The organism is Pseudomonas sp. S44 (assembly GCF_016624805.1).
GTDB classification, from domain to species: domain Bacteria; phylum Pseudomonadota; class Gammaproteobacteria; order Pseudomonadales; family Pseudomonadaceae; genus Aquipseudomonas; species Aquipseudomonas machongensis.
In genome coordinates this window covers 1-96,359 of the sequence record NZ_JACVTY010000023.1, presented here as the reverse complement: position 1 = coordinate 96,359, position 96,359 = coordinate 1, and the positions used below count along the sequence as shown (strand labels likewise).

Annotated in this window: 93 protein-coding genes; 65 read left to right on the top strand and 28 right to left on the bottom strand. The window is 62.8% G+C overall.

From position 1 onward, the window contains the following. Nucleotides 1-71: 71 nt before the first annotated feature. The 3 genes from IAE40_RS17720 to plsB all read right to left on the bottom strand — a co-directional run bounded on the left by IAE40_RS17720 (nucleotide 72) and on the right by plsB (nucleotide 3,871). Entirely contained in the window at nucleotides 72-758 is a 687-nt protein-coding gene (locus IAE40_RS17720) for a DUF4197 domain-containing protein (RefSeq protein ID WP_054894470.1), read from the bottom strand. 33 nt (nucleotides 759-791) lie between these two features. Continuing rightward, nucleotides 792-1,190, bottom strand: a complete 399-nt coding sequence (locus tag IAE40_RS17715; protein WP_054894469.1) for a YbaY family lipoprotein — start codon at nucleotides 1,188-1,190, stop codon at nucleotides 792-794. A 194-nt stretch (nucleotides 1,191-1,384) separates the two neighbouring features. After that, a complete protein-coding gene (gene plsB, locus IAE40_RS17710; protein ID WP_153773135.1) occupies nucleotides 1,385-3,871 on the bottom strand; it encodes a glycerol-3-phosphate 1-O-acyltransferase PlsB in 2,487 nt (828 codons plus the stop codon). Between the two features lie 231 nt (nucleotides 3,872-4,102). Here plsB and IAE40_RS17705 point away from each other — a divergent pair, with 231 nt between their 5' ends. Beyond that, complete coding sequence (locus tag IAE40_RS17705; protein ID WP_065862298.1) at nucleotides 4,103-4,312, top strand: cold-shock protein; 210 nt, start codon at nucleotides 4,103-4,105, stop codon at nucleotides 4,310-4,312. Between the two features lie 64 nt (nucleotides 4,313-4,376). Here the strand turns inward: IAE40_RS17705 and IAE40_RS17700 are convergent, their stop codons facing one another. From IAE40_RS17700 to IAE40_RS17685, 4 genes are all read right to left on the bottom strand, one after another. After that, nucleotides 4,377-4,754: a hypothetical protein gene (locus IAE40_RS17700; RefSeq protein ID WP_054894467.1), complete on the bottom strand. Its 378-nt coding sequence runs from the start codon at nucleotides 4,752-4,754 to the stop codon at nucleotides 4,377-4,379. Between the two features lie 19 nt (nucleotides 4,755-4,773). Then, nucleotides 4,774-5,586, bottom strand: a complete 813-nt coding sequence (locus tag IAE40_RS17695) for a putative RNA methyltransferase (RefSeq protein ID WP_197890550.1) — start codon at nucleotides 5,584-5,586, stop codon at nucleotides 4,774-4,776. Beyond that, the gene (gene dapE / locus IAE40_RS17690) at nucleotides 5,586-6,737 is read right to left on the bottom strand and encodes a succinyl-diaminopimelate desuccinylase (protein WP_063545927.1); all 1,152 of its coding nucleotides are present in this window, start codon (nucleotides 6,735-6,737) and stop codon (nucleotides 5,586-5,588) included. Before dapE ends, IAE40_RS17695 begins: the two co-directional genes overlap by 1 nt. Before the next feature lie 200 nt (nucleotides 6,738-6,937). Beyond that, the gene (locus IAE40_RS17685) at nucleotides 6,938-9,529 is read right to left on the bottom strand and encodes a glycosyltransferase (RefSeq protein ID WP_153773133.1); all 2,592 of its coding nucleotides are present in this window, start codon (nucleotides 9,527-9,529) and stop codon (nucleotides 6,938-6,940) included. 216 nt (nucleotides 9,530-9,745) lie between these two features. Between IAE40_RS17685 and tcdA the strand changes: the two genes are divergently transcribed. Then, complete coding sequence (tcdA, locus tag IAE40_RS17680; protein ID WP_197890556.1) at nucleotides 9,746-10,555, top strand: tRNA cyclic N6-threonylcarbamoyladenosine(37) synthase TcdA; 810 nt, start codon at nucleotides 9,746-9,748, stop codon at nucleotides 10,553-10,555. A gap of 73 nt (nucleotides 10,556-10,628) precedes the next feature. On the opposite strand, the gene IAE40_RS17675 is transcribed toward tcdA, so the two are convergent. The 4 genes from IAE40_RS17675 to IAE40_RS17660 all read right to left on the bottom strand — a co-directional run bounded on the left by IAE40_RS17675 (nucleotide 10,629) and on the right by IAE40_RS17660 (nucleotide 13,781). Then, on the bottom strand, nucleotides 10,629-11,039 hold the full coding sequence (locus IAE40_RS17675; RefSeq protein WP_200603608.1) for a SufE family protein: 411 nt from the start codon (nucleotides 11,037-11,039) through the stop codon (nucleotides 10,629-10,631). Beyond that, the gene (locus tag IAE40_RS17670; RefSeq protein ID WP_200603607.1) at nucleotides 11,036-12,241 is read right to left on the bottom strand and encodes a cysteine desulfurase; all 1,206 of its coding nucleotides are present in this window, start codon (nucleotides 12,239-12,241) and stop codon (nucleotides 11,036-11,038) included. Before IAE40_RS17670 ends, IAE40_RS17675 begins: the two co-directional genes overlap by 4 nt. 121 nt (nucleotides 12,242-12,362) lie before the next feature. After that, nucleotides 12,363-13,397, bottom strand: a complete 1,035-nt coding sequence (dapD, locus tag IAE40_RS17665; protein ID WP_153773130.1) for a 2,3,4,5-tetrahydropyridine-2,6-dicarboxylate N-succinyltransferase — start codon at nucleotides 13,395-13,397, stop codon at nucleotides 12,363-12,365. Between the two features lie 36 nt (nucleotides 13,398-13,433). Then, nucleotides 13,434-13,781, bottom strand: coding sequence for an ArsC family reductase (locus IAE40_RS17660; protein WP_054891086.1), 348 nt, complete (start codon nucleotides 13,779-13,781; stop codon nucleotides 13,434-13,436). Between the two features lie 282 nt (nucleotides 13,782-14,063). Between IAE40_RS17660 and IAE40_RS17655 the strand changes: the two genes are divergently transcribed. Beyond that, complete coding sequence (locus tag IAE40_RS17655) at nucleotides 14,064-15,710, top strand: Na+/H+ antiporter (RefSeq protein ID WP_054891085.1); 1,647 nt, start codon at nucleotides 14,064-14,066, stop codon at nucleotides 15,708-15,710. Between the two features lie 2 nt (nucleotides 15,711-15,712). Here the strand turns inward: IAE40_RS17655 and IAE40_RS17650 are convergent, their stop codons facing one another. The 4 genes from IAE40_RS17650 to map all read right to left on the bottom strand — a co-directional run bounded on the left by IAE40_RS17650 (nucleotide 15,713) and on the right by map (nucleotide 21,476). Then, the gene (locus tag IAE40_RS17650) at nucleotides 15,713-16,450 is read right to left on the bottom strand and encodes a M12 family metallopeptidase (protein WP_200603606.1); all 738 of its coding nucleotides are present in this window, start codon (nucleotides 16,448-16,450) and stop codon (nucleotides 15,713-15,715) included. A 303-nt stretch (nucleotides 16,451-16,753) separates the two neighbouring features. Further along, nucleotides 16,754-17,950 (bottom strand): succinyldiaminopimelate transaminase, encoded by a 1,197-nt coding sequence (gene dapC / locus IAE40_RS17645; RefSeq protein WP_197890562.1) that lies wholly within the window; start codon nucleotides 17,948-17,950, stop codon nucleotides 16,754-16,756. A gap of 21 nt (nucleotides 17,951-17,971) precedes the next feature. After that, entirely contained in the window at nucleotides 17,972-20,671 is a 2,700-nt protein-coding gene (locus IAE40_RS17640) for a [protein-PII] uridylyltransferase (protein WP_197890564.1), read from the bottom strand. Nucleotides 20,672-20,693: 22 nt separating this feature from the next. Further along, entirely contained in the window at nucleotides 20,694-21,476 is a 783-nt protein-coding gene (map, locus tag IAE40_RS17635) for a type I methionyl aminopeptidase (protein WP_054891082.1), read from the bottom strand. A gap of 344 nt (nucleotides 21,477-21,820) precedes the next feature. On the opposite strand from map, the gene rpsB reads away from it, so the two are divergent. From rpsB to ispD, 23 genes are all read left to right on the top strand, one after another. Beyond that, complete coding sequence (gene rpsB, locus IAE40_RS17630; RefSeq protein WP_054891081.1) at nucleotides 21,821-22,558, top strand: 30S ribosomal protein S2; 738 nt, start codon at nucleotides 21,821-21,823, stop codon at nucleotides 22,556-22,558. 186 nt (nucleotides 22,559-22,744) lie between these two features. Next, on the top strand, nucleotides 22,745-23,608 hold the full coding sequence (gene tsf / locus IAE40_RS17625; RefSeq protein WP_063545921.1) for a translation elongation factor Ts: 864 nt from the start codon (nucleotides 22,745-22,747) through the stop codon (nucleotides 23,606-23,608). A 180-nt stretch (nucleotides 23,609-23,788) separates the two neighbouring features. Next, a complete protein-coding gene (gene pyrH, locus IAE40_RS17620; protein WP_023381972.1) occupies nucleotides 23,789-24,532 on the top strand; it encodes a UMP kinase in 744 nt (247 codons plus the stop codon). Beyond that, on the top strand, nucleotides 24,529-25,086 hold the full coding sequence (gene frr / locus IAE40_RS17615; RefSeq protein ID WP_054891079.1) for a ribosome recycling factor: 558 nt from the start codon (nucleotides 24,529-24,531) through the stop codon (nucleotides 25,084-25,086). Before pyrH ends, frr begins: the two co-directional genes overlap by 4 nt. Nucleotides 25,087-25,101: 15 nt before the next feature. After that, nucleotides 25,102-25,857 carry a polyprenyl diphosphate synthase gene (uppS, locus tag IAE40_RS17610; protein WP_054891078.1) on the top strand — a complete coding sequence of 252 codons (756 nt, stop codon included), beginning with the start codon at nucleotides 25,102-25,104 and terminating at the stop codon, nucleotides 25,855-25,857. Beyond that, nucleotides 25,857-26,672: a phosphatidate cytidylyltransferase gene (locus IAE40_RS17605; RefSeq protein ID WP_054891077.1), complete on the top strand. Its 816-nt coding sequence runs from the start codon at nucleotides 25,857-25,859 to the stop codon at nucleotides 26,670-26,672. Before uppS ends, IAE40_RS17605 begins: the two co-directional genes overlap by 1 nt. Beyond that, entirely contained in the window at nucleotides 26,669-27,859 is a 1,191-nt protein-coding gene (gene ispC / locus IAE40_RS17600; protein WP_054891076.1) for a 1-deoxy-D-xylulose-5-phosphate reductoisomerase, read from the top strand. Before IAE40_RS17605 ends, ispC begins: the two co-directional genes overlap by 4 nt. Nucleotides 27,860-27,905: 46 nt before the next feature. Continuing rightward, nucleotides 27,906-29,258: an RIP metalloprotease RseP gene (gene rseP, locus IAE40_RS17595; protein WP_197890566.1), complete on the top strand. Its 1,353-nt coding sequence runs from the start codon at nucleotides 27,906-27,908 to the stop codon at nucleotides 29,256-29,258. 76 nt (nucleotides 29,259-29,334) lie between these two features. Then, a complete protein-coding gene (gene bamA, locus IAE40_RS17590; protein WP_200603605.1) occupies nucleotides 29,335-31,683 on the top strand; it encodes an outer membrane protein assembly factor BamA in 2,349 nt (782 codons plus the stop codon). A 44-nt stretch (nucleotides 31,684-31,727) separates the two neighbouring features. Beyond that, entirely contained in the window at nucleotides 31,728-32,231 is a 504-nt protein-coding gene (locus tag IAE40_RS17585; RefSeq protein WP_054891073.1) for an OmpH family outer membrane protein, read from the top strand. 1 nt (nucleotide 32,232) lies between these two features. Then, nucleotides 32,233-33,288: a UDP-3-O-(3-hydroxymyristoyl)glucosamine N-acyltransferase gene (lpxD, locus tag IAE40_RS17580; protein WP_200603604.1), complete on the top strand. Its 1,056-nt coding sequence runs from the start codon at nucleotides 32,233-32,235 to the stop codon at nucleotides 33,286-33,288. 113 nt (nucleotides 33,289-33,401) lie between these two features. Continuing rightward, a complete protein-coding gene (fabZ, locus tag IAE40_RS17575) occupies nucleotides 33,402-33,842 on the top strand; it encodes a 3-hydroxyacyl-ACP dehydratase FabZ (protein ID WP_054891071.1) in 441 nt (146 codons plus the stop codon). Beyond that, nucleotides 33,839-34,615 carry an acyl-ACP--UDP-N-acetylglucosamine O-acyltransferase gene (lpxA, locus tag IAE40_RS17570; RefSeq protein WP_054891070.1) on the top strand — a complete coding sequence of 259 codons (777 nt, stop codon included), beginning with the start codon at nucleotides 33,839-33,841 and terminating at the stop codon, nucleotides 34,613-34,615. Before fabZ ends, lpxA begins: the two co-directional genes overlap by 4 nt. Nucleotide 34,616: 1 nt before the next feature. Beyond that, nucleotides 34,617-35,744, top strand: a complete 1,128-nt coding sequence (lpxB, locus tag IAE40_RS17565) for a lipid-A-disaccharide synthase (RefSeq protein ID WP_200603610.1) — start codon at nucleotides 34,617-34,619, stop codon at nucleotides 35,742-35,744. A 1-nt stretch (nucleotide 35,745) separates the two neighbouring features. Continuing rightward, nucleotides 35,746-36,369 carry a ribonuclease HII gene (rnhB, locus tag IAE40_RS17560; protein ID WP_054891068.1) on the top strand — a complete coding sequence of 208 codons (624 nt, stop codon included), beginning with the start codon at nucleotides 35,746-35,748 and terminating at the stop codon, nucleotides 36,367-36,369. Nucleotides 36,370-36,459: 90 nt separating this feature from the next. Beyond that, the gene (gene dnaE, locus IAE40_RS17555) at nucleotides 36,460-39,984 is read left to right on the top strand and encodes a DNA polymerase III subunit alpha (RefSeq protein ID WP_153773124.1); all 3,525 of its coding nucleotides are present in this window, start codon (nucleotides 36,460-36,462) and stop codon (nucleotides 39,982-39,984) included. Between the two features lie 105 nt (nucleotides 39,985-40,089). Next, entirely contained in the window at nucleotides 40,090-41,037 is a 948-nt protein-coding gene (gene accA / locus IAE40_RS17550; protein WP_054891066.1) for an acetyl-CoA carboxylase carboxyl transferase subunit alpha, read from the top strand. A 105-nt stretch (nucleotides 41,038-41,142) separates the two neighbouring features. Next, nucleotides 41,143-42,438, top strand: coding sequence for a tRNA lysidine(34) synthetase TilS (gene tilS, locus IAE40_RS17545; RefSeq protein WP_200603603.1), 1,296 nt, complete (start codon nucleotides 41,143-41,145; stop codon nucleotides 42,436-42,438). A 269-nt stretch (nucleotides 42,439-42,707) separates the two neighbouring features. Next, nucleotides 42,708-44,336: a CTP synthase gene (locus IAE40_RS17540; protein ID WP_054891064.1), complete on the top strand. Its 1,629-nt coding sequence runs from the start codon at nucleotides 42,708-42,710 to the stop codon at nucleotides 44,334-44,336. A gap of 3 nt (nucleotides 44,337-44,339) precedes the next feature. Continuing rightward, complete coding sequence (gene kdsA / locus IAE40_RS17535) at nucleotides 44,340-45,185, top strand: 3-deoxy-8-phosphooctulonate synthase (RefSeq protein WP_054891063.1); 846 nt, start codon at nucleotides 44,340-44,342, stop codon at nucleotides 45,183-45,185. A gap of 153 nt (nucleotides 45,186-45,338) precedes the next feature. Further along, a complete protein-coding gene (gene eno / locus IAE40_RS17530) occupies nucleotides 45,339-46,628 on the top strand; it encodes a phosphopyruvate hydratase (protein WP_054891062.1) in 1,290 nt (429 codons plus the stop codon). A 156-nt stretch (nucleotides 46,629-46,784) separates the two neighbouring features. Then, nucleotides 46,785-47,066, top strand: coding sequence for a cell division protein FtsB (ftsB, locus tag IAE40_RS17525; RefSeq protein WP_054891061.1), 282 nt, complete (start codon nucleotides 46,785-46,787; stop codon nucleotides 47,064-47,066). Then, on the top strand, nucleotides 47,063-47,770 hold the full coding sequence (ispD, locus tag IAE40_RS17520) for a 2-C-methyl-D-erythritol 4-phosphate cytidylyltransferase (RefSeq protein WP_153773122.1): 708 nt from the start codon (nucleotides 47,063-47,065) through the stop codon (nucleotides 47,768-47,770). Before ftsB ends, ispD begins: the two co-directional genes overlap by 4 nt. A 31-nt stretch (nucleotides 47,771-47,801) precedes the next feature. Here the strand turns inward: ispD and IAE40_RS17515 are convergent, their stop codons facing one another. Further along, a complete protein-coding gene (locus IAE40_RS17515) occupies nucleotides 47,802-48,698 on the bottom strand; it encodes a LysR substrate-binding domain-containing protein (protein WP_054891059.1) in 897 nt (298 codons plus the stop codon). A 106-nt stretch (nucleotides 48,699-48,804) separates the two neighbouring features. Here IAE40_RS17515 and IAE40_RS17510 point away from each other — a divergent pair, with 106 nt between their 5' ends. The 8 genes from IAE40_RS17510 to rpoS all read left to right on the top strand — a co-directional run bounded on the left by IAE40_RS17510 (nucleotide 48,805) and on the right by rpoS (nucleotide 55,964). Beyond that, nucleotides 48,805-49,917 (top strand): S-(hydroxymethyl)glutathione dehydrogenase/class III alcohol dehydrogenase, encoded by a 1,113-nt coding sequence (locus IAE40_RS17510; RefSeq protein ID WP_153773121.1) that lies wholly within the window; start codon nucleotides 48,805-48,807, stop codon nucleotides 49,915-49,917. Nucleotides 49,918-49,925: 8 nt separating this feature from the next. Further along, nucleotides 49,926-50,780, top strand: a complete 855-nt coding sequence (fghA, locus tag IAE40_RS17505; RefSeq protein ID WP_153773120.1) for an S-formylglutathione hydrolase — start codon at nucleotides 49,926-49,928, stop codon at nucleotides 50,778-50,780. A 72-nt stretch (nucleotides 50,781-50,852) separates the two neighbouring features. Beyond that, on the top strand, nucleotides 50,853-51,326 hold the full coding sequence (gene ispF, locus IAE40_RS17500) for a 2-C-methyl-D-erythritol 2,4-cyclodiphosphate synthase (RefSeq protein ID WP_200603602.1): 474 nt from the start codon (nucleotides 50,853-50,855) through the stop codon (nucleotides 51,324-51,326). Beyond that, the gene (gene truD / locus IAE40_RS17495; RefSeq protein ID WP_063545912.1) at nucleotides 51,323-52,381 is read left to right on the top strand and encodes a tRNA pseudouridine(13) synthase TruD; all 1,059 of its coding nucleotides are present in this window, start codon (nucleotides 51,323-51,325) and stop codon (nucleotides 52,379-52,381) included. The genes ispF and truD overlap by 4 nt, the downstream gene beginning before the upstream one ends. Further along, the gene (surE, locus tag IAE40_RS17490; protein WP_054891055.1) at nucleotides 52,369-53,118 is read left to right on the top strand and encodes a 5'/3'-nucleotidase SurE; all 750 of its coding nucleotides are present in this window, start codon (nucleotides 52,369-52,371) and stop codon (nucleotides 53,116-53,118) included. Before truD ends, surE begins: the two co-directional genes overlap by 13 nt. A gap of 41 nt (nucleotides 53,119-53,159) precedes the next feature. After that, complete coding sequence (locus IAE40_RS17485; RefSeq protein WP_162714454.1) at nucleotides 53,160-53,798, top strand: protein-L-isoaspartate(D-aspartate) O-methyltransferase; 639 nt, start codon at nucleotides 53,160-53,162, stop codon at nucleotides 53,796-53,798. A gap of 188 nt (nucleotides 53,799-53,986) precedes the next feature. After that, nucleotides 53,987-54,847, top strand: coding sequence for a peptidoglycan DD-metalloendopeptidase family protein (locus IAE40_RS17480; RefSeq protein WP_054891053.1), 861 nt, complete (start codon nucleotides 53,987-53,989; stop codon nucleotides 54,845-54,847). Between the two features lie 109 nt (nucleotides 54,848-54,956). Further along, nucleotides 54,957-55,964, top strand: coding sequence for an RNA polymerase sigma factor RpoS (gene rpoS, locus IAE40_RS17475; RefSeq protein ID WP_054891052.1), 1,008 nt, complete (start codon nucleotides 54,957-54,959; stop codon nucleotides 55,962-55,964). A 503-nt stretch (nucleotides 55,965-56,467) separates the two neighbouring features. On the opposite strand, the gene fdxA is transcribed toward rpoS, so the two are convergent. Both fdxA and mutS read right to left on the bottom strand, forming a co-directional pair. Continuing rightward, a complete protein-coding gene (fdxA, locus tag IAE40_RS17470; RefSeq protein ID WP_054891051.1) occupies nucleotides 56,468-56,791 on the bottom strand; it encodes a ferredoxin FdxA in 324 nt (107 codons plus the stop codon). Between the two features lie 136 nt (nucleotides 56,792-56,927). Beyond that, nucleotides 56,928-59,498 carry a DNA mismatch repair protein MutS gene (mutS, locus tag IAE40_RS17465; protein ID WP_200603601.1) on the bottom strand — a complete coding sequence of 857 codons (2,571 nt, stop codon included), beginning with the start codon at nucleotides 59,496-59,498 and terminating at the stop codon, nucleotides 56,928-56,930. A 147-nt stretch (nucleotides 59,499-59,645) separates the two neighbouring features. On the opposite strand from mutS, the gene IAE40_RS17460 reads away from it, so the two are divergent. The 25 genes from IAE40_RS17460 (at nucleotide 59,646) to recX (ending at nucleotide 79,656) form a co-directional block, all read left to right on the top strand. Continuing rightward, a complete protein-coding gene (locus IAE40_RS17460; RefSeq protein WP_153773116.1) occupies nucleotides 59,646-60,086 on the top strand; it encodes a hypothetical protein in 441 nt (146 codons plus the stop codon). Between the two features lie 64 nt (nucleotides 60,087-60,150). Beyond that, complete coding sequence (locus tag IAE40_RS17455) at nucleotides 60,151-60,885, top strand: LexA family transcriptional regulator (protein ID WP_054891094.1); 735 nt, start codon at nucleotides 60,151-60,153, stop codon at nucleotides 60,883-60,885. A 541-nt stretch (nucleotides 60,886-61,426) separates the two neighbouring features. After that, a complete protein-coding gene (locus IAE40_RS17450) occupies nucleotides 61,427-61,750 on the top strand; it encodes a phage holin family protein (RefSeq protein WP_054891048.1) in 324 nt (107 codons plus the stop codon). A gap of 11 nt (nucleotides 61,751-61,761) precedes the next feature. After that, on the top strand, nucleotides 61,762-62,259 hold the full coding sequence (locus tag IAE40_RS17445; RefSeq protein WP_200603600.1) for a hypothetical protein: 498 nt from the start codon (nucleotides 61,762-61,764) through the stop codon (nucleotides 62,257-62,259). Further along, nucleotides 62,256-62,816 (top strand): phage baseplate assembly protein V, encoded by a 561-nt coding sequence (locus IAE40_RS17440; protein WP_200603599.1) that lies wholly within the window; start codon nucleotides 62,256-62,258, stop codon nucleotides 62,814-62,816. Before IAE40_RS17445 ends, IAE40_RS17440 begins: the two co-directional genes overlap by 4 nt. Before the next feature lie 87 nt (nucleotides 62,817-62,903). Next, complete coding sequence (locus tag IAE40_RS17435; protein WP_054891045.1) at nucleotides 62,904-63,230, top strand: GPW/gp25 family protein; 327 nt, start codon at nucleotides 62,904-62,906, stop codon at nucleotides 63,228-63,230. Continuing rightward, nucleotides 63,227-64,108 carry a baseplate assembly protein gene (locus tag IAE40_RS17430; RefSeq protein ID WP_065862268.1) on the top strand — a complete coding sequence of 294 codons (882 nt, stop codon included), beginning with the start codon at nucleotides 63,227-63,229 and terminating at the stop codon, nucleotides 64,106-64,108. Before IAE40_RS17435 ends, IAE40_RS17430 begins: the two co-directional genes overlap by 4 nt. 1 nt (nucleotide 64,109) lies before the next feature. Continuing rightward, nucleotides 64,110-64,721: a phage tail protein I gene (locus tag IAE40_RS17425; RefSeq protein ID WP_065862267.1), complete on the top strand. Its 612-nt coding sequence runs from the start codon at nucleotides 64,110-64,112 to the stop codon at nucleotides 64,719-64,721. Then, a complete protein-coding gene (locus tag IAE40_RS25760; protein ID WP_234465177.1) occupies nucleotides 64,714-67,434 on the top strand; it encodes a phage tail protein in 2,721 nt (906 codons plus the stop codon). Before IAE40_RS17425 ends, IAE40_RS25760 begins: the two co-directional genes overlap by 8 nt. 11 nt (nucleotides 67,435-67,445) lie before the next feature. After that, nucleotides 67,446-67,883, top strand: a complete 438-nt coding sequence (locus tag IAE40_RS17410; RefSeq protein WP_065862265.1) for a phage tail assembly chaperone — start codon at nucleotides 67,446-67,448, stop codon at nucleotides 67,881-67,883. Nucleotides 67,884-68,009: 126 nt separating this feature from the next. Further along, on the top strand, nucleotides 68,010-69,176 hold the full coding sequence (locus IAE40_RS17405; RefSeq protein ID WP_197890586.1) for a phage tail sheath subtilisin-like domain-containing protein: 1,167 nt from the start codon (nucleotides 68,010-68,012) through the stop codon (nucleotides 69,174-69,176). Nucleotides 69,177-69,189: 13 nt separating this feature from the next. Then, complete coding sequence (locus tag IAE40_RS17400) at nucleotides 69,190-69,699, top strand: phage major tail tube protein (protein WP_065862264.1); 510 nt, start codon at nucleotides 69,190-69,192, stop codon at nucleotides 69,697-69,699. Between the two features lie 11 nt (nucleotides 69,700-69,710). Beyond that, nucleotides 69,711-70,013, top strand: a complete 303-nt coding sequence (locus IAE40_RS17395; RefSeq protein WP_200603598.1) for a phage tail assembly protein — start codon at nucleotides 69,711-69,713, stop codon at nucleotides 70,011-70,013. Between the two features lie 124 nt (nucleotides 70,014-70,137). Further along, the gene (locus IAE40_RS17390) at nucleotides 70,138-72,168 is read left to right on the top strand and encodes a hypothetical protein (RefSeq protein WP_200603597.1); all 2,031 of its coding nucleotides are present in this window, start codon (nucleotides 70,138-70,140) and stop codon (nucleotides 72,166-72,168) included. A gap of 15 nt (nucleotides 72,169-72,183) precedes the next feature. Continuing rightward, nucleotides 72,184-73,029: a phage tail protein gene (locus IAE40_RS17385; protein WP_200603596.1), complete on the top strand. Its 846-nt coding sequence runs from the start codon at nucleotides 72,184-72,186 to the stop codon at nucleotides 73,027-73,029. Next, entirely contained in the window at nucleotides 73,004-73,210 is a 207-nt protein-coding gene (locus tag IAE40_RS17380; RefSeq protein ID WP_063545897.1) for a tail protein X, read from the top strand. The genes IAE40_RS17385 and IAE40_RS17380 overlap by 26 nt, the downstream gene beginning before the upstream one ends. 40 nt (nucleotides 73,211-73,250) lie before the next feature. Then, nucleotides 73,251-74,285: a phage late control D family protein gene (locus tag IAE40_RS17375; protein ID WP_200603595.1), complete on the top strand. Its 1,035-nt coding sequence runs from the start codon at nucleotides 73,251-73,253 to the stop codon at nucleotides 74,283-74,285. A 25-nt stretch (nucleotides 74,286-74,310) separates the two neighbouring features. Beyond that, the gene (locus IAE40_RS17370) at nucleotides 74,311-74,895 is read left to right on the top strand and encodes a 2OG-Fe(II) oxygenase (RefSeq protein WP_197890593.1); all 585 of its coding nucleotides are present in this window, start codon (nucleotides 74,311-74,313) and stop codon (nucleotides 74,893-74,895) included. Between the two features lie 6 nt (nucleotides 74,896-74,901). Further along, the gene (locus tag IAE40_RS17365; protein ID WP_197890595.1) at nucleotides 74,902-75,711 is read left to right on the top strand and encodes a hypothetical protein; all 810 of its coding nucleotides are present in this window, start codon (nucleotides 74,902-74,904) and stop codon (nucleotides 75,709-75,711) included. 50 nt (nucleotides 75,712-75,761) lie between these two features. Continuing rightward, on the top strand, nucleotides 75,762-76,307 hold the full coding sequence (locus IAE40_RS17360; protein ID WP_197890597.1) for a hypothetical protein: 546 nt from the start codon (nucleotides 75,762-75,764) through the stop codon (nucleotides 76,305-76,307). A gap of 102 nt (nucleotides 76,308-76,409) precedes the next feature. Further along, nucleotides 76,410-76,958, top strand: a complete 549-nt coding sequence (locus IAE40_RS17355) for a glycoside hydrolase family 19 protein (RefSeq protein ID WP_153773106.1) — start codon at nucleotides 76,410-76,412, stop codon at nucleotides 76,956-76,958. Further along, entirely contained in the window at nucleotides 76,952-77,452 is a 501-nt protein-coding gene (locus IAE40_RS17350) for a lysis system i-spanin subunit Rz (protein WP_420029855.1), read from the top strand. The genes IAE40_RS17355 and IAE40_RS17350 overlap by 7 nt, the downstream gene beginning before the upstream one ends. A gap of 59 nt (nucleotides 77,453-77,511) precedes the next feature. Next, nucleotides 77,512-77,994, top strand: coding sequence for a CinA family protein (locus IAE40_RS17345; RefSeq protein ID WP_153773105.1), 483 nt, complete (start codon nucleotides 77,512-77,514; stop codon nucleotides 77,992-77,994). Nucleotides 77,995-78,098: 104 nt separating this feature from the next. Next, nucleotides 78,099-79,166: a recombinase RecA gene (gene recA / locus IAE40_RS17340; RefSeq protein ID WP_054891029.1), complete on the top strand. Its 1,068-nt coding sequence runs from the start codon at nucleotides 78,099-78,101 to the stop codon at nucleotides 79,164-79,166. A gap of 19 nt (nucleotides 79,167-79,185) precedes the next feature. Continuing rightward, nucleotides 79,186-79,656 (top strand): recombination regulator RecX, encoded by a 471-nt coding sequence (gene recX, locus IAE40_RS17335; protein WP_200603594.1) that lies wholly within the window; start codon nucleotides 79,186-79,188, stop codon nucleotides 79,654-79,656. 60 nt (nucleotides 79,657-79,716) lie between these two features. Here recX and IAE40_RS17330 read toward each other — a convergent pair whose 3' ends face one another. Next, nucleotides 79,717-80,835: an LOG family protein gene (locus IAE40_RS17330; protein WP_200603593.1), complete on the bottom strand. Its 1,119-nt coding sequence runs from the start codon at nucleotides 80,833-80,835 to the stop codon at nucleotides 79,717-79,719. Nucleotides 80,836-81,192: 357 nt separating this feature from the next. On the opposite strand from IAE40_RS17330, the gene IAE40_RS17325 reads away from it, so the two are divergent. Continuing rightward, complete coding sequence (locus IAE40_RS17325) at nucleotides 81,193-81,396, top strand: hypothetical protein (RefSeq protein WP_112899004.1); 204 nt, start codon at nucleotides 81,193-81,195, stop codon at nucleotides 81,394-81,396. A 1-nt stretch (nucleotide 81,397) separates the two neighbouring features. Here IAE40_RS17325 and IAE40_RS17320 read toward each other — a convergent pair whose 3' ends face one another. Further along, nucleotides 81,398-81,820 carry a quorum-sensing-regulated virulence factor family protein gene (locus IAE40_RS17320; RefSeq protein ID WP_054891025.1) on the bottom strand — a complete coding sequence of 141 codons (423 nt, stop codon included), beginning with the start codon at nucleotides 81,818-81,820 and terminating at the stop codon, nucleotides 81,398-81,400. Between the two features lie 222 nt (nucleotides 81,821-82,042). Here IAE40_RS17320 and IAE40_RS17315 point away from each other — a divergent pair, with 222 nt between their 5' ends. The 3 genes from IAE40_RS17315 (at nucleotide 82,043) to IAE40_RS17305 (ending at nucleotide 84,098) form a co-directional block, all read left to right on the top strand. Continuing rightward, on the top strand, nucleotides 82,043-82,753 hold the full coding sequence (locus IAE40_RS17315) for a tRNA-uridine aminocarboxypropyltransferase (RefSeq protein WP_065862255.1): 711 nt from the start codon (nucleotides 82,043-82,045) through the stop codon (nucleotides 82,751-82,753). 256 nt (nucleotides 82,754-83,009) lie between these two features. Next, nucleotides 83,010-83,660: a response regulator transcription factor ErdR gene (erdR, locus tag IAE40_RS17310; protein ID WP_200603592.1), complete on the top strand. Its 651-nt coding sequence runs from the start codon at nucleotides 83,010-83,012 to the stop codon at nucleotides 83,658-83,660. A 72-nt stretch (nucleotides 83,661-83,732) separates the two neighbouring features. Continuing rightward, nucleotides 83,733-84,098, top strand: coding sequence for a diacylglycerol kinase (locus tag IAE40_RS17305; RefSeq protein ID WP_054891022.1), 366 nt, complete (start codon nucleotides 83,733-83,735; stop codon nucleotides 84,096-84,098). Between the two features lie 3 nt (nucleotides 84,099-84,101). Here IAE40_RS17305 and finR read toward each other — a convergent pair whose 3' ends face one another. Then, entirely contained in the window at nucleotides 84,102-85,028 is a 927-nt protein-coding gene (gene finR / locus IAE40_RS17300) for a LysR family transcriptional regulator FinR (RefSeq protein ID WP_054891021.1), read from the bottom strand. Between the two features lie 121 nt (nucleotides 85,029-85,149). Here finR and fpr point away from each other — a divergent pair, with 121 nt between their 5' ends. Then, nucleotides 85,150-85,929 (top strand): ferredoxin-NADP reductase, encoded by a 780-nt coding sequence (gene fpr / locus IAE40_RS17295; protein ID WP_054891020.1) that lies wholly within the window; start codon nucleotides 85,150-85,152, stop codon nucleotides 85,927-85,929. A gap of 66 nt (nucleotides 85,930-85,995) precedes the next feature. Here fpr and tsaA read toward each other — a convergent pair whose 3' ends face one another. The 5 genes from tsaA to rimO form a co-directional block, all read right to left on the bottom strand. Then, nucleotides 85,996-86,691: a tRNA (N6-threonylcarbamoyladenosine(37)-N6)-methyltransferase TrmO gene (tsaA, locus tag IAE40_RS17290; protein ID WP_200603591.1), complete on the bottom strand. Its 696-nt coding sequence runs from the start codon at nucleotides 86,689-86,691 to the stop codon at nucleotides 85,996-85,998. Between the two features lie 7 nt (nucleotides 86,692-86,698). Further along, nucleotides 86,699-87,160 (bottom strand): DUF1456 family protein, encoded by a 462-nt coding sequence (locus IAE40_RS17285; protein ID WP_054891018.1) that lies wholly within the window; start codon nucleotides 87,158-87,160, stop codon nucleotides 86,699-86,701. A gap of 49 nt (nucleotides 87,161-87,209) precedes the next feature. Next, complete coding sequence (locus IAE40_RS17280) at nucleotides 87,210-87,920, bottom strand: rRNA pseudouridine synthase (RefSeq protein WP_112899002.1); 711 nt, start codon at nucleotides 87,918-87,920, stop codon at nucleotides 87,210-87,212. A gap of 111 nt (nucleotides 87,921-88,031) precedes the next feature. Then, on the bottom strand, nucleotides 88,032-88,490 hold the full coding sequence (locus IAE40_RS17275) for a GNAT family N-acetyltransferase (RefSeq protein WP_200603590.1): 459 nt from the start codon (nucleotides 88,488-88,490) through the stop codon (nucleotides 88,032-88,034). A 109-nt stretch (nucleotides 88,491-88,599) separates the two neighbouring features. Then, complete coding sequence (gene rimO / locus IAE40_RS17270; protein ID WP_200603589.1) at nucleotides 88,600-89,931, bottom strand: 30S ribosomal protein S12 methylthiotransferase RimO; 1,332 nt, start codon at nucleotides 89,929-89,931, stop codon at nucleotides 88,600-88,602. Nucleotides 89,932-90,199: 268 nt separating this feature from the next. Here rimO and IAE40_RS17265 point away from each other — a divergent pair, with 268 nt between their 5' ends. Further along, nucleotides 90,200-92,098 (top strand): potassium transporter Kup, encoded by a 1,899-nt coding sequence (locus tag IAE40_RS17265; protein ID WP_054891014.1) that lies wholly within the window; start codon nucleotides 90,200-90,202, stop codon nucleotides 92,096-92,098. A 37-nt stretch (nucleotides 92,099-92,135) separates the two neighbouring features. On the opposite strand, the gene IAE40_RS17260 is transcribed toward IAE40_RS17265, so the two are convergent. Continuing rightward, entirely contained in the window at nucleotides 92,136-93,428 is a 1,293-nt protein-coding gene (locus tag IAE40_RS17260) for a virulence factor family protein (RefSeq protein WP_125931573.1), read from the bottom strand. Next, on the bottom strand, nucleotides 93,428-96,070 hold the full coding sequence (gene mprF / locus IAE40_RS17255) for a bifunctional lysylphosphatidylglycerol flippase/synthetase MprF (protein WP_063545884.1): 2,643 nt from the start codon (nucleotides 96,068-96,070) through the stop codon (nucleotides 93,428-93,430). Before mprF ends, IAE40_RS17260 begins: the two co-directional genes overlap by 1 nt. Nucleotides 96,071-96,359 lie beyond the last annotated feature (289 nt).

Here is a 96,359-nt window from a genome sequence, read left to right as displayed (position 1 = left end):
GGGGGGGGGGGGGGGGGGGCCAGCGGGGGGGTTGCCCCGCTATGCACGTTCAGGCAGTGACGTTGGGCGAATCAGAGTGCGCCGAACACTTTCTTGGCCAGGCTGGTCGCGGCCTGTGCCGGGTTCTGGCGGATGCTCTGTTCTTGCTTGGCAATCATTTCGAACAGCCCATCCAGGGCCTTTTCGGTCACATAGTTCTCGATATTGGCGTCGTCCTTGATCAGGCCCAGCCCCTTGGCCTGGCCGGCGAAGCTGTTGTACTGCTGGGCCAGACCGACCTTGTCGGTAGCCTGCTTGACGATCGGCAGGAACTTGGCGCGAATCTGCTCGCGGCTGCTCTTGTTCAGGTACTGGGTGGCCGAATCCTCACCACCGCTGAGGATGCCCTTGGCATCGGTGACGGTCATCTTTTTCACCGCATCCACGAGAATCGCCTGGGCTTGTGGCACGGCAGCCTCAGCAGCCTTGTTCATGCTGTTTTCCAGGGCATCGACCTGATCGCCCTTGCCAAACATCTTCATCGCTTTGGCGGCCTTGCCCAGGTTGCCGGGCAGTTCGATGCGTACGTCAGGGTTATTGTTGAAGCCCCCTGGGGTGCTCAACTGCTTGACGGCAATCTGCGCGCCCTGAGTCAGGGCGTCCTTGAGGCCGCCGGAGGCGTCGCTCTGGGACAGGTCGCCAAGCGACAGGGCCAGGGCGCTGGCCGACAACAGCAAGCCGGCGCACAGGGTGGTGAAGCGCAAGGAGGAGCGAATCATGGAGACTTCCTTATGGGCAGAAATGAAGCGGGATCAGCGCACCTGATCGACTTTGATCCGCACAGGTTGCGGGTCGCTGCCGTCGAGTCGGACGCCGTGGTGTTCGGTGTTGATGAACAGCAACTTGCCATCGAGCTCGATACGCGCGCTGACGGCGTAGCGATGACCCGGTTGGACCTTGGCCGGGTCGTAGCTGAGCTGGAACGGCAGTGGCACGTTGCCTTTGACCGGACCTGACTGGCTGGCCAGGGTGACGGCCGGGGCGTCCATCAGCGAGACATCCTGCAGGCTCACGCTGAGCGTAGCGGCGGGCGGCAGGGCAATGCGCTGCAGGTAGAAGACTTCGCCTTCCAGGCTGGCCTGGTGGGACGGGGTATGGCTGGAGCAGGCTGTGAGCAGGGTGGCACAGCACAGCGTGAGAAGTTTTTTCATGGAATCTCCGCAGTCCTTGGCGTGGGCTTGTGGCCGACCACTGGGACTTTAGCGCAATGGCGGGTGGGGAAGGAAATCTGTCCGGTGCTCAGCGCCATGCCCGGAACATTTGCCGCGTTGGTCTTTTCGCTGGCAAGCCCGCTCCTACAAAATCTTGCAGGGGTGGGCTTGCCTGCGAAAAGGCCAACCCTGGATCAGGCGATAGCCTGTTCTCCGGTGTCGTCCCTATGCAGCGCCACCTGCCGGATCGACAAGCGCAGCTCCGCCGACAGCACGCGCTTGGCGACGCCTTCGGCCAGCTCGGCGAGTTTGTCGTGGTAGCCGAGCTTGCCATTGCCATCGGGCAGCAGCACGCCTTCACGCACCAGGGTCTGGATGAAGTGGCGGAACAGGGTCTTGTCGAAGAACTCCGGGGCATTGAGCCCATGCAGGATCGACAGGCGCTGGGCCATCATCACGCACAGGTCTTCCAGTTCTTCGGCGTTCAGGCTGTGCTGGCCACTGTTGAGCAGCAGCGAAGTGGCCATGTAGAAACGCTGTAGCGTCTGGGTGATGGCGCGGGCCAACAGGGTGAGCAGCACGAACTGGCGCGAGCTGGGCGCCGGACGCAGGTACACGCCGTTCTCGAAGCGCAGCAGGCCTTGCTCGACCAGTGCGCTCAGCCATTGGTCGATGGCCTCGTCGAGTTGCTCCGGTGTCCAGCGCAGGAACAATTCGGCCTGCAGGTACGGGTAAAGCGCCTGTACATATTGCCCCACCAGTTCGCGACTCATCCGCGAGCTGCTGAGGAAGAAACTGGCGAGCAGCGCCGGCAGGGCGAAGATGTGCAGGACGTTGTTGCGGTAATAGGTCATCAGCACCGCATTGGCTTCGTCCAGGTAGAGGATACGCCCCAGGGCGTCCTTCTGTTCGGCCAGCAACTCCATGCCCCTGACATGTTCGATCAGCGCCTTGCCGTCGCCTTCGGGCAGGGTCACGTGGCTTGAGTAGGGCACCTGGCGCAGCAGGGCCAGGTAGAGGTCGAGCACACGAATCAGGGCGCGCTCGTCGAGCGCCAGGCGGCTGGTCGAGAGCAGCGCGAGGGCTACCAGGTTGACCGGGTTGATGGCTGCCGCACCGTTCAGGTGTTGGGCCACCGTCTGGCCCAGGCGTGTAGTGGTGTCGTTGAGCCAAGCCGGGCGGAACTGCGGGGCAAGGTCTTGCTCGCGCCAGCCAGGTTGCTGCTGGTCCAGGAACGCGCCCAGGCGGATCGGTTCGCCGAAGTTGACATAGACCTGGCCGAAGCGTTGCTTGAGGGCGCCGATGACCTTGAAGATGTCGAAAATCGACTCTTTCTTCTTGCTCGCACCACGCAGCTCTCCCAGGTAGGTGCGGCCTTCGAGTACGCGTTCATAGCCGATATAGACCGGCACGAAGACGATTGGCGTGCGCGAGGAGCGCAGGAAGCTGCGCAGGGTGATCGCCAGCATGCCCGGGCGTGGCTGCAGCATGCGCCCGGTGCGCGAGCGTCCGCCCTCGACGAAGTACTCCACCGGGAAACCCTTGGTGAACAAGGTGTGCAGGTACTCGTTGAACACTGCGGTGTACAACGGGTTACCCTTGAACGTCCGGCGCATGAAGAACGCACCACCGCGGCGCAACAGGCCGCCGATCACCGGCATGTTGAGGTTGATGCCGGCGGCGATGTGCGGCGGCGTCAGGCCATTGCGGAACAACAGGTACGACAGCAGCAGGTAGTCGATGTGGCTGCGATGGCACGGCACGTAGATCACTTCGTGGCCCGGTGCGATGCCTTGCACCTGTTCGATGTGGTTGACCTTGATGCCGTCGTAGATCTTGTTCCAGAACCAGCTCAGCACCACTTCCAGGAAGCGGATCGCGGTGTAGGTGTAGTCCGAGGCGATCTCGTTGCCGTAGTGCAGCGCCTTGGCCTCGGCCTTGGCGTAAGGGATCTTCTCGCGCTCGGCTTCATCGCTGATTGCCTGGCGTACCAGCGGGTCATGGACCAGGCCCTTGACCAGGTTGCGTCGGTGCGAGATGTCCGGCCCGATCACTGCGGTCTTGAGGTTGCGAAAATGCACGCGCAGCAGGCGCTGGGCCATGCGCACGGTACGCTCCTGGCCCTTGTTGTGCTGCACCAGTTCACGCAGGTGGATCGGCGCGGAGAACTGCACGCGGGTCTTGCGGCCGAGGATCAACACACTGAGCAGCCGGCGCAGACGGCCGGTGACTGCCCAGCTGTCGGCGAACAACAGTTTCCACGGGCTGGATTCGCTGGCCGGGGTCTGCCCCCAGAACACGCTGACCGGAATGATTTGCGCATCCTCTTCGGCATGCTCGCCAATGGCCGCGATCAGGCGCTCCAGGGTGGGGGGCGCGCCGCGTTTGTCCTGGCGGCCTAGCCAGTCCGGGTCTGGGGTGAGGTAGAAGAACGCCGCAGGTTCGTGCAGCGGCCCAACGGCAACGGGCAACACGGGGCGTGGCAGCCCCGCTTTGGTGCATTCGCGGTCGACCACCGCCAGGTCAGTGAGCGACGGCGAGGGCAAGGCATAGAACACCGGGCGGCTGCGGTCGAGCTTGAGCGTCAGCGAAGACTGATTGATGGTTTCGGATCGCACCCACAGATAGAGCACGCGACGCAGGGCGCCGAAGATCAGGCGGCGCAGGGGGGAACGGGTCATGGGGTGTCTGCCCTGGAAAATGTATCAGGTGATATACCAGCAAGTTAGGCTGCTGTATCTGCATAAGTTCAGCAAAAATCGGCCATCCACGGGCCAGTCATCAAATTTTTTTGTTGTCTGTCATATACTCGGTCCGCACCTTGCAGGAAATTTCCTCAAGCAGTGTCGGCACAGGGAGGAGACCCTGTGCCTGCAAGGCGATCTTCAAAATAAAAATCCGGAGTGTTTCAGATGTCGTCTCGTGAGACTGGGAATGTGAAGTGGTTCAACGATGCCAAGGGTTTTGGCTTCATTCAGCGCGACGGGGGAGCGGATGTGTTCGTCCACTATCGTGCGATCCGCGGTGAGGGGCATCGTACCCTGGTCGAGGGACAGCAGGTCGAATACTCCCTGGTGCAGGGCCAGAAAGGCCTGCAGGCAGAGGACGTGGTCGGTCTCTGACACGTAGTCGGCACGCTTCAAGCTGCAGGTTGTCCGTGGAACTTGCAGCCTGATGCGAGCTTTTTCAGCTGGTGCGCCAGGTGATTTCCTCTTCACCGTCGGCGCTGATGCGGATCCAGCGATCGGCATCCTCTTCACCATCTTCCTCGACCCAACTGCCCGGCGCGCAGCGCACTTCGACATTGAGCGCAGCGAAGGCGGCGCGGGCGCAAGCGACATCATCGGCCCACGGCGTCTGATCGCTTTCCAGGTACAGGCTGTTCCATTTCCCTACAGCCTTGGGTAACCAGGTGACCGGAATGTTACCGGCTGTGCACTTGAAGGTCTGGCCTTTCTGTTTCCATTCGCTGCATGGGCCCAAGGCCTGGGTCAGCCAGTCGGCGATCTGCTTGTGATCGACGTCGGCGTCCTTGAGGTAGATCTCGATATCGGGTTGGCGCATTTCAGGGCTCCGGGTGTGCTCAGTCTTGGCGCACGAAATAGTCATAACGCATGGAAACCGTGACGTCGAACGGCTCAGGCTGCTCGATCACGCTGGCACGTTTCTCGGCGCTGGCGCGCCAGCCGTGCGGGGTCATCGCCAGCAGGTCCGCGCGGGCCTTGCCTTCGCGCAGTGTCAGGGTGAACTCGAGCACCTCGCCGTGGGCGTGCTGCATGCCGTCCGGGACCAAGGCCAGGTGCTTGTCGTCGGCGTAGGGGCGCACTTCATCGTAGAGCATCTGGCGCAACTCCATCAGGTGGCCGCTGGTCGGTCCGACCCGCATCAGGCCGCCACCTGGGGCGAGCAGGCGCTTGGCTTCGGCCCAGTCCAGCGGGCTGAAGACACTGGCGATGAAGTTGCAACTGGCGTCCGCCATCGGCACTCGAGCCATGCTGGCGACCATCCAGGTCAACTGCGGCGCGCGGCGGCAGGCGCGCTTGACTGCCTCGCGGGAGATGTCCAGGGCATAGCCGTCTGCCGTTGGCAGCGCCTGGGCGATCTGCGCGGTGTAATAGCCCTCGCCGCAGCCAATGTCGAGCCACGTTGCAGGCTGGCGCTCGGCGGCCAGTTGCGCCAGGCGCGCGGCTACCGGAGCGTAGTGACCGGCGTCGAGGAAGTCGCGGCGAGCCTCGACCATCGCTTGATTGTCGCCCGGGTCGCGGCTGTTCTTGTGCTGTACTGGCAGCAGGTTCAGGTAGCCTTGGCGGGCGCGGTCGAAGCGGTGGCCGGCAGGGCAGGCCACGCCGTTGTCGAGCTGCGCCAGGGGCGCCTGGCAGAGGGGGCAGGCAAGCATCAGGCGAGCAACCGCACCAGGGTTTGGTAGTAGATTTCGGTCAGCAGGTCCAGGTCGCTGGCCAGGATGCGCTCGTCCACCTGGTGGATGGTGGCGTTGACCGGACCCAGTTCGACCACCTGGGTGCCCATGGTGGCGATGAAGCGGCCATCGGAGGTGCCGCCGCTGGTGGACGGCTGGGTGTCGCGACCGGTGACGGCCTTGATGCTCGATGACACCGCATCGAGCAGCTCACCCGGTTCGGTGAGGAACGGCAGGCCCGACAGCGCCCAGTCGATCGACCAGTCCAACTGGTGCTTGTCGAGAATCGTCGCGACCCGCTGCTGCAGGCCTTCGACGGTCGACTCGGTGGAGAAACGGAAGTTGAACAGCGCGATCAGGTCGCCCGGGACCACGTTGGTGGCGCCGGTGCCGGAGTTGAGGTTGGAGATCTGGAAGCTGGTCGGCGGGAAGAAGGCATTGCCCTCGTCCCAGTGTTCGGCGGCAAGTTCTGCCAGGGCCGGTGCGGCCAGGTGGATCGGGTTGCGGGCCAGGTGCGGGTAGGCCACGTGACCCTGCTTGCCGCGCACGGTCAGCTTGGCGCCGAGCGAGCCGCGACGGCCGTTCTTGACCACGTCCCCGAGCAGCGTGGTGCTCGACGGCTCGCCGACGATGCACCAGTCCAGGCGCTCGTTGCGGGCCTTGAGCAATTCGACCACCGCTTTGGTGCCGTGATGCGCTGGACCTTCCTCGTCACTGGTGATGAGGAAAGCCACCTTGCCGCGGTGATTGGGGTAATCGTTCACGAAGCGCTCACTGGCGATCACCATCGAGGCCAGGCTGCCTTTCATGTCGGCAGCACCGCGGCCGCAGAGCATGCCGTCGGCGTCGATCAGCGCGTCGAAAGGCTCATGCTGCCATTGCTGCACGGGGCCGGTGGGCACCACGTCGGTGTGACCGGCGAAGCACAGCACCGGGCCGTCCTGGTTGCCATGGGTGGCCCAGAAGTTGTCGACGTCCTCGAAGCGCATCGGCTCGAGCTGGAAGCCGACGGCACCCAGGCGGTTCATCATCTGGGTCTGGCAGTCGGCATCGACCGGCGTCACCGAGGGGCGACGGATCAGGTCGCAGGCCAGTTGAAGGGTGGGCGAGAGCTCGGCTGGGGCCGTCATGGGGGACTCCGGGGCAAGGCAAGGCGGGAAATCTTGGGGGCGTTATCTTATATCAAATGATTTCAGGCTTCACGGCCCATTCGCCAGCAAGTCGCAGCGGTGGTTCGCCCCTGCCAGCCCATGCACGGTCCACAGCACCGGTGCGGTACCTGTAGGAGCGGGCTTGCCCGCGAATGGGCTGCCAAGCAGCCCCCGCTACATCAGGCCTGCTGCGGTTCGGCGGCCTTTTCTCCAGGCTTGGGCAGCGACGACAGCAACGCCATCACCAATGCCGCCAGATATGGCAGCGACTGCACCAGCAGCATCGCTACCCAGAAACGCATGTCGGAACTGGGCAGCCCTTGCACCAGGTAGATCCCAGCCGCTGCGCTCCACAACAGCAACATGATGAACAGTTCTTCGCGTGCCTCGGAGATCGCCACCAGCACGCCATGGCTGTCGGCGTTCTTCGGGGTGCGGAAGAACGGCATGCTGCTGGTGAAGAAGCCGTACAGCACCGCCTTGGCGATAGTGTGCGACAACGCCAGGCCCGCCAGGGCGGCGGCGAAGGCATCCTTCATGTTGACCCCCACCGCACGGCGGTAGAGGAAGACGATCTTGCCGACCTTGAAGAAGAACAGCGCCAGCGGCGGGATGGCAAAGATCATCAGCGGTGGATCGACGCGATGCGGCACGATGATCATTGCCGCCGACCACAACAATGCGCCGACGGTGAAGAAAATGTTCATGCCGTCGGCGATCCATGGCAGCCAGCCGGCCAGGAAATGGTAGCGCTGGCCACGGGTCAGCTCGCTGTTTTTACCGCGCAGAAGAGCGCTGGCGTGGTGCTTGATGATTTGGATCGCACCATAGGCCCAGCGGAAGCGCTGTTTCTTGAAGTCGATGAAGGTGTCGGGCATCAGGCCCTTGCCATAGCTGTTGTGAGCGTAGGCAGCCGACAGCCCCTTCTCGAACACTCGCAGGCCCAGCTCGGCATCCTCGCAAATGCACCATTCGGCCCAGCCCAGCTCTTCGAGCACGCTGCGGCGGGTCATGGTCATGGTGCCATGCTGGATGATCGCGTCACGGTCGTTGCGGGTGACCATGCCGATGTGGAAGAAGCCCTTGTACTCGCTGTAGCAGAGCTTCTTGAAGGCGCTCTCGTGCTGGTCGCGGTAGTCCTGCGGCGACTGCACCACGGCGATCTTCGGGTCGGCGAAGTGCGGCACCATGTGCTTGAGCCAGTTGCGGTCGACGCAGTAGTCCGAGTCGATCACCGCGATCACCTCGGCGTCTTTGGCGGTGTGCGGGATCAGGTAATTCAGTGCGCCGCCCTTGAAGCCCGCCAGCGGGGCCACATGGAAGAACCTGAAGCGCTCGCCGAGTTTCTCGCAGTGGGCCTTGAGCGGCTCCCACACGGCCGGGTCCTTGGTGTTGTTGTCGATCACCAATACTTCGTAGTCTGGATAGTCCAGGGCGGCGAGGGCGTCGAGGGTCTGTTTCACCATCTCCGGTGGCTCGTTGTAGCACGGCACGTGCACCGAGACCTTGGGCCGGTACGCAGCGTCGCCCTGCACCGGCAGGAACTCGCGTCGTCGCTTGTGAATCCATACGGCCTCGGCCAGCTCGTGGGCCTCGGTGAGCAAGACGATGAACACGCCGATGGCGCCGAGGGCCAGAAGCAAGCCTACGGTCAGGCTGAACCAGGTGCTGTACTGCTGGCTGTAGTCGTAGGCGATCCACACCAGCACCGACCCGCAGAGGAAGGTGATGAAGGTCAGGAAGGTGCGTCCGCGTTGGCGCAGGGCCGAGCCGTCGATCAGCAGCACGGTCAGGGCGATCATCGCCAGCACCACCGAAGCCACGGCCAGGGCTCGCCATTGTGGAATGGCAACCACCGGCCCTTCGAAGTTGAATTTCTGCTGGCGTTCGGCGTTGAACACGCCCCAGTAGGCGCCCACCGAGCCTTCGTCGCTGGCTTTCCAGGGTTGGTCGTAGGCTTCGATCACGAAGTAGTTGAAGCCGCGGCGGTTCAAGGTGTTGACCAGGGTGCGCAGGTAGATTGCCTGGTCAGCCTGGGTCGCATCGGCACCGCCGCGCATGCGGCCATTGCTCGGCCAGCCCACTTCCGACAGCAGCAAGGGTTTGCGCGGGAACTGGCGCTTGAGGTCGCGGGCGCGGTCGAGCACGAACTGGATCGAGTCGCCCACCGGCACGAACTCCCAGTAAGGCAGGATGTGCGCGGCGATCAGGTCGACGTGCTTGGCCAGTTCCGGGTGCTCTTTCCAGATGTGCCATTGCTCACTGGTGGTCACCGGCACCTTGACCGCAGCCCGCACACGGTCCAGGTACTTGATCAGCGCCTCTGGAGTGATCTCCTCGCGGAACAGCGCCTCGTTGCCCACCACTACTCGCACCACGCTGCGCGAACTGTTGGCCAGACCGATGGCTTTTTCGATCTCGCGCTCGTTGCGCTCCAGGTCCGTACTGATCCAGATGCCCAGTGTCACACGCAGGCCCAGCTCCTCGGCCAGGTGCGGAATTTCCGCCTGGGTGCCTTCGACGGTATAGATACGGATGCTGTCGGTGAGCTTGCTGAGTTGCTCCAGATCCTGGCGCATCTCGTCTTCGCTGGGGTACTGGCCCTTTTGCGGGCTTTCACCGAGACGGAAGGGCGAGTAGGAAAAGCCGGAGATCTGTTCTGGCCAGGCAGGGGCCGACACCGGGCGGTTGACCAGCGCCCAGAAGCCGGTGAACAGCGCGGCAATGGCCAGCACCACCACCAGGTTGAGACCGAATTTGCGTGATGACATAGGTGATTCAGTTTCCGAGGAAGGGGCGGGAAGCTTGCGCCGTGGGTCCCGCTCTGTTGTCGTCCAGATCTGCTTGTTTGGTAAGACATTAAAGCAGGATTGGTAGGCTGTTTCCTAATGAACGCGCGCTGCGCGAAGAGCCCCCTCGTGTCGACAAAGCCTCACCGGTCTGTCCGCTTGGCATATAATGCGCGCCGGTTTTTTCGGGGTATCAACATGAGCACAGAAGATCCACGCTTTGCCGGTGTCGCCCGGCTGTACGGCGATGACGGCCTGCAACGTCTGCATCAGGCCCACGTGGCGGTTGTTGGCATCGGCGGTGTGGGTTCTTGGGCGGCGGAAGCCCTGGCGCGTAGTGGCGTGGGCGAAATCAGCCTGTTCGATCTGGACGATGTCTGCGTCAGCAACACCAATCGCCAGGCCCATGCACTGGAAGGGCAGGTGGGGCGCTCGAAGGTCGAGGTCATGGCCGAGCGCCTGCGCGCGATCAACCCGGCCTGCACCGTGCATGCGGTGGCTGACTTCGTCACTCGTGACACCATGCTCGAATACATCACCGAGTCGCTGGATTGCGTGATCGACTGCATCGACAGCGTGCAGGCCAAGGCCGCGCTGATCGCCTGGTGCCGCCGACGCAAGATTGCGATTGTCACCACAGGTGGTGCGGGCGGACAGATCGATCCGACCCAGATCCAGATTGGCGACCTCAACAAGACTTTCAATGACCCACTGGCGTCGCGGGTACGTTCCACCTTGCGCCGGGACTACAACTTCTCGCGCAATGTCAGCCGTAATTACGGGGTGCCCTGTGTTTTCTCCAGCGAGCAACTGCGCTACCCCAAGGGCGATGGCAGTGTTTGCCTGCAGAAGAGCTTCGTGGGGGAAGGCGTGCGCCTGGATTGCTCGGGGGGCTTCGGCGCGGTGATGATGGTCACCGCGACCTTCGGCATGGTGGCCGTGAGCAAGGCGGTGGAGAAGCTGGTGGCGGGGGCGCGGCGGCCCTCGGAGCGGGTCAAGGCGCAATAAGCGCGCGGGCTTCTTCGCGGGTAAACCCGCTCCCACAGGGGCTGGATTTATCCGCGAAGCACGTGCTGCCGTCTCAAGGGTTGGTCACCAACTCCGTCATCCGCAACAACACCGCATGCAGCCCATTGCTGCGTGAAGGCGAAAGCTGCCGCTCCAGCCCCAGTTGTGTGAACCACTCACGCAGGTCCAACCCGGCCAACGCTTCGCTGTCCAGCCCCTGTACCCGCACCAGCAGCAGCGCCAGTAGACCGCGCAGCAGCCGGGCATCACTGGTGGCCTTGAAGCGCCACTGTCCGTCGACCTGGCCAGCCACCAACCAGACCAGGCTTTCGCAGCCATGCACGCGGTTGGCGTCGGTCTTGTCAGACTCGTGCAGTGGCTCCAGGCGATCGCCTATCTGCATCAACAGCCGTGCGCGCTGTTCCCAGCCTTTTGCCTGGGTGAAGGTGTCCAGTGCCTGCTGGGCGTCGGCAGGCAGGCTCACCGCAGCAGCTCCAGGCCCTGGTCGAGCGCATCGAAGAAGCGCTGCAGGTCGTCGCTGTCGTTGTACAGCCCCAGCGAAACGCGGATCGCGCCTTCCAGCCCCAGTCCCTTGAGCAATGGCATCGCGCAATGATGGCCGGCGCGCACTGCGATCCCTTGTTCGGTCATTAGGTGGGCGATATCGGCGTTGTGCACGCCGTCGATGACGAAACTGGCCAGTGCGCCCTGTGGGGTGCCGAGCATGCGCACACCTTCGCGGTCGGCCAGGCCGCGCACCAGGTGCTGGTGCAGGCTGGCTTCGTGGGCTGCCACGGCCGCAGGATCGAGGCTGGCAAGGTAATCGAGGGTCGCGCCCAGGCCGATGACACTGGCGATCGGCGGCGTGCCCGCCTCGAAGCCCAGTGGCGCGGGACGAAAGCTTGCCTCATGGTAGTCGGCCAGTTGCACCATCTCGCCGCCGAACTGCCAGTGGCGCAGCCGTGCCAGGGCCTCCGTGCGGCCATAGAGCGCGCCAACCCCATCCGGGCCATATAGCTTGTGGCTGGAAAATACGTAGAAATCGCAGCCCAGTTGCTGCACGTCGTGGCGGCCATGAACCACGCCCTGGGCGCCATCGACCACGCTCAGAGCGCCTTGGGCGCGGGCATGAGCGAGCAGCGCAGGCAATGGCTGCCAGGTGCCGAGCACGTTGGACAGTTGGCTCAGCGCCACCAGGCGTGTGCGCGGCCCGATCAGTTGCAGGGCCTGGTCGAGGTCGATCCGACCATGTTCGTCCAGTGGCAGCACCACCAGGCGCAGATTGCGGCGCCGCGCCAATTGTTGCCAGGGCAGCAGGTTGGCGTGGTGCTCCAGCGCGCTGACGGCGATTTCGTCGCCGGCTTCGAAGCCATGCTCCAGACCGTAGGCCAGCAGGTTGAGCGCCGAGGTGGCGCCGTGGGTAAAGATGACCTGCCGGGAGTCACTGGCGTTGAGCCAGGTGGCAACCTTGTCGCGACTGGTCTCGAATGCCTGGGTCGCCAGCGCGCCAGGCAGGTGCTGGGCGCGATGCACATTGGCTGCACCATGGCTGTAGTAGTGGCTCAGGGCGTCAAGCAAGGCCTGGGGTTTCTGCGTTGTGGCGGCACTGTCCAGGTAGGTCTGGTGCTGCCGTTGCAGGGCGGTGATGGCGGGAAAGTCGGCACGCCAGGGGGAGGGCTGGAACATGATTGCGGGGCCTGGAATGAAAATCGGGTCTGGCGTGGTGCCAGACCCGATCTTAACATCTCAGACGCCGAGAGTCCGCTGATCGCGGGCAAGCCCGCTTCTACAGAGGCCTGCAAGGTTCTCAGTTGTGTGCGTGCAGCGCCTCGTTCAGCTCGATGGCCGACTTGTGGGTCTTGCACTCGACTGCGCCGTTGAGCGAGTTGCGACGGAACAGCAGGTCGGTCTGGCCGGCCAGGTCACGGGCCTTGACCACCTTGACCAGCTCATTGTGCTCGTCGAGCAGGTTCACCTTGGTGCCAGCGGTGATGTAAAGGCCGGCTTCGACAGTGTTGCGGTCGCCCAGCGGGATACCGATACCAGCGTTGGCGCCGATCAGGCAGCCTTCGCCAACCTTGATGACGATGTTGCCGCCACCGGACAGGGTGCCCATGGTCGAGCAACCACCGCCCAGGTCCGAGCCCTTGCCGACGAACACGCCTGCCGAGACACGGCCTTCGATCATGCCCGGGCCTTCGGTGCCAGCGTTAAAGTTGACGAAGCCTTCGTGCATGATGGTGGTGCCTTCGCCGATATAGGCGCCCAGGCGCACGCGGGCGGTGTCGGCGATACGCACGCCGCTCGGGACCACGTAGTCGGTCATCTTCGGGAACTTGTCCACCGAGAACACTTCCAGCAGTTCGCCCTTCAGGCGTGCTTCCAGTTGCTGCTCGGCCAGTTCGGCCAGGTCGATGGCACCCTGGTTGGTCCAGGCCACGTTCGGCAGCAGCGGGAAGATGCCGGCCAGGGAAACGCCGTGCGGCTTGACCAGACGGTGCGACAACAGGTGCAGCTTGAGGTAGGCCTCGGGGGTTGAGGTCAGCGCGCCGTCTTCGGCGAGCAGGGTGGCGACCAGCGGCTTGTGGCTTTCGGCCAGGCGGGTCAGCAATGCGTGCTGGACGGCATCCACGCCCTTGACCGCGTCGGCGAGCTGGGCGGCCTGGGCCGGGCTGAAGGCGATCGCCTGGTTGCCGCCTTCGTAACCGAGGATCGGAGCGACGGCCGCGACCAGCTCGGTGGACGGGTTGAGCAGGGGCTGAGCGTAGAAGACTTCCAGCCAGGTGCCCTGGCGGTTCTGGGTGCCGACACCGAAGGCCAGGCTGAACAGAGTGGTGGACATGCAATTACCTCGTGCGAAATAGGGTGTGGAGCGGAATCAGGCCAGTGCCGCGGCGTACAGGTCGGGCTTGAAGCCCACCAGGGTGCGGTCACCCAGATCGAGCACCGGGCGCTTGATCATCGACGGTTGAGCCAGCATCAGCTCGATGGCCTTTGCCTGGTTCAGGTCAGCCTTGCTGGCCTCGTCGAGCTTGCGGAAGGTGGTGCCGGCGCGGTTCAGCACGACTTCCCAGCCGTGCTCGTCGCACCAGCGCTCGAGGCTGTCACGGTCGATGCCTTGGGTCTTGTAGTCGTGGAACGCGTAACCGATGGCCTGTTCTTCAAGCCAGGTGCGGGCCTTTTTCATGGTGTCGCAGGCTTTGATGCCGTAGAGAGTGTAAGCCATTGAATGCCTGGGGCTGCCGGGCCGGACCTGGCGTCCCCGATACTCCTTGAAGAATGGGTGGGGCGATTATGCGGTATCGATGGGCCTGGCGCCACGGCTTGCTGTCCGGCTAGGCGATCGATCTGTATCACGACCTCTCAGGTAGCATTGTGTTACACATTGCTGGGTAGCGTTCGACCATGGTTCAGCGGTGCATCATCACCGCTCGCCGCTAACATATTGTTTCAAGGGCGAAGTCTGGCCCTTTTTTTCGTGTCTGCTTTCATACAGGAAGTCTTGCCAATGCAGTCAGCCTATACCGTTCTTATCCTGCTGATGCTGGTGAGCCTTTCCAAGCTGGTCGGACGCATGGTGCCGCTGCCCTTGCCGCTGGTGCAGATCGCGGCCGGCGCGCTGCTGGCCTGGCCCACGCTTGGGCTGCATGTGGCCCTCGATCCCGAGCTGTTCCTGTTTCTGTTCCTGCCGCCGCTGCTGTTCGCCGATGGCTGGCGCATCCCCAAGCGTGAGCTCTGGCGCATTCGTGGCCCGGTGGTGGCCTTGGCCGTGGGGTTGGTGCTGTTCACCGTGGTGGGAGCGGGGTACTTCATTCACTGGATCCTGCCAAGCATTCCACTGCCGGTAGCGTTCGCCCTGGCCGCGGTGCTCTCGCCCACTGATGCGGTGGCGGTTTCGGCGATTACCCAGGATCGCCTGCCAACCCCCTTGATGCATATGCTCCAGGGCGAAGCACTGATGAACGATGCTTCGGGCCTGGTGACGTTCAAGTTCGCGTTGGCAGCTGCCATTACCGGGGTATTTTCGTTGACCGATGCCAGCCTGACGTTCGTGCTGGTAGCCATCGGCGGGCTTGCGGTTGGCGTGGGCCTCAGCTGGCTGGTGGGGCGCCTGCGTGCCTGGATGATCGCCCGGGGCTGGGACGATCCGGCGACGCATGTGGTGTTCATGCTGCTGTTGCCGTTTGCCGCCTACGTACTGGCCGAACGACTCGGTGTCTCGGGCATTCTCTCTGCGGTGGCGGCAGGGATGATGCAGAGCTGGCTCGACCTGTTGCCGCGCCAGACCAGCACGCGCCTGCTCAACCGCAGCGTCTGGTCGCTGCTGGAGTTCGCCTTCAATGGTCTGATCTTCCTGCTGCTGGGCTTGCAATTACCCGACATCATCAAGGCAGTTGTCAGCCACGAAACGTCGTTGTGGCCGACCCTGGCCTGGCGTTGCCTCGATGTGGTGGCGATCTTCGTGGCGTTGGTGCTGCTGCGGTTCGTCTGGGTACAGAGCGTGTGGCGCGCTATCGGCGTGGTGCGCCGCTGGCGCGGTAAGTCGGCGTTGGTGCTGATGCCCAGCGCACGTTCGTGCTGGTTGTTGACCCTTGGCGGTGTGCGTGGGGCTGTGACCTTGGCGGGTGTGATGTCGGTGCCCTTGCTGATCGGGGCCGGCCAGGCGTTCCCGGAGCGTGATCTGCTGATCTTCATTGCCGCCGGGGTGATCCTGCTGTCGCTGATCAGTGCCTGCATCGCCCTGCCGATCCTGTTGCGCGGGGTGACCAAGAGCCCGGACGAGCGCCTGCACCAGGAGGTGCAGGAAGCCTGGAGGCGTACTGCAGAAGCGGCCATCCATGCCTTGGAGGCCGAGGAGGTCGTCGATGCCAATGCCCCGCAGGATGCCGCCCAGGCGACGCTGGCGACCGAGCTGAAGGCGCGCCTGATGGCAGAGTACCGGGACGAGCTGGACAGCTACAACGACAGCGCCGAAGCGCGTGCATTGGCCGAGCAGATGGATCTTCTGGAGCGCCGCCTGCGCCTGCGCGCATTGCGTGCGCAGCGGTTGGAGCTCTACAGCCTGCACCGCCAGCACCTGGTGGGGGATGAAGTCGTGCGCCAGGTGCTGGGGGAGTTGGACATGAGCGAGGCGAACCTGGGGCAGGTTCGTTAGCGTCAGTCGTGCGGGTAGGCCAGGCGCATCAGGTCGATGTCTTTCGCACTGAGCTCTGTGTTCTGGCCTATCTCGGAATTATCCAAGGTCATCCAGGCCGCAATCGGGTAATGCATTATGGATAGCGGATCGTACTGGGTTTTGATCAGTCCGCTGTCGGGCCGTTTGTTCAGGTATTGCTCCCTGACGTCTTGCTCTGACCAGCCAGCCGCACGCTTGTGAGCTTCGATTAGCAACGGCTCGTTCCAGGGGATGCTGGCATCGGGGTGCAGATGTTCATGTTCGAACCCCAGCGCATGGCCGAACTCGTGTAACACGGTGGATTCGAATGTTTCATCCCCCGGTATGACATTCAGCGCCATGGTGTCGTCTTCATAAGCCAGTGCATCGGTGCCGATGTCTGATTCGTTGTGCTCTGCATGCTTGCCTGTGAGGATCCTGATCTGGGCATGTTTGTCATCATCCTCTGATAGATCAAGCGTCAGGTTGGCGTCGGAAAGTTCCACCCACTGGCAAGCCAGTTCGAAGACCGACATCTTGAGCTTTCTGTCCGGAGCACCGAGAAACGAGACCCACAAAGTACGACCGGGTGCCCATAGTCGGCCGGTCTGTATCAGTCCGCGCTTTTTTCGACCGCCGTTGCTCTGGCCCCTGTTGTGGGGGTTCTCGGTAACGGCCAGATCATGGGAAAGCTGCTGCTCGGTGCGCTGACGGCAGCGGGGTGGAGAGGGTGTATGCATCGGAGAGTTCCTGGTGTGGTTGGAACTCAGGATGATCTACGACGGATCAAGCTACGTAGCATTACATAAGTCTGTGCGGTGACATGCGTTCAGGCATCCCCACGCCCGGGTGCTCATGCTCATGATCATGCCCGGGGCATGACCGAACTCGAGATTTGCATGCTCCAGCCATTGGCAGGCGACCTTCAGGATATCGCTCAGCTCCTTGGTCGGGAGCGAACAATGTGCCGGTGCAGGGGCGAGGGGCCGGTGGATAGTTGCCTCGGGGCTGACATCGACGCCAGCCCCGAGACGAGGGGCATTTCAGCGCCCTGCGAGGAACCCGCGAATCCTCTCGGCCGCCTCGATGCACTCGGCCAGCGGCGCAACCAGCGCCATGCGCACGCGTCCTGCTCCGGGATTGACGCCATCCACTTCACGCGACAGGTACGAGCCAGGCACCACGGTCACATGCTCGGCCTCGAACAGGTCGCGGGTAAAGTCGGCGTCGCTACCCGGCACCTTGGCCCACAGGTAGAAGCTGCCGTCCGGGCGCTGTACATCCATCACTGGCTGCAGAATCTCGAGCACGGCGTCATATTTGGCGCGGTACTGATCGCGGTTCGCCCGCACATGGGCCTCGTCCTGCCAGGCGGCCACGCTGGCCAGTTGCGTCTGCACCGGCATGGCGCAACCGTGGTAGGTGCGGTACAGCAGGAATGGCTTGATGATCTTGGCGTCGCCCGCGACGAAGCCCGAACGCAGGCCCGGCAGGTTGGAGCGCTTGGACAGGCTGTGGAACACCACGCAGCGCGCAAAATCGCTGCGGCCGAGTTCGGCGCAGGCGCTCAGCAGGCCAGGCGGCGGGGCGTCTTCGTCGAAGTACAGCTCGCTGTAGCACTCGTCGGCGGCGATCACGAAATCGTGCTCGTCGGCCAGGGCGATCAGTTTCTTCAGGGTGTCCATCGGCACCAGCGCGCCAGTGGGGTTGCCTGGGGAGCACAGGAACAGGATCTGGCAACGTTTCCAGATCTCGGCAGGTACCGCGTCGAAGTCCGGATTGAAACCGTTGCTTTCCAGGCATGGCAGGTAGTGCGGGGTAGCGCCGGCCAGCAGCGCCGCGCCCTCGTAGATCTGGTAGAACGGGTTGGGGCTGACGACCAGGCCGTCATCGGCGCGGTTGACCACTGTTTGAGTGAAGGCGAACAGCGCTTCGCGGGTGCCGTTGACCGGCAGGATGTGCTGGTCGGCATCGAGCCAGCAGGCGGGGACGCCGAAGCGGCGCTCGCACCACTGACCGATGGCCTGGCGCAGGGCCGGCAGGCCGAGTGTGCTGGGGTAGACCGCCAATTTGTCGAGGTTGTCGGCCAGGGCCTTGGCGACGAACGCCGGGGATTCGTGCTTCGGCTCACCGATCGACAGGGCAATGGCGCGTTTGTCCGCGGCAGGCTTCACGCTGCCGAGCAGGGCGCGGAGCTTTTCGAAGGGGTAGGGCTGAAGCTGGGTCAAGGCATGGTTCATCGGCGCAAGGTCTCGTAATCGTCAGAAGGTCACGCGGGTGGGGCTGGTATCGCTGGACTGGCCGGCCTGCAACTGTTCGACGATGGCTTCCTGCAGGCGGCTGCACAGTTGCGGGTCGGAGAGCGGCTGGTTGTCGGCATCGGTGATGAAGAACACGTCTTCCACGCGCTCGCCGAGGGTGGCGATCTTGGCGTTCTGCAGCGACAGGTCGAACTCCAGGAAGATCCGTCCCAGGCGCGCCAGCAGGCCGGGCCGGTCGGGGGCCGTGATCTCGAGGATGGTCACCGGGCGCTGGGCGTCGTTGAGGATGGTCACCTGCGGCGCGAAGTTGAAGTGCTTGAGCTGGCGCGGCACGCGTCGCTGGATGATGGTCGGGTAATCCTCGGGATTGCGCAGTGCCTCGGTCAGCCCTTCGCGTATCTGCTTGACCCGCTGCGGGTTGTCGCCGATCGAGCCGCCGTCGTTGTCGAGCACGATGTAGGTGTCGAGGGTGAACTGGCTGCTGGAGGTAATGATGCGGGCGTCATGGATGTTCAGGTTGAGCTGCGACATCGCCGCCACGGTCACGGCGAAGAAATCGTGCTGGTCGGGCGCGTAGATGAAGATCTGCGTGCCGCCTTCGAACTCGCGCTGGGTGGTTTCCTTGATCAGCACCAGCGGACCGCCATCGGCCGGCTGCTGAAGGATTGCATCGCTGTGCCAGGCTACGTCCGCTGCGGTGTGCTTGAGGAAATAGTCGTCGCCCAGCTGCGACCAGAGTTGCTCTACATCGTCCGGGTCGGTGCCTTCGCGCACGAGAATGTCCAGCGCCGCGCTCTGGGTCTGGCGGATCTGTTCTTCACGGTCCAGCGGGTTTTCGAGGCCCCGGCGCAGCGCGCGCTTGGTTTCGGTGTAGAGCTGGCGCAGCAGGCTGGCGCGCCAGGAGTTCCACAGGCTGGGGTTGGTGGCGTTGATGTCGGCCACGGTCAGCACGTAGAGGTAGTCCAGGCGGGTTTCGTCGCCGACGAACAGGGCGAAATCGTTGATCACCTGTGGGTCGGAGAGGTCCTTGCGCTGGGCCGTGGTGGACATCGCCAGGTGGCTCTGCACCAGCCAGGCAATCAGGCGCGAGTCCCAGGCCGGCAACTGGTGGCGCTCGCAGAAGGCTTGCGCGTCCACCGCGCCGAGCTCGGAGTGATCGCCCTGGCGACCCTTGCCGATGTCGTGATAGAGGCCGGCGAGGTAGATCAGCTCAGGCTTGGGCAGGCGTCCCATGAGCTTGCTGGCCAGCGGGAATTTCTCCGACACCGGGGTGTACTGCAATTTGCGCAGGTGCTTGATGAGGTTGAGCGTGTGCGCATCGACCGTATAGATGTGGAACAGGTCGTGTTGCATCTGTCCGACGATCAGACCGAATTCCGGCAGGTAGCGACCGAGGATGCCATAGCGGTTCATGCGCCGCAGGTTGCGGTGGATGCCGATCTCGCACTTGAACAGCTCGATGAACAGACTGGTATTGCGGATATCGTTGCGGAACTTGTCGTCGATCAGGTGCCGATGTTCGCGCAGAAGGCGCACGGTATCGGCGCGTACGCCCTTGATCTCCGGATGCTGGGCCATCAGCACGAAGATCTCCAGCATGGCGAACGGTGTGCGCTTGAAGACGTTCGGATTGACCGCTTCTATATAGCCATCATGCAGGCGAAAGCGCGTGTTCAGCGGTTGGGTGCTGCCGTTGTCGTCAGCGAGGATCACTTCCTCGAAGTGCTGGATGATCAGGTCGCACAACTGGCTGATGCTCATCACCACCCGGTAGTACTGCTGCATGAACTGCTCGATGGCGCGCTTGGGGTTCTCGTCGCTGTAGCCGAGCAGCGCCGCGATGCTGCGCTGGTGATCGAACAGCAGGCGGTCTTCGGCACGTCCGGCAAGCATGTGCAAGGCGTAGCGCACGCGCCAGAGGAAGGCCTGCGAGGAGGCCAGCAGGTCGTTCTCGCTTTCCAGCAGAAAACCTTCGCCCGCCAGCGCGTGCAGGTTGAGGGTGCCGTACTGGCGGCGGGCAACCCAGAGTACGGTCTGGATGTCGCGCAGGCCGCCTGGCGAACCCTTGACGTTGGGCTCCAGGTTGTACTCGGTGTCGTTGTACTTGTGGTGCCGTGCCTTGAGCTCGGCGCGCTTGGCCAGGAAGAACTCCTTGCTCGGCCACATGTGCGCAGTGCTGGTGACTTCCAGCATGCGCTCGCGCAGCGTCTCGGGGCCGGCGACGGTGCGGCTTTCCATCAGGTTGGTGATCACTGTCAGGTCGGCGCGCGCCTGCTCGGCGCATTCCTCGACCGTGCGCACGCTCTGACCGACCTCCAGGCCGATGTCCCACAGCAGTGTCAGGAAGCGCTCGATGGCGTCGCGATACTGCTCGTGTTCCGCCTGGTCGAGCAGGATCAGCAGGTCGATGTCCGACCAGGGGTGCAGCTCGCCGCGGCCATAGCCGCCGACCGCGACCAGGGCAACGCCGTCCGGATTGCCCCAGTCGAACTGGTTCCAGGCCTGCTGCAGGATATTGTCGACGAACCAGGCGCGGTCCTCGATCAGGCTGCGGATCTCGACACCCTCGCGAAAGCGTCTGTCGAAGACGTCTGCTGCCTGGCGCAGAGCCTTCTTGAAGGCGGGGATGGGGCTTGCCTTGAGCGCCAGTTCCGCCTGGAACTGGCCACGGTCGAACAGCTCTGGATCCACCTGGGGCATCGAGTCGCCTTCCTGAGTTGAATTACGCCGAGGTACGGGGAATGGTGTCGTCTTTGCGCAGGGTGAAGATTTCATAACCCGTGGCGGTGACCACCAGCGTATGTTCCCACTGTGCCGAGAGCTTGCGATCCTTGGTGATCGCGGTCCAGCCATCGCCCAACACCTTGGTGTCGGCCTTGCCCTGGTTGATCATGGGCTCGATGGTGAAGGTCATGCCTTCTTTCAGCTCCATGCCGGTGCCGGCCTTGCCGTAGTGCAGGATCTGCGGTTCTTCATGGAAGACCTTGCCGATGCCATGGCCGCAGAACTCGCGAACCACCGAGAAACCGTTCTTTTCAGCGTGTTTCTGGATCACTTCGCCAATGTCGCCCAGGCGGCAGCCAGGCTTGATGAGCTCGATGGCCTTGTACAGGCACTCTTGCGTGACCTTGGACAGGCGCTCGGCCCAGGGCGCGACGGTGCCGACATGGAACATGCGGCTGGTGTCGCCGTGGTAGCCATCCTTGATCACGGTCACGTCGATGTTGATGGTGTCGCCATCCTTGAGCGGCTTCTCGTTGGGAATGCCGTGGCAGACCACATGGTTGATCGAGGTGCAGATCGACTTGGGGAAGCCCTTGTAGTTGAGCGGTGCCGGGATCGCCTGCTGGACGTTGACGATGTAGTCGTGGCACAGGCGGTCGAGTTCCTCGGTGGTCACGCCAGGCTTGACGTGCTCTTCGATCATTTCGAGGACTTCGGCGGCCAGGCGGCCGGCGATGCGCATCTTCTCGATGTCTTCTGCGGTCTTGATGGTGACGGTCATTACAGGCTCTCTACGGCGCCGGGCGGCGCGCAACAAACGGGAAAGGCCGGATTCTAACAGAGCAGGGCGGCGTTCTGTGGGGAGAAAACCGCGGATCCGGTGGTCTATGGAAGGCATTCTGGCGCGATTGTCGAACCGCTGCAAAAGCCGCTGACGGATGAAACACCTTGCGGGTTCCGTTCGTCTTCTGTCTGTGGTATAAAATGCGCCGCTTTCGGGGAGGTCCCCGTCAGCTCAAACCCACACACGTGTCGACACGATGGCCTGGGTGCCCGGGATCTTCGGATCCATGGGTTGGTCATTGGGATACGTGGAGGCCCAACCCGACTTATCAAGGAACTATCATGTCCCAAGTCAACATGCGCGATATGCTGAAGGCCGGTGTGCACTTCGGCCACCAGACCCGTTACTGGAACCCGAAAATGGGCAAGTACATTTTCGGCGCGCGCAACAAGATCCACATCATCAACCTGGAAAAAACCCTGCCGATGTTCAACGACGCTCTGTCGTTCGTAGAGCGCCTGGCCCAGGGCAAGAACAAGATCCTGTTCGTCGGCACCAAGCGTTCCGCTGGCAAACTGGTCGCCGAGCAAGCTGCTCGTTGCGGTTCGCCATACGTTGATCACCGCTGGTTGGGCGGCATGCTGACCAACTACAAGACCATCCGTGCTTCGATCAAGCGTCTGCGCGACCTGGAAACCCAGGCCGAAGATGGCACCTTCGCCAAGCTGACCAAGAAAGAAGCCCTGATGCGCTCGCGCGACCTGGAAAAACTGGATCGCAGCCTGGGTGGTATCAAGGACATGGGCGGTCTGCCTGATGCTCTGTTCGTCATCGACGTTGATCACGAGCGCATTGCAATCACCGAAGCCAACAAGCTGGGCATCCCGGTCATCGGCGTTGTCGATACCAACAGCAGCCCGGAAGGCGTTGATTTCGTGATCCCAGGCAACGACGACGCAATCCGCGCCATCGAGCTGTACATGACTTCGATGGCTGACGCCGTCATCCGCGGTCGCAACAACGTTGCCGGCGGTACCGAAGTCTACGCTGAAGAAGCGGCGGCACCAGCTGCTGAGTAATTGACGCCTGGCGTCTACTTGGCACGCGAAAAGGGGGCTTGGCCCCCTTTTTGCCACCTGAAATCCTCTTGTCAGCAAGCACGCCGCATCATGTGTGACGCTGGTGTGAAGACAGTGGATTTCCAGAATTGAACGCCCGTGATGAACGGGTGGAATGGTTGAAAAACTTTCCAAGAGGATTTTGAAATGGCAGCAATTACTGCAGCGCTGGTCAAAGAACTGCGCGAGCGTACCGGCGAAGGCATGATGGATTGCAAAAAGGCCCTGGAAAAGGCCGGCGGCGACATCGAGAAAGCCATTGACGACATGCGTGCCTCGGGCGCCATCAAGGCCGCCAAGAAGGCTGGCAATGTTGCCGCTGAAGGCGCTATCGCCGTCAAGACCGACGGTAAGGTCGCCGTTCTGCTGGAAGTGAACTCGCAGACCGACTTCCTGGCCCTGCAAGACGACTTCAAGAACTTCGTCGCCGAAAGCCTGGAAGAAGCCTTCGCCCAGAAGCTGACCGACGCAGCTCCGCTGATCGCTTCGCGTGAAGCTGCTCGTGAAGCTCTGGTCGCCAAGTGCGGCGAGAACGTCAACATCCGTCGTCTGGCTCGCGTCGAAGGCGACGTGGTCGGTGCCTACCTGCACGGCAACAAGATCGGCGCTGCCGTCGTTCTGAAAGGCGGTGACGTAGAGCTGGCCAAGAACATCGCCATGCACGTTGCAGCTTCGAACCCTGAGTTCCTGGATTCGTCGGAAATCTCCGCCGAGGCCATCGAGCGCGAGAAGGGTGTCTTCCTGCAGCTGAACGCCGACAAGATCGCCGGCAAGCCGGAAAACATCGTCGAGAACATGATCAACGGCCGTATCACCAAGTTCAAGGCAGAAGCCTCGCTGAAAGAGCAGGCCTTCGTCATGAACCCGGAAGTCAAGGTCGGCGATCTGGCCAAGAAAGCCGGTGCTGAAATCGTCTCCTTCACCTACTTCAAGGTTGGCGAAGGCATCGAGAAACCTGTTGACGACTTCGCTGCCGAAGTTGCCGCCCAGGTCGCTGCCGCCAAGCAGTAAGACGGACTCGTCTGTCGCCCCAAAGAGGCTGCCCGCTCACGCGCGCAGCCTCTTTGTCAAAGCGCGCAAGGGTTTATCTGGCCCTGTGCGCTGGCACTGAAGCAGTGCCACGCTACAGTTAGCAGGCTGCACACAGCCCGCACGGAATTTTCTAAAAGTACGCCGCAGGAGAGACTCGCAATGGCTCAGCAGGTGAGTGGTCGCCAACCTCGCTATAAACGCATTTTGCTCAAACTTAGCGGCGAGGCCCTGATGGGCTCGGAAGACTTCGGGATCGACCCGAAGGTGCTGGACCGCATGGCCCTGGAAGTCGGCCAGCTGGTCGGTATCGGTGTCCAGGTCGGCCTGGTGATCGGTGGTGGTAACCTGTTCCGCGGCGCCGCGCTCAGTGCAGCCGGCATGGACCGCGTCACGGGCGACCATATGGGCATGCTGGCCACCGTGATGAACGCACTGGCCATGCGCGATGCGCTGGAGCGCTCGAACATCCCGGCACTGGTCATGTCCGCCATCTCCATGGTTGGCGTCACCGATCATTACGATCGTCGCAAAGCTATTCGCCACCTCAACTCCGGGGATGTGGTAATTTTCTCCGCCGGTACCGGCAATCCGTTCTTCACCACCGACTCCGCAGCCTGCCTGCGTGCCATCGAAATCGATGCCGACGTGGTGCTGAAGGCGACCAAGGTCGATGGTGTGTACACTGCCGACCCATTCAAGGACCCGCATGCCGAGAAGTTCGACCACCTCACCTACGACGAGGTGCTGGATCGCAAGCTCGGTGTCATGGACCTGACCGCAATCTGCCTGTGCCGCGACCACAAGATGCCATTGCGGGTATTCAACATGAACAAGCCTGGCGCCCTGCTGAACATCGTGGTGGGTGGCGCTGAAGGTACTTTGATCGAGGAAGGCGAAGCATGATCAACGACATCAAGAAAGACGCGCAGGAGCGCATGGGCAAGTCCCTCGAGGCGTTGGCCCGCAACCTGGCAGCGATCCGCACCGGTCGCGCCCACCCAAGCATCCTGGACGGCGTCAAGGTCCCTGCCTGGGGTAGCGAGATGCCGCTGAACCAGGTGGCCGCGATCACCGTCGAGGATGCCCGTACCCTGAAGATCGTCGCCCACGACAAGAACCTCAGCGCCGCGATCGAGAAGGCCATCCTGACCTCCGACCTGGGCCTGAACCCATCGAGCGCCGGTACCACCATTCGCGTGCCGATGCCGGCCCTGACCGAGGAAACCCGCAAGGGCTACACCAAGCAGGCCAGCGGCGTTGCCGAGGACGCCAAGGTTGCCGTGCGCAACGTGCGTCGCGATGCATTGGCTGATCTGAAGAAGCTGACCAAGGACAAGGAAATCAGCGAAGACGAAGAACGTCGTGCAGCTGACGAGATCCAGAAGCTGACCGACAAGTTCGTGGCGGAAGTCGATGCTGCGTTCAAAGCCAAGGAAAAGGACCTGATGGCCGTCTGAGGCCAGGACTTTTTCATGGAAAAGACCAAGCAGGCGGCACCCTCGTCGGTGCCGCGTCACGTCGCTATCATCATGGACGGCAACAACCGCTGGGCGAAAAAGCGCCTGCTGCCTGGCGTTGCCGGGCACAAGGCCGGCGTCGATGCGGTGCGTGCGGTGATCGAGGTCTGCGCCGAGGCCAAGGTCGAAGTGCTCACGCTCTTCGCCTTCTCCAGCGAGAACTGGCAGCGTCCGGCCGATGAGGTGGGTGCGTTGATGGAGCTGTTCTTCTCGGCCTTGCGCCGCGAGGCCAAGCGACTGAACGACAACAACATCTGCCTGCGCATCATCGGTGACCGTTCGCGCTTCCATCCGGAGCTGCAGGCGGCGATGCGAGAGGCCGAGGCGCTGACTGCCGGCAACGATCGCTTCATCCTGCAGATCGCTGCCAATTACGGCGGTCAGTGGGATATCGCCCAGGCCGCCCAGCGCCTGGCGCGCGAAGTCCAGGCCGGCCATCTGCGCCCGGACGACATCACGCCCGGTCTGCTGCAGACCTGCCTTGCCACGGGTGACCTGCCGTTGCCCGACCTGTGCATCCGCACCGGTGGCGAACACCGCATCAGCAACTTCCTGTTGTGGCAGTTGGCCTACGCCGAGTTGTATTTCTCCGACCTGTACTGGCCGGACTTCAAACACGAGGCCATGCGTAGTGCACTGGCCGATTTCGCTTCGCGCCAGCGCCGCTTCGGTAAGACCAGCGAGCAGGTCGAGGCTGGAGCTCGTGCTTAATGCTTAAACAACGCATCATTACTGCGCTGATCCTGTTGCCGATCGCGCTGGGCGGTTTCTTCCTGCTCAACGGAGCGGATTTCGCCCTGTTCATCGGTTTCGTGGTGACCCTTGGTGCCTGGGAGTGGGCGCGTCTGGCCGGGTTGATGGCCCAGCCATTGCGCATCGCCTATGCCGCCGTGGTCGCTGGAGCGCTGATGGTGCTCTACCTCATGCCGGACCTTGCACCTTGGGTGCTGGGGGCGTCGGTGATCTGGTGGGGATTGGCCACCTGGCTGGTGCTCACCTACCCACGCAGCGCTGAGTTGTGGAGCAGTGCCGCTTGCCGTCTGCTGATCGGTCTGCTGGTGTTGTTGCCCGCCTGGCAAGGTTTGTTGCTGCTCAAGCACTGGCCGTTGGGCAATGGCTTGATCCTGGCGGTGATGGTACTGGTCTGGGCTGCCGACATCGGTGCATATTTCTCTGGCCGTGCCTTTGGCAAGCGCAAGCTGGCGCCGCACGTCAGCCCCGGCAAGAGCTGGGAGGGCGTGTATGGCGGCATGGCCGTGAGCCTGTTGATCACCTTGGTGGTCGGGCTCGTGCGCGACTGGGGGCTGGGGCAGTTGCTGCTTGGCCTGGTCGGCGCGGTGATCGTGGTCATGTCCTCGGTGGTTGGCGACCTGACCGAAAGCATGTTCAAGCGTCGTGAAGGCATCAAGGACAGCAGTAACCTGCTGCCCGGCCACGGCGGCGTGCTTGATCGCATCGACAGCCTGACCGCGGCGATCCCGATGTTCGCCGTGCTGCTCTGGGCGGCCGAATGGGGTGTGATGTGAGTCATCCGCAGCGGATTACCGTACTCGGTGCGACCGGGTCGATCGGCCTGAGCACGCTGGATGTGATCGCCCGCCACCCCGAGCGCTACCAGGTGTTTGCCCTGAGCGGCTATTCGCGTCTGGATGAATTGCTGGCCCTGTGCCTGCGTCATCGGCCGGCGTATGCGGTGGTGCCGGACGTCGATTCGGTCGCCCGCCTGCGTGAAGGGCTGGCGGCGGCGGGCAGCACCACCGAGGTGCTGGAAGGCGAAGCAGGGCTTTGCCAGGTTGCGTCTGCCAGCGAAGTGGACACCGTGATGGCTGCCATCGTCGGCGCTGCCGGTCTGCGTCCGACCTTGGCGGCGGTGCAGGCCGGCAAGAAGGTGCTGCTGGCCAACAAGGAGGCGCTGGTGATGTCCGGCGCGCTGTTCATGGAGGCAGTGCGCACCAGTGGTGCAGTGCTGCTGCCGATCGACAGCGAGCACAATGCTATCTTCCAGTGCTTGCCCGGCGACTATGCTCGCGGCCTGGCGCAAGTGGGGGTGCGTCGTATCCTGCTGACGGCGTCTGGCGGGCCCTTCCGTGAAACCTCGGCGAAGGCGTTGATGGATGTCACGCCGGAGCAGGCCTGCGCTCATCCGAACTGGTCGATGGGGCGCAAGATTTCGGTCGACTCGGCAAGCATGATGAACAAAGGGCTCGAGCTGATCGAGGCCTGCTGGCTGTTTGATGCTGCGCCAGCCAAGGTCGAGGTGGTGGTGCATCCGCAAAGCGTGATCCATTCGCTGGTCGACTATGTGGATGGTTCGGTGTTGGCGCAGTTGGGCAACCCGGACATGCGCACGCCGATCGCCAATGCCCTGGCATGGCCTGAGCGGATCGATTCCGGTGTTGCGCCGCTGGACCTGTTCGCGGTCGCCCGTCTGGATTTCCAGGCGCCCGACGAGCAGCGGTTCCCCTGCCTGCGCCTGGCGCGAGAAGCTGCTGAAGCGGGCAATAGCGCGCCGGCGGTGCTCAATGCCGCCAACGAGGTGGCGGTCGAGGCATTTCTCCAGCGGCGTATCCGCTTCCCGGAAATCGCGGGTATGATCGAACAGGTGCTCGAGCAGGAGCCGGTAGTGCCGTTGCCTTCGCTGGATTCGGTGTTCGCCGCCGACCAGCGAGCCCGGGAGCTGTCCCGGGAGTGGTTGAGGCGCCACGGCCGCTGATTTCCCATCGGCCCCAGGCCTGGCTGAACGTCATTCGGAGATGGATATGACTGCGCTCTACATGATTATCGGCACCCTGGTGGCTCTGGGTGTATTGGTCACGTTTCACGAATTCGGCCACTTCTGGGTGGCACGCAAGTGCGGGGTGAAAGTCCTGCGCTTCTCTGTGGGGTTCGGCACGCCGCTGGTGCGCTGGCACGATCGCCATGGCACCGAGTTCGTCGTCGCGGCGATTCCGCTGGGCGGCTACGTCAAGATGCTCGACGAGCGCGAAGGCGAGGTACCGCCGGCGCTTGCCGATCAATCCTTCAATCGCAAATCGGTTGGGCAGCGTATTGCTATCGTTGCCGCAGGCCCCATTGCCAATTTCCTCCTCGCCATCCTGTTCTTCTGGGTGGTCGCCATGCTTGGCAGTCAGCAGGTGCGTCCGGTCATCGGTGCGGTCGAGTCTGGCAGCCTGGCGGCATCTGCGGGCCTTGTGGCAGGCCAGGAAATTGTTTCTATCGATGGCAAGCCGACCAGTGGCTGGTCTGCGGTCAATCTGCAGCTGGTGCGCCGCCTCGGCGAGAGCGGCAGCCTTCGGGTAGGTGTGCGCGATGATGGCGGCACGCTGGAGCGCCAGCATGAGATCCGCCTGAACCAATGGCTCAAGGGCGCCGATGAGCCCGACCCGATCCAGTCCCTGGGGCTGCGTCCCTGGCGGCCGGCGGTGAGCCCGGTGCTCGCCGAAATCGACCCCAAGGGACCGGCCGCTGCAGCCGGGCTGAAGAGCGGCGATAAACTCCTGACGCTCGATGGCGTTGCACTGGGCGACTGGCAGCAGGTGGTAGACGCTGTCAGGGCTCGCCCCGACGCGAAGGTGCAGTTGCGTATCGAGCGTGATGGCGCACAGCTGGAGTTGCCTGTGACGCTGGCCCGCAAAGGGGAAGGGCAGGCCTCCGGAGGCTATCTGGGCGCTGGGGTGAAAGGCGCCGAGTGGCCTGCGAACATGCTCCGAGAGGTCAGCTATGGGCCGCTGGAAGCAGTCGGTGAGGGGCTCTCGCGTACTTGGAACATGAGCGTCCTGACCCTTGAATCGCTGAAGAAAATGCTGTTCGGGGAGCTCTCGGTAAAAAACTTGAGCGGACCGATAACCATTGCTAAAGTGGCGGGCGCTTCAGCCCAGTCGGGCGTTGGGGATTTCCTGAATTTCCTGGCCTACCTGAGCATAAGCCTGGGGGTTCTGAACCTGCTGCCCATCCCGGTACTGGATGGGGGGCATTTGCTGTTCTACCTGATCGAGTGGGCGCGCGGTCGTCCGCTCTCTGATCGGGTGCAAGGTTGGGGGGTCCAGATCGGTATCAGTTTGGTCATTGGGGTGATGTTGCTCGCCCTGATCAACGATCTGGGTCGACTTTAACGCTTCGCTCTATTGCGAACCTGCCGCCGTGCTGCGGTGGCGGGTTGTTTATTGCCAGTTGGAATAAAAGGACTTCATGAAACGTCTGCTGCTAACTGCGGTCCTCTCCGCACTGATGATCGCTGAAGTTCACGCCGAGTCCTTCACCATCTCTGATATTCGTGTCAACGGCCTGCAGCGGGTTTCCGCCGGCAGCGTGTTCGGCGCGTTGCCGTTGAACGTAGGCGACCAGGTCGATGACCGCCGCCTGGTGGAGTCGACTCGCTCGCTGTTCAAGACCGGTTTCTTCCAGGACATCCAGCTGGATCGCGACGGCAATGTCCTGATCATCAACGTGGTCGAGCGCCCATCGGTGTCGAGCATCGAGATCGAGGGCAACAAGGCGATCAGTACCGAAGACCTGATGAAAGGCCTGAAGCAGTCCGGCCTGGCCGAGGGCGAGATCTTCCAGCGTGCCACGCTCGAGGGCGTGCGTAACGAACTGCAGCGCCAGTACGTGGCCCAGGGCCGCTATTCGGCCGAGGTCGATGCCGAGGTCGTGCCGCAGCCACGCAACCGTGTCGGCCTGAAGATCAAGATCAACGAAGGTACCGTCGCGGCGATCCAGCACATCAACGTGGTGGGCAACACCGTGTTCAGCGACGAAGACCTCTCCCAGCTCTTCGAACTGAAAACCACCAACTGGCTGTCGTTCTTCAAGAACGACGACAAGTACGCCCGTGAAAAGCTCTCCGGTGACCTGGAGCGTCTGCGTTCCTACTACCTGGACCGCGGTTACATCAACATGGACATCGCGTCCACCCAGGTATCGATCACCCCGGACAAGAAGCACGTCTACATCACCGTCAACGTCAACGAAGGCGAGAAGTACACCGTCCGTGACGTGAAGCTTTCCGGTGACCTGAAAGTGCCGGAAGACCAGGTCAAGTCGCTGCTGCTGGTACAACCTGGCCAGGTCTTCTCGCGCAAGGTGATGACTACCACCTCCGACCTGATCACCCGTCGACTGGGTAACGAAGGCTACACCTTCGCCAACGTCAACGGCGTGCCGCAACCGAACGACCAGGATCACACCGTCGACATCATGTTCGTCGTCGATCCGGGCAAGCGTGCCTACGTCAACCGCATCAACTATCGCGGCAACACCAAGACCGAAGACGAGGTGCTGCGTCGCGAGATGCGTCAGATGGAAGGTGGGTGGGCATCCACTTATCTCATCGACCAGTCCAAGACCCGCCTCGAGCGCCTGGGCTTTTTCAAGGAAGTCAACGTCGAGACCCCGCCGGTGCCAGGCACCGACGACCAGGTCGACGTCAACTATGCGGTCGAGGAGCAGGCTTCCGGTTCGATCACCGCCAGCGTCGGCTTCGCCCAGAGTGCGGGCCTGATCCTGGGTGGTTCGATCAGCCAGAGCAACTTCCTGGGTACCGGTAACAAGGTGTCCATCGGCCTGACCCGAAGCGAATACCAGACCCGATACAACTTCGGCTTCGTTGACCCCTACTTCACTGCCGACGGCGTGAGCCTGGGCTACAACGCCTTCTACCGCAGCACCAACTACGACGACCTCGACGTCGACGTGGCGAGCTATGCGGTAGACAGCCTCGGTGCCGGCGTCAGCCTGGGCTACCCGATCAGCGAGACCTCGCGCCTGACCTACGGCCTGACCGTCCAGCAGGACAAGATCAAGACCGGTCGCTACACCGTGGACGAGATCTTCGACTTCCTCGACAAGGAAGGCGACAACTTCCTGAACTTCAAGGCGTCGATCGGCTGGTCCGAATCGACCCTGAACAAAGGCGTGCTGGCAACCCGTGGTCACTCGCAAAGCCTGACCCTGGAAACCACCGTACCGGGCAGCGACCTGTCGTTCTACAAGCTCGACTACCGCGGCCAGCTGTTCAAGCCACTGAGCAACGACTACACCCTGCGCCTGCACACTGAGCTGGGCTATGGTGATGGTTTCGGCGGCACCTCGGGCCTGCCGTTCTACGAGAACTATTATGCGGGTGGCTTCAACTCTGTCCGCGGCTTCAAGGACAGCAGCCTCGGCCCACGCAGTACGCCGAGCCAGGGCACCAATCCGGGTACCATTCGTGACCCGGACCAGGACCCGCTGCCGTTCGGTGGTAACGTCCTCGTACAGGGCGGTGTCGAGCTGTTGTTCCCGCTGCCGTTCGTCAAGGACCAGCGTTCGCTGCGTACCTCGGTCTTCTGGGATGTGGGTAACGTGTTCGACACCAACTGCGGCTCCAAGCCTGACTGCGCGAAGGTCGGTTTCTCCGACATGGCCAGCTCCGTCGGCCTGGGCGTGACCTGGATTACCGCGCTGGGCCCGTTGAGCTTCAGCCTGGCGATGCCGATCAAGAAACCGGACGACGCCGACACCCAGGTGTTCCAATTCTCTCTGGGCCAGACTTTCTAAGCTTGGCCCTTGCTTAACGACAACGGTTTATCCAGGAGTGCATCGTGCGTAAGTTGACTCAACTGGCCGTAGTGGCCGCGGCGCTGGTCGCCACCCCGGCTTTCGCCGAAATGAAGATTGCCGTTCTGAACTACCAGATGGCGCTGCTCGAATCCGACGCCGCCAAAAAGTACGCTGTCGATGCCGAGAAGAAGTTCGGTCCTCAACTGAACCAGCTGAAAACTCTCGAAAGCAGCGCCAAGGGCATCCAGGATCGACTGATCAAGGGTGGCGACAAGATGCAGCAGCAGGAGCGTGAGCGCCTGGAGCTCGAGTTCAAGCAAAAAGCCCGTGACTTCCAGTTCCAGTCCAAGGAACTGAACGAAGCCAAGGCCGTTGCTGACCGCGATATGCTCAAGCAGCTCAAGCCCAAGCTCGACGGTGCCGTCGAGGAAGTCATCAAGAAAGGTGGTTTCGACCTGGTGCTCGAGCGTGGTGCGGTAATCGATGTCAAGCCTCAGTATGACATCACCCGCCAGGTCATCGAGCGCATGAACCAAGCGCGTTGATATGACCGTAACCATTACGCTCGGTCAGTTGGCCGAGACCCTCGGGGCCACGCTCAGTGGCCCCGAGTCGCTTGAAATCACCGGACTGGCCACCTTGCAGGAAGCCGGTCCGGGGCAGTTGAGCTTCCTCGCCAATCGTCAGTACCGCAAATTCCTGGATGACAGCCAGGCGGCAGCGGTACTGATCAAGGCCGAGGATGCCGAAGGCTTCACCGGCAATGCGCTGATCGTCCCCGATCCCTACCTGGCCTACGCCCGTATTTCTCACCTGTTCGATCCAAAGCCCAAGGCTGTGGCGGGAGTTCATCCCAGCGCCGTGGTAGCCGACGATGCGCAGGTGGATGCCAGCGCCAGCATCGGGCCGTTCGCGGTCATCGAAAGCGGTGCGCGCATCGGTGCGAACGTGACCGTTGGCGCGCATTGCGTTGTCGGTGCCCGCTGCATCATCGGCGAAGGTGGCTGGCTTGCCCCGCGTGTGACGCTGTACCACGATGTCACGATCGGCAAGCGTGTCGTCATTCAGTCGGGTGCAGTGATCGGTGGTGAAGGCTTCGGTTTCGCCAACGAGAAAGGTGTGTGGCAGAAGATTGCCCAGATCGGCGGCGTGACGCTCGGTGACGATGTGGAAATCGGTGTCAACACGGCTGTGGACCGTGGCGCGCTCTCGGACACGCGAATCGGCAATGGCGTCAAGCTCGACAACCAGATTCAGATCGCCCACAACGTGCAGATCGGCGACCATACCGCGATGGCGGCTTGCGTCGGGATTTCCGGCAGCACGCGCATCGGCAAGCACTGCATGATCGCGGGTGGCGTCGGCATGGTCGGTCATATTGATGTTTGCGACAACGTCTTCGTCTCCGGCATGACCATGGTCACCCGCTCGATCACCGAGCCGGGCGGCTATTCTTCCGGTACTGCCATGCAGCCGTTGGCCGATTGGCGCAAGAGCGCAGCACGTATACGTCAGCTCGACGAGATGTCCAAGCGTCTGCAGCAACTGGAAAAACGCGTCGAGACCGTGACCTCAGGTGGCCAGCCGGCATCAGAAGGCTGATACCATTTCCTGAGCAAGAGTGAACAGTCGCTAGCTGGCTCCTCTTTGGACTGCAAAAGGAGCGTGTGGTCAGCACCTGCGCTCCCTATTCTTATTACAGGCTTCCCCCCGAAATGATGGACATCAACGAGATTCGCGAATACCTGCCTCACCGTTACCCGTTCCTGCTGGTGGACCGGGTCACGGAGCTGGACTTCGAGGCCCAGAGCATTCGTGCCTACAAGAATGTCAGCATCAACGAGCCGTTCTTCAATGGCCATTTCCCGGCGCACCCTATCATGCCGGGCGTGCTGATCATCGAGGCGATGGCCCAGGCGGCCGGGATTCTCGGCTTCAAGATGCTCGATGCGAAGCCTGCCGATGGCACTCTTTACTACTTCGTCGGCTCCGACAAGCTGCGTTTCCGCCAGCCAGTGCTGCCGGGTGACCAGCTCGTGCTGGAGGCCAAGTTCCTCAGCCGCAAGAGCATGATCTGGAAGTTCGAGTGCCGTGCTCTGGTCGACGGCAAGGCCGTCTGCTCGGCCGAGATCACCTGCGCGGAACGCTCCCTATGAGTTCGATTGATCCGCGGGCGATCATCGATCCGTCGGCCAGGCTGGCTGACGGCGTCGAGGTCGGCCCTTGGTCGATCGTAGGCCCCGATGTCGAAATCGGGGAGGGCACCGTCATCGGTCCGCATGTAGTGCTCAAGGGGCCTACCCGGATTGGCAGGCACAACCGCATTTATCAGTTCAGCTCCATCGGCGAAGACACACCTGACCTCAAGTACAAGGGTGAGCCGACGCGTCTGGTGATCGGCGATCACAACGTGATCCGCGAAGGCGTCACCATTCACCGCGGCACTGTGCAGGACCGTTCGGAAACCACGCTTGGCGATCACAACCTGATCATGGCCTATGCCCATATCGGTCATGACAGCGTGATCGGCAACCATTGCATCCTGGTCAACAATACTGCGCTGGCCGGTCATGTGCATGTGGGCGACTGGGCGATCCTGTCCGGCTATACCCTGGTGCACCAGTACTGCCATATCGGCGCTCACGCGTTCTCTGGCATGGGCACGGCGATCGGCAAGGATGTTCCGGCGTTCGTCACGGTGTTCGGCAGTCCGGCCGAGGCGCGCAGCATGAACTTTGAAGGTATGCGCCGTCGCGGTTTCAGCGATGAGGTCATTCATGACTTGCGCCGTGCCTACAAGATCGTCTATCGCCAGGGGTTGACCGTGGAAGAGGCGATCAAGGAACTGGACGAACTGGCCGGGCAGCACCCGGAGGTCGAATTGTTCCGCCAGTCGATCCTCAATTCTGCCCGTGGCATCACCCGCTGACATGGCGTCGCTTTGCGTAGCGCTGGTCGCCGGTGAGGCCAGCGGCGATATCCTCGGTTCCGGCCTGATGCGCGCGCTCAAGGCGCGCCATCCCGATGTTCGCTTCATTGGCGTCGGCGGTCCGTTGATGGAAGCCGAGGGCATGCAGTCGTACTTCCCCATGGAGCGCCTGGCGGTGATGGGGCTGGTCGAGGTGCTAGGGCGCCTGCGTGAGCTGCTCAAGCGGCGCAAGGATCTGATCCAGACACTGATCGCCGAGAAGCCCGACGTGTTCATCGGCATCGACGCCCCGGATTTCACCCTCAACATCGAATTGAAGTTGCGTCAGGCCGGGATCAAGACCGTGCATTACGTCAGCCCGTCGGTCTGGGCCTGGCGGCAGAAGCGGGTGCTGAAGATCCGCGAAGGCTGCGACCTGATGCTGACGCTGTTGCCCTTCGAAGCGAAATTCTACGAAGAGAAGGGTGTACCGGTACGCTTCGTCGGCCACCCGTTGGCTGACACTATCCCGCTGGAGGCCGATCGTGCTGGGGCACGTGCTTCGCTGGGATTGGGCGATGGACCGCTGGTAGCCTTGATGCCGGGCAGTCGCGGCGGCGAAGTGGGGCGCCTTGGCGTGTTGTTCCTCGATACTGCCAAGCGCTTGCAGGCGTTGGTGCCCGGTGTGCGTTTCGTTTCACCCTGTGCCAGTCCGGCGCGTCGTGCGCAGCTCGAGCAGATGCTGCAGGGGCGCGAACTGCCGTTGACCCTGCTCGACGGTCAGTCGCACCAGGCACTGGCCGCCTGCGACGCGGTGCTGATCGCTTCGGGCACCGCAACTCTCGAAGCCTTGTTGTACAAGCGCCCGATGGTTGTCGCCTATCGTCTTGCGCCGCTGACCTTCTGGATTCTCAAGCGCATGGTCAAGAGCCCCTACGTGTCGCTGCCAAACCTGCTGGCCCGGCGTTTGCTGGTCCCCGAGTTGCTGCAGGACGCCGCAACGCCCGAAGCGCTGGCAACCACGCTGGCTCCCTTGGTGGCAGACGGTAGCGAGCAGACCGATAGCTTCGATCAGATTCACCGCACCCTGCGCCGCGACGCCTCGAACCAGGCTGCCGACGCGGTGCTGGCATTGTTGAAGGATCGATGACATGCAGATGGGACTTGATTTCAACCTGGTCGAAGACCTGGTCGCGGGTGTCGACGAAGTCGGGCGTGGCCCACTGTGCGGTGACGTGGTCACTGCAGCGGTGATCCTTGATCCGCAGCGGCCGATCCTGGGTCTGAACGACTCGAAGAAGCTTACCGAGGCGCGTCGCGAGCTGCTGTTCGACGAAATCTGCGAAAAGGCCCTGGCCTTCTGTGTCGCTCGTGCCACGGTCGTCGAGATCGACCAGCTGAATATCCTGCAGGCCACCATGCTGGCCATGCAGCGTGCGGTGGAAGGGTTGAGCGTCACGCCGAAACTGGCGTTGATCGATGGCAACCGCTGCCCGAAACTGTCGGTGCCAGCAGCGCCGGTGGTCAAGGGCGATTCCCAGGTGCCGGCCATCGCTGCCGCTTCGATCCTGGCGAAGGTCACGCGTGACCGCGAGATGAGCGCCTTCGAGCTGATCTATCCGGGCTACGGCATCGGCGGGCACAAGGGCTACCCGACACCGTTGCACCTCGAAGCCCTGGCGCGACTGGGGCCTACGCCCATCCATCGGCGTTCGTTCGCACCGGTGAGGGCTGCGTGGGAGGTTCGTGAAGGGCTTTCCAGCACGCTGATCTGATCTGTCGGGGCCGCTATGCGGCCCCAAAACATTCTGGCTAATTACGCTACAATCCCGCCCTTGTCGTTCAGCATTGCCACAGGATCTTCAATGTCGGTCTCCTTCGTTCACCTCCGCGTGCACTCCGAGTTCTCCCTGGTCGACGGCCTGGTGCGGATCAAGCCGCTGGCCAAGGCTCTGGCTGGAATGAACATGCCGGCGGTGGCGATCACCGACCAGAGCAACATGTGCTCGCTGGTGAAGTTCTACAAGACCGCCATGGGCGCAGGGATCAAACCGATCTGCGGCGCCGACCTGTGGCTGGCCGGTGCCGATCCGGAGGCACCGCTGTCGCGCATCTGCTTCCTGGCGATGAATCCCCAGGGCTATCGCAACCTGACCGAGCTGATCTCCAAGGGCTGGACCGACGGCCAGCGCAACGGCCTGGTGATCATCCAGCGCGAATGGATCGCGCCCGCCAGCGAGGGCTTGATCGGCCTGTCCGCGGCGCGTGAGGGCGATATCGGCATGGCGCTGCTCTCCGGTCGTACCGACGAGGCCGAGGCCCTGTTGCGCGACTGGATGCAGATGCTGCCGGAGCGCTTCTATGTGGAAGTGCAGCGCACCAACCGGGCAGGCGACGAAGAATACCTGCATGCTGCCGTTGCCCTCGCCGACAAGGTCGGCGCGCCGCTGGTGGCGACCAACGATGTGCGCTTCATCAAACAGTCCGACTTCGATGCCCACGAGACCCGCGTCTGCATCGGCGAGGGCTGGACCCTGGACGACCCGCGGCGCCCACGCGCCTACAGCGACCAGCAGTACCTCAAGTCGCCCGAGGAGATGGCCGAGCTGTTCAGCGACCTGCCGGACGCCATCGCCAACACCGTCGAGATCGCCAAGCGCTGCAACATCACGGTGCAGTTGGGCAAGTACTTCCTCCCCGACTTTCCGACGCCCAACGGCATGGGCATCGACGACTACCTGCGCCACGTCTCCTACGAGGGCCTGGAAGAGCGTCTGGCCGTGCTCTGGCCGAAAGAGACCACCCCCAATTACGAAGAGAAGCGCCAGGTCTACCTGGATCGCCTGAAGTTCGAGCTGGATATCATCATCCAGATGGGCTTCCCCGGTTACTTCCTGATCGTTATGGACTTCATCAAGTGGGCCAAGAACAACGACGTGCCGGTGGGCCCTGGGCGGGGTTCGGGTGCTGGCTCGCTGGTGGCTTACGTACTGAAGATCACCGACCTCGACCCGCTGGCTTATGACCTGCTGTTCGAGCGCTTCCTCAACCCTGAACGTATTTCCATGCCCGACTTCGACGTCGACTTCTGCATGGATGGTCGCGACCGGGTGATCGACTACGTGGCCGAGGCCTACGGGCGCAATGCGGTGAGCCAGATCATCACCTTCGGCACCATGGCCGCGAAGGCGGTGGTGCGTGACGTGGCGCGTGTGCAGGGCAAGTCCTACGGCCTGGCCGATCGCCTGTCGAAGATGATCCCGTTCGAAGTGGGCATGACCCTGGAGAAGGCCTACGAGCAGGAAGAGATCCTGCGCGACTTCCTCAAGGGCGACGAAGACGCTCGCGAAATCTGGGACATGGCCCTCAAGCTCGAGGGGGTCACTCGCGGTACCGGCAAGCACGCCGGTGGCGTGGTGATCGCGCCGACCAAACTCACCGATTTCTCGCCGATCGCCTGTGACGAAGAGGGCGGCGGCCTGGTGACCCAGTTCGACAAGGACGACGTCGAGGCTGCCGGCCTGGTGAAGTTCGACTTCCTCGGCCTGCGGACACTGACGATCATCAAGTGGGCGATGGAGATCATCAACCGCGAGCAGAAAAAGAAAAACCTGCCCGACGTCAACATCGACTTCATCCCGCTGGACGACCGCAAGACCTACGAGCTGTTGCAGAAGGCCGAAACCACGGCGGTGTTCCAGCTTGAATCGCGCGGCATGAAAGAGCTGATCAAGAAGCTCAAGCCCGACTGCCTGGAAGACCTCATCGCACTGGTGGCCTTGTTCCGCCCCGGTCCGCTGCAGTCGGGCATGGTGGATGACTTCATCAACCGCAAGCACGGCCGCGCGGAGCTGGCCTACCCGCACTCCGATTACCAGTATGAAGGCCTCAAGCCGGTACTGGCCCCCACCTACGGCATCATCCTGTACCAGGAACAGGTGATGCAGATCGCCCAGGTGATGGCCGGCTACACCCTGGGTGGCGCCGACATGCTCCGCCGGGCGATGGGCAAGAAGAAGCCCGAGGAAATGGCCAAGCAACGCGGCGGTTTCATCGAAGGCTGCGTGGCCAACAACATCGACGCGGACCTGGCCGGTAACATCTTTGATCTGGTAGAGAAATTCGCAGGTTACGGCTTCAACAAGTCTCACTCCGCGGCCTATGGCCTGGTCTCGTACCAGACCGCCTGGCTCAAGACCCACTACCCGGCGCCGTTCATGGCTGCGGTGTTGTCGGCGGATATGCACAACACCGACAAGGTGGTGGTGCTGGTGGAGGAAGTGCGCAGCATGAAGTTGCGCCTCGACGCGCCGGACGTGAACTTCTCCGACTTCAAATTCACCGTCAACAACGACGGTCGTATCGTCTACGGCCTGGGTGCGATCAAGGGTGTGGGTGAAGGCCCGGTGGAGGCGATCGTCGAGGCACGCGCCGAAGGTGGACCGTTCAAGGACCTGTTCGACTTCTGCGAGCGCGTCGACCTCAAGCGTATCAACAAGCGTACCCTCGATGCGCTGATCCGCAGCGGTGCGCTCGATCGCCTGGGCCCGCACTTCCATGACGAGATCAAGGCCTATCAGGCCAACATCGACCGCAACCGCGCGGTGCTGCTGTCGGCGCTCGAGGAGGCCATCAAGTCGGCCGAGCAGACCGCTCGCACCGCTGACAGCGGGCATATCGACCTGTTCGGTGGGCTGTTCGTCGAAGAAGACTCCGATGTCTATGCCAACCACCGCAAGGTCCGCGAACTCACGCTCAAGGAGCGGCTGAAAGGCGAGAAGGATACCCTCGGGTTGTATCTCACCGGCCATCCGATCGATGAGTACGAAACCGAGATCCGCCGTTTCGCTCGTCAGCGCATCGTCGACCTCAAGCCTTCGCGCGAGACCCAGACCATCGCGGGGATGATCATTGCCCTACGGGTGATGAAGAACAAGAAGGGTGACAAGATGGGCTTCGTCACCCTCGACGACCGCTCCGGTCGCATCGAGGCTTCGTTGTTCGCCGATGCGTTCATGGCGGCTCAGGCGCTGCTGCAGACCGACGCCATGGTGGTGGTCGAAGGCGAGGTCAGCAACGACGACTTCTCCGGCGGCCTGCGCCTGCGCGTCAAGCAGGTGATGACCATGGAGGATGCCCGCACCAAACTGGCCGAAAGCCTGCGCCTGAAGATCGCCCACGAAGCGCTCAAGGGCGATCGCCTGGCCTGGCTGGGCGAGCTGATCACCCGTCATCGCGGCGGTTGCCCGATCACGCTCGAGTACACCGGCAGCGATGCCAAGGCCATGCTGCAGTTCGGCGACGAGTGGTCGATCGACCCCGCCGATGGCCTGATTCAGGCGCTGCGTGACCAGTTCGGACGTGAGAACGTCTTCCTGCAATACCGTTGAAACGACGAATTTTAATCTCGACCTGAATGCGCCAGATCCCGTAAGGTATGGCGCCAAACGGATCAACCGGCCGGCCGCCTGGCCGTAGACCCAAGACGGATGCCTATGAACCCGAATTTTCTCGATTTCGAACAGCCGATTGCCGACCTGCAAGCCAAGATCGAAGAGCTGCGCCTGGTCGGTAACGACAACTCGCTGAACATCAGCGATGAAATTGCCCGTCTGCAAGACAAGAGCAGCACCCTGACCGAAAGCATCTTCGGCAACCTGACCAGCTGGCAGATTGCCCGCCTGGCACGCCACCCGCGTCGTCCGTACACCCTGGACTACATCGATCACATCTTCACCGAGTTCGAAGAGCTGCACGGCGACCGTCACTTCTCCGACGACGCCGCGATCGTTGGCGGTACCGCGCGCCTGGACGGCAAGCCGGTGATGGTCATCGGTCACCAGAAGGGCCGCGAAGTGCGTGAGAAGGTCCGCCGTAACTTCGGCATGCCGCGTCCTGAAGGCTACCGCAAGGCCTGCCGCCTGATGGAGATGGCCGAGCGCTTCAAGATGCCGATCCTGACCTTCATCGACACCCCGGGTGCCTATCCGGGTATCGACGCCGAAGAGCGCAACCAGAGCGAGGCCATCGCCTGGAACCTGCGCGTCATGGCGCGCCTGAAAACCCCGATCATCGCCACCGTGATCGGTGAAGGCGGTTCGGGCGGCGCACTGGCTATTGGCGTGTGCGACCAGCTGAACATGCTGCAATACTCCACCTACTCGGTGATCTCGCCGGAAGGTTGCGCCTCGATCCTGTGGAAGACCTCCGACAAGGCGCCGGACGCTGCCGAAGCAATGGGCATCACCGCTGAGCGCTTGAAGAGCCTGAACATCGTCGACAAGGTGATTGGCGAGCCACTGGGCGGCGCTCATCGCGATCCGGCCAAGATGTCGGCCAGCATCCGTGCCGACCTGCTCGAGCAGCTCGACATGCTGGGCAAGCTCGACAACGATACCCTGCTCAAGCGTCGCTACGATCGCCTGATGAGCTACGGTCTCTGATTGGCAGGGGCGCCTGGCGCCCCATTCGCAGGCAAGCCGCCTCCCACTCGTGCGTCTTCTGTGGGAGCGGGCTTGCCCCGCGATGCGGTCCTCAGTGAGGCAACCATGCTCGACCTCACCCAATCCCTCTCCCCCTGGCTCAAAGCCCCCGCCTGGCACGTCGCCTTCTCCGGCGGCCTCGACTCCACCGTCCTGCTAAACCTGCTCTTCGATTACGCTCGCGATCATGAAGCACCGCCATTGCGTGCCGTGCATATTCATCACGGTCTGCAAGCGGCCGCCGACGCTTGGCCTGCACATTGTCAGCAGGTCTGTGATGCGCTGGGTATCGAACTGCGCGTGATCCATGTCCAGGTCGAGCCTGTCGCCAGCCTCGAGCAAGCCGCCCGCACCGCGCGATACGACGCGTTCACAGCGCTTCTGGGCCCCGACGAAGTGCTGTTCACCGGCCAGCACCGCGAAGACCAGGCAGAGACCCTGCTGTTTCGCCTGTTGCGTGGTGCCGGCCTGCGCGGCCTGGCGGCGATGCCTGCTTCCCGTCCGCTGGGACAGGGGCAGTTGGTCAGGCCGTTGCTTGATCTGGCGCGGGGTCAGTTGCAGCGGTATGCCCAGGCATCGGGGCTGAGATGGATCGAAGACCCGTCCAACACCGATACCCGCTTCGCCCGCAATTTCCTGCGCGCCGAAGTGTTCCCGCTGCTACGCCAGCGCTGGCCGCAAGCGAGCCAGAGCCTGGCACGCAGTTCCGCGCACCTGGGCGAGGCCCTGGCGCTACTGGACGAACTCGCCGCCTCCGACATCGCTGCCGCAAGCGCCGGAGCAGTGGCGCCCTGGCAATGCCTGGACTCGTTGGACATGGGAGTGCTGGCGGCGCTCTCGCCGGCGCGCCAGCGTAACGCCTTGCAGTACTGGCTGAGCAGTCGTACACGTCTACCTGATAGCCGCCATTGGGCCGGCTGGGACAACCTGCGTGATGCGGCAGCCGATGCCCAGCCGCTCTGGCGCTTGACCGATGGCGAGCTGCAGCGCAGCCATGGACGGCTGTGGTGGTTGAGCGGCGATTGGCTGCAAGCGCCGCAGGGCGGGGCGCCTTGGCCGGATCCGAGCCAGCCGCTCTCGTTACCTGGCAATGGCAGCTTGCGGCTGGTGGGTGTCATTCCTGGGTCTGGCCTGCATGTCACCTATCGCCAGGGCGGCGAAGTCCTCGATATTCCAGGGCGCGGCCACCGCGACCTGAAGCGCCTGCTCAACGAGCACCGCGTGCCGCACTTCGTGCGTCATCGCCTGCCATTGCTTTGGCAGGGCGAGCGCCTGCTGGCGGTGGCCAACCTGCCGGAGCTGGGGCAGACCGACTGGCAACTGCAGTGGCAGCCGCCGACGAACGTGCAAGGTTTGAGCTGAAGGGTACATTCCGGTAGACTACCCTCCCTTCTTGATACAGCTTCTGTGGGTTCCGCGAAAACACAGGAGTTGCCGATTACCAAGCAGTTTTTTGCTGGGCTGATTCTTAAAATGACGAGCGAGCTCCACACTGGGGATACCCCCGGTCTGTACAGACGCGGCAGTTGTTCGAGATGCACTGTGATTGACGCAGGTGATCGGGGGCTTCGGCCTTCCTTCGCTTTCTCCGGCGGCGCTGGCCGCCTTAACGCAGACTTCTAGGGTTTTTCATGACGCGCTACATATTCGTCACGGGCGGTGTTGTTTCTTCATTGGGGAAAGGCATTGCCTCGGCTTCCCTGGCGGCCATCCTGGAAGCGCGGGGGCTCAAGGTCACCATGCTCAAGCTGGACCCGTACATCAACGTCGATCCGGGCACCATGAGCCCGTTCCAGCACGGTGAAGTGTTCGTCACCCACGACGGTGCCGAGACCGACCTCGACCTGGGCCACTACGAGCGGTTCATCCGCACCACGATGACCCAGAACAACAACTTCACCACCGGCCGCATTTACGAGCACGTGCTGCGCAAGGAACGCCGTGGTGACTACCTGGGCGCGACCATCCAGGTCATCCCGCACATCACCGACGAAATCAAGCGTCGCATCATCAAGGGCGCCGGCGATGCCGACGTGGCCTTGGTCGAGATCGGCGGCACCGTGGGCGACATCGAGTCGCAGCCATTCCTCGAAGCCATCCGTCAGTTGCGTGTCGAAGTGGGCTCCAAGCGCGCCATGCTGATGCACCTGACGCTGGTGCCGTACATCGCCACCGCCGGCGAAACCAAGACCAAGCCTACTCAGCACTCGGTCAAGGAGCTGCGCTCCATCGGCCTGCAGCCTGACGTGCTGATCTGCCGCTCCGACCACCCGGTCGATGCCTCTTCGCGCCGCAAGATCGCCCTGTTCACCAACGTCGAAGAGCGTGCGGTGATTTCGCTGGAAGACGTCGACACCATCTACAAGATCCCGGGCGTGCTGCACGCACAGGGCCTGGACGACTTCGTCGTCGAGCGCTTCGGCCTGCAGTGCAATGGCGCCGACCTGTCCGAGTGGGACAAGGTCGTCGACGCCAAGCTCAATCCCGAGCATGAAGTCACCATCGCCATGGTCGGCAAGTACATGGAGTTGCTGGACGCGTACAAGTCGCTGATCGAAGCGATGAGCCACGCCGGCATCACCAACCGCACCAAGGTCAACCTGCGCTACATCGATTCCGAAGACATCGAGAACCAGGGCACCGGCCTGCTCGAAGGCGCCGACGCCATCCTGGTGCCGGGCGGCTTCGGTCTGCGTGGCGTGGAAGGCAAGATCAAGGCCGTGCAGTTCGCCCGTGAGAACAAGGTTCCGTACCTGGGCATCTGCCTGGGCATGCAGGTCGCGGTCATCGAGTTCGCCCGTAACGTGGTGGGCTGGAAAGACGCCAACTCCACCGAGTTCGATCGCAACGGCGCGCACCCGGTCGTCGGCCTGATCACCGAGTGGGCCGATGCCACCGGCGCCGTCGAAACCCGTACCGAAGCCTCTGACCTGGGTGGCACCATGCGCCTGGGCGCGCAGGATTGCCAGCTGATCGCCGGTTCCAAGGTCCACGACTGCTACGGCAGCGACGTGATCACCGAGCGTCACCGTCACCGCTACGAAGTGAACAACAACCTGCTGCCGCAACTGATCGACGCCGGCCTGGTGGTTTCCGGTCGTTCCGAAGATGGCGCGCTGGTCGAAGTGGTCGAGTCGAAGGATCACCCATGGTTCGTCGCCTGCCAGTTCCACCCGGAGTTCACCTCCACGCCTCGTGACGGTCACCCGCTGTTCAGCGGTTTCGTCAAGGCAGCCCTGGCACAGAAGAACAAGGCCTGATCCATGACCCAGAAGATCATTCGCGTCGGCAACATCGAGATCGCCAACGACAAGCCGTTCGTCCTGTTCGGCGGCATGAACGTCCTGGAGTCCCGTGACCTGGCCCTGAAGGTCTGCGAGGAGTACGTGCGGGTGACCGAGAAGCTCGGCATCCCGTACGTGTTCAAGGCCAGCTTCGACAAGGCCAACCGTTCGTCGGTGGCCTCGTACCGTGGTCCGGGCATGGAAGAGGGGCTGAAGATCTTCGAGGAGATCAAACGCACCTTCAACGTGCCGGTGATCACCGATGTGCACGAACCCTACCAGTGTGAACCGGTGGCCAAGGTCTGCGATATCATCCAGCTGCCGGCGTTTCTCTCGCGCCAGACCGACCTGGTAGTGGCCATGGCCAAGACCGGCGCGGTGATCAACATCAAGAAGGCCCAGTTCCTCGCACCGCACGAGATGAAGCACATCCTCGCCAAGTGCGTCGAGGCCGGTAACGACCAGCTCATCCTCTGCGAGCGCGGTTCGAGCTTCGGCTACAACAACCTGGTGGTCGACATGCTTGGCTTCGGCATCATGAAGCAGTTCGAGTACCCGGTGTTCTTCGATGTCACCCACTCGCTGCAGACGCCGGGTGGTCGTGCCGACTCCGCCGGCGGTCGCCGTGCCCAGGTCACCGACCTGGCCAAGGCGGGCATGAGCCAGGGCCTGGCCGGCCTGTTCCTCGAGGCTCACCCGGACCCGGACAACGCCAAGTGCGATGGCCCATGCGCCCTGCGCCTGGACAAGCTGGAGCCATTCCTGGCGCAGCTCAAGCAACTGGACGACCTGGTGAAAAGTTTTCCGACGGTAGAGACCGCGTAAAGCTCGTTTCTCGGGTAAAGTACCGCCCGTTCCACCCCCTGGCCTGCCGGTCAGGGGCTCCCTTCGCCAGGCCTGCCCGTGCCATGTCGCCTGGTGAACGGCAAGAATTCCCAAAGCTGCGTTGTTTTCGTCAATTCTGGAGTGCTTACAACAATGGCAAAGATCGTCGACATCAAAGGTCGTGAAGTTCTCGATTCGCGTGGCAACCCCACCGTGGAAGCCGATGTGCTGCTCGACAACGGCATCATCGGCAGCGCTTGCGCGCCGTCTGGTGCTTCCACTGGCTCGCGCGAAGCGCTGGAGCTGCGTGATGGCGACAAGAGCCGTTACCTGGGCAAGGGCGTGCTGAAGGCTGTCGGCAACATCAATGGTCCGATCCGTGACCTGCTGCTGGGCAAGGATCCTTCCGACCAGAAAGCACTCGACCGCGCCATGATCGAACTGGACGGTACCGAGAACAAGGCCAAGCTGGGCGCCAACGCCATCCTCGCCGTGTCCCTGGCCGCTGCCAAGGCTGCTGCACAGGACCAGGACCTGCCGCTGTACGCACACATCGCCAACCTCAACGGTACCCCTGGCCAGTACTCGATGCCGGTGCCGATGATGAACATCATCAACGGCGGCGAGCACGCCGACAACAACGTCGACATCCAGGAGTTCATGGTTCAGCCGGTCGGCGCCAAGACCTTCTCCGACGGCCTGCGCATGGGCACCGAGATCTTCCACCACCTCAAGGCTGTCCTCAAGGCCCGTGGCCTGAACACTGCCGTGGGTGACGAAGGCGGCTTCGCCCCGAACCTGGCCTCCAACGAAGACGCCCTGGCGGCCATCGCCGAAGCAGTCGAGAAGGCCGGCTACAAGCTGGGCACCGACGTCACCCTGGCCCTGGACTGCGCCGCTTCGGAGTTCTACGAAGACGGCAAGTACAACCTGTCTGGTGAAGGCAAGTCGTTCGACGCCGAAGGTTTCGCCGACTACCTGAAAGGCCTGACCGAGCGCTTCCCGATCATCTCGATCGAAGACGGCCTGGACGAGTCCGACTGGGCTGGCTGGAAGATCCTGACCGACAAGATCGGTGCCAAGGTGCAACTGGTCGGCGATGACCTGTTCGTGACCAACACCAAGATCCTGAAAGAAGGCATCGAGAAGGGCATCGGTAACTCGATCCTGATCAAGTTCAACCAGATCGGCTCGCTGACCGAAACCCTGGAAGCCATCCAGATGGCCAAGGCCGCTGGCTACACCGCGGTGATCTCGCACCGTTCCGGTGAAACCGAAGACTCGACCATCGCCGACCTGGCTGTCGGTACTGCTGCAGGCCAGATCAAGACCGGTTCGCTGTGCCGCTCCGACCGCGTCTCGAAGTACAACCAATTGCTGCGTATCGAAGAGCAACTGGGCGCCAAGGCCGTCTACCGTGGCCGTGCCGAGTTTCGCGGCTGAGCAAGAGATGGTAAAAAGGCAGCAGCCGGGGCTGTCTGAGCGTTCTCACTGAGCGTTCAGCGCCTTCAAACGGGTTTCTGTCGACGAAGCCTGGCCTCGGCCAGGCTTCGTGCTATCGGAAGCTCGCTGCGGCGGCCTTTTACCCTGGATATCTTCATGCGCAGTCCCTATTGGTTGTTCCTCGTCCTGCTGTTGTTGCTCGGAGGCCTGCAATATCGCCTCTGGGTCGGTAATGGCAGCCTGGCGCAAGTGGCCGAGCTGCAACAGCAGATCGCCGACCAGCATGCCGAAAACGAACGGCTGCTGGAACGCAATCGCGTGCTCGACGCTGAAGTGCTGGAGTTGAAGAAAGGTATGGAGACCGTGGAAGAACGGGCTCGTCATGAACTGGGGATGGTCAAGGAGGGCGAAACCCTCTACCAGTTGCCACAGAAATGATCCATGAACTGCCGGCCTTCTGGGCCGTGATTCCTGCCGCGGGCATTGGTGCCCGCATGGCTGCCGACCGCCCCAAGCAGTATCTGCAACTGGGCCGGCAGACCATCCTCGAGCATAGCCTCGACTGTTTTCTCGACCATCCCACGCTCAAGGGGGTGGTGGTCAGCGTTGCCGAAGAAGATCCCTACTGGCCTGGCTTGCGCTGTGCGAATGATCCGCGCATCCAGCGCGCAGCGGGCGGGCGCGAGCGTGCCGATTCGGTATTGAATGCCTTGCTGCTGCTGCATGCCCACGGGGCGGCCGACGATGACTGGGTGCTGGTGCACGATGCTGCGCGGCCGAACCTGGCGCGCAGCGATCTGGACAAGCTGCTGTCGGAGCTGGGCGACGATCCGGTGGGCGGGCTGCTGGCGGTGCCTGCGCGCGATACTCTCAAGCGTGCCGACGCGACTGGCCGGGTCAGCGCCACGGTGGACCGCACCACCGTATGGCAGGCCTACACGCCGCAGATGTTCCGGCTTGGCATGCTGCACCGGGCACTGGCCGAGTGCCTGGTGGCGGATGTGGCAGTGACCGATGAATCCTCCGCCATTGAGTGGGCCGGGCATGCGCCGCGATTGATCGAAGGGCGTAGTGACAACATCAAGGTGACCCGGCCCGAAGATTTGGAGTGGTTGCGTCAGCGCTGGGCTGGGCGGCGCTGAGGCTTTAGCCTGTGCCCGCTTCTTTGCGGGCTCAGCCTGGCTGATACTCCGGCAATCCTGCCAACCCGTCCTTCAGATAGTCGACCAACCGCCGTACCTTGGGTGACAGGTGCCGCTGTTGCGGATACAGCGCCCACACCGCGGTGTTCGGCGGCTGGTGCGCCTCCAGCAGTGACACCAGTGCCCCGGCATGCAGATGCTCGAGCACGTAGTAATCCGGTAACTGACACAACCCCATTCCCTGCAGCGCCGCGTCGAGTACCGCCTGGCCGCTGTTGCAGCGCCAGTTGCCTTGAACCCGTTGGCTGATTTCACGGCCATCCTGCTGCAGCACCCACAGATCCGAACTGCCCACCAAGCAATTGTGCCGCGCCAGTTCCGACAGGCTGTGCGGTCGGCCGTAACGCTCCAGATACGCTGGCGATGCACACAGGTACATGCGCCGCGGTGCGAGGCGCGTGGCCACCAGGCGTGAATCCTGTAGGCGTCCCAGGCGAATAGCCAGGTCCATGCCCTCGTGCAGCAGGTCCAGGGTGCGGTTGCTCAGCTCCACCTCGACGCGCAACTGGGGATACAGCGCCATGAAACGAGTCACCAGTGGCACGATGAAACGCTCGCCGTAGGCCACCGCGCAGGTCATGCGCAGCAGACCTTTGGGTTCGCTGGCCAGGTCCCCCATCGCGCGCAGCGCTTCTTCGCGGCCATCCTGCAAACGCTGGCAGTGTTGCAGGAAGGTCTGCCCGGCCTCACTCAGGGTCACGCGCCGGGTGCTGCGGTACAGCAGCCGAGTTTGCAGGCGTTCCTCCAAGCGAGCGATCTGTCGGCTGATATGCGATGAGGAAACCCCCAGTCGTTCGGCGGCCGCGGTGAACTGGCCCGACTCGGCGACCGCGACGAACTCGTCGATTCCTTCCCAGCGACTGCTCATTGATTATCCCTGTGTGGCAATAATGTTTTGCATTTGCCCGGATTATTCATCAAAAAAGCATGAATTACACTGATGACCTGAACCGATACCTAGCTTGGAGCCCTTCATGATCAAGTCCCGCGCCGCTGTTGCCTTCGAGGCCAAGAAACCCCTGGAAATCGTCGAAGTGGACGTGGCCATGCCCAAGGCGGGCGAGGTGCTGCTGCGCGTGGTCGCCAGCGGTGTCTGCCATACCGATGCCTACACACTCTCCGGCGCGGACCCGGAAGGTATCTTCCCGTCGATCCTCGGTCACGAGGGCGGCGCGATCGTCGAAGCGGTGGGTGAGGGCGTCACTTCGCTGGCTGTTGGTGACCACGTGATCCCGCTGTACACCCCGGAATGCGGCAAGTGCAAATTCTGCCTGTCGGGCAAGACCAACCTGTGCCAGGCCATCCGCGCCACCCAGGGCAAGGGCCTGATGCCTGATGGCACCACACGCTTCAGCTACAAAGGGCAGCAGTTGTTCCACTACATGGGCACCTCGACCTTCTCCGAGTACACCGTTCTGCCGGAGATCTCCGTGGCCAAGATCCAGAAGGAAGCGCCGCTGGAGAAGGTCTGCCTGCTCGGTTGCGGCGTGACCACCGGTATCGGTGCGGTACTCAACACCGCCAAGGTCAAGCCGGGTGACACCGTGGCCATTTTCGGCCTGGGCGGCATTGGTCTGTCGGCGGTGATCGGTGCGGTGAAGGCCAAGGCCTCGCGCATCATCGCCATCGACATCAATCCGGCCAAGTTCGAGATCGCCCGCCAGCTGGGCGCCACCGACTGCATCAATCCGAAGGAGTACGATCGTCCGATCCAGGAAGTGATCGTAGACCTCACCGATGGCGGCGTGGACTTCTCCTTCGAATGCATCGGCAATGTCCAACTGATGCGTGCGGCGCTTGAGTGCTGCCACAAGGGCTGGGGCGAGTCGGTGATCATCGGTGTGGCCGGCGCCGGCCAGGAAATCGCCACCCGTCCATTCCAGTTGGTTACCGGCCGGGTCTGGCGTGGTTCGGCATTCGGCGGCGTGCGTGGCCGCAGCGAGCTGCCAAGCTACGTGGAAATGTCCGAGAAGGGCGAGATTCCGCTGGACACCTTCATCACCCACACCATGGGGCTGGAGGACATCAACAAGGCCTTCGACCTGATGCATGAAGGCAAAAGCATCCGTAGCGTGATCCACTTCTGAGGTCAGCCATGAGCCTGGACAACATCTCCTGCCAGAAGAGCTTCGGCGGCTGGCACAAGCGCTACAAGCATCACTCCAAGGTGCTGGGCTGCGACATGGTGTTCGCCGTCTACCTGCCACCGCAGGCCGAGCAGGGCGAGAAACTGCCGGTGCTGTACTGGCTCAGTGGCCTTACCTGCACCGACGAGAATTTCATGCAGAAGGCCGGCGCCCAGCGCCTAGCTGCCGAGCTAGGCCTGATCATCGTTGCGCCCGACACCAGCCCGCGTGGCGAGCAGGTGCCCGGCGATCCGGAGGGGGCCTGGGATTTCGGGCTCGGCGCCGGCTTCTACCTCAATGCCACCCAGCAGCCCTGGGCCCAGCATTACCGCATGCACGATTACGTGGTCCAGGAGCTGCCGGCGTTGATCGAGGCGCATTTCCCTGCGTCCGATCAGCGCAGTATCAGTGGTCATTCGATGGGCGGGCATGGGGCGCTGGTCTGTGCCCTGCGCAACCCGGGGCGCTACCGATCGGTGTCGGCGTTCTCGCCGATCAGCAACCCGATGGATTGCCCGTGGGGCGAGAAAGCCTTTTCCCGCTACCTGGGTGATGACCGCGCGCGCTGGCGTGAATGGGATGCCAGCGTGCTGCTGGCCGACACCCCGGCTGGCCAGTGCCCACCGCTGTTGGTCGACCAGGGCGATCGCGATGACTTCCTCGACAAGCAGCTCAAGCCAGCAGCGTTGGAGCAGGCGGCGCGCAAAGGAGGGCATGAACTGACCCTTAGGCTGCAGCCGGGGTATGACCATAGCTACTACTTCATCGCCAGCTTCATTGATGAGCACCTGCGTCATCACGCCGTCGCACTTGGGCGGGTGTAGTGATGCAGCAGCGGCCCCAATAGCGGCCAAAGCAGGTAGAATCACGCCCTGACTCAATCAGGGCGTTTTTCTATGCGTATTGGCCACGGCTACGATGTGCACCGTTTTGCTGACGGTGATTTCATTACCTTGGGCGGGGTGCGTATTCCCCACAAATACGGCCTGCTGGCCCATTCCGATGGTGATGTGCTGCTGCACGCCCTGAGCGATGCCTTGCTTGGCGCTGCTGCGCTGGGTGACATCGGCAAGCATTTTCCCGACACCGACCCGCTGTTCAAGGGCGCTGACAGCCGCGTGCTGCTGCGTCATGTGGTGGCCGTCGTGCAGGCCAAGGGCTGGAAGGTGGGCAACGTCGACGCCACCATCGTCGCCCAGGCGCCGAAGATGGCGCCGCACATCGACACCATGCGCCGCTTCATCGCCGAGGACCTGCAGGTCGAGCTCGACCAGGTCAACGTCAAGGCGACCACCGAGGAAAAGCTCGGCTTTACTGGCCGTGAGGAGGGCATCGCCGTGCATGCGGTCGCCCTGTTGCTGCCAGCATGACCGAACTGGAACTGCTGGGCCCGCGCGCCAGCGGCGAGGCCCTTGGCCGCGCCGTGCTCAAGGCGGTCGCCGATGATTTTCAGGTCGATGAAGTGCTCGACATCCCACTGTCTGGTCAAGGCGAGCACCTGTGGCTGTGGGTCGAGAAGCGCGACCTGAACACCGAGGAAGCGGCCCGACGCCTGGCGCGCGCGGCCGGTGTGCCGGTTCGTGCCATCAGTTATGCCGGCCTGAAGGACCGTCAGGCGTTGACCCGGCAGTGGTTCAGTCTGCATCTGCCGGGCAAGGCCGATCCTGACCTGTCCCGTGCCGAAGACGACAGCCTGCGCGTGCTCAAACAGGTGCGTCACCAGCGCAAACTGCAGCGCGGCGCGCACTCGGCCAATGGTTTCACTCTGCGACTGACAGCACTGAGCGCCGATCACCAGGCGCTGGATGCACGTCTGGAACAGCTCAAGGTGCAAGGCGTACCGAACTATTTCGGTACCCAGCGCTTCGGTCATGCCGGCGGAAACGTCCACGATGCACTCGACTGGGCGTCTCGAGAGGCGCTGCCGGAGCAGCGCAATGTGCGTTCGCGGCTGCTGTCTGCGGGACGCAGCTACCTGTTCAATCAGGTTCTGGCGGCGCGAGTGGCGGACGGAAGCTGGAACCAGGCGCAGGTTGGCGATCTTCTGGCCTTCACGGATAGCCGTAGCTTTTTTCCGGCTGGCGAGCAGGAATGCTCCGATCCTCGGCTGGCAATTCTCGACCTTCATCCCACCGGACCCCTGTGGGGCGCGGGTCTTCCGTCAAGCGCGGGCGGGACCGCGGCGCTGGAAACGGCGGTCGGTGAGCGCCATCCGGCACTCTGCAAATGGCTGGGCAGGGCAGGACTGGATCACGAACGGCGCATCCTGCGGCTCCCTATTGGGCGGCTGACGTGGCATTATCCCGAGCCTGATATCCTGCAACTGGAATTCGTCCTTCCGGCCGGATGCTTCGCCACCGTGGTGGTGCGCGAACTTGTGGATCTGGTGCCGGCAGGGCAGACGGAAAGCCCATGCGTATTCTGATTTCCAACGACGACGGTGTTACCGCCCCCGGCCTCGCTGCGCTTCACGGTGCGCTGCAGGACTACGCCGAGTGCGTGGTGATCGCCCCGGATCAAGACAAAAGCGGCGCCAGCAGTTCGCTGACGCTCGACCGGCCACTGCACCCACAGGTGTTGGCCAACGGTTTCATCAGCCTCAACGGCACGCCCACCGATTGCGTGCACCTGGGGCTCAACGGCCTGTTGCCGGAAACGCCCGACATGGTCGTCTCCGGAATCAACCTGGGCGCCAACCTGGGCGACGACGTGCTGTACTCCGGCACGGTTGCCGCTGCATTGGAGGGCCGCTTTCTCGGCGGCACTTCGCTGGCGTTCTCGCTGCTGTCGCGCCTGCCGGACAACCTGCCGACCGCCGCCCATATCGCCCGGCGCCTTGTCGAGGCGCAGTCGCGTCTGGAACTGCCGGCGCGCACCGTGCTCAACGTCAACATCCCCAACCTCCCGCTGGAGCATATCCGCGGTATACGCCTCACCCGTCTGGGGCACAGGGCACGTGCGGCCGCACCGACCAAGGTCGTCAATCCGCGTGGCAAGGAAGGGTACTGGATCGCCGTGGCCGGTGATGCCGAGGACGGCGGCCCGGGCACTGACTTCCATGCAGTGATGCAAGGCTATGTATCGATCACGCCGCTGCAACTGGATCGCACCTTCAACGATGCCTTCGAGCGCCTCGATGGCTGGCTGGAGGGGCTGCTTTGATGCGCGAACAGGATGATCTGCAGCGCCGTGGCGGCATTGGCATGACCTCCCAGCGTACCCGGGAGCGCCTGATCCAACGCTTGTATGAAGAGGGCGTGTCGAACACCAAGGTGCTCGAGACCATTCGCCGCACCCCTCGCCACCTGTTCGTCGATGAAGCCTTGGCCCATCGGGCATATGAAGATACTGCGCTGCCGATCGGCCATAACCAGACGATTTCCCAGCCATTCATGGTTGCGCACATGAGCGAACTGCTGCTGGAGGCCGGCCCGCTGGACAAGGTGCTGGAGATCGGCACCGGTTCTGGTTACCAGACGGCCATCCTGGCGCAGCTGGTCGAGCGTGTGTTTTCGGTCGAGCGGATCAAGGTGCTGCAGGATCGTGCCAAGGAGCGTCTGGTCGAGCTCAACCTGCGTAACGTGGTGTTTCGTTGGGGCGACGGTTGCGAAGGCTGGCCGGCGCTGGCGCCTTACAACGCCATCATCGTCACCGCGGTGGCGCCGGAAGTCCCCCAGGCCTTGCTCGATCAGTTGGCACCCGGCGGACGCATGGTGATTCCGGTAGGGGCGGCGGGCGAAGCACAGCAACTGTTGCTGATCGTTCGTGAGGAGCAGGGCTTCTCGCGCCGGGTGCTGGGCGCCGTACGCTTCGTGCCGCTTCTCAACGGGCCACTGGCCTGACGGCCGACGGAATATGTGCGGTTGTAACGAATTCTTGCGCCGCGGGCTTGTCTATCTGGCGGGGTGAGGCAAACCCCGCCAGAATGACAGCGCCCGTACGGGCCACCCAAGCGGGTCGGGCTCGGTTATAATTGAAACAATATTGCATATCGTCATATCCAGTTTTCGGCACCATGAGGGGAGCGCGGGTGGGTCACACAATCATTCGGCAGCGCAAGGATCGGTCGGTTTTCAAGCTTCTGGTGATTGCGCTGGCCATGGGAACCTTGCTGGCGGGATGCTCCAGCACCGGCTCCAGTGGCGCTCGGGTGGTCGATCGCAACAACGCGGCACCCAAGCGTCCGACCGTGACCTCGGGGCAGTATGTGGTCAAACCTGGCGATACCCTGTTCTCCATCGCCTTCCGCTACGGCTGGGACTACAAGGAGCTGGCCGCGCGCAATGGCATCTCGGCGCCCTACACCATCCGTCCTGGCCAGCCGATTCGTTTCAGCAGCGGCGCTGTAGGCTCCACCACCGTCGTATCTTCCGGTCCCTCGTCGTCGAGCAGGACCACGGTCATTCGCCGTCCGGTTGGTACGCAGACCCCGCCAGTAACAAATAGCGACAAGCCGGCAACAGCTTCCCCTGCCACGACCGCTCCGACCGTCACCCAGGTGCCGGCCGCAGAGCGTGCGGTGGGGGGCTGGACTTGGCCGGCGAACGGCGTGCTGATTGGAAAATTCGCTTCAAACGGTAGTTTGAATAAAGGCATTGATATCGCCGGAGATTTGGGACAGCCTGTTTTTGCTGCATCTGATGGTGCGGTGGTTTACGCCGGGAGTGGCTTGCGGGGCTACGGCGAACTCATCATCATCAAGCACAATGATACCTACGTCAGTGCCTACGGCCACAACCGCAGGCTCATGGTTCGGGAGGGGCAGCAGGTCAAGGCAGGGCAGACGATCGCAGAAATGGGGTCTACGGGCACTGATCGGGTGAAGCTGCATTTCGAGATTCGCCGCCAGGGCAAACCCGTCGATCCACTCCAGTTCCTGCCACGCCGTTGATTGTTGCACCAGCCTGTTCCTGAAGACGTAAAGGGGACAGGCTTTAGCGCTGCCAGGGAATCAGGCGACGCTAGAGTCTGAGGTTCGAACTCAGCAAAGGACTATAACAATGGCTCTCAGCAAAGAAGTGCCGGAGTTTGACATCGACGATGACCTCCTCCTGATGGAGACAGGTATCGTTTTGGAAACGGATGTGGTGTCAGACGAACCTGCTGTACCTTCGGTTCGGACCAGGGCCAAAACGGGCTCATCGCTCAAGCAGCACAAGTACATCGATTACAGCCGTGCGCTCGACGCCACGCAGCTGTACCTCAACGAAATCGGTTTCTCGCCATTGCTCTCCCCGGAAGAGGAAGTGCACTTCGCGCGCCTGTCGCAGAAGGGCGACCCGGCCGGCCGCAAACGCATGATCGAAAGCAACCTGCGTTTGGTCGTGAAGATTGCCCGCCGCTACGTCAATCGTGGCCTGTCGCTGCTCGACTTGATCGAGGAGGGCAACCTGGGGCTGATCCGCGCCGTGGAGAAGTTCGATCCGGAGCGCGGCTTCCGTTTCTCGACCTACGCGACCTGGTGGATCCGCCAGACCATCGAACGGGCGATCATGAACCAGACCCGCACCATTCGCCTGCCGATCCACGTGGTCAAGGAGCTCAACGTCTACCTGCGCGCTGCGCGCGAGCTCACCCAGAAGCTCGACCATGAGCCGTCCCCCGAAGAAATTGCCGGGCTGCTGGAGAAACCAGTGGCTGAGGTCAAGCGCATGCTTGGGCTCAACGAGCGTGTCTCCTCGGTCGACGTGTCCTTGGGCCCGGATTCGGACAAGACGCTACTCGACACCCTTACCGATGACCGCCCCACCGATCCGTGTGAATTGCTGCAGGACGACGACCTGTCGCAGAGCATCGACCAGTGGCTGGGTGAGCTGACCGACAAGCAGCGGGAGGTGGTGATTCGCCGCTTCGGCCTGCGTGGCCATGAAAGCAGTACGCTCGAAGATGTTGGCCTGGAGATTGGCCTCACCCGTGAGCGTGTACGGCAGATCCAGGTGGAGGGGCTCAAGCGTCTGCGTGAGATCCTGGAAAAGAACGGCCTGTCCAGCGAGTCGCTGTTCCAATAAGCTGCTGCGCGCAAACAGAATGCCCCGATGACCTCGGGGCATTTTTTTGTCTGGGAAATTGTTCAACCTACTAGCGCTGTTGCTTGGTGTGTAAGAGATCGCTTACTCGTGGTGTAAGCCTTCGCTACCAACAAGAGTAAACAATTGCCTTTTTCAGCAACGATATTTTCTTAACTATCTGAAAATAATGAATTTTTTCGATGTTTGAAAATGTGTCAGCTGTAGCATCTTGTTAGGTGCGCGGGTTGCTCGCGCTGGGGAAATCGCTAGTATCTGAAGTGTGCCGACGGACTGGCACAGGCTTTCAAGGATGATTGCCAAGGACATCGCAGGATGCGATTCATCAGGATGATGAATGGGACAAGCAGGGACTACGGAAAAAATGTGGGCGGGTCAAACCGCCCCTTTTTTTTGCCTGCGATTTCTCCTCGCTCGGGCTTGCATGAGCTCGAATGCCAGGCACAAAAAAGGCCCTTGCGGGCCTTTTTTTGTCACTGCAGCGATCAGCGCTCCAGATCAGCGATCTTGCCTGGCTTGCCATCCCATTCTTCAGCGTCCGGCAGGGGATCCTTACGCTCGGTGATGTTCGGCCATATCTCAGCCAGCTCGGCGTTGAGCTCGAGGAAGTTCTCCATCCCGGCAGGCACTTCGTCCTCCGAGAAAATGGCCTGTGCCGGGCACTCAGGCTCGCACAGCGCACAGTCGATGCACTCGTCCGGGTGAATGACCAGGAAATTCGGGCCTTCGTAGAAGCAGTCCACCGGACAGACTTCCACGCAGTCGGTGTACTTGCATTTGATGCAGTTGTCGGTGACGACGAAGGTCATTTCTAATTTTCTCCTCAGGCGACGGCAGCGTGCCCTTCCTTCCAGGGCAGCGCGGTTCACGTTGGCTGCAGGCCAGGCTAATAGCCTGCAGCTCCGGCAAACCGCGGCGGATTCTACCAGCTTGCGCGGCTGGCCGTTATAACAGGTTTTTCAGTTGATATAGCATTTCGATAGCTTGGCGAGGCGTCATGTCGTCCAGTGCCAGCTTGCCCAGCTTCTCGATGGCCGGGTGTGGCAGGCTGGCGAACAGGTCGCTCTGGTGTGGCACGTGCGGTTCGCCCTTGGCCTTGGTCACCGGCGCCTCGTGGGGCAGGCTGGCGGTTTCCAGACGGCGAAGGTGTTCACGGGCGCGCAGGATGACTTGCGAAGGCACGCCCGCCAGTTGCGCCACTGCCAGGCCATAGCTCTGGCTGGCGGGGCCTGGCAGCACATGGTGCAGGAACACGATACGCTCGTTGTGCTCGGTGGCGTTCAGGTGCACGTTGGCCACCAGCGGCTCGCTGTCCGGCAGTACGGTCAGCTCGAAGTAGTGGGTGGCGAACAGGGTGTAGGCGCGCAACTGCGCCAGACGTTCGGCAGCGGCCCAGGCCAGCGACAGGCCGTCGAAGGTACTGGTTCCGCGGCCGACCTCGTCCATCAGTACCAGGCTGCGGTCGGTGGCATTGTGCAGGATGTTGGCGGTCTCGCTCATCTCTACCATGAAGGTCGAGCGGCCGCCGGCCAGGTCGTCGCTGGAACCGATGCGGGTGAAGATGCGGTCCACCAGCGACAGCTCGCAGCGCGCTGCCGGCACGAAGCTGCCGATATGCGCCATCAGCACGATCAATGCGGTCTGGCGCATGTAGGTGGATTTACCGCCCATGTTCGGGCCGGTGATGATCAGCATGCGGGTGTTGTTGTCCAGGCCCAGGTCGTTGGCCACGAACGGCGTGGTCAGTACCTGCTCGACCACTGGATGACGCCCCTGCTCGATGCGCAGGCACGGCTCGTCGACGAAGCTCGGGCAGTTCAGGTCCAGGGTCAGTGCGCGCTCGGCGAGGTTGCTCAGCACGTCCAGCTCGGCCAGCGCCGCAGCGCTGTCCTGCAACGGTGCGAGGTGGCTGATCAAGGTCTCGAGCAGTGCATCGTAGAGCATCTTCTCGCGGGCCAGGGCGCGGCTCTTGGCCGACAACGCCTTGTCTTCGAACGCCTTGAGCTCAGGTGTGATGAAGCGCTCGGCGCCCTTGAGCGTCTGGCGGCGGATGTAGTCGCCCGGCGCTTGTTCGGCTTGTTTGGTGGGCAGCTCGATGAAATAGCCATGCACACGGTTGTAGCCGACCTTGAGATTGGCAAGCCCGGTGCGGGCTTTCTCTCGGGCTTCGAGGTCGATCAGGAACTGACCGGCGTTCTCGCTCATGGCCAGCAGTTCGTCGAGTTCGCTGTCGTAGCCGGTCTTGAGCACGCCGCCGTCGCGGATCACCGCAGGCGGGTTGTCGATGATTGCCCGCTCCAGCAGGCTGGCCAGCTCCGGGTAGGTGCCGGTGATCGCCGCCAGGCGGGCCAGGTGGGGGGCTTCGAGCTCGGCCATGGCGTTCTGCAGTTCGGGCAGGGCGCCAAGCGCATCGCGCAGGCGTGCCAGATCACGTGGGCGGGCGTTGCGCAGGCCGATACGGGCGAGAATCCGCTCGATATCACCGATTTCCTTGAGTTGCGGCTGCAGCTTCTCGAAGCGGTAGCCGTCGAGGAAGCAGCGAATCGAATCCTGGCGTGCCTGCAGGACTTTCAGGTCGCGCAGCGGGCGGTTCAGCCAGCGGCTCAGCAGGCGGCTGGCCATGGCCGTCTGGCAGCGGTCGATGACCGACTGCAGCGTGTTGTCGCGGCCACCTGCCAGGTTGATGTCCAGCTCGAGGTTGCGGCGGCTGGCGCCGTCGAGAATCACCGTGTCATCCATGCGCTCATGGCGCAGGCTGCGCAGGTGCGGCAGGCTGGTGCGCTGGGTTTCCTTGGCGTAGGTCAGCAGGCAGCCGGCGGCGCCGATGGCCAGAGTCAGCTTGTCGCAGCCGAAGCCCTTGAGGTCCTGGGTTGCGAACTGCTGGCACAGACTCTTGCGCGCCGAGTCACGATCGAAGTCCCACGGAGCCCGACGCCGCGCTCCCGGGCGCTTCTCAGCAGGCAGGCCTTGGGGCCAGTCGTCGGGAATCAGCAGCTCCACCGGGTTGATACGCTCGAGTTCGGCGAGCAGGTTTTCCCAGCCCTTGATCTCCTGCACGGTGAAGCTGCCGCTGGTGATGTCCAGTACTGCGAGGCCAAACAGGCGTTCGTCACCCAGCAGGGCGGCGATCAGGTTGTCGCGACGCTCGTCGAGCAGCGCCTCGTCGCTGACCGTACCCGGCGTGATGATACGCACCACCTGGCGCTCAACCGGGCCCTTGCTGGTGGCCGGGTCGCCGATCTGCTCGCAGATCACCACCGATTCGCCGAGCTTGACCAGTTTGGCCAGGTAGCCTTCCAGCGAGTGGAACGGAATCCCGCACATGGGGATCGACTGGCCCGCCGACTGACCGCGTGCGGTCAGGGTGATGTCCAGCAGTTTCGCGGCTTTCTTCGCATCTTCGTAGAAGATTTCGTAGAAGTCGCCCATGCGGTAGAACATCAGCTGGTCTGGATGCTGGTTCTTCAGCTTCCAGTACTGTTGCATCATCGGGGTGTGTGCGGAGAGATCAGACATTCAGGGCCTTGAAACAGGTGGTCTGGTGGCAATTTCGAAACCCGCAATGGTACAGGCTTTTTTCGCCTGCTGCAGGACACAAAGGGCAGGGCACCGCTATGATTTGTCGATTCTCCGGACAGGCCCGAATACAGCGCGAGGAATTCCATGCCAAGGGTGGCGTTTTATCTGATGGTCGCAGGCTTGAGCCTGCCGTTACCGGTCATGGCGGCTGCACAGTGCCCTTTCCCGCAGGGTATGCAGGCGTCGATAGAGGCTTCGCGGCATGTCGTCCAGGCACGGGCTGACGGGACACCGCGGGAGCAGTTGCTGCAGGGGATACCGGCCAAGCTGGACGAGCCGACCCGCCAGTTGCTGCGGGAGATCGTGAGTGAAGTCTATGACAATGAGCCGGTGCAGGCCGATGTGTATGCGGCCTATCGCTTCGAGCACTGTTTCCTGTCCCAGCAGCATGCCGAGACTGTCGCTGCGATCAAGTTCAGCGACGCATTGCCGTTGCTGCGCAAGTGCGAGCAGATCGAACCCCAGGGCGCGCGTCCGCCTTGCGCGATGCGGGCGGTGCACGCGGTGACGGGTATCCCTGAATGATCGCGTGTTCAGGGCGCGCTGTATGCATTTGCATTTCCCATCGATCTGCAGCAATATGCATTTTATGCAAAAGCGCAACGTAGCCACTGTACTCAGAGAACTGCTCGATCGCCACGGCCTGTCCCCGACGGAGCTGCACCGGCGCACGGGCGTACCGCAATCCACCCTGTCTCGGATCCTCAGCGAGAAAATTGTCGATCCGTCAGACAAGCATGTCTCCAGGATCGCCGATTACTTCGGCGTGAGCACCGATCAGTTGCGTGGCCGCATAGAGCTGGGTGAGTCCCGCGAGGCGCAGCCCATGCATGGTCATGTGGACCTGAGCGACATCAGCCTGTGGGACGATGAAACCCCCGTCGAGGATGACGAGGTGTCCGTTCCATTTCTTCGAGAGGTCGAATTGGCAGCAGGATCAGGAAGATTCGTCATCGAGGAAAGCGAGCGCGCGCGCCTGCGTTTCGGCAAGCGCAGCCTGCGCCACAATGGTGTGCAGTTCGACCAGGCCAAGTGCGTCACGGTGCGCGGCAACAGCATGCTGCCGGTGCTGCGCGATGGTGCGACGGTCGGCGTCAACACCGGCAAATGTGCCATTGGCGACATCATCGATGGCGATCTCTACGCTATCAACCACAATGGCCAGCTGCGGGTGAAGCAGGTCTATCGCCTGCCCACCGGCATACGCCTGCGCAGCTTCAACCGCGATGAACACCCCGACGAAGACTACAGTTTCCAGCAGATGCAGGAAGAGCAGATCAGCCTGCTCGGGCATGTCTTCTGGTGGGGCATGTACGCACGCTGACCCGCAAATCCGCTGTATAAAAACCCGCGTCGGCGGGTTTTTTCATGCATACGAAATATCCCCGCCTCCCGCCTTTCATCCCCCGTCACCACAAACCCTACCCGACCTACAAAATTTTTAGGCTCTCCGAAAAGCCCTACAAGCCATACCCGACAAGGCCTTCATGCATTTAAGCAACTCCTCATGCATAAATATTTTCAAAAATGCATTGACTGCATATGCATCAGTGCATAGCCTGTATCTCAAGCCGGACAGCAACCGGTTGTTACACAGGCAGCGATGAACAGGCCTTGACTGTTCAGAGGGTTGGCAACTGGCCCGGGTGTGCAGCGTAAAGCACCACGATCAGTTATCCGGCGGGCAGGTGGCCGCGGTCGGAGTCACCAATTTGAAGCGGAACCGGTCGGTGTCACCAGATGTGACCGACGGTTCGACAACGCATTACTGAAGGGCCTGCACGGACGGGCCTTTTGGAATGCCGCGTTATACGGCAAGGGATCCACCGGCACTCGCCGGTGGCCATGACACAGGAGACAGGACAGTGACGAACGAGCAACAGGCGTTGCTGGAGATGCCGCTCTGGCTGGTGATCGTCCTGGCATTGCTGGGAGGGCTTTCCGGTGAGATGTGGCGGGCCGACAAGGCCGGTGCCCGAGGCTGGTCGCTGCTGCGGCGGCTGGCGCTGCGCTCGGGGGCTTGCATGGTCTGCGGGGTGTCGACGGTGATGCTGCTGTATGCCAGTGGCATGTCGATCTGGAGCGCCAGCGCCTTCGGGTGCCTGACCGCGATGGCTGGGGCCGATGTGGCCATCGGCCTCTACGAACGCTGGGCAGCCAGGCGCCTTGGTTTGAAGGACGAACGATAGGAGTGCGGCACATGAGCGAACTGGCCACCTTGCATGCGGCCTTGACCGCAACGATTCGAGAGGCGATTCCGGAGCTGGCATCGGTCGATGCCTATACGGAAGTAGGAAATGCCCCGGCATTGCCTGCGTTGCGCCATGGCATCGTGCGCATGACTGCCGATGCTGCGCCCAGGGATGGACGCTCGGTGCTGGTCACCACCTTCGAGGCGGACATCACCCCCGATGCCGCCAACCCCGAGGCACGCCTGCAGGGCAGTGTGCTGGCCGCGCAACTGATGGACCTGTTGCGCCAGCAGCTATGGGGGCTCGACTTCGTCGAGCCGAGCCGCAATGTACGGGCGTTCTTCGCCGGGGCTGGCTGGCGCGTGCGCTGGGATCAGCCGGTGCTGCTGGGCGAACTGCAATGGCACTGGCCCGACCAACCGCCGGGCAGCCTCCGGCTGGGCTTCAGTCCAGACACGGGGCCCGGTAATGAAAGCAGGTACATTGCCCCGGAGGATCTGGCATGAGCTACGTCAGCGCCGCGCATGATCGCATGCTCGCCACCCTGGTGATTCCCTGCCGCGTGGTGGCGGTGGATTTGGCCGCTGCCCGGGTACGGGTGTCCGATGGTGGCGGCTGGACCAGCGCCTGGGTGCGTTGGCATGCCCAGGCGGCGGGCAAGGCTCGGCACTGGCGGGCGCCAAGTCTGGGTGAGCAGGGCGTGTTGCTCAGCCCCAGTGGCGAACCGGCGCAAGGTACTTTTTTTGCCGGGCTGTATGGCAATGCCGGCCTCCCGCCAGACAACCGCGAGCACGCCGAGGTCTGGCGCTTCGATGACGGCGGTTCGCTGACCTACGACTGGCAGGCCCGGCGTTATGACATCGAACTGCCCAGCGGCAACGCACGCATCAAGGTCGGTGCCAGCACTCTGGTGGTCAGTGACGGCGCGATCACCCTCGAGGCCTCGAGCATCACCCTGACCGGCAAGGTCACGGTCAACGGCCCGCTGACTGTCAGCGGCGACATCAACGGCGGCGGGCGGATCATCGATACCGCCGGCAACACGCCCAACCACAAACACTGAACCCAGCCCGCCATCGCGGGCTTTTTCATGCCAGGAGAACGCAATGGATACCCATCAACGCGCCCGGGCTTTTCCGGGAGGCGCGCCATGATCGGCCTGGACCGTCGCACCGGCTTGCCACTGGCCGGGATCGCTCACCTGCGCCAGTCCGTCGAGGACATTCTCACCACCCCTCTGGGCAGTCGCCGAATGCGCCCGGACTACGGCAGCCGGTTGCGCCGCTATGTCGATCTGCCGGTCAACGAAGGCTGGAAGAGCGCAGTTCAGGCCGAGGTCGCCCGCGCCCTTGGGCGCTGGGAGCCGCGCTTGCAACTGGAGCGAGTGAAGGTCGTGGCCGTGCTCGACGGCCAGGTCAGCCTGGCCCTGAGCGGTCGTTACCTGGGCGACGACGCCCTGGTGGAGGTGAGCGTATGAGCCAGGTAGACCTGTCAAAACTGCCCGCCCCGCAACTGCTCGAAGACCTTGATTTCGAGGCGCTGTACGAGGCCGACCTTGAAACCTTTCGTGCACATATGGGCGATGGCTGGACGGCACAGCTGGAAAGCGATCCGGTCACCAAGCTGCTCGAGGTCGGCGCCTACCGAAAACTGCTCAACCGGGCACGCATCAATGATGCTGCGAAGGCTTTGCTGCTCGCCTATGCCCAGGGCCGCGACCTTGACCAACTGGCGGCCAACGTTTCGTTGCAGCGCCTGGTGATCCAGGCCGCCGACCCCACCACCGTTCCGCCCACCGAGGCGATTCTCGAGTCCGACGACGCCCTGCGCGAACGCGTGCAACTGGTCTATGAAGGCCTGACCACCGCCGGCCCGCGCAACAGTTACATCCTCCACGCCCGCAACGCCTCGGGACGGGTCGCCGACGCGACCGCCGAAAGCCCGTCGCCGGCGGTGGTCGATGTCACGGTACTGAGCATCGATGACGACGGTGTCGCGCCCCAGGCGCTGCTCGACGAAGTCAACGCCTACCTCAACGACGAGGACATCCGCCCCGTTGCCGACCGGGTCAACGTGCGCAGCGCCCAGGTGCTGCCATACCGGATCGACGCCGTGCTGCACATGGCCGACAACGGCCCCGAGTACGAGGCCATCCTCAGCGAGTGCCGGCGTCGTCTGCAGGCCTGGATCAACCCGCGGCGCCGCCTGGGTGTCGAGGTCGCCCGCTCTGGCATCGACGCCCAGTTGCACATCGACGGCGTCAGCCGGGTCGAGTTGATCGACTGGACCGACATCCGCCCGAGCAAGGCCCAGGCTGCCTGGTGCACAGGCTTCGACCTCAAGCGCGGAGGCTGACATGCACAGCCTTCTGCCGCTCAACCGCACCCCGCTGGAGCGGGCCATCGAAACGGCTGGCGACGAAGACCTCAAGGTCACCCTGCGTCAGCTCTACAACCCCGACACCTGCCCCGCGCACCTGCTCTACCAGCTGGCCTGGGCCTGGTCGGTGGATCGCTGGGACGACAGCTGGAGCGACACCGTCAAGCGTTCGGTGATTCGCTCGGCATTCTTCGTCCATGCCCACAAGGGCACCCTCGGCGCCCTCAGGCGGGTGGTCGAGCCGTTCGGTTACCTCATCGAGGTGCAGGAGTGGTGGCAGGCCCAGCCTGCCGGGGTGCCGGGGACCTTTGCGCTGAAGGTGGGCGTAGAGGACAGCGGCATCGACGAACAGACCTACCAGGAGCTGACTCGGCTGATCGAGGACGCAAAGCCGATCAGTCGACACCTGATCGGACTGGATATCAGTCTGGAGACCTTCATCCCCGCCTATCAGGCCGTCGCCTTGAACGAGGGCGAACTGCTGGAGGTTTATCCCTGGGAGGCTGCGGATATCGAAGTGCGTCTGGGCGCTTTCAACCTGGTGAACGACCACACCCTGGACTTATTGGACATCTACCTAAATGGCTAACTCGACCACTCAATTCGGTGGGTTCCTGACCAACATCGGTATCGCCCAGCAGGCCAACACGGCTGCGCTGGGTCTGCCCTGGAACATCACCCACATGCTCATCGGCGATGCTGGCGGTGAGCCCTCGCAAACACCCGATCCGACACCCAAGCCGACCCAGACCGCTCTGGTACGCCAAGTCTATCGGGCGCAACTCAATGCGCTCTATCCATCACCTGCCGATCCGGGTGTGCTGGTGGCAGAGCTGGTGTTGCCACCCGAGATTGGCGGCTGGTGGATTCGCGAGCTGGCGCTGGAGGATGCCAACGGCAACCTGATCGCCATCGCCAAACCTGCACCGAGCTACAAGCCCCTGCTGGCGCAGGGGTCGGGGCGAACCCAGACCATTCGCATGCACGTGGTGTTCGGTAACGTCGCCAACGTTAATCTGAAGATTGATCCGAGCATCGTACTGGCCACCCGGGACTATGTGGACAAGGCGCGCGAAGCCGCCGAGCTGTATGCACGCAATCAACTCAAGGCCCATGTGGAAGCCGCTGACCCGCATCCCCAGTACCTGCGTCGGGCCGACGCTGCGAAGGATTCAGGCCCGTTGGCCTGGCTGGGCGACGCCAAGGGCACCGCTGATGCCCTGGTGCTCGAACTGAAGAGCCGCGAGACCGTGCTGACAGCTTATGCCGCAGGTCAGCGCTTCCAGTTCAAGGCCACAGCGACCAACACGGGAGCGGTTACTGTGCGCGTCAACGGACTCGCCGCCGTGCCCGTCAAGAAGGCCGGCACAGGTGGGCTGGTCGACCTGGTAGGGGGCGATATTCGCGCTGGCGCCTTGTACGACCTGAACCATGACGGTACGTACTTCCAGCTCGGCGGTGGCGTCGGCGCGGGCAAGGCGTTCGAGCGATACTCCTTCGAGGCCTCGGTCGGGCAGACGGTATTCGAGGTCGCACACGCCGTTGGAAGTACTATCGTCCTGCGCAACGGACGCGAGGTCACTGATTACTTGTCCGACGGGCAGCGCATCACCTTCATGGCGCCCTGCACGCTCGGGGAGTCGGTGGAAATTCTCGCATTCAGCGCGTTCCAGTCTGCCAACACCTACACCAAGGCCGAGATCCAGGCACTGTTGAAGACAGCTTCGGCATTGCCGGTCGGCACCATGCTGCCATTTCCACGCGGTACGGTGCCTGCAGGCTTCCTCGAAGTCGATGGCAGTACCCAGAGCGCCGCGGTCTATCCGGATCTTGCTGCTTATTTGGGCGGTGCGTTCAACAAAGGGAACGAGCAGAGCGGATTCTTCCGGTTGCCGGATTCTCGGGGTGAGTTCTTGCGGGGTTGGGACCATGGGCGGGGGGTAGATGTCGGGCGTGGCCTTGGCAGCTTCCAGGACGAGTCGTTCAAGTCTCACGAGCACAAAGACGTTGGCTTTATTGATAACGTCGGGGCCGGGTCTGGTGCCAGCGGCGTTTCGGGCGCCACCGGCCCTGTAACCACAATATTCGGCAAAGGGTACGGCAGCAGCGCCTCCTCCACGGCGAAAGCCTACAAGGAAACAACCCCAGGTTCGCTGAATGGATCGATTGCCGGTTTGATTTCTGGCAGCACTGGCGGAGCTGAAACACGACCTCGAAATCTGGCTGTCATTTGGTGCATCAAGGCCTGGAATGCGCCGGTCAACCAAGGGCAGATTGACGTAGCGGCGCTTGTTGAAGAGTTGGCCAAGTTGCGATCCGCGATGCCGGTCGGTGCCATCGTGCCATTCCCGATAGCCACGCCACCTGCGGGGTATCTGGAGCTGGACGGAAGTTTACAAAGCAGCGCTGGCTATCCGGACCTTGCCGCCTATCTGGGCGCAGCCTACAACAAGGTTGGTGATCCGGCCGGTTACTTCCGCCTTCCGGACTACCGCGGTGAGTTTCTGCGTGGCTGGGACCATGGCCGTGGTGTGGATGCTGGCAGGGGAATGGGTTCCTATCAGGACGATGCCTTGCAGAACCTTGTTGGATCGCTTGGCCTGCGTGGTGGTACAGGCACCGGGCTTGGCGTGCTGGGAGGTACCTCAGGCGTATTTACCGGCTCCTACGCCGAGTCGTCGCCAGCAAATACCATCACCCGTGATCCAAACTCTGCCGCTGCCAGTGATGTGGCTCGCTTCGATGCCTCCAAAGTGGCAAGGACAGCAGCAGAAACCCGTCCTCGTAACTTTGCGGTGATGTGGTGCATCAAGGCATGGAATGCGCCGATCAATCAAGGGCAGATCGACGTCGCCGCGTTGGCTGCGCTAGCGAGAGAAGGAAGTGAAACCACCTCCGGCACCTTGCGTGTCGCATCGCAGGCCGAGGTCAATGCTGGCGTTGTAGACAACGCCGCAGTGTCCCCCCGGAAAATGCGCTGGGGCTTTTCCATGCAGTTCGGCGCCAACGGCTACTTGATGCTGCCCACATGGCTCGGAGGTTTGATCCTCCAGTACGGTTCAAGCGTTAACACCACCGAAAACGCGGATGTCAGCTTTCCGTTGGCTTTTCCAAATCGCTGTTTTTGGGTAGGCGCCTATGACAATACCCAGCCTGGTGGTAGCACGCGTACCTTCTGGCAGTTCCGAGGGCTCAGTAACACGGGAATGAACGTGCTGAACATTGGCTCCTACACCAAGGGTTCGGTGGGCTGGGGCAACCCCACACTTTCCGCCTGCCCCTATTTTGCTATTGGTTACTGAGGCAATACTGCATGAAGCGCTATTACAGCAAAACCACAGGCACTACCTATTTGGAAGGTATCCACGCTGACATCCCAATGGATGCCGTAACGATTTCTGAAGACTTGTTTCGGGCGATAATTTGCAATCCTCCGCCAGACAAGCTCCGTGCCCATGACCAGCACGGCCTACCCGTTCTCATCGACCCTCCCGCGCCCACGCTTGAGCAGTCTTCGAATGCCGAGCGTCTATGGCGAAACCTGCAACTGCAAACGAGTCAATGGCTTGTGGCCAGGCATGTCGAGCAGCAGGAGTTGAACCTCGCCCCAACACTGACGCCTTCTCAGTTCGCTGAGCTTCTGCGCTACCGGCAGGCGTTGAGAGAGTGGCCTGAGTCTGAAGGCTTCCCCGATGACTCCCTGCGTCCGCTGACACCTTCGTTCGTCGAGTCCGAATCCGCAGCAAGCTGATTCGCAAAAATCATCGGGATTCGTAGCTTCCCCTTGCACGGGGAATGTCCACCTCGAACCAGATACCCCAAGGCCCCGCACCCGCGGGGCCTTTTCATTTCATCCGCAAACCTGGAGTAACCCTACATGAGTGGATTCTTCCACGGCGTCACCGTAACCAACGTAGACACCGGCGCCCGCAACATCGCACTGCCGTCGTCCTCGATCATCGGCCTGGTCGACACCTTCACCGAAGGTGCCGGTGTCACGGCCAAGGCCAACGACCTGGTCCTCATCACCAGCGAGCGTGAAGCCGTGGCTGCCTTCGGCGCCGATGCGGCGATCACCAAGGCCTGCCGCGCCATCTACAGTCGCGCCAAGGCGGTCATCGTCGCTTGCGGCGTGGCCAAGCTCGAGGAGGCGGCCGAGCAGACCGCAGCGATCATCGGCAACGTGCTCGCCGACGGCAAGCGCACCGGCCTGCAGGCACTGCTCGACGGCAAGAGCCGTTTCAACGCCCAGCCGCGCCTGCTGGTCGCGCCCAAGCACAGCGCCACCCAGGCGGTAGGCACCGCGCTGGTGGCACTGGCCGACAAGCTGCGCGGCATCGCCATCATCGACGGCCCTGGCACCACCGATGAAGCTGCGCTCGCCTACGCCAAGAACTTTGGCGCCAAGCGCGCCTTCCTGGTCGATCCGGGCGTGCGCTACTTCGACATCGTCGCCGAGGCCACCGTCGATGCGCCAGGTTCGGCCTGGGTCGCCGGCCTGTTCGCCTTCACCGACCGCGAGTACGGTTTCTGGGCCTCGCCATCGAACAAGGAGTTCGTCGGCATCACCGGCACCAGCCGCCCGGTGGAGTTCCTCGATGGCGACGACAGCTGCCGCGCCAACCTGCTGAACAACGCCAACATCGCCACCATCATTCGCGATGACGGCTTCCGACTGTGGGGCAACCGCACCCTGTCCAGCGATCCGAAGTGGGCCTTCGTCACCCGCGTGCGGACCATGGACATCGTCATGGACGCGATCCTCTACGGCCACAAGTGGGCCGTCGACCGCTCCATCACCGCCACCTACGTCAAGGACGTCACCGAGGGCTTGCAGGCCTTCATGCGCGACCTGAAGAACCAGGGCGCGATCATCAACTTCGAGGTCTTCGCCGATCCGGAGTTGAACACCGCCAGCCAACTGGAGCAGGGCAAGGTGTACTGGAACATCCGTTTCACCGACGTACCGCCTGCCGAAAACCCCAATTTCCGCGTCGAAGTCACCAACCAGTGGCTGACCGAAGTCCTCGATTCCGCCGCTTAAGGAGCGCATCTACATGGCAATGATTCCCGAAACCCTGGCCAACCTGAACCTGTTCGTCGACGGTGTGAGCTTCCAGGGCGATGTACCCAGCCTGACCCTGCCCAAACTGACCCTGAAAATGGAAGAACACCGTCCCGGTGGCATGGACATGCCCGTCGAGATGGACCTGGGCATGGAGAAGCAGGAAGCGGCCTTCACCACCACCGGCGTGCGCCGCGAGTCGCTGAAGTTCTTCGGCCTGGCCGATGGCACGGCCTTCAACGGCACGTTCCGCGGCGCCTTCAAGGGCCTCAAGGGCCAGATCAATCCGGTCATCGTCACTCTGCGCGGCTCGCTCAAGGAAATCGACATGGGCGACTGGAAATCCGGCGACAAGGCCGAGATCAAGCACAGCGTCGCGCTCAGCTACTACAAGCTGGAGGTTGATGGTCGCCTGGTCTACGAGATCGATGCCCTGGGCATGAAGCGTGTGATCGATGGTGTCGACCAACTGGCGGCGCAGCGTACTGCGCTGGGCCTGTAAGGGAGGTGCTCATGGCTCAGGAAAACCGCCAGCCCCAGTGGCTGAACCTTGCAGCCGACCGCGTCACGGTGCGTTTGTCGCGTCCGAGCGAGGCCAATGGCATTCAGGTCGACAGCCTGACGTTGCGGGCCCCGACGGTGCGTGACATGCGCAACGCCCAGGCCGGCGGCGCCAGCGACGACGAGCAGCGCGAGCTGAACTTGTTCGCCTCGCTGGCCGAAGTTGGCATCAAGGACCTCGAAGGCCTCACCCTGAAAGACTACGGCCGCTTGCAGTCCGGGTATTTTCGCCTGGTGCAGGACGACGAGGTTTGACCCGACCCGGCAGAAGGCCGCCGCAAGGCGGCTGGCCAAGGAGCTGAACTTTTCCGCGAGCGAAATCATGACCATGTCGTTCAGCGACATGGTCTGGTGGCTTTCGGATTGAGAGGATTAACGGATGGCGAACAAATCAGGGATTGCCCTGGGGGAAGCCGTCGCATCTGGCTCGGCTTTCCCTGGCGCGCTCGATGACTATCGCGCCAGGTTTACCGATCATTGGGCGCCTTACGGCAAGGCGCTTCAATCGTTTTCATCACCGCTGGATATCTGGCGACCAGGCCCGTATCCATCGGTCGTGCCACAGCTGTCGAACTGGCAAGGACTCACTCCGGCACTGGAGCACCAGCCGTTACCCTTGGCTGAACAGGGATGGCGCGCATCCAACTCACCCCCGTTCGAGTTGCCCGCTCAGATCGTACATGCGTACCCCCAGCCTCGGCCGCGCGCAGATTCAACTCCCCGGATCAACGCTGATGCACCTGAAGCCCGCCAAGGGGTGGTGTCGGGGGAGGGCGAAGCAGTTTCGTCAGCCTCTGCTGATCCCACGCCGAGCCGAGCCACTGCCCGTACTCGAGCAGGGGCTGCGGCCAAGGAGGCTGCCTCTGCAACCAAGTTGGATTTGGGGTTGAAGCTCTTCCACACCGCTTCCACCGCCACCACGCCGAAGGAGCAGGCAGTGGGCTATCTCAGTGCGGTTGGGTCGGCAGTCGGCACATTAGGCGGCAAGGCCTTGGGAGCGGCGGTGCCGCGCTGGGGCACGATGGTTTCGGAGGTGGGCGGCGTTGCCTTCGGTATGGCTGGCGACAAGCTGGGCGCCTGGGCTGGCGAGCGGGTCACGAACCCTGCATCGGAGACAGCCAAGGACAAACCGCCATCAACGCCGGTATCGACTCAGTCGAAACCTGACGCGGATCCTTATTCGACGCTGTCTGGCTCAGTCAAGGACGCGCTTACGACTGCTGCGGTGGTGGGCGGGGGTTATGCCAGCTGGGAAGTACTCAAGCGGCGTTACACCAACCCAGGTGCTGTTGCTGGGACCGCCAAGGGCGTCGCAGAGAACCTCAAGGCATTGAAAATACCCCTTGCTTCGATGTTCATCGAGGCTGGTGCAAAGGCGGCCTATACCTATGGCACGGCGCAAACCCGTGAAGAAAGGTGGAGCGGTTATGGCGGCGCGGCAGGGGGCCTGATCCTTGGTGGCGCCCTGGGTGCCGCCGGATCGTTGCTGGGTCCGATCGGTACCACGATAGGGATGTCGGTCGGCAACTTTGTGGGCGATCAGGTTGGGTCGGCGGTTGGCAAATATTTGGCCACCCAGTACCCGGAGCCTGCCTCCACAGAGCAGCCGGTACGGCGAGGGCTGCCGGCCAAGGCGAGCGGGACGGCAAAGGAGCAGAGCCCGGAGCGTGCCAGGTCGTCGGGACCGCCGTCTCCTCTTCGGCCGCCGGGACTTATGGCGCAGTTTGCAACTGCCGCAAGCGTTTCATCGCAACGGCGGCCTACGATGTTGACTATGCCGAAGCCGGGTTCGACTGCTGACACTGCCGGCATGGACAAGGCTCTCGTCAGGGATCTGTTGAGGCCTCCTGTGGATGAAGGGAGGGCAGCAAGTGTGGTGGCCAAGCAACGGGTTGCAGGCGCCATCGCTGAGCCTCGTGCATGGCCTCCGGCGATTCCTGGTCTTTCGTTGGTCCCCGGTATCGTGCCTTCTCCCAGATTCGAAAGTCATGGCGCCAGCGTTGCGCCCGCTGCCGTAAAGGTCGAGCTCCCTCGATCGCCTCAGAAGCCGTCAAGGCCGGCTGCTGTACTGGGGTTGCCGAAGGTTGCGGTGCAGGCCTCAGCGTCTGGACGTTCAGCTCTAATGGACAAGCCCGCAGTAGAGGTGCAGGTACCAGCCGCGCAGTTGTCAGTGCCGCCGCAATCCAGCGTCCTGCCAGATGCTCCGCCTCAAGCCCCGGCCCAACCGGTCATTACCAGCGTTGCTGGTCAGCCACTCAGCTTCACCACCAATATCCCCATCACGCTGCAAGGCGCCGCTGTTGCACACGACCAACTCGCCACCGATCTGGAACTGGCTGTGCGCCGGGTACTGGAAGAACGGCAAAGAGCTGATGAAGCGCGTCTGGCAGACCCTCTACGACAATTTTGAACCGGAGGGACATTCATGACCTACCTGGAGCAGTTGCAGGCCGCACTGCATGCACTGGTCAAGGCGGGCGAGGAGGGGCGTCGGCGTGCCGGCGCCATGCTCGACCCGATGAACCAGGCCGTGGACCACGTCAAGGAAGCCGCGGCTGAACTCGAAGCATTGCCTTGGATCGGTCCGGCCATCGGCCAGCGCCTGCAACGTACCCTGCGTGCCATCGACTCGGCACAAGGGCGTGTCAACAAAGTGATTGCCCGCTACGACAAGAGCGTCGACGAGGTGCGCAAGGTGCAGGAGCGTGTCGATGCGTTCTCCGAACACCTGAGCAAGGCTGGCGCGGCGATCCGCAAGGTGGTGGGCGATGCCCGCGCGGTGGCAAGCGGGGTGCTCTTCACCTTCGGCTTCGCACCGCTGACAACGCCGACCGCCGAAGCGATCAAGCCATTCCCGCACCTGCTGGTGCTGCAACCGCTGAAGGCCAATGCCACACCGTACTACTTCAACCTCGATACCGCCGCGTTCGACCAGTTGCGTCGCCAGACCCGCTTTCGCTGGGCCGCCCAGGAACGCCTGAGCCGCGACAGCGCGCAGCAGGCCGTCGGCCAGGGCGAGGAGACGATCAGCATCCGTGGTGCGATCTTTCCCTCCTTCAAGGGCGGTCTGGGCCAACTGCAGACCCTGCGCAGCATCGGTCGCCAGTTGCTGCCCCTGAGCCTGACCACAGGGTACGGCGAGGTGCTCGGCAACTGGTGCCTGACCAGCATCGACGAAGACCAGAGCAACCTGCTGGCCGGGGGCATTCCACGCAAACAGGGTTTTTCACTGGAGTTCACCCGCTATGGCGAAGACCTGCAAAACGTCTGACGGCGACCTGCTCGACACCCTCTGCCAGCACTACTACGGCCACCTCAACCGCACGGTCGAAGCTGTGCTGGAGGCCAATCAGGGGCTGGCCGATGAAGACCAGCCCCTGCGCGCCGGCGTGATGATCCTGCTACCGGACCTGCCCACTGCCACGGTCAGCAGCGTGCAGCTCTGGGACTGAGCGCAGGCCCATATCCACACCGACAACGGAGGCATGAGTCATGCAACCTGTCTTCAGCATCAAGGCCGATGGCAAGGACATCACCGCCCTGATCAACGACCGCTTGTTGCTGCTGCGCACCACCGACAAACCCGGCATGGAGTCGGATACGTTCGAGCTGCGCATCGATGCCCGCGACGGTGCCCTGGCCCTGCCGCCTCGCGGCGCGGTGCTGGAGGTGCACCTGGGCTACGCCGGGCAGCCGCTGACGCTGCTGGGGCGCTTCACCGTCGATGAGGTCGAGCTGTCCGGGCCGCCGGACACCCTGGTGATCCGCGGCAAGGCCAGCGACCTGTGCGGCAGTGGCAGAACCATCCGCAGCGGCAGTTGGGAGAATGTTCCGCTGCAACGCATCATCGCCGAGATCGGTGCGCGCAACGGTTGGCAGGCGATCTGCCCGGTCGCCCTGAACGTGCCGCGTATCGACCAGTACAGCGAGTCGGACTTCAACTTCATCACCCGTCTGGCCCGCCAGTACGACTGCACCGCCAAGCTCGCCAACGGCCAGCTGCTGGTGCTGCCGCGCCAGGGCGGGCAGAGCGCCAGCGGCAAGACGCTGGGGTTGGTAACGCTGCGGCGCAGCGACATCAGCCAGTGGCAATTTCGCCTGGACGACAAGGCCACTCGCAAGGCCGTGCGCACCCGTCACCAGGACAGTGCCAGCGGCGAGCTCAAGGTGGTCGAACTGAGCAACGCCGAAAGCTCGGGCAGCCAGCGTCCTGTTCATACCGACCGCCACCTGTACCCCAATCGCGCCGCCGCCGAACAGGCTGCCCGCGCACGCCTGGCCAGCTTCAATCGCGAGACTGCCAGCGTGCGCCTGGACATGCCTGGTCGCACCGACCTGTTCGTCGAGCGCAGCATAGAGGTCAGTGGTTTTGTCGACGGGCTCGACGGCCAGTACCTGATCGACTCGGTCGAGCAGGTGTTCACCGGCTCTGGCTGGCGCACCACCGTGCAGTGCAACGGTGGCAAGGCGGGCAAGGCCAAGAGTGCCGGGCGTGCAGCGGGCAGGCCCGCTTCTCTCAAGGCCTAGGCCGTTTTCGACAAGGAGTCTCTTCATGCAATCGAGTTTCAACCCGGATGCGATCCAGGTGCTGGACGACCTGCTCAGCCCCAAGGAGCTGTCCATGCTCGCCCAGCGGCTGGCCGGCCCTGTATGGCGTTTCGGCTGGGCGCAGCACTACGGCGTATTGGACCGACCGTGCTGGCATGCCTTCATTGCCGGCAGCGCACGCGAACAACGACAGGACTGCGAGCAGGAACTGCGTGAGCGCGCAGGCTGGACGTTCCTGGCCGACTGGTGGGCCGGCTTCAAGGACAGCCATCTGCCGCAGGCAACATTGCTTGGGGTCTACGCCAATGGCCAGACCAGCGGCCAGGACGGCCCTATCCACCGCGACAACCGCCCGGATGAGCCGGGCAAGACCCTGGTCATGTTCTGCAACGAACACTGGGCTTCGGCCTGGGGCGGCGAGCTGCTGTTCTTCAACGCCGCCAAGACCGATGTGATCAAGGCCGTCCTGCCCAAGCCCGGGCGAATCGTGCTTTTCGACGGACGCATTCCCCACAGCGCCAGATCGCCCGCCGCAAGCTGCAACCGCTTGCGCGTGAGCCTGGCTTTCAAGACCCTCATCAAGGAGTAGATAACCATGGCTGGAACAGTCGAACTGATCGTCGGTTATGTCGACAAGGCGGCGGGTACCGGTGCAGCCGGCACGTCGCTGATCGATCAGTACAACAGCGACAAGGAGGGCTTCGCCCTGGTCAACCAGAGCACCCAGACGGTTGCGACGGTGGCTGGGGTGACTTCCATGGTCAAGCTCACAGCCGGCTTCACGCCGTTCCTGAGCGTGACCACCAACACGCTGGCCGCGACCACGGTGTTCGTCAAGATCACCGCGGAGTACCGCACCGAGCAGCCGTTCAACACCGGCGATGTCATCAGCCTGGTGGGCAACGTTGCCGGCGTGGTCGGCGGTATTGCCCTGCTGGCCGGGTTCGGCCCTGCAGCGGCCTTGTTCACGGCGGTCGGTATTGGCGCCAACGTCTCGGGCATCATCACCTCCGACGTCAGGAACAACCTCTACCAGTCGCTGGTGAAACCGGTTTGGGAACAGTATTTCAGCGCCAACCCCCAGGCCAGCTATCCTGACTACTGGGTGGCGCCGGACCTGAAACTGGCCACGCTCGCCGAGCTGGGCGCCTACTACGCCGATCGCATCGCCACCAGTCACTGGGATCCGGCAACGGGGGCGGTATCGCTGTCCAGCGACAGCCGGAGCGTCTATGACGAGGGTGCGGCGGCTGGCGGCGGGGGAGGGGGCTATGTCGAAGGAGGCAGCTCCGGTACTGCGCCTGTGGTCTATCCCGATCTGCCGGACGCCTGGATCGATATCGGGCCGATCGAGATCGTGAACCCGGGCGATGTGTACCTGGGCAGCGATCAATACCATCGCTGAGGTTCATGGTAGGGTTGCGCTCCAGCCCAACGGTCATCGATAACGGACATATGGCTTCACTCGCCTCTCAGCTTTCTGCGCTCACGCCCCGCCAGCGTTTCATCGTCCTGCTGCTCCTAGCGATCTGCTTCCTTGCGTTCGCCGCGATCTATGCGCGGGGATATCGCGACGCTCCTGCGTCGGATGACACCCGGCTGGTCACGCTCGACGGTCGACTGACGACCCACCCCCAAGTCTGGAAGCCCCAGCCCGAGTTGGTCAGCTTTGGCGTGGCCTACGACCTGGACGGTCAGCGTCGGCAGCAGGGTTTGTATGCTTATCGCAGTGCGTTCGAGCAGGCGGGAATCGGTATGGGCACCGTGCTCAGGCTGACCGTGGAAGGCTCCGGGCGGGTGCGAGCTCTGGCCAGTGAAGAGGGCCGTATCCTGTTCGATGACCGGCTCAACCAGCAGGTCATCGAGTGGAACAATATTTCGATCCGGCGCGGCGTAATCGTCAGTGGCGTCATGTCGGCTGCAGCGCTGGCCTTCGCGCTGCTGACCGGCTGGCGGCACCGGCGGCGCATTTTTTCCCGAGGCGGTGCTGCCGAAGGCTGACGTCTCGCACCGATCCTCTGCGCCATCGTCCAGGACGCAGTCCACACCCCACTCCCAACCCAGGCTTGCCTGGGTTTTTTTTGCTTGCCAGGGAGGTTCTGCATGCTCACCGAGCGGCAACTCATTCAGATCTATCCACTCGCCGGCCAGCGTGTCGGCACGTTTCTCACACCTCTCAACGAGGCCATGGCCCGTTGGGAAATCGACCATCCCAAGCGCATCGCCGCCTTTCTCGCCCAGGTCGGTCATGAGTCCGACCAGTTACGCTATGTGAAGGAGCTGGGCAGCGATCGCTATCTTTCACGCTATGACACCGGCCCGCTGGCCCTGCGCCTGGGCAACACGCCCGAGGCCGACGGTGATGGCCAGCTGTATTGCGGTCGCGGCCTGATCCAGGTCACCGGGCGCAACAACTACCAGGCTTGCAGCCGTGCGCTGTTTGGTGATGAGCGGTTGCTGGCGCAACCCCAGCTACTCGAGCAGCCACGCTGGGCCTGCGAGTCGGCGGCCTGGTTCTGGCAGTCGCGCGGGCTCAATGCCCTGGCCGATCGTGGTGAGTTCAACCGCATCACCCGACATATCAATGGTGGGCTCAATGGCCTGGATGAGCGCCTCAAGCTCTGGGCCAGGGCTCGGGAGGTATTGTGCTGAGCCGCCTGCAGTTTGCTGCGTACGTTGCCTCGGTACTGTTGCCCGCCGCGTTGGCCTGGCAGGTTCAGGCCTGGCGCTACGAGCGTCTGCTCGCCGAGTCGGACGAGTTGCAGGCGCGCCAGCGGGTGGAGCAGGCCGAGGTGCTCAACGAACAGCTGCGTAGTGAGCGCGAGCAGCGCCAGGCGCTCGAGCGACGGCTGCACGACAGCGAGTCGATTCATTTCCAGGAGCTTACCGATGCGCAACAGAATCAGGCTCGGCTGCGTGATCGCCTTGCTACTGCCGATCTGCGCCTGTCGGTCCTGGTCGAGCGCGACGCCACCTGTTCCACAATGCCTGCCGCCACCGGCGCCAGCGGCGTGGATCATGGCGCCGTACGCGCCCGACTTGACCCGGCGCATGCTCGACGAATTATCGCCATCACCGACGACGGCGACCGGGGGCTGATCGCCCTGCGCGCCTGTCAGGCCTACATCCGCGCGCTGGCGCCGTGAATCCTTGCCTGGGGGGATGAGGGTGGTAGGGTAGTGCGCAGTCACGCAAGGAGCCTGCCATGGACCCGATCACCGTACTTTCTACCCGCCTGGGCGAACACCTGCGCCGCTTCAATGCGCAGGTGAGCACCGCCGAGTCCTGCACTGGTGGTGGCATCGCCGAAGCGATCACCCGTATTCCCGGCAGTTCGGCCTGGTTCGAGGCGGGTTACGTCACCTATTCCAACGCCCAGAAGACCCGCCAGCTTGGCGTCCCCGAGGCACTGTTCACCCAGGTTGGCGCCGTCAGCCAGGAGGTTGTCGAGGCCATGGTCCGTGGTGCCCAGGCCGCCAGCGGCGCGCGGTTTGCCGTAGCGGTCAGCGGTGTCGCCGGGCCGGATGGCGGCTCGCCGGCCAAACCGGTAGGCACCGTGTGGCTGGCGTGGGGCGATGGAGCCGACGTGAGCAGCGAGCGTCGCCACTTCGAGGGCGATCGCGAGGCGGTGCGCCGACAGACGGTGATCGCTGCGTTAGACGGCTTGTTACAGCTTGGTGCCGAGTAAATCGCTCGACGGGGGTTTGCGGAAACGAATCCCTGTGGAATAATACTGGCTACTTATACAGGTATTCCGGCCATCAGGGCCAAGTCGAACACGTGAGGATTTCAATGGACGACAACAAGAAGCGCGCCTTGGCTGCGGCCCTGGGTCAGATCGAACGCCAATTCGGCAAGGGCGCAGTCATGCGCATGGGCGATCACGAACGCCAGGCCATCCCGGCCATCTCCACCGGCTCGCTGGGCCTGGACATCGCCCTCGGCATCGGCGGTCTGCCAAAGGGCCGTATCGTCGAGATCTACGGCCCGGAATCCTCGGGCAAGACCACGCTGACCCTGTCGGTCATCGCCGAGGCCCAGAAGAACGGCGCCACCTGCGCCTTCGTCGACGCCGAGCATGCTCTCGACCCTGAGTACGCTGGCAAGCTCGGCGTCAACGTCGATGACCTGCTGGTCTCGCAGCCAGACACCGGCGAACAGGCCCTGGAAATCACCGATATGCTGGTGCGTTCCAACGCTGTCGACGTGATCATCGTCGACTCCGTGGCGGCCCTGGTACCCAAGGCTGAGATCGAAGGCGAAATGGGTGACATGCACGTCGGCCTGCAGGCCCGCCTGATGTCCCAGGCGCTGCGCAAGATCACCGGTAACATCAAGAACGCCAACTGCCTGGTCATCTTCATCAACCAGATCCGTATGAAGATTGGCGTGATGTTCGGTAGCCCGGAAACCACCACCGGCGGTAACGCCCTGAAGTTCTACGCCTCGGTCCGTTTGGACATCCGTCGTACTGGCGCTGTGAAGGAAGGCGACGAAGTGGTGGGCAGCGAAACCCGCGTCAAGATCGTCAAGAACAAGGTTTCGCCACCTTTCCGTCAGGCCGAGTTCCAGATTCTCTACGGCAAGGGTATCTACCGTAACGGCGAGATCATCGACTTGGGCGTCTCTCAAGGCCTGGTCGAGAAATCCGGCGCCTGGTACAGCTATCAGGGCAACAAGATCGGCCAAGGCAAGGCCAACGCTGCCAAGTACTTGCAAGAGAACCCGGCCATCGGTTCGGAAATCGAGAAGCAGATTCGTGAGAAGCTGCTGACCTCCGGCGCTGTCGCCGCTGCTGGCAAGGCCGCCGCCGCTGAAGCTGATGCCGACGATATGGCTGATGCTGAAGCCGGTTATTGATATCGCTGGTTGATCGCGCATGTCGTCCGTCGTACTCGACACCCCCGTCGCCGTTCGGCGGACAGCCATGGACCTGCTCGCGCGCCGCGAGCACGGTCGTGTCGAGCTGACGCGCAAGTTGCGTCAGCGCGGTGCCACCGATGAGCTGATCGAGCCTGCGCTCGATCGGCTTGCCGAGGAAGGGCTGCTCAGCGAGGCGCGCTACCTGGAAAGCTTCATTTCCTATCGCTCCAACTCCGGCTATGGCCCCGCACGTATTCGTGAGGACCTGAGTCAGCGAGGGCTGAACCGTGGCGATATCGATCAGGCACTGCGCGAGAGCGGTGTGGACTGGTCGGCCCGCCTACGGGACGTCTGGCAGCGCAAGTTCGCCGGGCAACGTCCTCAGGATCCCCGCAGTCGCGCGCAGCAAACGCGCTTTCTCGCCTACCGTGGTTTTTCCATGGACATGATCGGCCGGCTGCTCAGCGGGCGCGACCTCGATGAATGACGGCCAGTACGGCTGACCAGGCAGATATCTGCCAGGTCAGCCGTACTGGCCGTTTTTCGTTCAACTGACTTTCAGCGCTTCTCGCGCATGCTGGGTCGTGTGTATGGGCTGAGGTTTTGCCCAGTTTTCCGGCAGGTTGATGAAGTCCACCAGTTCACGAAGGCGCCCCTGATCACGGCCGTTGAAGGCGAAGGTCAGGCGGGTCAGGTGGTTGAAGTCTCCTACTTCATGTTCTGCACTGCTGTCGGGCTGTTGATGATACTTGCCGCTCAGGCGCAGGTCGGCAAAACCCTCCTGGATGTCGCATAGCGCAGCCTCGCTCAAGGGGTGCAGCATGCGGATCACGAACTGGTTCTTCAGCCACCGGCTCGAGTGGTAGTTACTATAGAACTGTTTGATCTCTTCAACGGCCTCGTCGGCGCTGTGTACCAGGCGTACCAGCTTCAGGTCGCTGGGCAGGATATAGCGGTTCTCTTCCAACTGACGGCTGATGAAGTTCAGGGCATCCTGCCAGAAGCTGCCGCCAGGCGAGTCCAGCAGTACCACCGGCACCAGCGGGCTTTTGCCGGTCTGGATCAGGGTCAGCACTTCCAGCGCTTCGTCGAGCGTGCCGAAGCCACCCGGGCAAAGGACCAGTCCGTCGGCCTCCTTGACGAAGAACAGCTTGCGGATGAAGAAGAAGTGGAAGGGCAGCAGCTTGTCGGTGCCGTCCACCGTGGCATTGGCATGTTGCTCGAAAGGCAGGGTGATATTGAAACCCAGGCTGTTCTCGGCACCGGCGCCTTCGTGGGCAGCGGCCATGATGCCGCCACCGGCACCAGTGATGACCATCAGCTCGGAGCGTGCCAGTGTGGCGCCCAGTTCCCGGGCCAGGGCATACATCGGGTGTTCCTGGGGTGTGCGAGCCGAGCCGAACACCGTGACTTTGCGTCGGCCCTTGTAGCGTTCGAGAGTACGGAAGGCGTGATCCAGTTCGCGCAGGGCCTGCAAGGTGATCTTGGCGTTCCAGCGGTTGGCGTCGTCGCTGGCCATGCGCAGTACGGTCAACATCATGTCGCGGTAGAGGGGCAGGTTGGGGCTGTTCGGTGCCACCAGTTGCAGTTGTTCGTCAATCCTGCCCAGGTCGATTCCCTGGTCGCTGAAGTGCTTGGACAGCAGTTCATTCGGTAGGTAAGGCATTCAACGTCTCCTTCTGCAGCAAAACCTCTGACCGGTCGATGGTGAGTACCGGCCACGACACTGCGTGTGTCGCTGGCTGCTGTGGCTCGAGTGTGCATCCCGAGCATTGCAGTAGGCCTTCAAGGCCGTGATGCAGTGGCTTGTATCCATCTTGTCTGTTTTCGTTGCGGATCCGGCAACGTCGTGGCGTCGGCAATCTCCTGTGCTTGCCGAAAATGCCTGTCGTTTGCTTTCAATCTAGACGCTGGCGCGCGATCGTGCCGGTTCGCTGAAGGTCAACCGTTCGTCTGATCGGATCCAATCCTTGCCGAGCTTTGTTTAACTGAGGGGCAGAGGGCGATGCAGGGAGGAAGAAGCATGCATCGGTTGGTCATCGAGGTGGACCTGCAGTTGTATGAACTGCTCAGGCGTGCGGCCCAGGACCATCACTTGAGCCTGGAGGGCGAGTGCCTGCGCAGGTTGCAAGGCGCCGACAGGCAATCACGTTACCTTCAGGCCCTGCTGGCGGATCTGCGCGCCGATGAGGAGCAGCGGCGCGCCAGCGACGATCAGGTCGCCTGAATCACTTCTTCTTGTTGCCAGCGGTGCAGCTGGCAGCGTCGAACGCCTGGTCCATGACCGGCTGGTTGGTCTTGTAGACGGTGAAGCGGTAGACCATCACCGCGCCCTTGGTCATCAGTTGGCGGTAGCCGGTGTTGCGGCAGACGCTGTCGCCCAGCTGGCTGCGCACCAGCGCCGGGTTTTCCAGCATGCGCTGGGCATGTTCTTCACGCACGCTCAGGTGGTTGACCAACGCCTTGCCCTTCTCGACGGTGTAGCCCTGATCGAGGATGTCTTCGTTGACGGCGCGTGGCGTGCCGACGCTGCTCTCCTTGGCAACCTTCTGCAGCATCTGGTTCAGCTCGTAGTCCTGCTTGGACGCTGCGTTGGCGGCAAGCGGCAGGGCGAGCATCAGGCTCAGGGTCGGGACGATAAGACGCAGCATGAATCTCTCCTGGTTCGGTGACTGGCGCTTTGACCCGCGCCGGCAGGCGGCGTTCCATGAACAGGTCGCGCTCCAGGCGCAGCCGCCGCCAAAGGCTCGATTATAAGGGAGCCTGGCAGTGGCCTGCACGGCAAACCTGCGCCCGCTCTGGTAGACTTGCACCTTTGTTTCCCGCCGAGTTGTCGCAGTGTCCATCCTATTCCCGTCGCCAGGCTTGCAGCCATGAGCCATGCGGTAGCGCGTCTGCGCGCCGAGCGTCTGGCGCGCAGCAATAAACCCTTCGTCGCCCGCGGTTCGCGAGCCGATCGCTGCCCGGACTGCCGGGTTATCGCCAGCCATTGCCTGTGCGCCTGGAAGCCTCGGGTCGACGCCCAGGCCGGCATGTGTCTGGTGATGCACGACACCGAGCCATTGAAGCCGACCAACACCGGCTGGCTGATCGCCGACCTGATCGAAGACACCTGGGCCTTCGGCTGGCAGCGCACGGATGTCGATGCGCGCTTGCTGGCGCTGCTCGAACAACCCCAGTGGCAGCCCTATATCGTCTTCCCTGGTGAGTTCGTCGCACAGGAGCGAGTGGTCAACGAAGTGGTGTGCGAGCCCGGCAAGCGGCCGCTGTTCATCCTGCTCGACGCCACCTGGACCGAAGCGCGCAAGATGTTTCGCAAGAGCCCGTACCTGGATCGCTTCCCGGTGCTGAGCCTGGAGGCCGAGCAGATGTCGCGCTACCGCCTGCGCCGCTCCAAGCGTGACGATCATTTCTGCACCGCGGAAGTGGCGGCCATGTGTCTGGACCTGGCCGGCGACAACCGTGCCTCCCAGGCGCTGGATGCCTACCTTGACGTGTTCAGCCTGCACTACTTGAGCGGCAAGCGACACCTGGCACTGGACGACCAGGATGAGCCGCATCAACGCTTGCATACCTTCCTATAGTCCAAGGGGCAAGCTAGCCGGATTGGTTCATACTGTCGAGCAGGTCGCCAGGGTGGGCGAGGCCGCCGGGCAATTGGCTTGACCACCCGGACGGTGCTCGGCATCCTTGGCGCCGATTCGGCCACGACGCAGCCGCTACCCCTGGTCTGCATCGTGCCCTTGCCGCTGGCGGCGCCGCCGCCCGCGCCTTGAGTTGCCCGCCAGGCACAGGCCCCATACCCAACAGCGCCTGGCACAGAACAGGACCCCTGGATCGATGGCTACATATGAAATCCTGATTGCCGATGACCATCCGCTGTTCCGTAGCGCCTTGCGCCAGGCCATGACCCTCGGCCTTGGGCAGGACGTACGTCTGGTGGAGGTGGCAAGCATCGCCGAACTGGAAACCCGCCTGACCGAGAAATCCGACTGGGACCTGGTCCTGCTCGACTTGAACATGCCAGGTGCCTATGGCTTCTCCGGGCTGGTCCTGCTCCGCGGCCAATACCCGCAGATTCCGGTGGTGATGGTGTCGGCGCAGGAAGAGGCGGCCGTGGTGGTCAAGTCCCGTGAGTTCGGAGCCAGCGGTTTCATTCCGAAGTCCAGCCCGCTGGAAACCATCCAGGACGCCGTGCGCAAGGTGCTCGACGGCGAAGTGTGGTGGCCGCCGCAGGCGTTCGAAAAGGTTGATGTGTCGGCCGAGGCCAAAGCCGCCAGCGAAGGGCTCGCAAGCCTGACGCCGCAGCAGTTCCGGGTGCTGACCATGGTCTGCGAAGGTTTGTTGAACAAGCAGATCGCCTACGAGCTGAGCGTTTCGGAGGCGACCATCAAGGCCCACGTCACCGCGATCTTCCGCAAGCTGGGCGTGCGTACCCGGACCCAGGCCGCCTTGCTGCTGCAACAACTTGAATCGGTTTCAGCCAACTGAGCCTTCCGGCTTCACGCTTTTTTGACCCAGGCTGGACTAGCCTGCAGGTCTTTTTCAGGTGAATTGACTCACATGTCGCCATTCAAGGGCCAGACCGGCCTGAAACGCATCTTCAATGCCGCCGGCTATTCGCTCGACGGCCTGCGCGCCGCCTTCAAGGGCGAGGCTGCCTTCCGCCAACTGGTGCTGCTCAATGTGCTGCTGATCCCGACTGCCTTCTGGTTGCCGGTCAGTCGCGGCGAGCGTGCGATCCTGATCGCGGTGTGTCTGCTGGGGCTGATCGTCGAGCTGCTCAACTCGGCGGTCGAGGCTGCCATCGACCGCATTTCGCTGGACCGTCACCCCTTGTCGAAGAACGCCAAGGACATGGGCAGTGCTGCGCAGTTGGTGGCAATGAGCATGGTGGCGCTGGTCTGGGGCGTAATCCTGCTCGGCTGACGCTCAGGCGATGGTCGGCAGCACGATCTCGTCGCTGCGCTGCACCCCCGCAGTGAAGCTGCGGCACAGCTCGAGAAACTCACGCATGGCTGAGGTCTGGTACTTCTGCTTGTGCCAGATGAAGTAGAACTGGCGCAGCAGATCCAGCTCCGGGGTTTCCACTGCCACCAGGCTGCCGCGCCTGAAAGCGTCGCGCAGCGCGAGACGTGAAATGCAGCCGATCCCCAGACCCGACTCCACGGCGCGCTTGATCGCTTCCGTATGTTCGAGCTCCAGGCGGATGTTCAGGTTGGCGCGGTGGTGGCGCATGGCCTGGTCAAAGGTCAGGCGGGTGCCTGAGCCTTGTTCGCGCAAGATCCACGCCTCCTGGGACAAGGCCTCGATATTGGCGCGGCCGACCTTGGCCAGTGGATGCTGCGGAGCGCAGAACACCACCAGTTCGTCCTCGACCCAGGGTTGCACCTCCAGGTCAGGGTGGTTGCAGTCACCCTCGATAAGACCCAGGTCAATTTCGTAGTGCGCCACCTGTTGCACAATGTGCGCTGTATTCTGCACGTGCAGCTTGACCTGGCTTTCCGGGTGCACCTGCATGAAGCTGCCGATCAGCAGCGTTGCCAGGTAGTTGCCGATGGTCAGGGTGGCGCCGACGGCGAGCGAGCCGAAGCCGGACTTGCCATTGAGCAGGTCTTCGATTTCCTTGGCCTGGTCGAGCAGGGCTACTGCTTGGGGCAGCAACTGATGGCCCAGGGCGTTGAGGCTCAGACGCTTGCCGGCGCGATCGAACAGCTGGCAGCTGGACTGGCGCTCCAGTTCGGTGATGGAAGTACTGGCCGCCGACTGCGAAAGGGCCAGTACATTGGCCGCTCGCGATACGCTTTGATGCTGGGCGACGGCGACGAAGACTTGAAGCTGGCGGAGAGTGAATCGCATATCTATATAACCGATAAGTCATATCTTGATAATTCAGTTAACAGATATTCTCGCTGCCCCTAAACTATCGCGCAACTGCGCGTCTTGCGCGCGCCGCGTTTTTCTTCAGGAGCCCCACTAGATGAGCAACATGAACCACGAACGTGTCCTCAGTGTGCATCACTGGAACGACACCCTGTTCAGCTTCAAGTGCACCCGCGACCCGGGCCTGCGCTTCGAGAACGGTCAGTTCGTGATGATCGGCCTGCAGCAGGAAAGCGGCCGTCCGCTCATGCGTGCCTATTCGATCGCTTCGCCGAACTGGGAAGAGCATCTGGAGTTCTTCAGCATCAAGGTGCCGGACGGTCCGCTGACCTCCCAGCTGCAGCACCTGAAGGAAGGCGACGAGATCATCATCAGCAAGAAACCGACCGGCACCCTGGTGCTGGACGACCTGAACCCGGGCAAGCACCTGTACCTGCTGAGCACCGGCACCGGCCTGGCACCGTTCATGAGCGTGATCCAGGACCCGGAAACCTACGAGCGTTTCGAAAAGGTCATCCTGGTGCATGGCGTGCGCTACGTGAACGAAGTCGCCTACCGCGAGTTCATCACCGAGCACCTGCCACAGAATGAATTCTTCGGTGAAGCGGTGCGTGAGAAGCTGATCTATTACCCGACCGTGACCCGCGAGCCGTTCGAGAATCAGGGCCGTCTGACCGACCTGATGCGCAGCGGCAAGCTGTTCAGCGACATCGGCCTGCCTCCGATCAACCCGCAGGACGACCGTGCGATGATCTGCGGCAGCCCGAGCATGCTCGACGAGACCAGCGAAGTGCTCGACAGCTTTGGCCTGAAGATCTCGGCGCGTATGCGCGAGCCAGGTGATTACCTGATCGAGCGTGCATTCGTCGAGAAGTAAGGCGAATTGCGGCATAAAAAAACGCAGACCAGGGGCTGCGTTTTTTTATGCCTGGAGAATGTGAATTCAGGCTTCGCGTGCGACCTCCAGCACCCGGATCACTTCCGGCTGCGGATAATGCCAGCGCACCTGCACATCCCAGAACTTTACCCCGTAGACGCGTTGCGCAGGCGGCACCTGGTAGGCCGGGCGCGGGTCCTGGGCCAGGCACTGCTCGATGAGCTCCACCAGTGGTTCTGCCAGGCGCAGAGCATGCTCGTGGGCCTGGGGCAGGGCACTATCGCTCCACTGCACGTTGATCGGCAGTGGCGCATCGCTGGCCATCTGGTTGACGGCATTGTCGATGCTGTCGGCGTAGGGCACGTAGGGTTTGATATCCAGCACTGGGGTACCGTCCAGCAGGTCGATGCCGGACAAGAGCAGACGCCCCGGCTCCACGCCCTCGAGGCGCACCACCGACTGGCCAATACCATTGGGGCGATGGGTGGCGCGCGTGGCGAACACGCCCATGCTCTTGTTGCCGCCCAGGCGCGGTGGGCGCACCTTCAGCCGGGGCTTTTCTTCCAGTGCTTGATGGAACAGGAACAGCAGCCACACGTGGCTGACCTGCTCCAGGCCCTGTACCGCGTCACCCTGGTCGAACGGCGGCAGCAGCTCCAGCACGCCACGTGCGGCAGGCGCCAGGCGCGGCTGGCGGGGGATGGCGAACTTCTCCTTGAAGCAGGAACGGACGATGCCCACCGGTGTGACGCTGTGCTGCATGATCGGCTCAGCCACGTACGCGAAGGGTCAGGCCCTTGAGGAAGTTGCGCAGCAACTGGTCCTGGCAGGGCCGGTAGTTGTCATGCCCGACCTTGCGAAACAGCGCGCTGAGTTCGGGCTTGGACACCGCGAAATTGACCGACTTGAGAATCGCGTGCAGGTCATCTTCCTTCAGCTCGAACGCCACCCGCAGTTTCTTAAGCACGGTGTTGTTGGTCACCGGCAGCTCGACGGGCTGGGGCGCACGGCTGTCGTCCTTGCCACGGCGGTGGATCACCAGGCCATCGAGAAAATGGGCCATGACGCGTTCCGGGCAGCGCACGTAGCCGGCTTCGTCTTCCTTCTTGATGTAGCCGGCAAGCACCACCGGGTTCACTTCAAGGCCGGACAGGGCGATGATTTCGGCCATCTTGGCGTCGTTCACCTTGAGCATGTAGCGCAGGCTGCGCAGGACATCGTTGTGGTTCATGTGACTCGAATCCTTTTCAGGGCCGCACCTGGCGGCGCGGCGGTATCGCTTAGAAACGTTCGCTGGCGGCCAGGTAGCGCCACTGACCCAGGGGCAGCTTGCCCATCGACACACCACCCAGGCGAATGCGACGCATACCGAGCATTTCCAGGCGAAGGTAGGCGCACAGTTCGGAAATCTGCCCAGGCTGCGGGTTTTTCAACACCAGGCGCAGGTGGGTTTCGTTCTGCCAGCTGGCCTTGGCCCGCGGCAGTTCCCGGTCATTGCGCGTGGCACCACGGGCCAGGCGCTCGAGCGCCTGCGGTGTGGTTTCACCGCGTACCTCGATGATGTATTCCTGCTCCAGGCGACGCAGGTCGGCGTCGATCTTGCGGGTTACCCGCCAGTCCTGGGTGAATACCTGCAGGCCGCTGGCGCCGCGTTCGAGCGGGGCGAGGCAAGTCAATCTGGCGAAGTGCCCGTGCAGGGGGCGCACGCCTTCGCGGTGGGCTTCGCTGAGGCTTGCCAGGTTCATGCTGGCGCGGGCAGCTTCACTGTCCTGGCCCTTGGGCTGGTTGAGCAGCAGGGTAACCGGCTCCAGTGTTTCGGCACGGGCACCCGGGAGCAGTTCGACACGCTGAGTTTCAACCTTGAACTGCGGTTGCTCGACAACGACTCCATCGACCGTGACCCAGCCGCCCTCGATGTACAGTTCGGCCTCGCGGCGGGAGCAGCCGAGCTGTTCGATGAGGCGTTTGGACAGACGGACGGGTTCGGACATGAGCAGACATTCGCAGGGCAGGGAAAGGCGTCCATTGTACCCGTCCGAGCCGTGCTGCGGCTGGGAATCTGTGCCATTTCGGCCATTTGCACAGCGGTGGCGGCGCAGTTGCTAGCCCTGTGGGCGGATCAGTCGCATATGCAGCAGCGGATACGGCTGACCCAAGCCATCGGTTTCCGAGCGGCCCGCTATCTCGAAGCCCTCATGCAGGTAGAAACCCAGCGCCTGGGGGTTCTGTTCGTTGACGTCCAGGCGATCGGCGTTGAGCTCGGAAATGACGTGATGCAGCAGGCGCTTGCCAACGCCTTGGCCGCGGTGCTCAGGGGCGACGAAGAGCATGTCGACACGGCCGTTGGCGACGCCGGTAAAGCCGAGGATCCTGCGTCGAGTGTCCCGGCAGCAGACCAGCATCACGGCGTCCAGATAGCGGCGCAGTACATGGTCGCGCAGCAGCACGATGTAGGCGTCGGGGAGAAAGTCATGAGTGGCGCGCACCGATGCTTCCCAGATACGGACCAGTTCGGGGTAGTCGCTGTAGTGGGGGGTATGTAGCGTCAGGTGCAAGGACATTCTGTATTCCTCGGGTAGTGAGGAAAACATAGATGCTGCAGCACAGGTGTGCGGATTTTTTCTGTCTGGCAGGCCCTTTCGCGGTGTTACGCGCGAAAGGGCGTGACGATCAGATGGGCTCGGCCCACATGTCGTATTCGTCGGCATCGACAATACGGCAACGGACCTTGTCGCCCGGCTTGAAGCCGTGGTTACCGTCGATGAACACGCTACCGTCGATTTCCGGTGCGTCGAAGAAGCTGCGACCTACCGAGCCCTGTTCCTCGACCTCGTCGATCAGTACCTCGATCTCCTTGCCGATACGCAGTTGCAGGCGTGCAGTGCTGATCGCCTGCTGGTGGGCCATGAAACGGTCCCAGCGATCCTGCTTGATCTCATCCGGGACTTCTTCCAGGCCCAGGTCGTTGGCTGGGGCGCCTTCGACCGGCGAATACTGGAAGCAGCCGACGCGGTCGAGCTGGGCTTCGGTCAGCCAGTCGAGCAGGTACTGGAAGTCCTCTTCGGTTTCGCCGGGGAAGCCGACGATGAAGGTCGAGCGGATCACCAGCTCCGGGCACTGCTCGCGCCAGTTCTTGATGCGCGCCAGGGTACGGTCCTCGAAGGCCGGGCGTTTCATGGCCTTGAGCACCTTGGGGCTGGCGTGCTGGAACGGGATGTCCAGGTACGGCAGGATCTTGCCGGCGGCCATCAGCGGGATCACGTCATCGACGTTGGGGTAGGGGTAGACATAGTGCAGGCGCACCCAGGCGCCCAGGCTGCTCAGCGCTTCGCACAGCTCGAGCATGCGGGTCTTGACCGGGCGACCGTTCCAGAAGTCGGTCTTGTACTTGACGTCGACGCCATAGGCGCTGGTGTCCTGGGAAATCACCAGGATCTCCTTGACGCCAGCCTTCACCAGGCGCTCGGCCTCGCTCAGCACTTCGCCGACCGGGCGGCTGACCAGCTTGCCGCGCATCGACGGGATGATGCAGAAGCTGCAGCTGTGGTTACAGCCTTCGGAAATCTTCAGGTAGGCGTAGTGGCGCGGGGTCAGCTTGACACCCTGCGGCGGCACCAGGTCGATCAGCGGGTTGTGGTCCTGGCGCGGTGGCACCACCTCGTGTACGGCATTGACCACCTGCTCGTATTGCTGTGGGCCGGTGACCGACAGCACGCTGGGGTGCACGTCGCGAATGGTGCCTTCCTCGACACCCATGCAGCCGGTGACGATGACCTTGCCGTTTTCCTTGATCGCTTCGCCGATCACTTCCAGCGACTCGGCCTTGGCGCTGTCGATGAAGCCGCAGGTGTTGACCACCACCACGTCGGCGTCTTCGTAGGTCGGAACGACTTCATAGCCTTCCATGCGCAGTTGGGTGAGGATGCGCTCGGAGTCGACCAGGGCCTTGGGGCAGCCCAGGGAGACAAAGCCGACCTTCGGCGTGGCGGGAGTGGTGGACATGACTAACCTCGGTATTGAAACAGGTCGCGCCTGCCAGTGGCGGCGCGATCCGGGCGGGCGTTTTTGGCGCCTCTGATCAAAAAGTGCGCAATTCTAGCGAGCGCAAGGTCGCTTGACCAGCAGAAAAGCGACGAGCGCTGCGCTATGCTTCGCGCCGTTGTGTCCGGGTAGCAATGATAGCCGGATGACGACAGCGGTCCGGGCGCTGCGAGCATGGCGTCCGGTGCGAATACTACCGGCCCCGAGGGGCCGTCTGCGGGAGTGGTCGATGGTTCAGGCAAGCAGTCACGCCGAGGGTGGGCATGGGGCGGCACGCCCTTTGGGCCTGCTGGTGGCAGCTGTTGGGGTGGTCTATGGCGATATCGGTACCAGCCCGTTGTATACCCTCAAGGAAGTCTTTACCGGCGGTTATGGCGTACAGGTCGACCACGACGGGGTGCTGGGCATCCTGTCGCTGATTCTCTGGTCGCTGCTGTGGGTCGTGTCGTTCAAGTACGTGATGTTCATCCTGCGTGCCGACAACCAGGGCGAGGGCGGCACCATGGCGCTTACCGCACTGGCGCGGCGTGCCACGGCCGCGCATCCGCGGCTGCGCATGCTGATGGTCGGCTGCGGGCTGGTCGGGGCCTCGCTGTTCTATGGCGACAGCATGATCACCCCGGCAGTCTCGGTGTTGTCGGCGGTCGAGGGCATGGGGCTGGCGTTCGACGGCATCGACCACTGGGTGGTGCCGATCTCGCTGGTGGTGCTGGTGGCACTGTTCCTGGTGCAGAAGCATGGTACCGAGAAGATCGGCAAGGCCTTTGGGCCGATCATGGTTGCCTGGTTCCTCGTGCTGGCTGCGCTCGGCGTGCATGGCATCCAGCAAAGCCCGGAAGTGCTCAAGGCGTTCAATCCCGGGTGGGCGTTGAACTTCTTTATCGTCCATCCAGGGATGGGCGTGGCGATTCTCGGTGCGGTGGTGCTCGCGCTGACCGGTGCCGAGGCGCTGTACGCCGACATGGGCCACTTCGGGCGCAAGCCGATCGCCCGTGCCTGGTTTGCCCTGGTGCTGCCAGCGTTGGTGCTCAACTACTTCGGCCAGGGCGCGATGCTGCTGCAAAACCCCGAGGCGGCGCGCAACCCCTTCTACCTGCTGGCGCCAAGCTGGGCGCTGCTGCCGCTGGTCGGGCTGGCGACGATGGCTACGGTGATTGCCTCCCAGGCGGTGATTTCCGGCGCCTTCTCCCTGACCCGCCAGGCCATTCAGCTGGGCTACGTGCCGCGGATGCAGATCCAGCACACCTCCAGTGACGAGCAGGGGCAGATCTACATTGGCGCCGTGAACTGGACCCTGATGGTCGGCGTGGTGCTGCTGGTGATCGGCTTCGAGTCTTCCGGCGCCCTGGCTGCGGCCTACGGGGTCGCGGTGACCGGCACCATGCTCATGACGACTATCCTGGTTTCTGCGGTGATGCTGCTGCTGTGGAAATGGCCACCGGTGCTGGCAGTGCCGCTGCTGGTGGGGTTCCTGTTGGTGGATGGGCTGTTCTTCGCCGCCAACGTGCCGAAGATCGTGCAGGGTGGTGCTTTCCCGGTACTGGCGGGGATCGTGCTGTTCGTGCTGATGAGCACCTGGAAGCGTGGCAAGCAGATTCTCGTCGAGCGTATCGATGAGGGTGGCCTGCCGTTGCCGGTATTCATCAGCAGCATTCGTGTGCAGCCACCGCATCGCGTCGAGGGGACGGCGGTGTTCCTCACGGCGCGTGCCGATGCGGTGCCCCATGCGTTGTTGCACAACATGCTGCACAACCAGGTGCTGCACAGCCAGGTCGTACTGTTGACGGTGGTCAGCGAGGATCGGCCGCGGGTACCGGAGTCTGAGCGCTTCGAGGTCGAGGCCTATGGCGACGGGTTCTTCCGCGTATTGCTGCACTTTGGCTTCATGGATGAACCGGACGTACCGGCGGCACTGCGCCTGTGCCATCTGGAAGAGCTGGATTTCAGCCCCATGCGCACCACCTACTTCCTCAGCCGCGAGACGGTGATCGCCTCGCGCCTGGAAGGCATGTCGCGCTGGCGCGGGAACCTGTTCGCGTTCCTGCTGAAGAATGCCAACGGCAACTTGCGCTTCTTCAACCTGCCGCTGAACCGGGTGATCGAGCTGGGAACCCAGGTCGAGATCTGATTGAAACGACAAGGGCCGCGATGCGGCCCTTGTCGTTTTACTGCTCGGCGACGTTCGACTTGCCCTGGCGGGTCTCGATCTCGCCGATCAGGCGCTTGGCCAGCGCCGGGTAGTTCTCGTCGAAGTGATGACCGCCTGGCAGCTTCATGCGCTCGCCCACGGCCGTCTTGTCGGTGCAGCCGCTCTCGTCGGTTTCTTCCACACCATAGATGCACACCACCTTGGCGGCAGGCAGCTTGGCCATCTCTGGTCCGGTCGGGGCCTCCTGGCCTTCCTTGCCCAGCCAGCCCTCCACTTCGATCTCGAAGCTGCCACTGCGGGCGAAGGCCAGCAGGATCACCGCGTCGATGCGCTTCTGGTCGGCCTCCGGCAGGCGATTGTAGATCGCCGGCAGTACATCGGCACCGAACGAATAGCCGGTCAGCACGAAGCGCTTGGTACCCCATTTCTGCCGATAGTGCTGCATCAGTTCCGACAGATCGGCAGCGCTCTGTTCAGGCGTCTTGTGCTGCCAGTAGTAGCGCAGGGTATCGATGCCGACCACCGGGTAGCCGAGCTTGGCCATCTCGCCCGCCACGTCGCGGTCCAGGTCGCGCCAGCCGCCGTCACCGGAGAGGAACAGGGTGACGGTATCGGTGGTCTGGCCGGCTGGCACTTCCACCACGGGAATGGCCAGGGCGTTGCCATCGCGCCCCACCAGGGCCTGGGTCAGCTGGGCCTTGAGTACCTGCGGCAGGTGAATGTCATAGTCGCTGATGCTGGTTTCGGCGTTGGCCTGGTCGCGCACGAAGGCAGCGCTGGCGTCGTCGGGGTTATCGTTCCAGGCCACGTTCCAGTGACCGTGGGCAGCGGTTTTAGGCAGCTCAAGCTTGCAGTCTGGTTGTTCGAGGTTGAAGTCGACCGAGATGGCTCGGGCCTTGTCGTCGTTCTGCCCGGCCAGCCAGCGCCAGGCCTGCGAGGCGCCTGGCCCGATGCCGGCAACCAGGGTCGGCTTGCCGGAGAGCTTGCCCATGGCCTGGTCCAATGCCACTTGCTGCTTGCTGCAGTCGCCGGTCGGCAGGATCACCTGCACCAGTTGCGCTTCACCGGCCTGGCTGAGATCCAGCAGTTGCTTGTCGGTCAGTGCCTGGTCATGGGGTACGCCAACCGCGACCAGGGTCTTGGCGCGCACGCCGGGCGTGACCCGGGTCAGATTACTGCCATCGTCCAGGGTGAAGTGCTCGATACGGGCTTCGGGGGCAGGGCGGGTCCATAGCCAGAAGGCCCCACCGCCAGCCAGCACGGCGAGCAGCAGGGGGATCAGCAGGTACAACCAGTAACGTCGGGTCATCAGCGTTTCACCAATCCAGTCAGGCCGCCAGCAATCAGGGCGGCGGTATCAGCCAGTGCAACCAGGGGGTCCAGCCCGGCTGGCACAGCCATGTAACGGGGTTCCCAGTCCGGCTGGAACTTGTCCTTGAAGCGCCGCAGGCCCTGGAAGTTGTAGAGCTGCTCGCCGCGCTGGAACACCATCGAACCCAAGCGTTGGGTCAGCGGTGCGCCGCGACGCGGTTGCAGGCCGGAAAGCGGGACCATGCCCAGGCTGAAGCGGGCATAGTCGTGGCTTTTGTAATGCAGGATGAGGCCCAGCATCATGAATTCCATGGTCAGCTTCGGTGCCTCGGGGTGTGCGCGCATGAGGTCCAGGCTGGCCAACTCGTTGCTGTGGGTTTCCAGCAGGTTGGCGAAGGCCACCGGGCGGCCCTGGAAGCGGATCAGTGCAATACGGAAATGTTGCAGGTACTCCGGGCTGAAGCGGCCCAGCGAGAAGCCTTTTTCGCGCACGTTCTTGCCAGCCAGCCAGGCGTCGGAGATTTCCCTGAGCTCCTGCAGGGGCGCATGCCCGGGTTCGTGGACTTCCAGGGTCAGGCCGTCGCGGCCGCCACGGTTCCAGGTGTAGCGCAGGTCCTTCATCTCCTTGCCCTTGGCTTCGAGGTCGAAGCGGCGCAGGTCGACCCGTGCCTCTTCGCCAAGCTTGATCGCGGTCAGGCCGATGTCCATGTAGAACGGCAGGTTTTCCGCGCGCACCTGGTAGAACACCGGGCGGGCGTGGTGCAGGTCGCAGAGGTCGCGGAACTGCCAGATCATCTCGGCACGCTCCTGGGCCGGGCCGATCGGGTCGTACAAGGCGACCAGGCTGCGGCCACGACGGGCATACATGAGGAAGGCGTTGTCGTTGGGGTGGAACAGCAGCGCCTTGTCACCGGTCAGGGCCAGGCCCCCGTCGGGCTGATCGGACGCCAGCAGAATGCGGTTGGCGCGCTGCAGTTCGTCTTCGCTCGGCAGGTGAATCACCGGGCGCGCGGTGCGTAGCAGCCAGGTCAGGGCGACGATCACCAGCAGTACTGCACTGCCCAGTGCAGCGCGCAGGCCGCGCGGAGCATCGGCGTCGAGGGTGAATTGCCACCACAGTTTGTGGCTGTAGGGGACGTCCTGATAGGCGAACAGCAGCAGCCATACCGAGGCACCGACCACGCAAGCGCTGGCTACCAGGTAGATCGGCGAGAACGGCAGCTCCAACAGGCGGCTGGGGCGATAGAACGAGCGCCGGAACAGGGCGAGCAGGGCGGTGGTGAAGATCATCATCGACGCCTCTTCCCAGTCGAAGCCCTTGAGCAGCGACAGCAGTGCGCCGGTCAGCAGCAACACCGTGGTCAACAGCCAGGCCGCTGACAGGCGGCGACGCAGGCCCTGTGCCAGCAACAGGCAGAGGACGCCGATCAGGCTTGCGCCGAAGTGCGAGGCGTCGATCAGTCGATGTGGGATGAGAAAGCCCATGTGCTCCAGGCGGCTATCGATCTCTGGGGTAACGCCGGAGAACAACAGCACCACGCCGGACAGAAACACCAGGATCGCCAACACAGGAGCGGCGAGCCCGGATGCAGCCTTGATCGCCTGTTGGGCGAACAGCAGGCGGCGGGCCTCGTTTACCAGTAGCAGAACGCAGGCCACCAGCAACGGCAGTACCACGTAGATCAGGCGATACAGCAGCAGTGCCGCGGCCAGGGGCGCCGCGCCCAGCTCGTTGGCGAAGGCGGCGAGCAGGATCGCTTCGAACACGCCGACGCCGCCGGGCACGTGGCTGAGTACGCCAGCGGCGAGGGCCAGCAGGTAGACCAGTACGAAAGCGCCGAATGGCGGGGCTTCGGGCAACAGCAGGTAGAGCACCGTGGCGGCGGCTGCGACGTCCAGCGCGGTGATGAGCAGTTGCAGGGCGGTCAGGCGTGCACCGGGCAGGCGCAGGGTGCGACGTCCGACCTGCACCAGCAGATTGTCGGCCAGAGGTTGCTCGGCGGCGCGGCGGCGATAGAGCCCCATGGCCAGGACGGCGCAGGCCAGCAATACCGCAACGGCGATGCTGCCCAGCAGTGTCGGGGACATGCGCAATGCGGTGGAGGCCGCGGTGAGGTCGCTCAAGGTGGCCACTGCTGCCAGCGGAGGCAGTGCGCAGCCCAGCGAGAGGCTGGCGAACACGGTCATCCGCGCGACTTCTGCAGCCCCCAGCCCCTTGCGCGCATAAAGGCGATAGCGCACCGAACCACCGGAAAGCATCGACAGGCCGATGGCATTGCCGATGGCGAACGCACTGAAACCACCCAGCACAAGCGTGCGGGGTGGAAGCTTGACACCTGCATAGCGGGCCGCGGACCACTCGTATCCCAGCAGGGTCACGAAACCTGCCACCGTGGCCAGCAAAGCACCGAGCAGCGCCTGCTTGGGCACGCTGAGCATGGCGTCATGCAAGGCATAGATGTCCAGCTCGCTCAGCAGGTGGCGGCAGGCGATCAGCGCCATGGCGAACAACAGCAGGGTTATCGCCAGTCCGATGGGCTGGCGGTATTTGCTGAGGCGTTCGAGCCACGGCAGACGCTGTGCTGCCGCAGGCAGGGCTGCGGTGATCGGGGCCTGGGAGTCTGGAGAGCGGGAGGTCATGAAATACCTCGTGCGGCGAGCGCGAGGGGGAGGAGACGTGCGGCCAAGTGAAAGTCCCTTTGGAAAACGTGTCCAGATAGTACTCCGGGTGGAGTAGGTTTATCCGTTTCAGGTTAGTTAAAGTTAGTTCATTGAGGTGCCAGACAAAGGGCAAAGCGCGTACGACAGGATGTTTTAAAGGGCAAACGCAACAAGCCCCGCGCTATCCAAGGATAGGCGGGGCCTGTTCTGACGAATATGGTTGCGGGAGCCGGATTTGAACCGACGACCTTCGGGTTATGAGCCCGAC

Excerpts from the sequence above, each read along its gene's own strand:
- ftsB (WP_054891061.1), top strand. The coding sequence starts at position 46,785 with ATGCGCAGTCCCTATTGGTTGTTCCTCGTCCTGCTGTTGTTGCTCGGA.
- ispD (WP_153773122.1), top strand. The coding sequence starts at position 47,063 with ATGATCCATGAACTGCCGGCCTTCTGGGCCGTGATTCCTGCCGCGGGC.
- fpr (WP_054891020.1), top strand. The coding sequence starts at position 85,150 with ATGAGCAACATGAACCACGAACGTGTCCTCAGTGTGCATCACTGGAAC.
- IAE40_RS17305 (WP_054891022.1), top strand. The coding sequence starts at position 83,733 with ATGTCGCCATTCAAGGGCCAGACCGGCCTGAAACGCATCTTCAATGCC.
- finR (WP_054891021.1), bottom strand. The coding sequence starts at position 85,028 with ATGCGATTCACTCTCCGCCAGCTTCAAGTCTTCGTCGCCGTCGCCCAG.
- IAE40_RS17370 (WP_197890593.1), top strand. The coding sequence starts at position 74,311 with ATGCAATCGAGTTTCAACCCGGATGCGATCCAGGTGCTGGACGACCTG.
- tilS (WP_200603603.1), top strand. The coding sequence starts at position 41,143 with ATGCTCGACCTCACCCAATCCCTCTCCCCCTGGCTCAAAGCCCCCGCC.
- IAE40_RS17410 (WP_065862265.1), top strand. The coding sequence starts at position 67,446 with ATGAAGCGCTATTACAGCAAAACCACAGGCACTACCTATTTGGAAGGT.
- IAE40_RS17540 (WP_054891064.1), top strand. The coding sequence starts at position 42,708 with ATGACGCGCTACATATTCGTCACGGGCGGTGTTGTTTCTTCATTGGGG.
- rseP (WP_197890566.1), top strand. The coding sequence starts at position 27,906 with ATGACTGCGCTCTACATGATTATCGGCACCCTGGTGGCTCTGGGTGTA.
- IAE40_RS17695 (WP_197890550.1), bottom strand. The coding sequence starts at position 5,586 with ATGCTTGCCTGCCCCCTCTGCCAGGCGCCCCTGGCGCAGCTCGACAAC.
- IAE40_RS17260 (WP_125931573.1), bottom strand. The coding sequence starts at position 93,428 with ATGACCCGACGTTACTGGTTGTACCTGCTGATCCCCCTGCTGCTCGCC.
- IAE40_RS17430 (WP_065862268.1), top strand. The coding sequence starts at position 63,227 with ATGAGCCAGGTAGACCTGTCAAAACTGCCCGCCCCGCAACTGCTCGAA.
- IAE40_RS17315 (WP_065862255.1), top strand. The coding sequence starts at position 82,043 with ATGAGCCATGCGGTAGCGCGTCTGCGCGCCGAGCGTCTGGCGCGCAGC.
- rpoS (WP_054891052.1), top strand. The coding sequence starts at position 54,957 with ATGGCTCTCAGCAAAGAAGTGCCGGAGTTTGACATCGACGATGACCTC.
- IAE40_RS17655 (WP_054891085.1), top strand. The coding sequence starts at position 14,064 with ATGCAGTCAGCCTATACCGTTCTTATCCTGCTGATGCTGGTGAGCCTT.
- IAE40_RS17455 (WP_054891094.1), top strand. The coding sequence starts at position 60,151 with ATGCAAAAGCGCAACGTAGCCACTGTACTCAGAGAACTGCTCGATCGC.
- ispF (WP_200603602.1), top strand. The coding sequence starts at position 50,853 with ATGCGTATTGGCCACGGCTACGATGTGCACCGTTTTGCTGACGGTGAT.
- kdsA (WP_054891063.1), top strand. The coding sequence starts at position 44,340 with ATGACCCAGAAGATCATTCGCGTCGGCAACATCGAGATCGCCAACGAC.
- IAE40_RS17515 (WP_054891059.1), bottom strand. The coding sequence starts at position 48,698 with ATGAGCAGTCGCTGGGAAGGAATCGACGAGTTCGTCGCGGTCGCCGAG.
- IAE40_RS17715 (WP_054894469.1), bottom strand. The coding sequence starts at position 1,190 with ATGAAAAAACTTCTCACGCTGTGCTGTGCCACCCTGCTCACAGCCTGC.
- IAE40_RS17685 (WP_153773133.1), bottom strand. The coding sequence starts at position 9,529 with ATGTCATCACGCAAATTCGGTCTCAACCTGGTGGTGGTGCTGGCCATT.
- IAE40_RS17355 (WP_153773106.1), top strand. The coding sequence starts at position 76,410 with ATGCTCACCGAGCGGCAACTCATTCAGATCTATCCACTCGCCGGCCAG.
- IAE40_RS17660 (WP_054891086.1), bottom strand. The coding sequence starts at position 13,781 with ATGGCTTACACTCTCTACGGCATCAAAGCCTGCGACACCATGAAAAAG.
- IAE40_RS17700 (WP_054894467.1), bottom strand. The coding sequence starts at position 4,754 with ATGCGCCAACCCGATATCGAGATCTACCTCAAGGACGCCGACGTCGAT.
- IAE40_RS17380 (WP_063545897.1), top strand. The coding sequence starts at position 73,004 with ATGGCGAAGACCTGCAAAACGTCTGACGGCGACCTGCTCGACACCCTC.
- IAE40_RS17485 (WP_162714454.1), top strand. The coding sequence starts at position 53,160 with ATGACCTCCCAGCGTACCCGGGAGCGCCTGATCCAACGCTTGTATGAA.
- rimO (WP_200603589.1), bottom strand. The coding sequence starts at position 89,931 with ATGTCCACCACTCCCGCCACGCCGAAGGTCGGCTTTGTCTCCCTGGGC.
- rpsB (WP_054891081.1), top strand. The coding sequence starts at position 21,821 with ATGTCCCAAGTCAACATGCGCGATATGCTGAAGGCCGGTGTGCACTTC.
- fghA (WP_153773120.1), top strand. The coding sequence starts at position 49,926 with ATGAGCCTGGACAACATCTCCTGCCAGAAGAGCTTCGGCGGCTGGCAC.
- pyrH (WP_023381972.1), top strand. The coding sequence starts at position 23,789 with ATGGCTCAGCAGGTGAGTGGTCGCCAACCTCGCTATAAACGCATTTTG.
- bamA (WP_200603605.1), top strand. The coding sequence starts at position 29,335 with ATGAAACGTCTGCTGCTAACTGCGGTCCTCTCCGCACTGATGATCGCT.
- IAE40_RS17280 (WP_112899002.1), bottom strand. The coding sequence starts at position 87,920 with ATGTCCGAACCCGTCCGTCTGTCCAAACGCCTCATCGAACAGCTCGGC.
- IAE40_RS17400 (WP_065862264.1), top strand. The coding sequence starts at position 69,190 with ATGGCAATGATTCCCGAAACCCTGGCCAACCTGAACCTGTTCGTCGAC.
- IAE40_RS17385 (WP_200603596.1), top strand. The coding sequence starts at position 72,184 with ATGACCTACCTGGAGCAGTTGCAGGCCGCACTGCATGCACTGGTCAAG.
- IAE40_RS17705 (WP_065862298.1), top strand. The coding sequence starts at position 4,103 with ATGTCGTCTCGTGAGACTGGGAATGTGAAGTGGTTCAACGATGCCAAG.
- IAE40_RS17640 (WP_197890564.1), bottom strand. The coding sequence starts at position 20,671 with ATGCCCCAGGTGGATCCAGAGCTGTTCGACCGTGGCCAGTTCCAGGCG.
- recA (WP_054891029.1), top strand. The coding sequence starts at position 78,099 with ATGGACGACAACAAGAAGCGCGCCTTGGCTGCGGCCCTGGGTCAGATC.
- IAE40_RS17720 (WP_054894470.1), bottom strand. The coding sequence starts at position 758 with ATGATTCGCTCCTCCTTGCGCTTCACCACCCTGTGCGCCGGCTTGCTG.
- IAE40_RS17435 (WP_054891045.1), top strand. The coding sequence starts at position 62,904 with ATGATCGGCCTGGACCGTCGCACCGGCTTGCCACTGGCCGGGATCGCT.
- tsaA (WP_200603591.1), bottom strand. The coding sequence starts at position 86,691 with ATGCAGCACAGCGTCACACCGGTGGGCATCGTCCGTTCCTGCTTCAAG.
- tcdA (WP_197890556.1), top strand. The coding sequence starts at position 9,746 with ATGAGCACAGAAGATCCACGCTTTGCCGGTGTCGCCCGGCTGTACGGC.
- dapE (WP_063545927.1), bottom strand. The coding sequence starts at position 6,737 with ATGACGGCCCCAGCCGAGCTCTCGCCCACCCTTCAACTGGCCTGCGAC.
- IAE40_RS17390 (WP_200603597.1), top strand. The coding sequence starts at position 70,138 with ATGGCGAACAAATCAGGGATTGCCCTGGGGGAAGCCGTCGCATCTGGC.
- IAE40_RS17440 (WP_200603599.1), top strand. The coding sequence starts at position 62,256 with ATGAGCTACGTCAGCGCCGCGCATGATCGCATGCTCGCCACCCTGGTG.
- lpxD (WP_200603604.1), top strand. The coding sequence starts at position 32,233 with ATGACCGTAACCATTACGCTCGGTCAGTTGGCCGAGACCCTCGGGGCC.
- IAE40_RS17670 (WP_200603607.1), bottom strand. The coding sequence starts at position 12,241 with ATGTTCCAGCCCTCCCCCTGGCGTGCCGACTTTCCCGCCATCACCGCC.
- IAE40_RS17275 (WP_200603590.1), bottom strand. The coding sequence starts at position 88,490 with ATGTCCTTGCACCTGACGCTACATACCCCCCACTACAGCGACTACCCC.
- IAE40_RS17325 (WP_112899004.1), top strand. The coding sequence starts at position 81,193 with ATGCATCGGTTGGTCATCGAGGTGGACCTGCAGTTGTATGAACTGCTC.
- IAE40_RS17285 (WP_054891018.1), bottom strand. The coding sequence starts at position 87,160 with ATGAACCACAACGATGTCCTGCGCAGCCTGCGCTACATGCTCAAGGTG.
- map (WP_054891082.1), bottom strand. The coding sequence starts at position 21,476 with ATGACCGTCACCATCAAGACCGCAGAAGACATCGAGAAGATGCGCATC.
- recX (WP_200603594.1), top strand. The coding sequence starts at position 79,186 with ATGTCGTCCGTCGTACTCGACACCCCCGTCGCCGTTCGGCGGACAGCC.
- IAE40_RS17605 (WP_054891077.1), top strand. The coding sequence starts at position 25,857 with ATGCTTAAACAACGCATCATTACTGCGCTGATCCTGTTGCCGATCGCG.
- surE (WP_054891055.1), top strand. The coding sequence starts at position 52,369 with ATGCGTATTCTGATTTCCAACGACGACGGTGTTACCGCCCCCGGCCTC.
- IAE40_RS17395 (WP_200603598.1), top strand. The coding sequence starts at position 69,711 with ATGGCTCAGGAAAACCGCCAGCCCCAGTGGCTGAACCTTGCAGCCGAC.
- IAE40_RS17445 (WP_200603600.1), top strand. The coding sequence starts at position 61,762 with ATGAGCGAACTGGCCACCTTGCATGCGGCCTTGACCGCAACGATTCGA.
- IAE40_RS17320 (WP_054891025.1), bottom strand. The coding sequence starts at position 81,820 with ATGCTGCGTCTTATCGTCCCGACCCTGAGCCTGATGCTCGCCCTGCCG.
- IAE40_RS17460 (WP_153773116.1), top strand. The coding sequence starts at position 59,646 with ATGCCAAGGGTGGCGTTTTATCTGATGGTCGCAGGCTTGAGCCTGCCG.
- IAE40_RS17375 (WP_200603595.1), top strand. The coding sequence starts at position 73,251 with ATGCAACCTGTCTTCAGCATCAAGGCCGATGGCAAGGACATCACCGCC.
- erdR (WP_200603592.1), top strand. The coding sequence starts at position 83,010 with ATGGCTACATATGAAATCCTGATTGCCGATGACCATCCGCTGTTCCGT.
- plsB (WP_153773135.1), bottom strand. The coding sequence starts at position 3,871 with ATGACCCGTTCCCCCCTGCGCCGCCTGATCTTCGGCGCCCTGCGTCGC.
- lpxA (WP_054891070.1), top strand. The coding sequence starts at position 33,839 with ATGAGTTCGATTGATCCGCGGGCGATCATCGATCCGTCGGCCAGGCTG.
- IAE40_RS17360 (WP_197890597.1), top strand. The coding sequence starts at position 75,762 with ATGGCTTCACTCGCCTCTCAGCTTTCTGCGCTCACGCCCCGCCAGCGT.
- tsf (WP_063545921.1), top strand. The coding sequence starts at position 22,745 with ATGGCAGCAATTACTGCAGCGCTGGTCAAAGAACTGCGCGAGCGTACC.
- eno (WP_054891062.1), top strand. The coding sequence starts at position 45,339 with ATGGCAAAGATCGTCGACATCAAAGGTCGTGAAGTTCTCGATTCGCGT.
- accA (WP_054891066.1), top strand. The coding sequence starts at position 40,090 with ATGAACCCGAATTTTCTCGATTTCGAACAGCCGATTGCCGACCTGCAA.
- fdxA (WP_054891051.1), bottom strand. The coding sequence starts at position 56,791 with ATGACCTTCGTCGTCACCGACAACTGCATCAAATGCAAGTACACCGAC.
- uppS (WP_054891078.1), top strand. The coding sequence starts at position 25,102 with ATGGAAAAGACCAAGCAGGCGGCACCCTCGTCGGTGCCGCGTCACGTC.
- IAE40_RS25760 (WP_234465177.1), top strand. The coding sequence starts at position 64,714 with ATGGCTAACTCGACCACTCAATTCGGTGGGTTCCTGACCAACATCGGT.
- mutS (WP_200603601.1), bottom strand. The coding sequence starts at position 59,498 with ATGTCTGATCTCTCCGCACACACCCCGATGATGCAACAGTACTGGAAG.
- IAE40_RS17405 (WP_197890586.1), top strand. The coding sequence starts at position 68,010 with ATGAGTGGATTCTTCCACGGCGTCACCGTAACCAACGTAGACACCGGC.
- IAE40_RS17365 (WP_197890595.1), top strand. The coding sequence starts at position 74,902 with ATGGCTGGAACAGTCGAACTGATCGTCGGTTATGTCGACAAGGCGGCG.
- fabZ (WP_054891071.1), top strand. The coding sequence starts at position 33,402 with ATGATGGACATCAACGAGATTCGCGAATACCTGCCTCACCGTTACCCG.
- IAE40_RS17650 (WP_200603606.1), bottom strand. The coding sequence starts at position 16,450 with ATGCATACACCCTCTCCACCCCGCTGCCGTCAGCGCACCGAGCAGCAG.
- lpxB (WP_200603610.1), top strand. The coding sequence starts at position 34,617 with ATGGCGTCGCTTTGCGTAGCGCTGGTCGCCGGTGAGGCCAGCGGCGAT.
- IAE40_RS17330 (WP_200603593.1), bottom strand. The coding sequence starts at position 80,835 with ATGCCTTACCTACCGAATGAACTGCTGTCCAAGCACTTCAGCGACCAG.
- dapC (WP_197890562.1), bottom strand. The coding sequence starts at position 17,950 with ATGAACCATGCCTTGACCCAGCTTCAGCCCTACCCCTTCGAAAAGCTC.
- IAE40_RS17425 (WP_065862267.1), top strand. The coding sequence starts at position 64,110 with ATGCACAGCCTTCTGCCGCTCAACCGCACCCCGCTGGAGCGGGCCATC.
- IAE40_RS17265 (WP_054891014.1), top strand. The coding sequence starts at position 90,200 with ATGGTTCAGGCAAGCAGTCACGCCGAGGGTGGGCATGGGGCGGCACGC.
- IAE40_RS17345 (WP_153773105.1), top strand. The coding sequence starts at position 77,512 with ATGGACCCGATCACCGTACTTTCTACCCGCCTGGGCGAACACCTGCGC.
- IAE40_RS17510 (WP_153773121.1), top strand. The coding sequence starts at position 48,805 with ATGATCAAGTCCCGCGCCGCTGTTGCCTTCGAGGCCAAGAAACCCCTG.
- frr (WP_054891079.1), top strand. The coding sequence starts at position 24,529 with ATGATCAACGACATCAAGAAAGACGCGCAGGAGCGCATGGGCAAGTCC.
- mprF (WP_063545884.1), bottom strand. The coding sequence starts at position 96,070 with ATGACCTCCCGCTCTCCAGACTCCCAGGCCCCGATCACCGCAGCCCTG.
- dapD (WP_153773130.1), bottom strand. The coding sequence starts at position 13,397 with ATGTCCACCACTCTGTTCAGCCTGGCCTTCGGTGTCGGCACCCAGAAC.
- truD (WP_063545912.1), top strand. The coding sequence starts at position 51,323 with ATGACCGAACTGGAACTGCTGGGCCCGCGCGCCAGCGGCGAGGCCCTT.
- rnhB (WP_054891068.1), top strand. The coding sequence starts at position 35,746 with ATGCAGATGGGACTTGATTTCAACCTGGTCGAAGACCTGGTCGCGGGT.
- dnaE (WP_153773124.1), top strand. The coding sequence starts at position 36,460 with ATGTCGGTCTCCTTCGTTCACCTCCGCGTGCACTCCGAGTTCTCCCTG.